The sequence below is a fragment of the Ruegeria sp. CK3 genome (assembly GCF_056536565.1).
On the sequence record NZ_JBQFPV010000005.1, the window covers coordinates 227,477 to 342,266 of the forward strand.

101 protein-coding genes and 10 pseudogenes (2 of these 111 cut by a window edge) are annotated in these 114,790 nt (G+C 54.3%); 77 read left to right on the forward strand and 34 right to left on the reverse strand.

The genetic code is table 11. The features are described 5' to 3' along the window. The 3 genes from ACR0C3_RS08775 to ACR0C3_RS08785 all read left to right on the forward strand — a co-directional run. Nucleotides 1-784, forward strand: the 3' portion of a protein-coding gene (locus ACR0C3_RS08775) for a UTP--glucose-1-phosphate uridylyltransferase (RefSeq protein ID WP_480758091.1). The gene continues 98 nt to the left of window position 1, outside the view; 784 of the gene's 882 nt are visible here — the last part of the coding sequence; its start codon lies beyond the left edge, outside the window; the stop codon is at nt 782-784. Nucleotides 785-885: 101 nt separating this feature from the next. Then, on the forward strand, nt 886-1,392 hold the full coding sequence (locus ACR0C3_RS08780; protein ID WP_480758092.1) for a putative pterin-binding protein: 507 nt from the start codon (nt 886-888) through the stop codon (nt 1,390-1,392). A 45-nt stretch (nt 1,393-1,437) separates the two neighbouring features. Then, a complete protein-coding gene (locus tag ACR0C3_RS08785; protein ID WP_480758093.1) occupies nt 1,438-3,975 on the forward strand; it encodes an ATP-binding protein in 2,538 nt (845 codons plus the stop codon). A 1-nt stretch (nt 3,976) separates the two neighbouring features. Here the strand turns inward: ACR0C3_RS08785 and ACR0C3_RS08790 are convergent, their stop codons facing one another. Then, the gene (locus ACR0C3_RS08790; protein ID WP_480758094.1) at nt 3,977-5,206 is read right to left on the reverse strand and encodes a polysaccharide biosynthesis/export family protein; all 1,230 of its coding nucleotides are present in this window, start codon (nt 5,204-5,206) and stop codon (nt 3,977-3,979) included. A 196-nt stretch (nt 5,207-5,402) separates the two neighbouring features. Between ACR0C3_RS08790 and ACR0C3_RS08795 the strand changes: the two genes are divergently transcribed. Genes ACR0C3_RS08795 through ACR0C3_RS08810 form a run of 4 tightly spaced genes read left to right on the forward strand, consistent with a single transcriptional unit; the run spans nt 5,403 to nt 9,484 of the window. After that, nucleotides 5,403-6,641, forward strand: coding sequence for an oligosaccharide flippase family protein (locus ACR0C3_RS08795; RefSeq protein WP_480758095.1), 1,239 nt, complete (start codon nt 5,403-5,405; stop codon nt 6,639-6,641). After that, nucleotides 6,638-7,552, forward strand: coding sequence for a glycosyltransferase family 2 protein (locus tag ACR0C3_RS08800; RefSeq protein WP_480758096.1), 915 nt, complete (start codon nt 6,638-6,640; stop codon nt 7,550-7,552). The genes ACR0C3_RS08795 and ACR0C3_RS08800 overlap by 4 nt, the downstream gene beginning before the upstream one ends. A gap of 20 nt (nt 7,553-7,572) precedes the next feature. Next, on the forward strand, nt 7,573-8,559 hold the full coding sequence (locus ACR0C3_RS08805) for a glycosyltransferase family 2 protein (RefSeq protein ID WP_480758097.1): 987 nt from the start codon (nt 7,573-7,575) through the stop codon (nt 8,557-8,559). Nucleotides 8,560-8,572: 13 nt separating this feature from the next. Further along, entirely contained in the window at nt 8,573-9,484 is a 912-nt protein-coding gene (locus ACR0C3_RS08810) for a glycosyltransferase family 4 protein (RefSeq protein WP_170723050.1), read from the forward strand. Nucleotides 9,485-9,788: 304 nt separating this feature from the next. On the opposite strand, the gene ACR0C3_RS08815 is transcribed toward ACR0C3_RS08810, so the two are convergent. From ACR0C3_RS08815 to ACR0C3_RS08825, 3 genes are all read right to left on the reverse strand, one after another. Continuing rightward, on the reverse strand, nt 9,789-10,628 hold the full coding sequence (locus tag ACR0C3_RS08815) for an alpha/beta fold hydrolase (protein ID WP_171620721.1): 840 nt from the start codon (nt 10,626-10,628) through the stop codon (nt 9,789-9,791). Between the two features lie 76 nt (nt 10,629-10,704). Further along, entirely contained in the window at nt 10,705-12,099 is a 1,395-nt protein-coding gene (locus tag ACR0C3_RS08820) for an alpha/beta fold hydrolase (RefSeq protein ID WP_170556624.1), read from the reverse strand. 266 nt (nt 12,100-12,365) lie between these two features. Beyond that, the gene (locus ACR0C3_RS08825) at nt 12,366-14,288 is read right to left on the reverse strand and encodes a DUF3604 domain-containing protein (protein WP_480758098.1); all 1,923 of its coding nucleotides are present in this window, start codon (nt 14,286-14,288) and stop codon (nt 12,366-12,368) included. Nucleotides 14,289-14,596: 308 nt separating this feature from the next. On the opposite strand from ACR0C3_RS08825, the gene ACR0C3_RS08830 reads away from it, so the two are divergent. The 3 genes and pseudogenes from ACR0C3_RS08830 (at nt 14,597) to ACR0C3_RS08840 (ending at nt 16,557) form a co-directional block, all read left to right on the forward strand. After that, complete coding sequence (locus ACR0C3_RS08830; RefSeq protein ID WP_480758099.1) at nt 14,597-15,304, forward strand: IS6 family transposase; 708 nt, start codon at nt 14,597-14,599, stop codon at nt 15,302-15,304. Nucleotides 15,305-15,513: 209 nt separating this feature from the next. Next, nucleotides 15,514-15,792, forward strand: coding sequence for a hypothetical protein (locus tag ACR0C3_RS08835; protein ID WP_170474689.1), 279 nt, complete (start codon nt 15,514-15,516; stop codon nt 15,790-15,792). A gap of 57 nt (nt 15,793-15,849) precedes the next feature. Further along, nucleotides 15,850-16,557, forward strand: a pseudogene (locus tag ACR0C3_RS08840) (IS6 family transposase). Nucleotides 16,558-16,682: 125 nt separating this feature from the next. Here the strand turns inward: ACR0C3_RS08840 and ACR0C3_RS08845 are convergent. Next, nucleotides 16,683-17,429: an IclR family transcriptional regulator gene (locus ACR0C3_RS08845; protein ID WP_480758100.1), complete on the reverse strand. Its 747-nt coding sequence runs from the start codon at nt 17,427-17,429 to the stop codon at nt 16,683-16,685. 216 nt (nt 17,430-17,645) lie between these two features. Between ACR0C3_RS08845 and ACR0C3_RS08850 the strand changes: the two genes are divergently transcribed. From ACR0C3_RS08850 to ACR0C3_RS08905, 12 genes and pseudogenes are all read left to right on the forward strand, one after another. Continuing rightward, nucleotides 17,646-18,482: a cyclase family protein gene (locus tag ACR0C3_RS08850; RefSeq protein ID WP_480758101.1), complete on the forward strand. Its 837-nt coding sequence runs from the start codon at nt 17,646-17,648 to the stop codon at nt 18,480-18,482. A 61-nt stretch (nt 18,483-18,543) separates the two neighbouring features. Further along, nucleotides 18,544-18,888: a cupin domain-containing protein gene (locus ACR0C3_RS08855; RefSeq protein WP_480758102.1), complete on the forward strand. Its 345-nt coding sequence runs from the start codon at nt 18,544-18,546 to the stop codon at nt 18,886-18,888. An 11-nt stretch (nt 18,889-18,899) separates the two neighbouring features. Beyond that, complete coding sequence (locus tag ACR0C3_RS08860) at nt 18,900-19,685, forward strand: SDR family oxidoreductase (RefSeq protein ID WP_170467790.1); 786 nt, start codon at nt 18,900-18,902, stop codon at nt 19,683-19,685. Nucleotides 19,686-19,688: 3 nt separating this feature from the next. Next, entirely contained in the window at nt 19,689-20,612 is a 924-nt protein-coding gene (locus ACR0C3_RS08865; RefSeq protein WP_170467788.1) for a 3-hydroxyacyl-CoA dehydrogenase NAD-binding domain-containing protein, read from the forward strand. A 43-nt stretch (nt 20,613-20,655) separates the two neighbouring features. Continuing rightward, on the forward strand, nt 20,656-21,936 hold the full coding sequence (locus ACR0C3_RS08870; RefSeq protein ID WP_480758103.1) for an ABC transporter substrate-binding protein: 1,281 nt from the start codon (nt 20,656-20,658) through the stop codon (nt 21,934-21,936). 50 nt (nt 21,937-21,986) lie between these two features. Continuing rightward, nucleotides 21,987-22,715 carry an ABC transporter ATP-binding protein gene (locus ACR0C3_RS08875; protein WP_480758104.1) on the forward strand — a complete coding sequence of 243 codons (729 nt, stop codon included), beginning with the start codon at nt 21,987-21,989 and terminating at the stop codon, nt 22,713-22,715. Then, a complete protein-coding gene (locus tag ACR0C3_RS08880) occupies nt 22,708-23,415 on the forward strand; it encodes an ABC transporter ATP-binding protein (RefSeq protein ID WP_480758105.1) in 708 nt (235 codons plus the stop codon). Before ACR0C3_RS08875 ends, ACR0C3_RS08880 begins: the two co-directional genes overlap by 8 nt. 1 nt (nt 23,416) lies before the next feature. Next, nucleotides 23,417-24,280 (forward strand): branched-chain amino acid ABC transporter permease, encoded by an 864-nt coding sequence (locus ACR0C3_RS08885; protein ID WP_170681648.1) that lies wholly within the window; start codon nt 23,417-23,419, stop codon nt 24,278-24,280. Further along, nucleotides 24,277-25,305 carry a branched-chain amino acid ABC transporter permease gene (locus tag ACR0C3_RS08890; RefSeq protein ID WP_480758106.1) on the forward strand — a complete coding sequence of 343 codons (1,029 nt, stop codon included), beginning with the start codon at nt 24,277-24,279 and terminating at the stop codon, nt 25,303-25,305. Before ACR0C3_RS08885 ends, ACR0C3_RS08890 begins: the two co-directional genes overlap by 4 nt. Before the next feature lie 4 nt (nt 25,306-25,309). Continuing rightward, entirely contained in the window at nt 25,310-26,248 is a 939-nt protein-coding gene (kce, locus tag ACR0C3_RS08895; RefSeq protein ID WP_480758107.1) for a 3,5-dioxohexanoate:acetyl-CoA acetone transferase, read from the forward strand. A gap of 73 nt (nt 26,249-26,321) precedes the next feature. Further along, entirely contained in the window at nt 26,322-27,266 is a 945-nt protein-coding gene (locus ACR0C3_RS08900; RefSeq protein ID WP_480758108.1) for a YHYH protein, read from the forward strand. Between the two features lie 100 nt (nt 27,267-27,366). Further along, a pseudogene (locus tag ACR0C3_RS08905) lies at nt 27,367-28,073 on the forward strand (IS6 family transposase). Between the two features lie 204 nt (nt 28,074-28,277). Here the strand turns inward: ACR0C3_RS08905 and ACR0C3_RS08910 are convergent. Further along, nucleotides 28,278-29,108 (reverse strand): GntR family transcriptional regulator, encoded by an 831-nt coding sequence (locus ACR0C3_RS08910; protein ID WP_480758178.1) that lies wholly within the window; start codon nt 29,106-29,108, stop codon nt 28,278-28,280. 127 nt (nt 29,109-29,235) lie between these two features. Here ACR0C3_RS08910 and ACR0C3_RS08915 point away from each other — a divergent pair, with 127 nt between their 5' ends. The 8 genes from ACR0C3_RS08915 to ACR0C3_RS08950 all read left to right on the forward strand — a co-directional run bounded on the left by ACR0C3_RS08915 (nt 29,236) and on the right by ACR0C3_RS08950 (nt 35,529). Further along, nucleotides 29,236-30,237 carry a TRAP transporter substrate-binding protein gene (locus tag ACR0C3_RS08915; protein WP_480542938.1) on the forward strand — a complete coding sequence of 334 codons (1,002 nt, stop codon included), beginning with the start codon at nt 29,236-29,238 and terminating at the stop codon, nt 30,235-30,237. A gap of 79 nt (nt 30,238-30,316) precedes the next feature. Next, nucleotides 30,317-30,850 (forward strand): TRAP transporter small permease, encoded by a 534-nt coding sequence (locus tag ACR0C3_RS08920; RefSeq protein ID WP_480758109.1) that lies wholly within the window; start codon nt 30,317-30,319, stop codon nt 30,848-30,850. Nucleotides 30,851-30,852: 2 nt separating this feature from the next. Beyond that, the gene (locus ACR0C3_RS08925) at nt 30,853-32,139 is read left to right on the forward strand and encodes a TRAP transporter large permease (RefSeq protein WP_170375920.1); all 1,287 of its coding nucleotides are present in this window, start codon (nt 30,853-30,855) and stop codon (nt 32,137-32,139) included. Between the two features lie 18 nt (nt 32,140-32,157). Next, nucleotides 32,158-32,592, forward strand: a complete 435-nt coding sequence (locus ACR0C3_RS08930; RefSeq protein WP_170662655.1) for a heme-binding protein — start codon at nt 32,158-32,160, stop codon at nt 32,590-32,592. 9 nt (nt 32,593-32,601) lie between these two features. Beyond that, nucleotides 32,602-33,483 (forward strand): NAD(P)-dependent oxidoreductase, encoded by an 882-nt coding sequence (locus tag ACR0C3_RS08935; protein ID WP_170662653.1) that lies wholly within the window; start codon nt 32,602-32,604, stop codon nt 33,481-33,483. A 56-nt stretch (nt 33,484-33,539) separates the two neighbouring features. Further along, the gene (locus tag ACR0C3_RS08940; protein ID WP_480758110.1) at nt 33,540-34,283 is read left to right on the forward strand and encodes an SDR family NAD(P)-dependent oxidoreductase; all 744 of its coding nucleotides are present in this window, start codon (nt 33,540-33,542) and stop codon (nt 34,281-34,283) included. Nucleotides 34,284-34,300: 17 nt separating this feature from the next. Next, nucleotides 34,301-34,612, forward strand: a complete 312-nt coding sequence (locus tag ACR0C3_RS08945; RefSeq protein WP_480758111.1) for a cupin domain-containing protein — start codon at nt 34,301-34,303, stop codon at nt 34,610-34,612. 5 nt (nt 34,613-34,617) lie between these two features. After that, nucleotides 34,618-35,529 carry a sugar kinase gene (locus ACR0C3_RS08950; RefSeq protein ID WP_480758112.1) on the forward strand — a complete coding sequence of 304 codons (912 nt, stop codon included), beginning with the start codon at nt 34,618-34,620 and terminating at the stop codon, nt 35,527-35,529. 123 nt (nt 35,530-35,652) lie between these two features. Here the strand turns inward: ACR0C3_RS08950 and ACR0C3_RS08955 are convergent, their stop codons facing one another. From ACR0C3_RS08955 to ACR0C3_RS08965, 3 genes are all read right to left on the reverse strand, one after another. After that, nucleotides 35,653-36,018 (reverse strand): N-acetyltransferase family protein, encoded by a 366-nt coding sequence (locus ACR0C3_RS08955; protein WP_480758113.1) that lies wholly within the window; start codon nt 36,016-36,018, stop codon nt 35,653-35,655. A 401-nt stretch (nt 36,019-36,419) separates the two neighbouring features. Beyond that, nucleotides 36,420-36,647 carry a DUF1127 domain-containing protein gene (locus ACR0C3_RS08960; RefSeq protein ID WP_170642888.1) on the reverse strand — a complete coding sequence of 76 codons (228 nt, stop codon included), beginning with the start codon at nt 36,645-36,647 and terminating at the stop codon, nt 36,420-36,422. Beyond that, entirely contained in the window at nt 36,637-36,861 is a 225-nt protein-coding gene (locus ACR0C3_RS08965) for a DUF1127 domain-containing protein (RefSeq protein ID WP_480758114.1), read from the reverse strand. Before ACR0C3_RS08965 ends, ACR0C3_RS08960 begins: the two co-directional genes overlap by 11 nt. Before the next feature lie 131 nt (nt 36,862-36,992). On the opposite strand from ACR0C3_RS08965, the gene ACR0C3_RS08970 reads away from it, so the two are divergent. After that, on the forward strand, nt 36,993-37,886 hold the full coding sequence (locus ACR0C3_RS08970) for a LysR family transcriptional regulator (RefSeq protein ID WP_170662727.1): 894 nt from the start codon (nt 36,993-36,995) through the stop codon (nt 37,884-37,886). Between the two features lie 286 nt (nt 37,887-38,172). On the opposite strand, the gene yghX is transcribed toward ACR0C3_RS08970, so the two are convergent. Beyond that, nucleotides 38,173-39,060, reverse strand: coding sequence for a YghX family hydrolase (yghX, locus tag ACR0C3_RS08975; protein ID WP_170662645.1), 888 nt, complete (start codon nt 39,058-39,060; stop codon nt 38,173-38,175). A gap of 90 nt (nt 39,061-39,150) precedes the next feature. Continuing rightward, nucleotides 39,151-40,314, reverse strand: coding sequence for a pyridoxal-phosphate-dependent aminotransferase family protein (locus ACR0C3_RS08980; protein ID WP_480542920.1), 1,164 nt, complete (start codon nt 40,312-40,314; stop codon nt 39,151-39,153). 132 nt (nt 40,315-40,446) lie between these two features. Here ACR0C3_RS08980 and ACR0C3_RS08985 point away from each other — a divergent pair, with 132 nt between their 5' ends. Both ACR0C3_RS08985 and ACR0C3_RS08990 read left to right on the forward strand, forming a co-directional pair. After that, entirely contained in the window at nt 40,447-43,323 is a 2,877-nt protein-coding gene (locus ACR0C3_RS08985) for an FAD-binding and (Fe-S)-binding domain-containing protein (protein WP_480758115.1), read from the forward strand. 9 nt (nt 43,324-43,332) lie between these two features. Then, a complete protein-coding gene (locus tag ACR0C3_RS08990; RefSeq protein WP_480758116.1) occupies nt 43,333-44,010 on the forward strand; it encodes a GntR family transcriptional regulator in 678 nt (225 codons plus the stop codon). Nucleotides 44,011-44,052: 42 nt separating this feature from the next. On the opposite strand, the gene ACR0C3_RS08995 is transcribed toward ACR0C3_RS08990, so the two are convergent. The 5 genes from ACR0C3_RS08995 to ACR0C3_RS09015 form a co-directional block, all read right to left on the reverse strand. Then, nucleotides 44,053-45,129 carry an Ldh family oxidoreductase gene (locus ACR0C3_RS08995; RefSeq protein WP_170375897.1) on the reverse strand — a complete coding sequence of 359 codons (1,077 nt, stop codon included), beginning with the start codon at nt 45,127-45,129 and terminating at the stop codon, nt 44,053-44,055. Further along, a complete protein-coding gene (locus ACR0C3_RS09000) occupies nt 45,119-45,991 on the reverse strand; it encodes an ABC transporter permease (RefSeq protein WP_170375895.1) in 873 nt (290 codons plus the stop codon). Before ACR0C3_RS09000 ends, ACR0C3_RS08995 begins: the two co-directional genes overlap by 11 nt. Continuing rightward, nucleotides 45,988-46,797: an ABC transporter ATP-binding protein gene (locus tag ACR0C3_RS09005; protein ID WP_170467807.1), complete on the reverse strand. Its 810-nt coding sequence runs from the start codon at nt 46,795-46,797 to the stop codon at nt 45,988-45,990. Before ACR0C3_RS09005 ends, ACR0C3_RS09000 begins: the two co-directional genes overlap by 4 nt. Beyond that, nucleotides 46,794-47,762: an ABC transporter substrate-binding protein gene (locus tag ACR0C3_RS09010; protein WP_480514259.1), complete on the reverse strand. Its 969-nt coding sequence runs from the start codon at nt 47,760-47,762 to the stop codon at nt 46,794-46,796. Before ACR0C3_RS09010 ends, ACR0C3_RS09005 begins: the two co-directional genes overlap by 4 nt. A 118-nt stretch (nt 47,763-47,880) precedes the next feature. Beyond that, nucleotides 47,881-48,753, reverse strand: coding sequence for a fumarylacetoacetate hydrolase family protein (locus tag ACR0C3_RS09015; RefSeq protein WP_480758117.1), 873 nt, complete (start codon nt 48,751-48,753; stop codon nt 47,881-47,883). A gap of 183 nt (nt 48,754-48,936) precedes the next feature. Between ACR0C3_RS09015 and ACR0C3_RS09020 the strand changes: the two genes are divergently transcribed. The 4 genes from ACR0C3_RS09020 to ACR0C3_RS09035 all read left to right on the forward strand — a co-directional run bounded on the left by ACR0C3_RS09020 (nt 48,937) and on the right by ACR0C3_RS09035 (nt 53,073). Beyond that, complete coding sequence (locus ACR0C3_RS09020; RefSeq protein WP_170467803.1) at nt 48,937-49,617, forward strand: FadR/GntR family transcriptional regulator; 681 nt, start codon at nt 48,937-48,939, stop codon at nt 49,615-49,617. Nucleotides 49,618-49,811: 194 nt separating this feature from the next. Continuing rightward, on the forward strand, nt 49,812-50,495 hold the full coding sequence (locus ACR0C3_RS09025; RefSeq protein ID WP_480758118.1) for a fumarylacetoacetate hydrolase family protein: 684 nt from the start codon (nt 49,812-49,814) through the stop codon (nt 50,493-50,495). Nucleotides 50,496-50,555: 60 nt separating this feature from the next. Beyond that, nucleotides 50,556-52,091, forward strand: a complete 1,536-nt coding sequence (locus ACR0C3_RS09030) for an acyl--CoA ligase (protein WP_480758119.1) — start codon at nt 50,556-50,558, stop codon at nt 52,089-52,091. 4 nt (nt 52,092-52,095) lie between these two features. Then, nucleotides 52,096-53,073: a 2-dehydropantoate 2-reductase gene (locus tag ACR0C3_RS09035; RefSeq protein ID WP_480758120.1), complete on the forward strand. Its 978-nt coding sequence runs from the start codon at nt 52,096-52,098 to the stop codon at nt 53,071-53,073. Nucleotides 53,074-53,205: 132 nt separating this feature from the next. Here ACR0C3_RS09035 and ACR0C3_RS09040 read toward each other — a convergent pair. After that, nucleotides 53,206-53,856: pseudogene (locus tag ACR0C3_RS09040) on the reverse strand (transposase); the annotation flags it as partial. 13 nt (nt 53,857-53,869) lie between these two features. Here ACR0C3_RS09040 and ACR0C3_RS09045 point away from each other — a divergent pair. Next, entirely contained in the window at nt 53,870-54,577 is a 708-nt protein-coding gene (locus tag ACR0C3_RS09045) for an IS6 family transposase (RefSeq protein WP_480758121.1), read from the forward strand. Between the two features lie 95 nt (nt 54,578-54,672). On the opposite strand, the gene ACR0C3_RS09050 is transcribed toward ACR0C3_RS09045, so the two are convergent. Beyond that, nucleotides 54,673-56,406, reverse strand: a complete 1,734-nt coding sequence (locus ACR0C3_RS09050; protein WP_480758122.1) for an adenylate/guanylate cyclase domain-containing protein — start codon at nt 56,404-56,406, stop codon at nt 54,673-54,675. Nucleotides 56,407-56,823: 417 nt separating this feature from the next. Here ACR0C3_RS09050 and ACR0C3_RS09055 point away from each other — a divergent pair, with 417 nt between their 5' ends. Next, the gene (locus tag ACR0C3_RS09055; RefSeq protein ID WP_170723037.1) at nt 56,824-57,342 is read left to right on the forward strand and encodes a redoxin domain-containing protein; all 519 of its coding nucleotides are present in this window, start codon (nt 56,824-56,826) and stop codon (nt 57,340-57,342) included. Between the two features lie 268 nt (nt 57,343-57,610). Here ACR0C3_RS09055 and ACR0C3_RS09060 read toward each other — a convergent pair whose 3' ends face one another. Further along, complete coding sequence (locus ACR0C3_RS09060) at nt 57,611-58,564, reverse strand: SDR family oxidoreductase (protein WP_480758123.1); 954 nt, start codon at nt 58,562-58,564, stop codon at nt 57,611-57,613. A 161-nt stretch (nt 58,565-58,725) separates the two neighbouring features. On the opposite strand from ACR0C3_RS09060, the gene ACR0C3_RS09065 reads away from it, so the two are divergent. Beyond that, nucleotides 58,726-59,616 (forward strand): AraC family transcriptional regulator, encoded by an 891-nt coding sequence (locus ACR0C3_RS09065; protein WP_480758124.1) that lies wholly within the window; start codon nt 58,726-58,728, stop codon nt 59,614-59,616. Between the two features lie 323 nt (nt 59,617-59,939). Then, complete coding sequence (locus ACR0C3_RS09070; RefSeq protein WP_480758125.1) at nt 59,940-61,643, forward strand: SulP family inorganic anion transporter; 1,704 nt, start codon at nt 59,940-59,942, stop codon at nt 61,641-61,643. 213 nt (nt 61,644-61,856) lie between these two features. On the opposite strand, the gene ACR0C3_RS09075 is transcribed toward ACR0C3_RS09070, so the two are convergent. Then, on the reverse strand, nt 61,857-63,179 hold the full coding sequence (locus tag ACR0C3_RS09075; protein ID WP_480758126.1) for an adenylate/guanylate cyclase domain-containing protein: 1,323 nt from the start codon (nt 63,177-63,179) through the stop codon (nt 61,857-61,859). 174 nt (nt 63,180-63,353) lie between these two features. Here ACR0C3_RS09075 and ACR0C3_RS09080 point away from each other — a divergent pair, with 174 nt between their 5' ends. Beyond that, nucleotides 63,354-63,719, forward strand: a complete 366-nt coding sequence (locus ACR0C3_RS09080) for a cupin domain-containing protein (RefSeq protein WP_480758127.1) — start codon at nt 63,354-63,356, stop codon at nt 63,717-63,719. 272 nt (nt 63,720-63,991) lie between these two features. Next, entirely contained in the window at nt 63,992-64,222 is a 231-nt protein-coding gene (locus ACR0C3_RS09085; RefSeq protein ID WP_480758128.1) for a hypothetical protein, read from the forward strand. Nucleotides 64,223-64,486: 264 nt separating this feature from the next. Here ACR0C3_RS09085 and ACR0C3_RS09090 read toward each other — a convergent pair. Beyond that, a pseudogene (locus ACR0C3_RS09090) lies at nt 64,487-65,186 on the reverse strand (IS5 family transposase). A gap of 161 nt (nt 65,187-65,347) precedes the next feature. Between ACR0C3_RS09090 and ACR0C3_RS09095 the strand changes: the two are divergent. The 4 genes and pseudogenes from ACR0C3_RS09095 to ACR0C3_RS09110 all read left to right on the forward strand — a co-directional run. Then, nucleotides 65,348-65,557 carry a hypothetical protein gene (locus tag ACR0C3_RS09095; RefSeq protein WP_480758129.1) on the forward strand — a complete coding sequence of 70 codons (210 nt, stop codon included), beginning with the start codon at nt 65,348-65,350 and terminating at the stop codon, nt 65,555-65,557. A gap of 172 nt (nt 65,558-65,729) precedes the next feature. Then, the gene (locus tag ACR0C3_RS09100) at nt 65,730-66,203 is read left to right on the forward strand and encodes a hypothetical protein (protein ID WP_480758130.1); all 474 of its coding nucleotides are present in this window, start codon (nt 65,730-65,732) and stop codon (nt 66,201-66,203) included. Between the two features lie 235 nt (nt 66,204-66,438). Continuing rightward, nucleotides 66,439-67,674: a metallophosphoesterase family protein gene (locus tag ACR0C3_RS09105; RefSeq protein WP_480758131.1), complete on the forward strand. Its 1,236-nt coding sequence runs from the start codon at nt 66,439-66,441 to the stop codon at nt 67,672-67,674. A gap of 112 nt (nt 67,675-67,786) precedes the next feature. Beyond that, nucleotides 67,787-68,137: pseudogene (locus tag ACR0C3_RS09110) on the forward strand (DDE-type integrase/transposase/recombinase); the annotation flags it as partial. A 154-nt stretch (nt 68,138-68,291) separates the two neighbouring features. On the opposite strand, the gene ACR0C3_RS09115 reads toward ACR0C3_RS09110, so the two are convergent. After that, nucleotides 68,292-68,504: a hypothetical protein gene (locus ACR0C3_RS09115; RefSeq protein ID WP_480758132.1), complete on the reverse strand. Its 213-nt coding sequence runs from the start codon at nt 68,502-68,504 to the stop codon at nt 68,292-68,294. Between the two features lie 19 nt (nt 68,505-68,523). Further along, nucleotides 68,524-68,826, reverse strand: a complete 303-nt coding sequence (locus ACR0C3_RS09120) for a hypothetical protein (RefSeq protein WP_480758133.1) — start codon at nt 68,824-68,826, stop codon at nt 68,524-68,526. A gap of 184 nt (nt 68,827-69,010) precedes the next feature. On the opposite strand from ACR0C3_RS09120, the pseudogene ACR0C3_RS09125 reads away from it, so the two are divergent. From ACR0C3_RS09125 to ACR0C3_RS09135, 3 genes and pseudogenes are all read left to right on the forward strand, one after another. Further along, a pseudogene (locus tag ACR0C3_RS09125) lies at nt 69,011-70,915 on the forward strand (DUF3604 domain-containing protein). A gap of 272 nt (nt 70,916-71,187) precedes the next feature. Then, nucleotides 71,188-72,258 carry a DUF1214 domain-containing protein gene (locus ACR0C3_RS09130; protein ID WP_480758134.1) on the forward strand — a complete coding sequence of 357 codons (1,071 nt, stop codon included), beginning with the start codon at nt 71,188-71,190 and terminating at the stop codon, nt 72,256-72,258. A gap of 14 nt (nt 72,259-72,272) precedes the next feature. Beyond that, nucleotides 72,273-73,271 carry a DUF1214 domain-containing protein gene (locus ACR0C3_RS09135; RefSeq protein ID WP_480758135.1) on the forward strand — a complete coding sequence of 333 codons (999 nt, stop codon included), beginning with the start codon at nt 72,273-72,275 and terminating at the stop codon, nt 73,269-73,271. Nucleotides 73,272-74,059: 788 nt separating this feature from the next. Here the strand turns inward: ACR0C3_RS09135 and ACR0C3_RS09140 are convergent. Together ACR0C3_RS09140 and ACR0C3_RS09145 are read right to left on the reverse strand one after the other, a co-directional pair. Further along, nucleotides 74,060-74,803, reverse strand: a complete 744-nt coding sequence (locus ACR0C3_RS09140; RefSeq protein ID WP_480758136.1) for a porin family protein — start codon at nt 74,801-74,803, stop codon at nt 74,060-74,062. Nucleotides 74,804-75,213: 410 nt separating this feature from the next. Next, the gene (locus tag ACR0C3_RS09145; RefSeq protein WP_480758137.1) at nt 75,214-75,687 is read right to left on the reverse strand and encodes a cupin domain-containing protein; all 474 of its coding nucleotides are present in this window, start codon (nt 75,685-75,687) and stop codon (nt 75,214-75,216) included. Between the two features lie 129 nt (nt 75,688-75,816). Here ACR0C3_RS09145 and ACR0C3_RS09150 point away from each other — a divergent pair, with 129 nt between their 5' ends. Both ACR0C3_RS09150 and ACR0C3_RS09155 read left to right on the forward strand, forming a co-directional pair. Next, on the forward strand, nt 75,817-76,356 hold the full coding sequence (locus ACR0C3_RS09150; protein WP_480758138.1) for a TetR/AcrR family transcriptional regulator: 540 nt from the start codon (nt 75,817-75,819) through the stop codon (nt 76,354-76,356). Nucleotides 76,357-76,488: 132 nt separating this feature from the next. Continuing rightward, a pseudogene (locus ACR0C3_RS09155) lies at nt 76,489-77,175 on the forward strand (IS6 family transposase). A 75-nt stretch (nt 77,176-77,250) separates the two neighbouring features. Here the strand turns inward: ACR0C3_RS09155 and ACR0C3_RS09160 are convergent. Together ACR0C3_RS09160 and ACR0C3_RS09165 are read right to left on the reverse strand one after the other, a co-directional pair. Further along, complete coding sequence (locus ACR0C3_RS09160) at nt 77,251-78,132, reverse strand: DUF5666 domain-containing protein (RefSeq protein WP_480758139.1); 882 nt, start codon at nt 78,130-78,132, stop codon at nt 77,251-77,253. A 43-nt stretch (nt 78,133-78,175) separates the two neighbouring features. Beyond that, nucleotides 78,176-78,973, reverse strand: coding sequence for a DUF6502 family protein (locus ACR0C3_RS09165; protein ID WP_480758140.1), 798 nt, complete (start codon nt 78,971-78,973; stop codon nt 78,176-78,178). A gap of 193 nt (nt 78,974-79,166) precedes the next feature. Here ACR0C3_RS09165 and ACR0C3_RS09170 point away from each other — a divergent pair, with 193 nt between their 5' ends. Beyond that, nucleotides 79,167-81,605 carry a fasciclin domain-containing protein gene (locus tag ACR0C3_RS09170; RefSeq protein WP_480758141.1) on the forward strand — a complete coding sequence of 813 codons (2,439 nt, stop codon included), beginning with the start codon at nt 79,167-79,169 and terminating at the stop codon, nt 81,603-81,605. 171 nt (nt 81,606-81,776) lie between these two features. Then, a pseudogene (locus tag ACR0C3_RS09175) lies at nt 81,777-82,440 on the forward strand (IS6 family transposase). A gap of 63 nt (nt 82,441-82,503) precedes the next feature. Here ACR0C3_RS09175 and ACR0C3_RS09180 read toward each other — a convergent pair. Beyond that, entirely contained in the window at nt 82,504-83,352 is an 849-nt protein-coding gene (locus ACR0C3_RS09180) for a TauD/TfdA dioxygenase family protein (protein WP_480758142.1), read from the reverse strand. 144 nt (nt 83,353-83,496) lie between these two features. On the opposite strand from ACR0C3_RS09180, the pseudogene ACR0C3_RS09185 reads away from it, so the two are divergent. The 5 genes and pseudogenes from ACR0C3_RS09185 to ACR0C3_RS09205 form a co-directional block, all read left to right on the forward strand. Then, nucleotides 83,497-83,667 (forward strand): annotated as a pseudogene (locus tag ACR0C3_RS09185) (LysR family transcriptional regulator); the annotation flags it as partial. 39 nt (nt 83,668-83,706) lie between these two features. Further along, entirely contained in the window at nt 83,707-84,384 is a 678-nt protein-coding gene (locus ACR0C3_RS09190; protein WP_480758179.1) for a LysR substrate-binding domain-containing protein, read from the forward strand. Between the two features lie 648 nt (nt 84,385-85,032). Then, nucleotides 85,033-85,458 carry a GFA family protein gene (locus ACR0C3_RS09195; protein WP_480758143.1) on the forward strand — a complete coding sequence of 142 codons (426 nt, stop codon included), beginning with the start codon at nt 85,033-85,035 and terminating at the stop codon, nt 85,456-85,458. A 151-nt stretch (nt 85,459-85,609) separates the two neighbouring features. After that, nucleotides 85,610-86,323, forward strand: a pseudogene (locus tag ACR0C3_RS09200) (IS6 family transposase). 392 nt (nt 86,324-86,715) lie between these two features. Continuing rightward, nucleotides 86,716-87,417: a DUF6629 family protein gene (locus ACR0C3_RS09205; RefSeq protein WP_480758144.1), complete on the forward strand. Its 702-nt coding sequence runs from the start codon at nt 86,716-86,718 to the stop codon at nt 87,415-87,417. Nucleotides 87,418-87,585: 168 nt separating this feature from the next. Here the strand turns inward: ACR0C3_RS09205 and ACR0C3_RS09210 are convergent, their stop codons facing one another. Further along, nucleotides 87,586-88,041 (reverse strand): universal stress protein, encoded by a 456-nt coding sequence (locus tag ACR0C3_RS09210; RefSeq protein ID WP_480758145.1) that lies wholly within the window; start codon nt 88,039-88,041, stop codon nt 87,586-87,588. A 1,202-nt stretch (nt 88,042-89,243) separates the two neighbouring features. On the opposite strand from ACR0C3_RS09210, the gene ACR0C3_RS09215 reads away from it, so the two are divergent. From ACR0C3_RS09215 to ACR0C3_RS09230, 4 genes are all read left to right on the forward strand, one after another. Beyond that, on the forward strand, nt 89,244-90,614 hold the full coding sequence (locus ACR0C3_RS09215) for an FAD-binding oxidoreductase (RefSeq protein WP_480758146.1): 1,371 nt from the start codon (nt 89,244-89,246) through the stop codon (nt 90,612-90,614). 99 nt (nt 90,615-90,713) lie between these two features. Next, a complete protein-coding gene (locus tag ACR0C3_RS09220) occupies nt 90,714-91,442 on the forward strand; it encodes an IS6 family transposase (protein WP_480758147.1) in 729 nt (242 codons plus the stop codon). Nucleotides 91,443-91,463: 21 nt separating this feature from the next. Next, nucleotides 91,464-91,871 carry a hypothetical protein gene (locus ACR0C3_RS09225; protein ID WP_480758180.1) on the forward strand — a complete coding sequence of 136 codons (408 nt, stop codon included), beginning with the start codon at nt 91,464-91,466 and terminating at the stop codon, nt 91,869-91,871. After that, entirely contained in the window at nt 91,811-92,344 is a 534-nt protein-coding gene (locus tag ACR0C3_RS09230) for a hypothetical protein (RefSeq protein WP_480758148.1), read from the forward strand. The genes ACR0C3_RS09225 and ACR0C3_RS09230 overlap by 61 nt, the downstream gene beginning before the upstream one ends. A 20-nt stretch (nt 92,345-92,364) precedes the next feature. Here the strand turns inward: ACR0C3_RS09230 and ACR0C3_RS09235 are convergent, their stop codons facing one another. The 5 genes from ACR0C3_RS09235 to paaG form a co-directional block, all read right to left on the reverse strand. Next, complete coding sequence (locus tag ACR0C3_RS09235) at nt 92,365-95,745, reverse strand: S8 family serine peptidase (RefSeq protein WP_480758149.1); 3,381 nt, start codon at nt 95,743-95,745, stop codon at nt 92,365-92,367. A 1,300-nt stretch (nt 95,746-97,045) separates the two neighbouring features. Further along, the gene (locus tag ACR0C3_RS09240) at nt 97,046-97,642 is read right to left on the reverse strand and encodes a TetR/AcrR family transcriptional regulator (RefSeq protein ID WP_480758150.1); all 597 of its coding nucleotides are present in this window, start codon (nt 97,640-97,642) and stop codon (nt 97,046-97,048) included. Nucleotides 97,643-97,645: 3 nt separating this feature from the next. Then, nucleotides 97,646-98,956 (reverse strand): phenylacetate--CoA ligase PaaK, encoded by a 1,311-nt coding sequence (paaK, locus tag ACR0C3_RS09245; protein ID WP_480758151.1) that lies wholly within the window; start codon nt 98,954-98,956, stop codon nt 97,646-97,648. A gap of 23 nt (nt 98,957-98,979) precedes the next feature. Continuing rightward, nucleotides 98,980-99,405, reverse strand: coding sequence for a hydroxyphenylacetyl-CoA thioesterase PaaI (paaI, locus tag ACR0C3_RS09250; RefSeq protein ID WP_480758152.1), 426 nt, complete (start codon nt 99,403-99,405; stop codon nt 98,980-98,982). 2 nt (nt 99,406-99,407) lie between these two features. Then, nucleotides 99,408-100,193, reverse strand: coding sequence for a 2-(1,2-epoxy-1,2-dihydrophenyl)acetyl-CoA isomerase PaaG (gene paaG / locus ACR0C3_RS09255; RefSeq protein ID WP_480758153.1), 786 nt, complete (start codon nt 100,191-100,193; stop codon nt 99,408-99,410). Nucleotides 100,194-100,296: 103 nt separating this feature from the next. Between paaG and ACR0C3_RS09260 the strand changes: the two genes are divergently transcribed. The 14 genes from ACR0C3_RS09260 to ACR0C3_RS09325 all read left to right on the forward strand — a co-directional run. Then, nucleotides 100,297-102,330 carry an FAD-dependent oxidoreductase gene (locus tag ACR0C3_RS09260; protein WP_480758154.1) on the forward strand — a complete coding sequence of 678 codons (2,034 nt, stop codon included), beginning with the start codon at nt 100,297-100,299 and terminating at the stop codon, nt 102,328-102,330. A 70-nt stretch (nt 102,331-102,400) separates the two neighbouring features. Continuing rightward, a complete protein-coding gene (locus ACR0C3_RS09265; protein WP_480758155.1) occupies nt 102,401-103,420 on the forward strand; it encodes a TRAP transporter substrate-binding protein in 1,020 nt (339 codons plus the stop codon). A gap of 57 nt (nt 103,421-103,477) precedes the next feature. Then, a complete protein-coding gene (locus ACR0C3_RS09270; protein ID WP_480758156.1) occupies nt 103,478-103,984 on the forward strand; it encodes a TRAP transporter small permease in 507 nt (168 codons plus the stop codon). Further along, the gene (locus ACR0C3_RS09275) at nt 103,981-105,333 is read left to right on the forward strand and encodes a TRAP transporter large permease (protein ID WP_170662413.1); all 1,353 of its coding nucleotides are present in this window, start codon (nt 103,981-103,983) and stop codon (nt 105,331-105,333) included. The genes ACR0C3_RS09270 and ACR0C3_RS09275 overlap by 4 nt, the downstream gene beginning before the upstream one ends. Next, nucleotides 105,333-106,520: a cytochrome P450 gene (locus ACR0C3_RS09280; RefSeq protein WP_480758157.1), complete on the forward strand. Its 1,188-nt coding sequence runs from the start codon at nt 105,333-105,335 to the stop codon at nt 106,518-106,520. Before ACR0C3_RS09275 ends, ACR0C3_RS09280 begins: the two co-directional genes overlap by 1 nt. A gap of 119 nt (nt 106,521-106,639) precedes the next feature. After that, the gene (paaZ, locus tag ACR0C3_RS09285) at nt 106,640-108,670 is read left to right on the forward strand and encodes a phenylacetic acid degradation bifunctional protein PaaZ (RefSeq protein WP_480758158.1); all 2,031 of its coding nucleotides are present in this window, start codon (nt 106,640-106,642) and stop codon (nt 108,668-108,670) included. 49 nt (nt 108,671-108,719) lie between these two features. Further along, nucleotides 108,720-109,535 carry a PaaX family transcriptional regulator C-terminal domain-containing protein gene (locus ACR0C3_RS09290; RefSeq protein ID WP_480758159.1) on the forward strand — a complete coding sequence of 272 codons (816 nt, stop codon included), beginning with the start codon at nt 108,720-108,722 and terminating at the stop codon, nt 109,533-109,535. A 197-nt stretch (nt 109,536-109,732) separates the two neighbouring features. Continuing rightward, entirely contained in the window at nt 109,733-110,935 is a 1,203-nt protein-coding gene (pcaF, locus tag ACR0C3_RS09295) for a 3-oxoadipyl-CoA thiolase (protein ID WP_480758160.1), read from the forward strand. Nucleotides 110,936-110,951: 16 nt separating this feature from the next. Continuing rightward, nucleotides 110,952-111,515, forward strand: coding sequence for a hypothetical protein (locus tag ACR0C3_RS09300; protein WP_480758161.1), 564 nt, complete (start codon nt 110,952-110,954; stop codon nt 111,513-111,515). A 24-nt stretch (nt 111,516-111,539) separates the two neighbouring features. After that, entirely contained in the window at nt 111,540-112,517 is a 978-nt protein-coding gene (gene paaA / locus ACR0C3_RS09305; RefSeq protein WP_480758162.1) for a 1,2-phenylacetyl-CoA epoxidase subunit PaaA, read from the forward strand. Between the two features lie 23 nt (nt 112,518-112,540). Next, nucleotides 112,541-112,825 carry a 1,2-phenylacetyl-CoA epoxidase subunit PaaB gene (gene paaB, locus ACR0C3_RS09310; protein ID WP_142639870.1) on the forward strand — a complete coding sequence of 95 codons (285 nt, stop codon included), beginning with the start codon at nt 112,541-112,543 and terminating at the stop codon, nt 112,823-112,825. Continuing rightward, on the forward strand, nt 112,825-113,583 hold the full coding sequence (paaC, locus tag ACR0C3_RS09315) for a 1,2-phenylacetyl-CoA epoxidase subunit PaaC (RefSeq protein ID WP_480758163.1): 759 nt from the start codon (nt 112,825-112,827) through the stop codon (nt 113,581-113,583). Before paaB ends, paaC begins: the two co-directional genes overlap by 1 nt. A 6-nt stretch (nt 113,584-113,589) precedes the next feature. After that, nucleotides 113,590-114,051, forward strand: a complete 462-nt coding sequence (gene paaD, locus ACR0C3_RS09320; RefSeq protein WP_480758164.1) for a 1,2-phenylacetyl-CoA epoxidase subunit PaaD — start codon at nt 113,590-113,592, stop codon at nt 114,049-114,051. Nucleotides 114,052-114,064: 13 nt separating this feature from the next. Then, nucleotides 114,065-114,790 carry the 5' portion of a 2Fe-2S iron-sulfur cluster-binding protein gene (locus tag ACR0C3_RS09325; protein ID WP_480758165.1) on the forward strand. Its footprint extends 348 nt past the window's final position, so the window shows 726 of its 1,074 coding nt (coding positions 1-726); its start codon is at nt 114,065-114,067; the stop codon falls past the right edge of the window.

Consider the following 114,790-nt stretch of genomic DNA (forward strand, 5'->3'; position numbering starts at 1 on the left):
CGACCGTCCCTTGATCCAATATGCGGTGGACGAGGCCCGCGCCGCCGGGATTGATGAATTCATCTTTATCACCTCAACCGGCCAATCCGCGCTGGAGACGTATTTTGGGCGGAACCCGGGGCTGGAGCGCAAACTGAAGGATGGCGGCAAAACCACCCTGCTGAACCGATTACGCTGCACGCACCTTGAGGACGAGACATACAGTTTTATCCAACAAGACAGCCCGCGCGGTCTGGGCCACGCAGTCTCTCTGGCGCGTGACATTGTCGGTAATGAACCCTTTGCCGTGATCTTGCCGGATGATGTGATCCACGCGCAGCGTCCGGTCCTGGCGCAAATGGTCCAGAACTTTGAAGGCAGCCACATGATCGCGACCGAAGCCGTCCTATCCGACCGGATCAGCGCTTATGGCGTGGTCGATATCGAGCAAAGGAGAGGGCAGGTGCAACATCTGAAAGGGTTGGTTGAAAAGCCATCCGCCGACCAGGCCCCATCCGAGTTTGGCATTGTCGGGCGATATCTGCTGCACCCTTCGATCTTCGATCAGCTGAACGGATTGGCACCCGGCGCGGGCAATGAAATCCAACTGACCGATGCGATCGCGGCGGATATCGAAAGGACCGGTTGCCACGGCTTCGCCTTTCAAGGAGAGCGCTTCGATTGTGGATCGGTCGCCGGATATCTTGAGGCAACCACCGTCTTTGCGTTGCAACGTGCCGAACTGCGGGACGGGTTCAAATCCATGCTACGTCAGCGCATGAACCTCCTGTCTGCCGCCGCATAAGACAGAGGCACCTATCCGAACGGATAGGTGCGTATCCCCATGCCCATCTGTCGCTGCGGACCTATTTCTGGTTTCTTATGGTCAAAGAAATGGAGACCAAGATGCGTCTGTTTTTTGCGATCATAACAGCGGCGTTCACTTTTTGCCTGACGTCTGCGCAAGCCGAAGACTTGGCGGCCCCGTCAGGTGAGGTCGTCCTGACCATTTCGGGCAATATCGCACAGACCGGGCCCGAAGGGGCGGCGCAGTTCGATATGGAAATGTTGAAGGCGCTACCGCAGCGCAGTTTTGAAACCTCGACGATCTGGACTGAAGGCGAAACCAACTTTGTCGGCGTCCCCCTGTCTGTCTTGCTGGAACGGATCGGAGCAGAGGGCGAGGCGATCCGGGCGACGGCGATCAACGACTACGCGGTTGAGATCCCTGTGGCGTCGATCTCGGCACAGGACCCGATTGTCGCCTATGAGATGGACGGCGCGGCGATGTCACGGCGGCAGAAAGGTCCGCTATGGATCGTATATCCATACGACAGTGACACCAAGTACCAGACAGAGGTGATTTACTCTCGCAGTATTTGGCAACTCGACAGGTTAGAAATCGTTAAATAGCGTGGGGTTACAATACGGTATGAAGTGGGCGATACGGGCCAGACATTGACAAGAAATTTCCAAAACCACTCGCGGCGCCGGTGGGCTTTCGGGCTCATCGGCATCGCCGTTCTGGGTGCCCTTGCTTTGGTTTTGTTGCTGTCCGCCAAGGTGATATCCGACCTGCGCGACCGGCAGTCAGCCCGGACGGATAACGTGCAATGGACGCTAACGCAGGTCGAAGTCGAGTTCCTGTTCTACCTCAACGCGCTTGAGGCGGGTGTATCGGATGCAGGGCCAAGTCTTGAAAACCTGGACCTTGTCCGCCGCCGTTTCGATCTTTTGTATAGTCGTATCGACATTCTTGACACCTCGCGTTTGTTTGAAACGCTGCGAAGTGACCCGAAATTCGTTGAACCTCTGAACGACGTCTCCGCCTATTTGAAGGCCTCGGTGCCTACAATCGACGCTGAGGACCCAGGCCTGATTGCTGGGCTGTCAAATCTCTATGACGGTGCTCAGGGGATCGCTCCGCGGGTGCGCGAACTTTCGGTCTCGGCGATCTCGTACTTTGCAAGCCAGTCGGATCAGCGCCGTGAGGAAACCGCGCTCAGCCTGTTTCAACTGGCCGTTTTGTCCGGTGGGTTATTTCTGACGCTGACTGCGGTCAGCGCATACCTCTTGGTGGTCAACCGCAAAGCTGATCGGCGGGGGCAGGCGATTCAGCAGGCAAACCAACGCATGAATACGATCCTCTCGACCTCATTGGATGCCGTGATCGTGGTGAACGCCGCCGGCACAGTGCTGGAGTTCAACGCGGCTGCACAAGCAATTTTCGGGTATTCCGAGGCAGAGGCCAAAGGGCATTCGATCGGTGAATTGATTGTGCCTTCGCATCTACGCGAGGCCCACAACCAAGGCATGGAGCGGATGCAGAGCGGAGGAGACCGCCACGTCGTCGGCAAAGGTCGCGTCCAGCTTGAGGCGATGCGCAAGAATGGTGATGTCTTTCCCGTCGAACTTGCGTTGCAATCCGCCCAGACCGGGGACGAGGAAATCGTCATCGGTTTCGTCCGCGATATCTCGCAAAGCGTGGCCGATCAGAAAGAGCTTGTCTCGGCCCGCGACCGCGCTCTTGCCGGGGAAAAGGCCAAATCGGATTTTCTGACTGTTATGAGCCATGAGATCAGAACGCCATTGAACGGGCTGCTGGGCAACCTCACCCTTCTCAAGAATACACGCGCGACCAAACAGCAGTCTCAGTTTGTCCGCAATATGGAGATCTCAGGCCAGATTCTGCAAAATCATGTGGATGCGGTGCTGGATATTGCTCGGTTCGAGGCCGGAAAGCTGTCAGTCGCGCACGAGCCAACCGACCTGAACGCGATGCTGCAGGACCTGGTGGATGGTCAAAGCGGCAATGCGGCCTCGCGCGGCAACTCAATCTCTTGGCAATGGGTGGGTGGGGCCTATCCGCATGTCGCGACTGATGCGCAAAGGTTGCGGCAAATTCTGCTGAACCTTGTGGGTAATGCGATCAAGTTTACCGAAAATGGCCGTGTGTCGATCGAGGTCGAAAGATGTGAACCTTCGGATCAGAGTAAGGCACATGTCTACGAAGTGCGTGTGATCGACACTGGGGTTGGCATCGCCGCGGATGAGATCGACGCCATTTTTGATGACTTCTACACCAGCGACCCCTCTATCGGCCGCACGGTCGGAGGAACCGGGCTTGGTTTGGGGATTGCCCGTCGGTTCGCGCAGGCCATGGGAGGTGAGGTTGGGGCGGAAAGCACATTTGGCGAAGGCAGCGTTTTCTGGCTGAGGGTGCCGTTGCAGCCGTCAGCACGCGACCAACTGTTGGAAGCTGCAAAGATCAACACTGAGACCGTTCGCCCTCTGAACTTGTTGGTGGTCGAAGACAACGAGATAAACCTCGAGGTCATCTGCAACATGCTGGCGCTTGACGGTCACCGTGTAACGACGGCGGAAAACGGGCAGATTGGCGTCGACAGGGCCGGCAGTCAGAGGTTCGACGTGATCCTGATGGATATCAGCATGCCAGTGATGGATGGGCCAACCGCTGCGCGCCATATTCGCAATGGTCAGGGGCAGTCGGCAGATGTGCCGATTATCGCGGTGTCGGCCAATGTCTTGCCAGACGCGGTAGAAACCTTTCGCGCCGTCGGTATGACAGCGTTCCTCGGCAAACCGATCTCGCTTGATGCCCTGCGCAAGGCGCTTTCGGTGGTCACGCGCACCGAGGGGCGGATTTTGGAGCACGCGCAGCTGGCTCAGTTGGCAGGGTTACAAGACAGCCTCGGGCCCGACGTCTTTGCCCGCCTGCATGCCAAGTTTATTGCCGAAGGGGATGAGTTCGCTGAACAGCTCGAAACCGGGGCTTTTGACCAGTCAGATTTGACCCAAGTCGCTCAGGTTTGTCACAAACTGGCTGGCAGTGCAGCGACCTTCGGCGCGGAAGAGTTTCGAGAGGCTTTAATTGCGGTAGAGACTGCGGTCAAAGAACACAAAGACATCACTGACAAACTCGCCGCAGTTTCTACCGCTTGGGAGCGGGCGAAAGCATCGCCCGCTCGGGATTGATTTAGGGGGCTAGCAGTGCCGCTGCGCCGACGATACCAACCGCGCGGGCGACCTCGGTCAAGCCGGTCACTTTGCTGTCGTAGCAGGCAATCGCATCACCCGGCAGAACATAGGGGTCATAGTCATCCCGATCCCCACGTCGCAGCAGCTTTTCGATATTGCGTTCAATGACGATCGAGTTCCCCGTCATCGGGTTGCGGGTGAACAGGACCGCACTGCGATTGGCGTTGGTCGTCTTGGCCCCGCCGACGCAATTGGTATCGACTACGGCCTGCAGGTAGCGCGTGCCATAAGGAACTTCACGTACGTCGCGTCCGATGGCCGACTCTGCGTTACCTGTGGCAGGTTGCGTAAGGTTGGACATATAAAGCGTCACGCCGGGCGGGCTGATCGGGCTGGGACGCATCAGATCATCCTGGAAACACCCTCGGCTGTTGACCACGATCTGATCCCCGGCCAGCAGCATGATGTCGGTCGGGTCTGAGCCTTCGAACACGCCGCGTAGGTCCATCCGGTAGATCGTGCCTTGCCGGTGCAGCTCGACCGCTGACAGATCCGCATCCGGGCGCACCCCTCCGGCGGCGCGAATGGCGACGGACAAGTTGCGCGCCTCGGTCGAGGCCCCCAGCACACCCTGACGCCCTCGATCCAGCGCGTCGCCGGGAGTGCCTCCGATCTCGACCGAGTGGGGTTCGAACACTGCGCCTTTCACGCCGACAGTGACCGAGGCGAAATCGCTGATGCGCGCCGTGACACGCGGGGTGTTGTCGTAGAACTGCGCCGCCACCAGAACGCGGGCGACATCCCTCTCCACCTGCTCGGTCGTTCTGCCCTGCGCGCGCACCGGCGGCAGGTAGGGCAGCTTCAGATCGCCATCGCGGGACACAACATAGGTGTCGCTGAGAAGCTCATCACCGTCGATGGTGATCTGCACCATGTCATTGCGCGAAAGCTTTTCGCCCTGCAGAGCGCTAAGCACGGGCTGAGACCATTTGGCAAAGGCGCTTGCGCCCTGATCCCTGGTCTGAGGCATACAGGCGCGCCCATTCATATGTTCCGCTTGCAGCAAGGGCCCATTTGCCCGGCGCCGCGAGGGGGCACGGTACTGCGCTTGATAACTGTCGCCTTTTGCGACGGGTTCGATGTTGCGCGGGGTTTTCATGCTGCTGCAACCCGACAGAGCAATCGCACTGACGGCTCCCAATACCAATACTTTGAAATGTCGTGTCATTTTGAACTCTCCTGAACTGCGTCCACAGCTACAGCAGTGTCTTGATGTGCGTCAGACCGGCATCGGGATTGCCATTTATCCCATTCGGATAGGTCGCTCGCCGGATGGTTCTTCCTGCTGTTCGCCCGCGTCTGGGACAGGGATGTCGCGGCCAATTAGAACTGATCCCAACACTGTTTTTTGGACATTTGGCGACATGACTCAGCGATTGGCACATTCCGGTTTCTTGCGGCACTTGCTGGCCTACGCGGTGTCCGAAGTGGCGGCAAAAGCCTCGCGTCTTGTGGTCGTTGTCGTCGTGGCCCGCAGCCTCAGCCCCGAGGCGATCGGTCTGGCTGCTGCTGCCCTTGCGGCGGGGGATATCCTGAAGGCGTTGACTGAAAACGGCGTGGGGCAGAGGATCATCCAAGCCCCGCAGGCCGAGCTGGAACAACGCTGCAAAACCGCGCATCGTATTTTCTGGGTCTGGTGCGGGGCGCTGTTCTTGCTGCAACTGGCTATCGCTGCGTTCCTCTACGCGATAGGGCACGAGGCGCTGGCGCTGCTGCTCGCCATACTGGCGGGAGAGTACCTGTTCATGCCCGCCGGTCTAGTACAGGCCGCGCTTGCGATGCGTGAGGGCAAGCTGCAGCAGACCGCCGCCATTGCCGGAGGGCAGGTGGTTGGTGCGAATGTCATGGCGGCGCTACTGGCGCTGCTCTGGGCCTCGCCGCTGGCTTTGGTGCTGCCCCGCTTGCTGGCTGCTCCGATCTGGCTGGTCCTAATGCGCCGCCTCCGCCCTTGGGCGTCGGACACCAAACAAGGAATTGCTGCCCTTCGCCCCTTTGTTGAGTTCGGCTGGGCCGTTCTGGGGGTCGAGATCGTCAAAGTTCTGCGTCTGCAGGCCGACAAGCTTGTCGTCGGCGCTATGCTGGGGGCCGAGAGCCTTGGCATCTACTTCATGGCTTTCAACGCTGGGCTCGGCTTGGCGACATCGTTCACGCAGGCCTTTTCAGTCGTTCTTTTCCCATATCTTTGCGCAGCCCCGGATAAAACCAAGGCGCTGCGTCATGGGCTCGGCACATCCCTCCTAGTGCTGAGCCCGCTGGTTTTTCTGCAAGCCGCGGTTGCGCCGGTCTATGTGCCGCTGCTGCTGGGGGCCGAGTGGCAACAGGTTTCATCGGTGGTTTCGGTCTTGTGCCTTGCCGCATTACCCAGCGTCATCTGGTCCGCCGTGGCCGGCTGGCTACGGTCCGAGAACCGCGCGATTGCCGAGCTGCGGGTCAGCGCGGCCTTGGCATTCGCATTGATCATCAACACCGCGATCATGGCGCCGTTCGGGCTGATGCTGGTGGCGATCGGATACCTGCTGACCAGTGCTGCCCTGATGCTGACCGCCTCATGGATGCTGCTGCCTCGGGATCACAACACAACAGAGAGCCTCGGTTTCCAATGACCCGTTTTGCCATCATCGTGCCGTTTCACACCGATGCGGATACAATTGCCGACACATTGACCAGTATCCGCGCGCAAAGCTTCACGGATTGGCAGGCGATCTGCGTCGGTGACCGTCCCTCAAACGCGTGTCTGTCCATCGTGCTGGATCACATCGCGCAAGACCCACGCATCCGGGTCGCAAGCAGCCCCTTCGATGGCCCAAGCGCCGCCCGCAACTATGGGGCCGAGCTGGCCAAGGGTGACATACTGGCGTTCTGTGATGCGGATGATCTGTGGCACGAGGACAAGCTGGCGCAGCTAAACGAAGCCTTCCAGCCGTCTTTAACAGATGCAGTTTTTGGGCAAATCCGGTTCTTCACCGATCAGCCCGGAGATTCTCAGACATGCTCGGCCGTTCCAAGTGCAACGCTGACCATTCAGGAGCTGTTGGCTGAGAATCCGGTCTGCACGATGTCCAATCTTTCGATACGTCGTGAAGTCTTCAACGCCGTTGGCGGGTTAGACTCGAGAACCGTGCATAACGAAGACTTGGAGCTGTTGATCCGCCTCGCAGGCGAAGGGTTCACCATCGAAGGGGTCAATCAGTTCCAAGTCTGGTATCGCACCAGCGCCCGGGGCTTGTCGTCGGATTTGGCCGCAATGCGCGCTGGGCGGGCCTACGCGGTCAAAACAGCCGCATCATATGGCGTGTTCCCGTCGCGGTCATCCGAGGCCATCTATCAGCGCTATCTTGCACGCCGGGCGCTGCGACTAGGGCATCAGGGTCAAGCCCTGTCTTACACACGTAACGGCTTGGGGCTGCACGCGCGTAGTTTCCTGCTGCCCTTGCGCCGAGGACTACCCACCGCCGCAGGGGCCGCGCTGGCCCCGATCCTGCCGCAAGCGATCAAGCGTGCGTTGTTTTCATGAGCATTCCGAAGGAGATCACCATGCCCACAGCATCCATCGTCTTACCGGCCTACAACGCCGAAGCAACCTTGGCCGAAACGCTCGCGTCACTGCAGGCGCAAACCTATGACGATTTCGAAATCATCTTCGTCGATGACGGATCGCAGGACGCGACCGCCGAGATCGCCCGCGCGCACCAAAGCGATCCACGCGTACGAGTTGTCCAGCAAGCCAACCGCGGGCTGGCGGGGGCCAGAAACACCGGCATCGCTGCCGCGCGGGGTACGTTCATCGGTTTTTGCGACGCCGACGATCTGTGGATGCCCGAGAAGCTGGCGGCTCATATTCACCATCTCAAGGCCGAACCGGATGTGGGGGTTAGTTACTCCGGCAGTGCCTTAATCGACGAGGCGGGGTGCGCGATGGGGATCAAACAAGCACCCCGCCTGAAGGATGTGACCGCAGCACATGTTCTGAACCGCAACCCAATCGGCAATGGATCGGCGGCCGTTATTCGAAAGACGGTGCTGGAGGCTCTGGCCTACCGCCCGAGCTTTGAAACCCAGCGGGATTGGGTCTTCGATGAGACATTCCGGCAGTCCGAAGATATCGAATGCTGGATGCGGTTGATGTTGAAGACCGATTGGCAGATCGAAGGTGTTCCGGGGCTTCTGACCCACTACCGGATCAATGCAGGCGGGCTTTCGGCGGCTTTGGATCGCCAGTTAGAGGCGTGGGAGAGGATGGTAGCGAAATTGCGCCCGCTGAACCCTGAATTCTTTGCCCGGCACGAACCCTCGGCCCGCGCTTATCAGCTGCGCTATCTGGCGCGGCGGGCCATCACCAACCTCGATCGGGACAAAGCTTGGGAGTTGTTTGCGCGAAGCGTCCAGGAAAGCCTCCGCCCGGTGCTTGAGGAACCTATGAAATCGTTCAGCACTTTCGCCGCAGCCCTTGCGTTGAAAACGTTTGGACCCGGCCCGATCACCCGGGTGGCACAAATGAAATCCAAACTGCAATCGATCTGAGAGAGGCGTCATCATGGAACAGAAAAAGATCCTCCACTTGGTAGACGACACCACAGCGGGTGGCGTGATGCGGATGCTCGACCATCTTTTGGCGCAATCAGATCTGTCCGGCGCGGTCGAGCAAAAAGTGTTGAAGGTCAAACGGACCGCGTTTTCTTGGGGCAAACTGAATGCGGATGTCATCGTGTCCCACGTCGTACCAAGTTGGAGAAGCCTGCCCGCGTTCTCATCGCTTCGCGCAATGCATCTGGACACTCGACTGGTCCATGTCGAACACAGTTACACCCGGGCATTCACCACCCTGAATGTCCCACACAAACGTCGGTTCTTTGCGATGCTGCGGGTGATCTATTCCTTCTTCGATCAGGTGGTCGCGGTCAGCCATGCGCAGTCGGACTGGATGAAGGAACGACGCCTGGCTACTTCGGAAAAGCTGATCGTCATTCCTCCAACCGTTGATCTTGAGCGCTTGTCACGAAAGGCGATACCTCCCAAGTCAAGGACCACAATTGGTGCCATCGGGCGTTTGGAACAGCAGAAAGGGTTCGACATCCTGATCCAGGGTTTTCGGTCAACCCGAACGCCGGAGGCGCGCTTGTTGATCTTTGGCGAAGGCGGTCAGCGTTCATACCTTGAGGCGTTGGCAGAGGGTGACCTGCGCATCGAATTTAGGGGTCATGCCAAAGATCCAGCAGAGGCTTATCAAGCCGTCGATATCATTGCGATTCCCTCGCGTTGGGAGGCTTATGGACTTGTGCTGGACGAAGCGCTTGCCGCGAAGCGCAATGTGATCGCCAGTAAAGTTGATGGGTTACGTGACCGTGAAGGAGATACGAGAGTTTCGTTCTGCAACCTTGACCCTTATGATTGGCGACTTGCAATCAATAATTTTCTGCTTTCCAACACTATTGAGAAAAGCAGCTGAATCAAAATTTGACACTGGATCTTTTGCGTTTTTGCCGAGCCATTCGCTGCAAAATCAATTGTGATTTCAAAGAAATTGCCTGAGTCCAGCTTTGCGTTTTGTGCGCGAGCCTACTTAGCGCAGTACATTTTGGTGCCCTCTTTGGACTGCGAGCGGTCATTGCCTTGTGCTAAGTGGACGGCAGCTATGTCCGCATTGCAGCCGTTCGCGATATTCAGGCCAATGTCCGCATCGGGCCCAGAACAGACTTTTTAGATGGTTTAAACTGTCATGTGATATCCAGCGCGACGAGCGTTAAACAGGCCTACCTCGTCTCGGCAGGTACATCGTGCTTCAAGTAGTCCAACACTGCTATGCAAAACTCTTCCGGCTTCTGAACGGGGAACAAGTGCCGGGCATTCTCGATCACTCTCAATTGGCTTGATGGGATCAACGAGTGTGCGGCACGAGTGGTAATTTGGTAGAAAGTGCGGCTTTGAGCACCTAAAGCGATCGCAACAGGAAGTGCCAACTCCTGCAGATCTTGGCTTAAAACTGGTGGTGCCGGAGGTCCGGCGAAGAGCAGCGGCAGCATCCTCGCATTCTCAACCATCATCCCCCGAATATCCTCGGGAAGCCCATTAAATGCGCCATACTGCGCGTTAACGTCATCCACGAATTGCTGAACCGTACCTTCAAGGTTTTCTGCTTCGGCTAGAATGCGAGCTTTCTCGCTCATTGTGACTCGATCGTTTAGAGCCTCTTGGGCTTTTTCCTCGTCAGAAACAAACGTTGCCAACGCGGGTTCGTAAAGGAACATGCGCTTAACGAGCCTTGGATGCTGTACTGCCATCGTTAGACAAACCCCTGCGCCCAAAGACCACCCAACAAGTGTCACCGGTTCAAGCTTCAGACTTCGAATGAACTCGGCGAGATCATCTGCAAGGACTTGTATGCTGAAATTCTCTCCGTCGTCTGGCCACGCACCTGTTCCGAAGTAACGCATCGTCAATCTGATCATCCGGTAGTGTGGGGCGATTAGATCACGGTGCGCATCCCAAACCCGATGATCTGCATTCGATCCATGAACAAAGACCACGGGCTCTCCTTCGCCGTCTTGGGCGTAGGACAGCCTGTCCGCATTTATTGCAACTCTCTGTTCCATTGCTCTGGCGAAGTACTCTTGTTGCATTTGTTTTGAGAGATATAGCGCCAGACCCGAAGATACTTGGAGCAATAATTCAGCTGTGTTCAGCCAAGAAAGCCAGGGCGTCCCTCTCAAAACGTGGCCATTCCGGGTCGTTGTCCGGGATGGTATGGTTGGAGCTTTCGTAGGCGATGAACTTCGCGTTGGGTAATCCCTTCGCAAACAATTGTCCTTGTTCGACCGGTTGCATCCTGTCACTGGTCCCATGACAAACAAGGCACGGCACCTCGACCTTGGACAATATCGGTGAGATATCGATGTTATCAATCACACCGCGATACCGCCCCATGTTTTCGGGTGAAATCATCTTGCGCATATCTTCGGCATATTGCCGCCGTTCTTCTTGGCTCGCGCCCGGCACGATTATTTGCGCCATCAAATCACGCAGAGACGGATAATCATCGTCCCACCCGGCAGTCATCATTTGCTTAATTGCGTTGGCGCGTTCCACATCTTTTTGCGATGTTCTTTTTGCCCGACCAACGGGGAACCCACCTATCATTACGATCGCAGACACGCGGTCAGGTCGGCGCGCTGCGAAGGCGGCTGCCACTGCTGACCCCTGCGATATCGCAAGGATCGGGGCGCGCTTGATACCCGCTGCGTCGAAAACGGTTTCCAAGTCATCAACGAACCGTTCGAACGTGCATGTTTCGGCGTCCCAGTCGGATAGACCGTTGAGCCTGGCATCAAAACGGACCAAACGATGCCGTTGAGCGATGGACGTATAAATTGGAGCTTTCCCCGGATTGCGCCAGTCAAGCTCCAAGTGTCCAATCCAACTTGGCGCCTTTACGACCGGAGGACCGTCTCCAACTGAGCTCCAGGCCAGACTAATGTTGTCGTCAGTTTTGCAAAAACGAATTTCCTGTGTTTTGGCGAAGCTAGCACGCGATTTGGACACATGTTCATCGGTGAAGTTGAACGACAGCACTTCGATCGGCTGTTCAATGCCTTTGAACGTATGTAGCCCTTCCCGGCGTAATCGTTTGGCATAATCCGCTCCGGCAAGATCACAAAGTACCTTTGAGGCCAGAATGCCCCCGGGTACGGCTGCCGATTGGAGCCGCGCAGCGATGTTGACGCCGTCTCCGAAGATATCGTCGCCATCGACGGTGACGTCGCCGACATGCAAACCCGCTCTAAGCTGGATACGTTCCGGAACCAAATAGGGATGGTCTGGCTCTCTTAGCTCGGTTTGGATCGCAATTGCCGCTTCTAGGGCGTTTCCGGCCGACGGAAATTCAATCAATGCTCCGTCGCCCAACAGTTTGACCACCCGGCCAGACTTTTGCTCAACGATCGGCGTTACCAAATCGCGGTACAAGGTGTTCAGTGTTTTGAGAAGTAGCTTGGAGCCACCCTGCATCATCCGACTGAAGCCGACGACATCGAGAGATACGATTGCAGCAAGGCGACGTTGACTCATGGTTACTTCCCGCAAGTTGGCTCGAAAACACTACCACGTTAATAGACTGTTAGAACCGGCAACTTGCCTAATACCTACCAACGGGCGGTGGCATGATCGGTGACTAAGATCTCTAGTTGTCGGAAGACGTGTGGAGGCGATCATTAAAAAGGTATGCCTATCCGTTTTCTCGGGGAACGGCGGATTTGTCTGCTAAGAGGTCAGTCAGACGGAACGCAGCGAATGGCTGCTCTGAGCCCATGCCCGACCGACATCGTAAATTCAAACTATTGTTGTGGCGAGTACCAAATCGGCGAAGTATAGGCGCGTTCCTGTGCTGTCATAGGGACACCATCCGGCATGTTTATTCCGAACTTCACTGCATCATACGCCGTCCAGCGAGGGGTCGGAATTTCTACTACCCGGGCATAATAAAATGCGCTTTCCGAAGGATCGAATTCCGGGTCTTTCCACACGGCTCCCAGCTCAGAGGCTCCAATCGTGTTAGTCCACGAGGGGATAGAAAGGTCCACTGTGGTGCCTACTGACGGCAACTTACCAGCTGCATCTGGTTCGCGGGAACCAGACCAGGCCACGTCGTAGACTTTTTCCCGTTGCTCTCCATCTGCATCTATCCAGCCCTTTATGATCTGGATTCGATCCAGGTTTGCTCCCATCGGATCACGAAGCGCATATACCAAAAAAGAAGGTGCGCCTTCCCCTGGGCCAAGATTCCCACCCATCGGCACACCCTTGGTGTATCCCACAAGCGCCAAGTCCCGCCGCAAGGCATCCTCTTCGGTAAAAGAATATCCTCCGAACATTCGGACGCGCATTCGAGGTCCTGTCGTTGCGTAGGTTTCACGCCGATGCATCGCATCCCAAATGGCTTCTCGGGAATTTTCCTGCGCCCACACAGCTGTCAAACCGCCAGTAATATATTGCGACGAACGCAGCGCAACAGTCCCGTCAGTATAGGTCTTACTGACATGTTGGCTGCGCTCTTCGCTGGGCTCATAACCGGTGAACTTCCCGAAGAAATTGTCGTTATCTGGAGCCGTTAAGCCTGTGTGTGTGTCACTAGCCCCGCCCAGGCCAAACTTAAAAGGGTTTACTCCCAAACCCTTTTCAAGAGATAGGCCGCGAAGTAATCCGGATCGAGCATATTCACCAGGTAACATTTCTGGCTCTTTCGGAACAGAAGCATCCAGATTGCCGTAGTCCCATGTTTCGAAGTCAGCAAATTCATCGTCTGGTGATAGGAACGGGTGGGCCTCACCATCTCCCTTAATCTGAGTTGGTTCGTATAGTCTTTCCCATTTGTTTCGCGCTTCTGCGTATGCGGGATCTAACGGCACCCCATCCGCGAAGTCATCGACTAACGGGAACATCCAGCCGTTAGACAAGTTCCCACTATGTGGAATAGCAAGAACACGCCCGCCTGTCGTATGCTCATAGTTCTCCAACCATTTCCAAAGATCACGAGGGTTAGGTGAGCCCACAGGTGGCGTTGTTGTATAAGGCAGTATCTGTCTTGTGAGCTCCGGGCCGTCGCGAAAGATCACATTTCGGTGCAAATTGTTCCCTGCAACAAGTGATGTCCATTCATAGGCGATAAAGGTGCTGAACACGCCTGGATCATTGTACTCTTCCGCGGCATCGATAATGTCGTCCCAAACACGGGCATACGCGGGGCTGCCCGGTTGATAGTTCAGCGCAGGCGAAACCTGTCCTTGAGCAAACGCCGCTGTAAGCTCGAGCGCTGCCGCTAGTGCGGCTTCGCCACCCTTATTGAATTCTTCATGAAAATATCTGCCTTGCTCATCTGCTAAGATGTTGGGAGCACCTCCGATGATGTCGGTGATAGCACCCATCGCATCCGAATGATCTGTAATCATGAAGAAATCGAGAGGCATCGACAGTTTTACAGGTTGCCCCGTGTTCGACACAACTTCTTCTCCGCGCGCAAACCGATAGGCATCGCGCGGCATGAGGCGCGTACCGCCTCCACCAGCATCCCCGGAAAGACCAGTATGAACGTGAGTGTCACCAAAATAGACTTGAGTTGGATATGCGCGCTCAGCGTAAGGTGAATAGGGTCGACCGGAAGGACCAGAAAGGCCTGTCGGATTTATTGCATCCTGAGCTAAGACTGGGCTCCCCAGAATGAGAGCTGCTGACAAAAGAAAGCGAAACAATTTTTCCTCCATAATTGAAGGCACCTTACCACAACTCTGCTCGAGAAGTTATTTCGACTGAGTTCGAAGGTTTGCTAAGTCCTCGTGGCAGAATCTCACGAAAATACTGCGAATGATCTCTATTTATTCTCAACGTAAACAATCTATCCGAAGCCGAGAACTTTCTGAAGAGATTGATACATTTTGAACAGTTCCGCAAACAAAGCTGTGCTCAGTTTTAATCAGCCTTGGGAGGAGTTGCAGTCAATTGGCCGTGTCAGTGGGGTCTTGTCAGAAGAACTTTGCTTGAGCGGGGCAGGGTGCTCTCGTAGCCTTCGCGCATGATTAAACAATCACCATTCAAGTACTTCAAAACCAGCCCCGAGATCATCCGCCTTGCGGTGATGCTATACATCCGTTTCCCACTCTCGCTTCGAAATGTTGAAGACTTATTGCACGAACGGGGAATTGAGGTCAGCCACGAAACTGTCCGATATTGGTGGAACCGTTTCGGCCCGATGTTTGCATCAGAGATCCGAAGAAAACGGGTTCAGCAACTCCGAGCCTTTTCAAAATGGAAGTGGCATGTGGACGAAGTATTCGTGAAAGTGAACGGCAAACGCCACTACCTCTGGCGTGCCGTCGATCACGAAGGTGAAGTGCTTGAGGCCGTCGTCACGAAGCGTCGAAACAAAGCTGCAGCACTGAAATTCCTCAAGAAATTGATGAAGCGGCACGGTTGCGCCAAGGAGGTCTTTACAGATCGCTTCGCTTCCTACAAGGCTGCGCTCAGAGAAATGGGCGCGCTTGAAAAACAACGGACGGGCAGGTGGCTCAACAACCGCGTCGAGAATTCGCACCTCCCGTTTCGACGACGCGAACGCGCGATGCAACGTTTCAAACGCATGCGAAGTTTACAGAAGTTCGCCGCCGTCCATTCCTCCGTCTACAACCACTTCAACCAGGAAAGATCGCTAGCCAGTCGAGACACCTTCAAGCTGACCCGCACCGCCGCTCTTAGCGAGTGGCGTCAGCTTTGTTCCGGATAGGTTCGCGGTTTCAGCGGCAAACTGAGACTGGTTCGAATTCGTCTGACAGCACCGTTTCGAGAACCGCAGACGAAACGATCCAATAGTTGTTCCATCGCAAAGTGCCTACTGATTAAGAATAAATAATGTTCGCGTAATCCTTACCAAAGCTTCGAGCACCAAGTCCATTGTACTTCATATCACTGGATTAAAAGGGTGTTTTAGTAACAATGGTTTATGAAATCGGTGTAGACATGGCGCTCTCGGCCATGAAGGTATCTTCGGTTGTAAGTGAAAGGGATGACCAACTCTACGCAATGGGAGTCTGTGAGGCGATGGGACTTACACCTCGTGAGGCCGCCTTAGTAATTTTGGCTAAAGAGAGTGAATTTGTTAAGCCCAGAGAAACGGAAATATGCATCAAAAAATGGGCACGCGAAGGAAGTCTGAATCCGACAGAACCCGCGGTCGCCAGTGCCCTTTCGAGGCTCGGCTATAACGAGATTTAGGGTCTTGTCAGAAGGGCTTTGCTTGAGCGGGGTGGGGGTGTTGCCTAGCGTCTGGGAATGACCAAACCTGCCTCTTTCAAGTACTTCAAAACCAGTCCCGAGATCATCCGCCTTGCGGTGATGCTGTACATCCGTTTCCCGCTCTCGCTTCGGAATGTCGAAGACTTGTTGCACGAGCGAGGCATCGACGTGAGTCACGAAACTGTTCGGTATTGGTGAAATAGGTTTGGCCCAGTGTTTGCTGCTGAATTCCGAAGAAAGCGTGTTCAGCAGCTGAGCGCATTCTCCAAATGGAAGTGGTACGTGGACTAGCTTTTCGTGAAGTTGAGTGGCAAGAGACACTACCTCTCGCGGGCTGTTTATCACGAAGGCGATGTACTGGAAGCCGTTGTTACCAAACGCCGAAACAATGCTGCAGTACTGAAATTCCTCAAGAAGCTGATGAAATGACACGGTAAAGCGAAAACCGTCGTCACGGATCGCCTCGCATCGTACAAGGCCGCTCTCAGAGAGCTTGGCGCTACCGAAAAACAAAGGACGGGTAGGTGGCTCAACAACGGAGTCGAGAATTCACACCTTCCTTTCCGACGACTCGGACGCGCGATGCAACGTTTCAAACAGATGCGAAGTTTGCAGAAGTTTGCCGCCGTCCATTCCTCAGTATACAACCACTTCAAACAGGAAAAATCTCTGGCCCGCAGAGATACATTCAAGCTAACACGCACCGCCGCTCTTGCCGAGTGGCGTCAACTTTGTTCCGAATAGGTACGCAATTTCCGCGGCAAACAAAGACTGGTTCGAATTCATCTGACAGCACCTTCGCGTCTATTGCAGACACAAAAGCTTGACCCGTCCCGAGCCTAAATCGAGCCACAGTCGTTTTCATGTATTCAATGGAAGGTTTGATGAATACTTGAGGATGTTTCCAGCAGAGCTCTTTCGATGCTTTCTTTTTGTCGCGCAAATCGCGTCGTTGGCACTGGAATTGAGATCGCGTGCAGGTCTCCGACCCAGTCGACGAAAGAAAACCCGATCGCCGACACGCCGGCGGAATGCTCGTCCAAATCATAGGCAAGGCCCTGTTCGCGGACCGTATTCAGTTCGGAAAGGAACTCATCCAAATTCCTTTGTATACCATTCCGTTCCCATTCGTTTTGAATGAGCTTTGTCGCATCTTCTTCATCGAGTTGAGCGAGACAAGCTTTCCCATTTGCAGTGGTGGTCAGTGGAAAAACCTCGCCCACTTGCGAAACGGTCGTCAATCGATAGACACCTGGGACCTGATCTAAGAAAACCATGCCGATACCGCGCATGACGGCGAGGTCTGTGGTTTCCCCGGTCTTTTGGGTCAGTTCTGTCAAAAGCAGCCGGCAGTGTTCGACGATGCTGTACTGCGCGGCACCCGCGAGAGCGCTTAGTTCGGGGCCGAGCCTCAAGCCACCCCCATTTGCATCTGCTATGACAAGTTTTTCTTCAGCAAGTGCACTTGTGATTCTCTGTACCGTAGAGCGGGGCAGGTCAACACGCTCGGCGATTTTCCCCAGGCTCATTCCGGATTGGTTTTCTTTTAGAACACGCAAAATAGAGGCTGCTCTGGAAATGACCTGAATGCCACCTTTATCCTGTTTTTCAAACATTTAACCTACCCCATTCTGTCTTGGCATCGTAGCTTTGGATGCCTGGCGATTTTTTAGTGTTGTATCACAATGCGGTGCAAGTCAACCGTATAGTGAGTTTTAAGTTGACCGTAATGCGGTGCGTGTGCATCATCATACGGGACAGGTGGGGAGGCCACCCAGACAACTGAAAAGCGAACACCGCCGCGTCGCCGGCGAACAAAGGAGATATGCCCAATGGTCGAAATCCGCGGCATTGAGTTTCAATCAAACACCGACAATGATATGGGGCTCGAGTTTTACAACCTTAGCCACAGATACGGGTTCCAGTGCCCGAACTGGCCCTATTTCAAAGACGTCCAAATCGACCGAAAGCACTATATGGCCAAGTCCGGCGTGTTGTCTCAGACGATTACCACAACGATGCATGTGACAACGCACATCGATGCTCCAGCGCATGTCGTTCAGGGAACGCCGTTCATCGACGAAGTTCCGCTGCCGCATTTCTTCGGTTCGGGATTGGTCGTCTCGGTTCCCAAGAAGAAGTGGGAGCAAATCACAGGAGATGATCTGGAGAAGGCTTGCGGGCACGCAATCCGCAAGGGCGACGTTCTGATCATCAACACTGGTTGGCATAAGCAGTACGAAGACGGTGACTACTTTGCTTATTGCCCGGGGCTTGTTCCTTCCGCTGCCGAGTGGATGATCGAAAAAGGTGTGAAAGTCGTTGGCCACGACACCCAGGCAAACGATCACCCTCTGGCAACGGCCATTGGCCCGCAGCGTAACGGTCCAATTTTGCCACACCTTGAAAAAGAATATCTTGAATGGTCAGGGGGGACACCGTGGGAGGTTGATTTCCCCGAGTGGGAACCAGTGCACAACATGCTGTTCTCCAAAGGTATTCTCGGTATTGAAAATGTCGGTGGGGATCTGGATGCGGTGACAGGCAAGCGCTGCACATTCGCCTTCTTCCCATGGAATTGGGACCGAGGCGACGGCTGCATCATCCGACTGGTTGCGATGATCGACAAGAACCAGTCCTACCGCATCGAAGCTGGCGAAGAATTCTGAACACTCACGGACCGGTCGCCGGTTCGCCGGCGGCCGCCAATAACCTTGAGCGGAGACGGACATGCATCTGAAGCGCTTTCAAGACGCCCAACCCTACGAAGCACCGAACCATTTTGGGTGTCATGGGCTTCGCTTGCAAGGGTTTGAGGAAGGCGGGCCGACAAATCAGTGGATTGGCTTCAGCCAGTTCCTACCGGGTGGTGGTGCCGGGCCGGACTCCACACCTTTTGAGAAAGTCTACGTCGTCTTGGAGGGTGAGATGACCGTCATCGTCGACGGCACAGAAATCATTCTTGGGCCGATGGATAGTTGCACGATCGCACCGGGCGAAGTGCGCAAAATTGAAAACCGCGCCAACCACACCTGCAAAATGCTGGTGGTCATTCCGTATCCGCCAGAAAGCTGAGGACGAAAAGAATGTCTGATCCACTCAAGATGTTTGACGTAAAAGACAACGTCGCACTGATCACCGGAGCATCCGGCGCGTTTGGCATGGTCGCAGCGCGCGTCTTGGCCGGAGCTGGGTGCAATCTGGTTCTGGCTGCGGGCAATCAGGACGCGCTCAACGAGATCGCCAAAGAGTGCAAGTCGCTTGGTGCGATCGTCGTTGCGGTGAATACGCGCCCGTCCGACGAGGCATCCTGCAGTGCGCTGGTAGAAGAAGCAGTCAATAATTTTGGTAGGCTCGATATTCTCGTTGTCGCGTCCGGTATGAACAAAGTTGCGCCGATCAACGAAATGGCGCCAGAGACCTTCGACGCAGTGATGGACGCCAATGTGAACCAAAGCTGGCTGTTGGCACGCGCGGCGGCGGCGCACATGAAGCAAAGCGAATACGGCAAGATCATTTTCGTCAGTTCCGCGCGCAGCATCCTGGGTCACCCAGCTGGCTACACGGCGTATTGCGCGTCAAAGGCTGCTGTGAATGGGATAACCAAAGCCTTAGGATGTGAGCTAGGTCCAACAGGGATCACCGTCAACGCGATCGCGCCAACGGTATTCCGTTCGCCTTTGACGGCTTGGATGTTTGAAGACACCGACGATGCGAAGGCAGTACGCGATGGCTTCCTGACCCGTGTTCCTAAAGGACGACTTGGTGAGCCTGAAGACCTTGCGGGCCCGTTGTTGTTTCTCGCGTCGCGGGCATCTGATTTTTACACCGGGCATATCCTTCATGCCGACGGCGGATACACGGCGGGTTAAAGAATGGTGCGTAAAAAGCAGCAGATAGCGGTAATCGGCGCGGGTCTTATGGGGCACGGTATCGCCCTGACCTTAGCAAAAGCAGGTCAATATGTGGCCATCACAGATCCCGTTGAAGAGGCGCGCGCTACCGTGGCTGACCGCATTCGTGCCAGCATGGCTGCGATGGGGGATGACGAGGTCAGAATCACGAAAACCCTCAAGATGATTGAGATTTTTTCTACGACGGAAGGTTCGGTTCGAAACGCCGACGCTGTGTTCGAAGCGGCACCGGAAAAGCTGGAGCTCAAGCAAGCGATTTTTGCTGAGATCGAGGCGCACGCACCAGAGACCTGCATCCTCGCTTCAAATACGTCGGTCATGCCCATCACTCAGATCATGTCTGGATTGCGGCTGAAAAGACGCGCGTTGGGAACGCATTGGTGGAACCCACCGCATATGATTCCATTGGTCGAAATCATCAAGACGGAATGGACTGACCCCAATATCGCGCAAACCATGTTCGATCTGCTGAAGGATGCGGGAAAAACTCCGGTGATGGTCGAAAAGGACGTGCCGGGTTTTATTGGCAACCGCCTTCAACATGCGCTGTGGCGCGAAGCTGTCAGTCTGGTGGAAAACGGTATTTGCGACGCGGAAGCCGTTGATACTGTGATAAAATCCAGCTTTGGGCGGCGATTGGCTGTCCTTGGTCCGTTGGAAAACGCGGATTTGGTGGGTACTGACCTGACACTCGATATCCACGAAAACGTACTACACGATCTTGAGGCGCATAAAGGCCCTTCATCCTACCTCAAGTCGCTTGTCGATGCGGGCAAGCTAGGCATGAAATCCGGCGAAGGTTTCAGGAAATGGGCTGAGGGCGAGGCGGATCAGGTTCGCCAACGTGTCGCGAAACATCTGAAAAATCTCGAGAAGACTTTGTAAGATCAATTAAACACTGGCGGGAGGCCGGTGAAGGGAGGACGCAATGACAAGGACTTTTAGAACGGCCACTAGGCGTAGTTTTATTGTCGGTGCTACGGCGGCAATCGCCGCACCGGCCATTCTTCGGGCGACGCGCGCCTACGCCGCAAACCCAACGCTGCGGGTCGGCAACGTTAGCCCTCGCACCGGACCGCTTGCTGGTTTCGCTGAGGCCGACGAGTATGTTCTTCAAGCCATACAGAAGGTCTTTTCGGCCGGATTGGACAACAATGGAAAGACTTGGAATGTCGAGATTATCTCAAAAGACAGCCAGTCCAACCCCAACCGCGCAGCCGAGGTCGCCGCTGACCTGATCTTGGGCGATGAGGTCGATATCATCGTTGCGGCTTCAACACCAGATACGGTGAACCCTGTTGCTGATCAGGCAGAGATCAACGAAGTTCCCTGCATCACGACCGACTGCCCTTGGCAGCCCTATTTCTTTGGCCGTAATGGCGTTCCGGGTGAGGGTTTTGAAACGACCTATCACTTCTTTTGGGGTTTGGAGGACGTGATCGCAGCGTTCCTCGACATGTGGGACAAGACTGGCGTGACCAAGACAGTGGGCGGTCTTTTCCCCAACGATGCCGACGGTAATGCTTGGGGTGATGCGGAGCTGGGCCTGCCTAAACCGCTGGCTGCCGCTGGATATACGCTGACAGATCCCGGTCGCTATCAGCCTCTGTCTGACGACTTCTCAAACCAGATCGCAGCGTTCAAAGCAGCTGGTTGCGAAATCGTCACTGGCAACATGATTCCACCCGATTTCGCTACGTTCTGGAGCCAAGCCGCCCAGCAAGGGTTCAACCCGAAGGTCGTGACAATTGGCAAGGCACTGCTGTTCCCCTCTGTTATTGAATCGTTGGGCGACCGTGGTGACGGGTTGTCAACCGAGGTCTGGTGGTCCCCGCATCATCCGTTCTCGTCCTCACTCACTGGCATTTCCTCGAATGATCTTGCCGAAGGCTATACAGCAGAGTCAGGTCGACCTTGGACTCAACCCCTTGGCTTTAAACACGCTCTGTTCGAAGTCGTCGCGGATGTCATCAAACGGGCTGATGATCTGGAAGACCCGTCTTCGATTGTTTCGGCAATCACGTCCACCAACCTGAACACAATTGTCGGGTCGGTGAACTGGGGTGATGGGCCGATGAACAACGTCACCAAAACACCGCTGGTCGGTGGCCAGTGGCAGAAGTCCGGAGACGCCTATGAGCTGCAGATTGTTGCGAACAGCACCGCGCCCGAAGTTCCGGTAACGGCAGACATGAAACTGCTGGGCTGACCAGACATTCGGCGCCAATCTTGGCGCCGAACCCTCCATCCGAGAGAAACATGACGACAATCTTGAGACTCCAAGACCTGAGCAAGGCATTTGGCGCGGTCACTGTCGCCGATGCAATGAGCTATGAGGTCCAGCAAGGCGAGGCACTCGGGGTAATAGGCCCCAACGGCGCTGGCAAAACCTCGATGTTCAACTTGATCACTGGGACTCTCAAATCCAATTCCGGGGTGATAGAATTCAGTGGGCAGAACGTCACCAAATGGAGCGCGGCAAAGCGCAGCCATGCAGGCATCGCGCGTTCTTTTCAGGTCCCGCAGCCGTTTTCGGGCATGACTGTTTTCGAAAACGCGATGATCGCCGCCACGCAATCAGCTGGCATGCACGGACACCAGGCCGAAAACTTTTGTCTGGAGGTTCTGGACCAAACAGAACTGCTGCCCAAGGCAAACGTTCTTGCTGGTAGCCTGACTTTGCTGGAGCGCAAACGCCTGGAACTAACACGTGCGCTTTGCGCCAAGCCCAAATTGCTGTTGCTGGATGAGATTGCAGGTGGTTTGACCGAAGCCGAGTGCAATTCACTGGTCCAGACCATCAAAGACATACACGCCTCTGGCGTCACCATCATCTGGATCGAACATGTTGTGCACGCCCTGCTGGCCGTCGTGGATCGTCTGATCGTCATAGACTTCGGAAAGAAGATCGCCGAGGGCGAGCCGCAGGCAATCATGGAAAGCGCGGAAGTCAAAGAAATCTATCTGGGGATCGAAGCCGATGCCTGACTCAATTCTTCAGACACGCGGTTTGAGCTCCTATTATGGCGATTTCCAAGCGCTTTATGATGTCGAACTGGACGTCGGCGAGGGAGAAGTTCTGGCCATAATTGGTGCAAACGGCGCAGGCAAGACGACCCTGATGCGGTCAATCACCGGGTTACTGACGAACGGAGTGGATCAGATTCACTACCGAGGTCAGGATATCAGCCGGCTACGCGCAGACGAGGTTGCAGAACTTGGCCTCGCCATGGTTCCGGAAGGTCGCCAGTTATTCCCATCGTTGTCAGTCAAGGAAAACCTAATGATCGGGGCTCAAGTTGGTCGCTCAGGCCCTTGGGATCTGAAAGCTGTCTATGATCTGTTCCCGATCCTTGATGAGCGCAAAGATCAGGCTTCTACATCGCTTTCGGGCGGTCAGCAACAGATGGTCGCCATTGGGCGTGCCCTGATGTCCAATCCAGATCTCATCCTGTTCGACGAAATCAGCCTTGGGCTGGCGCCGATCATCATTAAAGATATCTACGACGCTCTGCCCGGCATCATCGGTGAGGGCATGAGTGCGATCATCGTCGAACAAGACATCACCAAGGCACTGTCGGTCTCTAGCCGGCTCTACTGCCTGCAGGAGGGGCGCGTTTCGCTGGAAAGCGCGTCTGACACCGTTTCGCGCGAAGACATTTCGCGCGCGTATTTCGGGATCGAATAATATGGAATGGCTTAACGCTATCGTGCAGGGAGCTTTGCTGGGCGGGCTATACGCGCTGTTTGCCGCAGGTCTTTCGTTGATCTTTGGGGTTATGCGGCTAGTCAATATTGCCCATGGCGATCTAATTGTGTTGGCAGCATATCTTGGGCTGACCGTGACGACCGCGACCGGGATGCACCCGATGGCCGCATTAGTGATTGTCGTTCCCGCTATGGCTCTGATTGGGTATGCCCTTCAACGCGGCCTACTGAACCAAACCCTGGGCGACGATATCCTTCCACCGCTGCTTGTGACCTTCGGGCTGAGTGTAATCATCCAGAACGGGTTGCTGGAGGTCTACACAGCCGACCCGCAAACATTGAATGCTGGTGCTCTGGAAACAGCCAGCGTTGCGGTAGGCGGTGTGACCCTCGGGATCTTGCCGCTGCTGACTTTCGGGATTGCAATCGCCGTGATCTGGGGGCTCCAATGGACCTTTTATCACACTGCTATCGGTCGCGCATTTCGAGCGGTGTCCGACAATCAAGACATTGCCCAGCTCATGGGCCTCAATCGCCGACACATCTTTGGCTTGGCCATGGCGCTGGCCCTCGGCGTGACGGCAATCGCCGGTATTCTGCTTGGCATTCGGACAAGCTTTGATCCCTCGATTGGCGGGGGCCGCCTGATCTTTGGCTTTGAGGCTGTCATTATCGGCGGGCTTGGCAACCTTTGGGGCACTCTCATTGGCGGCGTTATTCTTGGCGTCGCGCAAACCATCGGAGCTAAGATTGATCCGGGCTGGCAAGTACTAGCCGGCCATATTGCCTTCCTTGTTATTCTTGCCGTTCGTCCGAACGGCCTCTTCCCGAGGGTTTCCGGATGAACTTGCAGGACTACAGTGTATCTCGGTCATCAAAAGCAGCGCGCGTTGCAGCGATCGTGGCCGCAATCGGTTTGCTTGTTCTGATTGCAGCGCCCTGGTGGGCAGGCCGCGCCGACATGCGCTTGATGGGGGAGCTGTTTCTCTACCTATCCCTTGCCACCCTTTGGAACCTCATGGCGGGCTACGCTGGCCTCGTCTCGGTTGGGCAGCAAGCCTATGTGGGCTTCGGCGGCTATATGCTCTTCGCACTTACGATGCAGGGTGGGCTGAACCCCTTGGTTGCTATTGCGGCAGCGGGAGCGCTAGGGGCTTTGATCTCGATCCCGGTTGCTGTTCTGATCTTCAGGCTTCGGGGCGCATATTTTGCCATTGGCACCTGGGTCATCGCAGAGGTCTTTCGACTGAGCTTCGCGCAAATCTCAGCGCTTGGCGGAGGGTCAGGATCTTCGCTGCCCGTTGCCATCGTGAAATCACTGGCATCCGGGCGCGCGATGCGTGAGGCGCTGAGCTATTGGCTGGCACTCGGGGCCGCCGTGCTGGTTGTAACCGCCGTGTATCTCTTCCTGCGTTCGCGCCAAGGTTTGGCATTGACGGCAATTCGGGACAACGAACTGGCCGCCGGTAGCCTTGGCATCGATATCTGGCGAACGAAGTTCATAGTGTACGTCGTCACGTCGGCATTCACGGCGATGATCGGCGCGCTGATCTTCTTGCAAAAGCTGCGCATATCGCCGGATGCGGCGTTCAGCGTCAATGATTGGACTGCCTTCGTCATCTTCATCGTAGTGATCGGCGGCATCGGTACCATCGAAGGACCGATCATCGGCACACTCGTCTTCTTTGCGCTGCGCGAAACGCTGGCCGACCTTGGAACAACTTACCTGATTGTTCTCGGCGTGGTCGCAATTGTCGTCATGCTCAAGGCGCCAAAAGGCATTTGGGGCGTGATCCGTCGCCGCTATGATCTGCAACTTTTCCCGCTGGGCTATCGCGTAAAGCACACCGGACAATCCAAGGAAAACTGAACCTATGGCCCGTCAGAAAAAGACTATCATTACATGTGCTGTAACAGGAGCGATCCACACACCAACCATGTCGGATGCGCTCCCGTACACTTACGACGACATCTCACGGCAGGCGATCGAGGCCGCCGAGGCCGGAGCGTCGATCCTACACCTCCACGCCCGCAACCCTGAGAACGGGTCGCCATCGGTCGATCCGGACGACTTCGCGCCATTCCTGCCCCGTATAAAACAGGCAACGGACGCTGTTGTGAACCTATCGACCGGTGGGTCGCTGACATTGTCCATTCAGGACCGGATCAATCCGGCCAAGACTTTCAGCCCTGAAATGTGCTCGATGAATATGGGTTCGATGAACTTCTCGTTTCACCCATTGGCCAACCGGTATGGCGATGATGATTGGAAATTTGATTGGGAGAAAGACTATGTCGCGAACTCCGATCAGAACATCTTTCGCAATACGTTCCGGGACATTCGCGAAGCGGCAGAAACGCTCGCGGCGCATGACATCAAATTCGAACATGAATGCTACGATGTCGGCCACTTGTATAACTTAAAATTCTGCATGGATATCGGGTTGTTCAAAGCACCTATTTTCATTCAGTTCATCTTTGGAATCCTCGGTGGTATCGGGCCAGAGGTTGACAACCTGATCTTCATGAAACGCACAGCAGATCGCCTGTTTGGTGATGACTACCGCTGGTCCGTTCTCGGAGCCGGCGGTGCGCAGATGTCGCTTGCTACCACTGCAAGTCAGATGGGCGGCAATCTTCGCGTTGGCCTAGAAGACAGCTTGTTCATCTCACGTGGAAAGTTGGCCGAAAGCAACGCTCAGCAAGTCGCTAAAATTCGCCGTATTGTAGAAGATCTGGGCACTCAGGTCGCGACCCCAGATGAAGCAAGGGAAATCCTAGACTTAAAGGGAGGAGACCGCGTCGCCTTCTGAAGGTAGGATGACCAAAAACAACTCTCATCATTAACATTTTTTGAAATTTCCGAAAGCCCAAGGAGATTGAGCAATGCGATTGAAAGTATTGATAATCAGTGCGCTTCTGACGGGATTTACGGCCCTGCAGGCTCATGCGCAAAACGTAACCCAAGACATCACCAATCTTTTGTTCAGCAACCGGTCCGGAGACTGCGCGGATTATGCAGGAGTGTATTCCGCTTCGGTGGAAGACGTCACGCGCCAACAACGGTTTAACTCCGAAATCGAAATCTCGGCAGAAAGCCAGCACTGTACCCTCAAGACCAATGGCATTCCTAACCATGATTTCAATGGGCCTACAGCCAACTTCGCTAACAATGTACGCGAATTGCCTGGCACTTTTCGGATTCCCAGAAATCCGGAGAAGGCCAGCGACCAAACCGCGCTGTCGCAACGGAGTTATGATGCCATTTTGTTGAATGGCGTGCCGGTCGATTTGCTTTCGGCTGGGTGTTATCGCCCGAGCGGCCCGCGAGCAGACAAGAACGGCAATGTATTGGCGGGGTGTCGAGACACTGATCCTTGGCTGCTTGATCCGCCGTCTTACGATCAGTATTTTGGTGTAGATCTGCACAATGCCCATGCCCAGCCCGATGGCAGGTATCACTACCATTCCAATCCAAATGCACTGTTTTTGGATCACGACCTTGATAAGCCGTCTCCAGCTATTGGTTTTGCAGCTGACGGCTTTCCGATCTACGGGACGATATTCAAAGACAGCAATGGTGCGATAAGACCTGCGATTTCCGGCTACCAACTCAAAACTACGCCTCGGCCTGCGCCGCCTAACGGGCCGGGCGGTACTCCGGACGGCATATATATAAACGACTACGAGTTCACTGGGGCTGGCGATCTAGATAAGTGCAATGGCATGACTGTGGATGGCCAGTACGGATACTACGTCACGACAAGCTACCCGTGGGTAATGAACTGTCTGGTAGGAGAACCTGATCGCTCATTCGAAAAAAGGCGGTAGATTAGTTCGGGTCTTAGGTTTGTCCAACTGCGGTTTGTCCAACGGTCTTGTCAGAAATACTTTGCTCGAGCGGGGCAAGGTGGTTGAGTAGCTTTTTCCGATGACCAGATCTGCCTTTTTCAAATACTTTAAAATAGTCCCGAAATCATTCGCCTTGCTGTGATGCTGTACATCCGTTTCCAGCTCTCGCTTCGGAATGTCGAAGATCTGCTGCATGAGCGAGGCATCGATGTGAGCCCGAAACTGTCCGAAATTGGTGGAACAGGTTTGACCCGAAGTTTGCTGCTGAGATCAGACGAAAGCGGGTGCAACAACTGCGCGCATTCTCGAAATGGAAGTGGCACCTTGATGAGGTTTTCTTGAAGGTGAATGGCAAGCGGCATTATCTTTCGCGGGCTGTTGGCCATGAAGGCAAGGTGCTGCAAGCCGTTGTCACCAAACGCCGAAACAAGCAGGCTGTATTGAAATTCTTCAAGAAATTGATGAAACAGCCATGGCTGTTCAGAAGAGATCGTAACGGATCGCTTCGCGTCGTGTCGGGCTGCTCTCAGAGATCTAGGCGCTACCGAAAAACAGCAGACGGGCAGGTGGTTCAACAACCGCGTCGAGAACTCGCACCTTCTTTTCCGACGACGCGGACGCGCGATGCAGCGTTTCAGACGCATGCGAAGTCTACAGAAATTCGCCTCCGTCCATTCCTCCTTGTGCAACCAATTCAACCAGGAAAGATCGCTAGCCAGCCGAGACACCTTCAAGCTGACCCGCTCCGCCACTCTTAGCTTGTGGCGTCAACTTTGTTCCAGATAGGTTCGCTGTTTCCTAGGCACACTGAAACTGGTTCGAATTCGTCTGACGGCACCCAGATCTGTATATTTTCGGAGATTTATGCTGCAAATTCCCTGATCCCCAACAACGAAAAAAAACGCTAATTATAACGAGCATCCGGCCGGCACGATAGGCACTTTGTCGGTACCGGATATTGAATGAAGTTAGCGGTACGAGTTTCCGAACTTATTCAAAGTACTCGGGATGGCGTTCGTGAATAAACGCGATAGTGTCGTCGAGGCGGGATAAGTGTTTTCTGACTGCGTTTTGCGCTTTTGACAGATCCCGCGAGGCAAGCCCATTTGCGATCTCATAGTGGTCTTCCAAAATGGAATTCGCCTCGCGATCTTTCTCAAGACCAAGCATACAGAGACGATCTACTTTTTGTTTGCATTCCAGCATAACTTCGAACGCTAACGGGTTGCCGCCAAGGACGTAGATTAGTTTGTGAAAATCGTAGTCGAGCGCGTGAAAGGCAGATAGATCCCCTTGCGTCAGAGCATTCTCCTGAAGGGCTAAGTTTTCGCTTAGCTTCGCATCCCGATCTGAATCCCAAGTCTCAACCGCCATGTAAACAATTTCAAGTTCGACGGCCCTTCTTACCAAACGAGCAAGCTCTAGGCGATCCATTGAAAAGCCGCGCACCTCGGTTGCTTTTTGCGGTCGGATAAGTAGCAAATCCTCATTTCCAAGCCTGGTGAAGGCGTTGCGAACAGGTTGGCGAGAAACGCCAAATCGGCGTGCGACTTCCGTCTCGGACAATTTTGTACCGGGAAGAATTTCGAGCGAAACGATCTGATCGTGCAGTGTTTCGTAGACGGCATCAGTGGTTGTTCGGGTTCTAATTCCGTCCACGATTTTTTCTTTCATCCTCTGATTCATAATCCTGTCACCACGATCTGATGGGTGGTTAAGGCACTGTTTTATATAGAAAAAAGCCATATTTCGTACGTATTTCAGCAAGGCTTTTTCGGTTAATATCAAAGAGCCTGTAACCATTGAAGTCAAGGCCGTCACATGTTTCAAACGAGTTGTTGACACAACTTGGATACTAGTGTCCTTATGGATGCAGCAGTGATTCCGGCTCTGGGAGGAAGCAGGAAGTTTTGCGACTTTCATCCTCCAGACGACACCTTTTGGCCTGTTGCTGCTCAGAAAAAACGGGAGGAGACCCATGACTTCTACGAAATCGCTTTTTGCAGCAGTAACCGTTGCACTGATCGCCTCTTCAGCATCGGCTGAAAGCTGGCGCGCTTGGAACATTCACAATGACGGCCACCCCAATACGGCGGCGATGGACAAATTTGCTGAGCTTGTTGACACAGCCACAGATGGTGAAGTCACGGTAGATGTTTTCCACGGCGGCGTTCTTGGCTCGCAGCCCGATGCGCTGGAGCAAGTGCGAATTGGAGCCATCGAGGTTGGCAACTTCAACCTTGGCCCGATTGGTCCGATGGTCAAAGAGGCAAACCTTGTATCGCTTCCATTCATCTTCAAAAGTGTGCCGCACATGTTCCGCGTGATGGAAGGTGAAGCTGGTGCGGTCGTTGCCGAAGCGATGGGTGAGGCTGGAGTTCTTCCCCTTGCATATTTTGATGCTGGAGCCCGGTCATTCTACAGCCAGAAACCAATCAACTCTCCAGCCGATGTGGAAGGCCTGAAGATCCGAGTTATGAACAACGATCTCTACACTTCGATGATTTCGGCGATGGGTGGAAATCCGTCTCCCATGGCTTTTTCGGAAGTACAACAGGCACTGAAAACAGGCGTTGTTGATGGGGCGGAGAACAACTTCCCGTCGTTCAAAAATGTCGGCCATTACGAAGTGACGTCGCACTATTCCCTGTCTGAGCATTTGATCATCCCCGAGTGCATCTGTGTGAATACAGCCAAGTTCAACGCGCTTAGCCCCGAACTACAGGAAGCTGTACGTAGTGCGGCACAAGAAGCGGCTCTGTATCAGCGCGAACTGTGGGCTGTTGGATCTGAGCAAGCGCGCTCTGACGTTGAAGCGGCTGGCATCACAGTCAACGAAATCGCAGACAAGGGCCCGTTCCAGTCCGCGATGGACGTAGTCTATGCCGACTACCTCGCTGCCAACCCAGATATGAAAGCGTTGGTCGAGATGGCTCAGGCCACTGAGTGATTTGCCAAAGCGAATACAGTTAAGCGCGTCCGGTTTCTTTCAAAGAAGCCGGACTCGTAAAACCAAAAAAGGGGGCGGCATGCAAGTTTCAGGCAAGACATCAGAGTTTCTACGGAGGATGGATTTCTTCCTCGACCTGCTCGCCCGCCTTTGTACCGTGTTGGCCGGCGTCGCCATCGTGACTATGACCGCCATCTTCGCGTGGCTGGTCTTTGGCCGGTACGTCCTCAATGACACGCCCACCTGGGTTGAACAGGTATCGCTTTTACTTGTCATGGTTATTGCCTTCCTCGGCGCAGCAGCCGGAGTGCACAACCATACCCACCTCTCTGTTGTTCTTTTTCGGGAGATGGTGCCGCCGAAAGTACGAACAGTCTTTGTCTGCATCACAGATATGCTGCTAGCCGGATTTGGCGCGATGATGTTCTGGTATGGGCTTGAATTGACCGAATTCAAATGGGGCACGTTGATCCCGCTTATTCAATGGCCCGAGGGCCTGAGATCCCTGCCTATGACAATTAGCGGAGCATTGGTCCTTCTGTTTTCCACCGGTCATCTGATCCGCCTGTTTCTGGGCGAGGATGCGCGTCAAGACAGTATAGAACAGGGTTAATCATGGGACTTGCAGTTCTTCTCGGGGTCTTTGCCCTTTCTGTCATAATCGGCACTCCGGTCGCTTACGCACTTGGGATTTCTGCCTTGGCTGCGTTTTGGTATGAAGGTTTGCCGTTGTTCGTCGGCTTTCAACGAATAGTGGCGGGAATCAACGTTTTTTCGCTTATGGCGATCCCGTTTTTCATTTTCGCTGGCGAGCTGATGTTCCACGGCGGGATAGCCGTTAGACTGGTCAGGTTCGCGCAAGCTGCTGTCGGTGCCGTGCGCGGTGGGCTTGGCATTGTAAACGTGTTTTCCTCCATGCTTTTTGGCGGGATTTCAGGTTCGGCGATCGCGGACATCTCCGCGCTGGGCTCAATTCTCATCCCCGTTATGAAAGACAAGGGATACGATGCTGACTATGCGGTAAATGTGACGGTGACGTCTTCTATCGCCGGGATCATCATTCCACCCAGTCACAATATGATCATCTTTGCTCTTGCAACGGGTGGTGTGGTGTCAATTTCCAAGCTGTTCTTGGCGGGCGTGGTCCCCGGCATCCTGATGTGCTGTTGCTTGGCAATTGCTGCATATGTGGTCGCAGTAAAGCGCGGCTATCAGGCTGAACGGTTTCCAGGATGGACGGCGCTGGCGTACGCGTTTATCGGCTCCATCCCCGGCTTGCTGACTGCCGTCATTATCGTCGGAGGTGTCCTATCAGGCATCTTTACTGTGACAGAGTCCGGTGCGTTCGGGGCTATGTATGCCTTTGTTGTCACGCTGATTGTCTACCGCAGCCTGTCATGGGATGCCTTTAAGACTGCTGTAATTTCGTCCGTGCGCACAACGTCGATGGTCATGATCCTGATCGCCTGCGCCGGGGCTTTCGCCTACATGCTAACCTACAACCGCGTACCAACCAAAACGGTCGAGTTCCTTTTGGGGATAACCGAGAACCCGATCCTGATTTTGCTGATGATCAATGCCGTTCTTTTGCTGCTTGGCATGATTATGGATATGGCAGCCTTAATCCTCATCTGCACGCCGATCTTTTTACCGGTGATGAATATGCTGGGGATCGATCCGCTGCAATTTGGCATGATCCTTCTAGTGAACCTTGGTCTGGGGCTTTGCACGCCTCCGGTCGGGACCTGCTTGTTTGTAGGCTGTGCGGTTGGCCAGTTGCCGATGGAAAAAGCCATCAGAACGATCTGGCCTTTCTACCTTGCGATCTTCGCAGCGCTGATGCTGATCACCTTCGTTCCTGCCATCTCGCTCACACTTCCCACTCTCCTAATCGGCCCATAAAGCCCAAAGGACGCCGTTATGCTGAATATCAAACGATTGGACATTGAAGAGGCGCGACGGCTGATCGCGGTCGCTAGGCTAAAAGCCGAAGATATCGGGGTGCCTATGTGCATCGCTGTTACCGATGAGAGCGGTATCCTCATCGCATTTGAGCGAATGGATGGCGCCAAGATTACCAGCGTCAATCTGGCGATCGACAAGGCTTATACCGCATGCGGCATCAAGAAGAGCACGCAAGCCTTGGGTGAAGTCAGTCAACCGGGAATGCCAGCGCATGGCATCGCCTCGGCCTTAGGCGGACGTATGGTGACCGTTGCCGGCGGTCTTCCTGTGCTTTCTGGTTCTGATGTCGTCGGCGGCATTGGCGTTAGTTCAGGCTCGCCTGCGCAAGATCATGACGTCGCCCAAGCCGGGGCCGATGTCTTTTCCAAAATGAAAAACCTAAACGCTTAGGAGGCGCATATGTCGAATCCAAAAATCGGTTTTATTGGCCTAGGCCAAATGGGCAGCAAGATGGTTGAATGCCTCCAAAAAAATGGTTTTGATCTTATGGTTATGGGCCGCAACAAAGCGGCGGTTGCCCAAACCGTTGCGCGCGGCGCGGTCGAGGTGAGCACCCCTAAGGAACTCGCCGAGGCCAGTGATATCGTCATGCTCTGCGTGACAACATCTGACGTGGTCGAAAGCCTGATCTACGGCGAGAATGGTATTCTCGCCGGGATCAAAGAAGGCGCGGTGGTCATAGATTTCGGAACGTCCATTCCAGCGTCAACAAAGAAAATTGGCGCGGAACTTGCGAAAAAAGGGGCGGGGATGCTCGACGCACCGTTGGGGCGTTCACCTATGCACGCCAAGGACGGTTTGCTGAACATCATGGCAGCGGGCGATATCGAAACGTTTGAAAAGGTCAAACCTGTGCTCGACGTGCAGGGCGAGAACGTGTTCCATCTTGGCACACTCGGCGCGGGCCATACGACAAAGCTGATCAACAACTTCATGGGTATGACAACAGCGTGTACCATGAGCCAGGCATTTGCAGTTGCAAAACAAGCGGGCATCGATGGCCAGCAGCTTTTTGAGATCATGTCTGCGGGCCCGTCCAATTCTCCATTTATGCAATTTTGCAAGAATTACGCCGTCGATGGCGTAAGTGATCTTGGGTTTTCGATCAGCAATGCCAACAAGGACATCGCCTACTTCGTTCAGATGATTACTGACATTGGAACGCGCTCCGAAATCGCTGAAGGCACTTCCGCAAATCTTCAAACGGCGCTTGATGCAGGGATGGGCGAAGGCAATGTACCCGAAATCTACGACATGTTCGTCAAACGCGGTGCAGCTTAGGCGACCCACAATGGCACACGACAACTTTCAAAGCTGAGCAAAGATGAGGGATGCCCATGAAACTCGCTGGAAAATCGGCAATTGTAACTGGAGCCGGCCGCGATATCGGTGCAGCAGTCGCTCTCAAGCTTGCCTCCGAGGGCGCAAACGTCGCAATAAACTATTTTGCCAGCAGCGCAGGCGCTGAGGAAGTTGTGGCCAAAATCAAAGCAAATGGCGGGACCGCAATCGCGCTTCAAGGAGACCTAACGCAGAAAAGCGACGTTGACGCATTGGTGGCGCGATCTCTCGCGGAATTCGGCAGTATTGACGTTTTGGTCAATAACGCGGGCGGTTTGGTTGCCCGCAAAACAGTTGCAGAGTCCTCACTTGAACATTGGAAGTATGTGATGGACTTGAATCTGACCAGCAACTTCATGATGACGAACGCCTGTTTGGCTCATATGAAAAGCGGTGCGATTGTCAACTTGGCAAGCCAAGCTGCTCGCGATGGCGGCGGCCCCGGCTCAGTTCCCTATGCGACCTCAAAGGGCGCGATCATGACGCTGACGCGGGGTTTGGCCAAAGAGCTGGGCCCGGATATCAGGGTCAATGGGCTGTGCCCGGGGATGATTGATACCGATTTTCATAACATCCACACACCGGACGCAGGACGTCGCGGCTTTGAAGCCGCTGCGCCAATGAAACGTCAAGGCACCATTGAGGATGTCGCAAACCTTGTCCTATTCCTAGCCTGCGACGACAGTGCTTTCATTACAGGAGCCAATGTCGATCTGAATGGTGGAATGCTTTTCTCATAGTGTAGCGGAGGTACACCTTGCCTGAATTTCCAGTTGTCTCGACAGGAGAAAATGTCACACGGCAAGTTCTCTCTGATCATCCCAATCTCATGGTTGTTGCCTTTCGGTTCAGCAAAGCAGGTGCGATAGGCGCGTTGCACAGCCATCCGCATGTCCAGTCAACATATGTCGAAAGTGGCCGGTTCCGGTTCACTTTGGGCGAAAGTGATCAAGAGTTCGGGCCAGGAGACAGTTTTGTCATTCCTTCAGATCAACCCCACGGATGTGTTTGCCTGGAACCAGGAAAGCTCGTGGATAGCTTCACTCCGCGGCGTGACGATTTTTTGTAGAACCCATGCGTATCTTAGCAATCGGCGAGTGCATGGCGGAACTTGCTCCCCTAGGCGGTCTAGGGGAGTTCAAGATCGGGTACGCTGGTGATACGTTCAACACGGCTTGGTATTTAGCGAAAATGTCACCGAATACAGAGGTCGCTTATTTCACGACAGTTGGTGACGACAAACTGTCTCGCGAAATGCGAGCCTTTATCGACAGAACAGGCATCGATACCTCTCACATTTGCGAAATATCGGATGGAACTGTGGGTCTCTATATGATCCACCTTTCCAACGGCGAGCGTAGTTTTTCCTACTGGCGCAACAGCTCTGCAGCCAAACGGCTTGCGGACGACCCAGATGCGCTTGACCGTGCTATCGAAAAAGCGGATTTGATCTATTACTCAGGAATTACGCTGGGAATTCTTGGTCCTCAATCGCGTGAAAATCTACTTGGTGCTCTCCAAAGGGGGCGCGATGTAGGGAAAACCGTGGCTTTCGATACGAACATCAGACCCAAGCTTTGGTCGAGTACCGAAGAAATGAAGCGTTCAATCATGCGCGCTGCTGAGCTCTCGGATATCGTGTTGCCGTCTTTTGACGATGAAAGCGCGTGGTTTAATGACGACTGTCCGACCGCGACTCTTGAACGATATGCAAGACTTGGTGTGAAGCGGATCGTCGTAAAGAACGGCGAGCATTCTGTTGTTTATCAAGATGGGAATATTAGAGGGGAGGTGCCTACTAAGCCGGAAACTTCCGCTATTGATACAACAGCCGCTGGTGACAGCTTCAACGCTGGCGTTTTGCTCAGCGTATTGGAGAAAAGTGATTTCCGCGCAGGAATATCGTTGGGCTGCCAATTGGCCAGCTACGTGATCCAAGCCAAAGGAGCGCTAGTTCCTGTCGATGCACTGCGTGTTACAGCTTGAGGCGGTAAATCCCGACTTGTGTTTAACGTGGAATATGCGCGTCGCACGGCCACTATCTGAAGAAAGGCAACTTTAACACTGAAACAATAAAGGCACTAGAAAAGGTCATTCGCTTAAGTCCAATCAATCGACCGCAATACGCAGTGTGCCATTGGTCGTCATAGTAAAAAGCAGATGTGAGTGTGCCCTAGCTTCAGCGATAATCTCAATGGCAATTGACGCGGGCGTCGGCCAGTTGAGGTGCAAGATTGCTTCAACAATATCCGCGTAGGCGACAAACTGCGCGTTATGTTTCGCCGCAAGATAGCGCATGTGGCGGTTTTCCTTCAGGCACATCATTTGGATAGTCCGGACGCCTCTGTTCTGCGCCATCGCGTACATCTGTTGAACCAAAGCGTCGCCAATCCCAAGGCCTCGGCACTCGGCTTCGACAGAGAATGCAGCCTCTGGCTTTGATGGCCATGAATGAAAGAGGCCGCGCAGTTCCACAAGGCCCCTCAATTGTCCTCAGACAAGCGCCCCACAAGCGATACTGTCATGCCGAAGGATGTTCTGTGCGTAGCTCAAGACGTAATTGGCGTTGACGACTCCACAAACCGTGCTCGCCGCGTTTCGATATCTAACTACAGAAAATGATTGCAGATGTTACTTTGATCGCCAGAACGGAGACGACGAACGATCGGGTCTTGTAGTGCTCTCATGACTTTCAGTTTTCGCGTTTCCTGTTTGGCAGGTTGGTATGGGCCAGCATTTTCGGGAGGAGGTGAAAATGCTGGCCCTTTGCGATGGCGCTCCCCGTTGGCTTTTTCGCCGCCGCTTATGCTGGCTTACTCTGGGAGGAGCGAGGACCAGCAAACTTGTGTAATCTTCTGACCTGAAGGCCCACTTCTCTATTCGTCAGCCATTAGTTTTTCGGCATATTCCGGGATCTCAGATCGCGAAATTCCGATCTGAGCGAGTTGGTAGTCACTCATATTCGAAAGCGCAGAGAGCATCCGGGCCATTTTCAGTGCTTTCAAAGCAGCTTTAGTCGTGGATCTGATCCACACCAAGAATGCGATTGATTGGGCGATCGCGTGATCGCGATACGTAGCAGGGGCTTGGGTGTTAACAGCCATAGGCGGCCTCCAACGCAAGATTTTTGATGCTGCTTCTCGAGATACCCAAATCTATTAAGTCACGGTCAGATAACACCGAGAGTTCATAGTAAGTTTCGCGATAAACCCTGCGTTTGGCCTGTGCCTTGCGTATCTTGTCCAGCTTTTGATGAAAGAACGTGCGGCCAGCTTCGAAAACGACATCCAGCGCGCTGTTTGATCGTGTAATTGCCATGATATTGCCTCGCCCATTGCTGCAATGCAGTATTTATGCTGCAATGCAGAGATAAGGGTATTTGGTAGCGCTCACAACTCGCCATTTTGGCAAAGGCCCCATGCCATATTGGAATAGCAAAAGGTCATGACATGGATATTTCTGCGCAAATGCTAATCTTTGCGACGGTTGTCGAGCAGGGCAGTATTTCTGCGGCTGCAAGATCAATGGGCCAGACCCCATCAGCAGTAAGTAAGCAGATCGGGCTACTTGAAGATCAGGTGCACTATCGCCTTCTGAATCGTACCAGAACAGGTGTCTCTCCAACGCGGGAAGGCCAAGATTTCTATGAAAAATGCAAAGCGATGGCTGACAAATTCAATGAAGCCAAAGCGATGATCCACAGCTTTGACGGTGTCCCACGCGGAGAACTCAGGATCGCATCCACTGTTGCATTCGGTAAGTCCCAACTGATTCCTGCTCTGCCAGAGTTCATGAAAGAGAACCCTCAGGTTCAAATGTCTTTGGATTTGACCGACCGAGAAATTGATCTTCGGAGTGAAGGCTTCGATGCGGCGATCTGCTTTGCGGAACAGCGCAAGAATCCAGATATGGTCATCAGGCGCGTTATGCAGAGTCGAAGGGTACTATGTGCCTCACCTGAATACCTTGCGCGTTGTGGAACACCGTCGAATTTTGCCGAATTGGCTGAGCACAATTGCTTGAGAGTTGCTGGTAGAAGCCAGCGGAACGCTTGGAACAGCATCGAACCGAACGCAGGCGAAAAATTTGAAGCAACGGGCAGCTTTGAGGGGAACAGCACCGATGTCGTCTTTAGAGCCGCTCTGGCTGGTATCGGGATCGCACGGCTGCCCTGCTATATGGCAAACAGGAAGTTTCTCTCCGGCGAACTTGTCCATGTCATGCCGGAGTATGCACCTCCCAGCACGGATATCGTCGTAATGTTTGCCGAAAGGCGGAATCTGGCACCAAAAACGCGCGCGTTTGTGGATTATCTCGCGCGGCGGTTTCGGGATACCGAATAGAACCAAAGGAACGGCCAACCACGCATAAAAGTGATAATACTTTTGACCCGCAGATGAGCTGAACACTTAACGATGGATCGCTTCACCTAAAACCGTTGCGACAGTATCCTTCCATCGTTTCGACACGTTAAAAAAGTTAATAGTAGGCATAGCGGGCCGACACCTTGTCGCAGAATTTCTAACTCCAAAGTTCAAGTTTCCGGGGCTTCCAAGGGCTTGGCCAAGATGGGCCGAGGATTTCAACGAAAGGATATCAACGCATGACTGGCTTGGTAGCTTGTACCAATTACTTCAGATAGGTTTTGAACCAATCAATTGTGCGGTCCCAGGCTAGGTTTGCCATTTCCTCATCATAGCGTGGCGTACTGTCGTTATGAAAACCGTGGTTGGCGTTTTCGTATATATATGCCTCGTATACTTTGTCGTTGGCCTGAAGAGCAGCTTCAAAATCCGGCCACCCTGCGTTGATGCGCTCATCAAGCTCTCCCATTTGAATCAGTAGTGGCGCCTGAATTTTAGCCACATCCTCAGCTGCCGGCTGGCGACCATAGAACGGCACGCCCGCTGCCAATTCCGGATAGGCCACAGCAATTGCGCTGACTACGCCGCCACCGTAGCAGAAACCCACTGCGCCGACCTTTCCAGTACTGTCATCTCGGTTCAGTAGGTATTCAAATCCATTGAAGAAATCGTTCATCAACTCGACCCGGTCCACTGTCTTTTGCAGTTCGCGCCCATCTGCGTCGTTGCCGGGGTATCCTCCCACCGATGTCAGGCCGTCTGGAGCCAGAGCCATAAACCCGGCTTTCGCCAATCTGCGCGCGACATCTTCGATGTACGGGTTAAGGCCGCGGTTTTCGTGGACTACCAGCACCGCGGGCAGGGGTTCTTCAACGCCTGCGGGCCGGACCAGGTAGCCCCGCACGTCACCGGTTCCATTTGGTGAGGGATAGGTGATGTAGTCTGCATGGATATCGGGATCGTTAAATGACACCTGCTGTGCTAGGGCATAGTTCGGACTAAGCATTTTCAGCAACGCGACCGCTGATAAACCGCCAACCGCAAATTTGCTGGCGCGGTCCAGAAATTGGCGTTTAGTGATTTTGCCGTGCGCATAAAAGTCATACAGATCAAGAAGTTCCTGGTCGAAGTCTTTTGCCGTCATACGGGTCATGGTGAAGCTCCTAAAGAGTTTGGTGATCCGGAGGTTTGGTAATTTCCAGTCAATGGGACTCGGTTGCGCTATTGGAGGCTCAGATTGGATTTACGCGGCCTTGAGATGCTCCAAGGCAGCCTGCGTGCCACCTGCTGTATGAGGCACGCCGCTCTTGGCGAGACCCATTTCTACGCCTGACAGTGTGGCCATCAACATCAGGTCGTTGAAATCGCCCAAGTGACCTATGCGGAAAACCTTGTCGGCTACTTTGGACAGGCCATTTCCAAGTGAAATATCATAGTGCTCTAGCGTAGTTGCGCGAAATACATCAGCAGAATGTCCTTCAGGTACTTTAACAGCGGTCAGTACGCCCGACTCCTGACCTTGGCGAGCACACAATACCTCAAGCCCCCATGCTTGCACCGCAGCCCGCGTCGCGGCGCCATGGCGGGAATGCCGTGCGAACACGTTCTCCAGCCCCTCTTCGTGCAACATATCGATGGCCTCATTTAGTCCATAGAGGAGATTGGTACCGGGCGTATAAGGGAAGAACCCTTTCTGGTTGGGTTCGATCATATCATGCCAATCCCAATAACTTCGTGGCATACTCACGGATTTTGAATGTTCCAGTGCACGGTCGCTTACAGCGTTAAAGCTCAGTCCAGGCGGTAGCATCAGTCCTTTTTGCGAACCAGAGACACAGACATCAACGCCCCAGTCGTCGAACCTAAAATCGATCGACCCTAGGCCAGAAATGGAATCAACAATGAGGAGCGCAGGGTGCTTTGCCGCATCTATAGCTCTGCGCACTTCCTCAATCGACGAGACTGACCCAGTAGAAGTTTCATTGTGGACGACGCATACCGCCTTGATCGCGTGCTGACTATCTTCGCGCAGGCGGTCTTCGATCTGATTAGGATCCGCACCGCCACGCCAATCTCCTTCAATCAGTTCTGGCTGCAATCCCAGTTTTCCTGCCAAGTTGCACCACATGAAGGCGAAATGTCCTGTTTCGAACATGAGAACTTTTTCGCCTGGCGACACACTGTTCACAAGTGCTGCTTCCCATGCACCGGTGCCGGATGAGGGGTAAATAAAGACGTTCTGCTTTGTCTTGAAAATGGTTTTTATCCCACTGAGGGCCTTGTTCCCTACTTCGGCAAAATCGGGCCCACGGTGATCAATGGTCTGTGTGCTGATGGCCTTCAGGATGCGCTCTGGCACAGCACTTGGCCCTGGAATCTGTAAAAAGTGCCTGCCCGCCTGACGCATTTGAAATGATCCTTATGCTGGTGCCAAAAGAGTCGTGCTATTAACCATTGCAAAAGTTAATTATGAATTCATTATTCAGTCAATGGGCAAGTAGAGCCTAGATGGGCTTACTGGGAAGGGAAGGCGAACCTAATGGTAAAGAATGGATCGTTGTACCGCCGACTGTTGTCTGATGTGCGGGGAGAGGTGATGTCAGATCCGGCGTCGCTTGCGCGGTACTCGACCGATGCCTCAATCTATCAGATGATACCTGACGCTGTTGTGATCCCCCGATCCACAGAAGATGTGAAAGCCGTGATGTCTGTCGCGCGGGGCGAGGGATTTTCGGTCCTTCCTCGCGGTGGCGGCACGTCGCAATGCGGGCAAACGGTCAATCAGGGTGTTGTGCTGGACAACACAAAATACTTGAATCGTATTCTAGACATAGAAGTTGAGAAACGTATTGCGCGCGTTCAGCCAGGTGTTGTGTTGGATCAATTGAACGACGCGTTGAAGAAGCATGGCCTTTGGTTTCCCGTGGACCCCTCAACAGCGTCTCGTTGCACTCTTGGGGGGATGGCAGCAAACAATTCTTCAGGCGGGAAGTCTCTGCGGTACGGGATCATGCGAGATAACGTCCGTGCAATCAATGCAATTCTGGTTGACGGAAGCGAAGCGCGGTTCAGCGCTGAAACGCCCGCATCTAGCGATTATGCGGATCTTGTTGGCGACATGCGCGCACTTGGGCGTCGTGAGGCGTCTGAAATTGACGCCCGTTTTCCCAAGGTCCAGCGCCGTGTGGGCGGGTACAATATCGACGCGCTCGTCGGTAACGACATCAACATGTCCCATTTGTTGGTGGGGTCAGAAGGCACGCTGGCTTATTTCACTGAATTGGAATTGAACTTGGCACAGTTACCGGGTGAGAAAGTTACCGGCGTGTGCCATTTCTCGACATTTCGTGCTGCAATGGAGGCCACCCAACACATCGTGACGCTCAACCCTCAGGCGGTAGAATTGATCGACGAGACAATGATCGCGTTGGGGCGCGATATTCCATTGTTTCGCGACACTATAGAGGCCTTTGTCAAAGGCAAACCCGAAGCCTTGCTACTAGTAGAATTCGCCGAGGGCAACGCTGAGGACAATGCCGCAAAACTGGTTAAGCTTTCCCAACTAATCGGAGATCTCGGCTTGTCTTTTACCGGAACGAAAAACCGGTGGGGTGGAGTTGTTTCAATTGCAGACACCAAGCTGCAGAATTCTATCGCCGAGTACCGGAAATCCGGCTTGAATGTCATGATGTCGATGAAGGAGGCAGGCAAGCCGATATCCTTCGTTGAAGATTGCGCTGTTCCGTTGTCCGACCTCGCCGATTACACCGCGGGCCTAAACGAAATATTCGACCGGCATGGCACCAAGGGAACATGGTACGCGCACGCCTCCGTAGGGTGCCTACATGTTCGTCCTGTCCTGAATATGCGGCAGGACAAAGACGTCAGCACAATGCGGGCGATTGCAGAAGAAACATTTGATCTGGTTAAGCGATACAAGGGTTCTCATTCAGGTGAACACGGTGACGGGATCGTGCGTTCTGAATTTCATGAAAAAATGTTTGGTCAGCGAATTATTTCCGCCTTTGAAGAAGTTAAAAACCGGTTTGACCCAATCGGGATGCTCAATCCTGGAAAGATTGTGCATGCGCCCTCAATGGATGATCGCCGTCTATTCCGCTATAGCCAAGACTATTCAGTCCCGGATTTCGAAACAGCGCTGGATTGGTCAGCTTGGCCGGGTACCGGAGGAGGATTTCAGGGTGCCGTTGAGATGTGCAATAACAACGGTGCGTGCCGCAAGCTAAAGGGCGGAGTTATGTGCCCTTCCTTCCGTGCCACCCGAAACGAGCGTGATTCCACACGTGGGCGTGCAAACACTTTGCGTTTCGTGATCAGCGGGCAGTTGCGGGGCGGTTTAGAATCCGATGCAATGTTGGACGCGATGAAGTACTGCGTATCCTGTAAGGCGTGCGCTCGGGAGTGCCCGACTGGCGTCGACATGGCGCAAATGAAGATCGAAGTACTGTCAGCGAAACGTAAGAAAGATGGGCTGACATTGGCAGACAAATTGATAGCTTACCTGCCCAGATATGCACCAAAAGCTGCAAAAGTCGCGTGGCTTATGAATATTCGAAACAAAATTGGACCCTTGCGTAAGCTTTTGGAATGCCCGACCGGTATTGCCGCGCGACGTGATCTTCCAGAATGGTCTTCCGTTCCGTTCCGAGATGACGAGGCCCAAGATATTGATCCGCAGGTTCTTCTGTTTGCAGATGTATTCAACCGTTATTTCGAGCCTGACAATCTGCGCGCCGCGGTCCGGGTCCTGCGTGCGCTAGGGCTGCGTGTCGCCGTAGCACGGGATGACCACACTGAAAGAGCGTTGGATTGCGGGCGTACCTTGTTGGCTGTGGGTTGTGTGGAAGAAGCGCGACACGAGGCTCAGCGCGTGATTGACGCGACACGAGATATGGTTGCCAAAGGCATACCGGTCGTCGGACTCGAACCTTCCTCTATCCTCACTTTCCAGGACGAGTATTTGGCTCTTTGCCCGGGACCGCAAACGGAGATGTTGGCGAAAGCCACACATACATTTGAGGAATTTCTGGCCGAACAGCCGAGTTTGCCTTTGAAACCGATAGATCGACCGATCTACGTCCATGGACATTGTCATCAGAAGGCACATGACGTCGTCACGCCTATGCTCAATCTCCTGAAGCGTATTCCTGAGGCGCAGGTTAACATGATCGAAAGCAGTTGTTGTGGTATGGCTGGGGCGTTTGGATATGCCCCGGAAACTGTCGATGTCTCGATCGAGATGGCAAAGCTAGACCTATTTCCAGCTTTGGACGCGGCACCAGTGAATGCAATTGTTGTGGCAGATGGGACATCATGTCGGCACCAAATCACTGAGGGTACCCGACGGCAGCCCATGCATGTCGCTCGCTTGTTGGAAATGGTACTTGATGATTAGGACGTGGTTATGAATCTAACGGATGGCATCAAGCGCACAACACTACATGAAGAACTGGTCGAACGTCTGCGCAACCTGATTGTCGAAGATGTTCTGAAGCCGGGAGAGAAAGTGCCCGAGAAACAGCTCTGCGACTCGTTGGAGGTCTCAAGGACACCATTGCGGGAAGCCCTAAAGGTGCTTGCATCAGAAGGCTTTGTGGTACTCCAAGCCAACCGAGGTGCGCGCGTTGCCAGTGTCACGCGAGAAGAATTGGAGAATACGTTTCCAGTTCTTGCGACGCTTGAGCAACTGGCAGGAGAGTTGTCGTGTCAGAGCATGAACTCCACGGAAATTAAACAGATTGAACGTCGCCACGCCGATATGGTGAAAGCCTATAGGTCACGTGATCGACAGGCCTATTTTAAAGCCAATCAGGATATCCATCAGGCACTGATACGTGGCGCGCGAAACGACATTCTTGAAACCCACCACAAGCTGTTGGCGGCGCGGGTCCGCCGAGCGCGTTTTGTGGCCAATCTGTCAGACGAACGCTGGGCGCAGGCAATTCGCGAACATGAAGCCATGATGGAGTTGCTTAAGGCTCGCGATGCAGATGGGCTTGGCAAAACCATGAAGCTACACATGATGAACAAGCTTTCTGCTCTTGTGAAAGCGCTTGAGGCCGAGGATGAGGCGTTTCGCTGAATTCTGTTCCAAAGCGCTTGCAAACTTTTCACGGATCGGCCGCTAGTCAGTGCTGAGACTTGGAAATGGGGGTGTCAGCCGACAGTCCAGGGCTAGTTTGTTGAGATCACGACAAAGAGCGGGGTTAAGCCTTACACCGTTTTTACGACGGGCTTCAGCTGCGGCCATTTTGCCGTCTCCGGGCAAGCGCACTGGGTCATGACCGGGCAGTGGGGCTGATGCGCGCATTTCGGAAAAGACGCGGGCCGCGTTGGCAGCAAAGTCTTTTTCCATCCCAAACGCTGCCGGATTAAGCGCCATTACGAATTGCCCTGTGTTTGTGGATGAGGTTGTGTCTGAGGTGAAGTTGACCACGTCTGAGCCGAATGCCGCACCGTTCAAGACCCCGGCCATCAATCCGATGGCTACAGAAAGACCGAAACCTTTGGGACCGCCGATCGGCAAAAGAAATCCTTCTGACTTGCGTGCAGGGTCCGTCAATGGGTTTCCATCGCGCCCGACCATCCAACCCTCAGGCATAGGCTTACCTTGCTGCAACAGGGTCTTGATCTTGCCCATCGCGGCGACAGTCGTCGCCATATCAAAAACGAATGGATCGGGGCCATCGGCAGGCGCAGAGAAAGCGATAGGATTGGTGCCAAGAAGCAGGTCGCTTCCGCCATAGGGCGGAACGTGGTTCGCACTGCCAACCGCTGCGGCCATGCCAAGCATCCCAGCCTCGGCTTGTGGACGCACGTATAGTGCGAGTGGTCCCGCATGGTTGCCGCGTCGAACGCCGACCCATCCAATGCCGACCTCTCTCGCCTTTTGTATTGCAAGATCTCGCGCCGCCGACATAGCTAAATGACCAAGTCCGTCATCTCCGTCGATCAAAGCGGTTGCAACAGTCTCATGTTCTATCGAGACTTTTGGCGTAGGATTCGAACCGCCGCCCGCCAACCGGGCAAGGTACTGGCGCAGACGAAATACACCGTGTGTGCCGTAACCATAGATGTCGGCCTCCACCATCGTCGAGGCCACCTGAACAGCGTCCGCTTTTGGCACACCTCGCGTTTCGAGCGCGCTCGCCACAAACTCACGCAGGGCCTGGCAGTGTATTTTCACAGGTTCAGAAGTCATCTCTGCCGACCTGCTCTTTATGCCAGAACACTAGTTTACGCTGTGTCCAAACCACCGTTGCAAAAACGGCCAGGCCGACGAGGCTGAGATACAGGATCAACGAGAACACCCGAGGTGTATTGAGCTGCGAGGCTGCAACACGGATCAGCTCACCAAATCCCTTTCCGCCACCCAGGAACTCTCCTGTAATTGCACCTGCCATCACGCCAACTGCACCGATCTTGAGACCGGTGAATATCTGCGGCAGGCCAGTTGGCAGCTTCATCTTGATCAATGTCTGCATCCGGCTCGCGCCCATCGTCTTGAACAACATGCGCGCGTTTTCGTCGGCGGCGTGAAGCCCAGCGGCTGTTCCAACCACAATTGGGAATGTCGCAATAAATGCAGCAAGTGCCACCTTGGATTCAATGCCGAACCCCAGCCACGCCACAAACAGCGGGGCGAACGCGACTTTTGGCATAGTGTCGATGGCCACGAGGTAAGGCATCACTGCTTTTTCGCCAAATGCGGTTTCCCCGACTAGCACGCCCAGCGAAAAACCGATCGCGATCGCCAAGGCAAAGCCATAGATGACCTCCTTGAAAGTGATCCAAAGCGCACCCAGCATGTAACCTCCGGTCAAAAGGTTTTGTCCGACGAAAATCATGTCCCTAAGGGTCTCCATCGGGGTGGGCAGGATGATCGGCGATACAAGCCCCAAGCTTGTCACAATCTGCCAAGTGCCTACGAAAACGACGAAAACAAACGTCATCGCAATCCAACGGGGAACCGAGTCGATAAAGTGAACTTTCTGCTCCCAAACAGTGTCTTCTGCGGGGTCAGCGTCCTTTACGGAAGGCGAGTAGTCCTGAACTTGGCTCACATTTCTTCTCCCTTATCCAGGAGGCTGCGAATGTAGTCTACAATAGCGCCGAACTTAGGAGTCGTCATCATATCGAGCGTACGCGGGCGAGGCAGGTCGACTTCAACAATTTCAGCAATCCTGCCTGGACGTGGCTTCAACACGACGATTTCATCGGACAAAATCACAGCCTCTTGAATGGAGTGCGTCACAAGAAACGCGGTCGCTTCCTGTTCCCGGCAAATCCGCTGCAACTCCATATTCATCATGTCGCGCGACAACTCGTCGAGAGCGCTGAACGGTTCGTCCAACAAAAGCACGGCTGGTTCGGTTATCAGCATTCGACAGATCGACGCGCGTTGTGCCATCCCGCCCGACAATTCGTTCGGATATACGTTTTCAAAACCTTTCAAGCCTACGACATCTAAAAGTTCGTGAGCCTTTGCCATGGCTTGTTTGGCTGCTGCCTTTCCATCGCGGATCTCGATCGGCAGAACAATGTTTTCCACAGCTGTTTTCCATGGGAAAAGTGTCGCTTGCTGGAACATCATACCGATATCACGGCGGGTCCCAGTGACCGGCAACCCCTGAAGGATCACACGTCCTTTAGTTGGCGGGATCAGACCCGCCATGATCTTGAGCAGAGTTGACTTGCCGCACCCGCTGGACCCGATGACAGATGTGAAGCTTCCTTTCCGAAGCGTCAGATTAATGTCTTCGAGAGCGACCACTAGATTGCGCGCATAAGTCTTGCTTACGTGTGTCAACTCGTAGACCGGCGTGCCCAAGGGCGCGCCGGAAAACTCATGGGTGACTTCAGCGTTCATTTACTGACAGCCTCGTTGCCAATGGCAGCAAACTCATTGGTCCACGCAGCGCTCAGGTCATCAAGTGGTCCCGGAATTTCGCCGCCTGCGACCAGCGCGTCTTGCCATTCTTGCCAGACTTCGGCGGGATACCATCCCAGACCATTGCTTGGATCCGCCGCTATGGTTTTTGAACGCACGGCATCGAAAAGTGCCGACTGGAACTCCTTGTCTTCGCCTTCCTGCGGATTGCCGTCGGCCAGGTGCTTCAACACGGCTTCGCGGTTGGCATCATCGAGCGCAAAGGCATGGCCACGAGCGAATGCGCGGCTCCAGGCCTCGACCAGTTCTCGATCATTGGCGATTGTGTCAGCCATAGTGGCGATGCCGTTCCCGAAGAAACGCCCAAATTCTGCCGGCGTAATGTCGCGCACTGCCATTCCGCGCTGGTTCAGAATTGCCGTGTCAGCTGTCGATGCGGAATATGCGTCGATTTCACCGTTCAGGAAAGCCGCAGTCGCCGGGCCACCGTCGCCGACAGTCAGGAAAGTGAAGTCTTCACCCTCTTTCATGCCTGCTCCGGTCATCACATTGCGTGCAAAGCCGACTTCTGCGCCATCAGCCGTACCTGTTCCGATAACTTTACCTCGAAGCTCTTCAACACTTTGGATGTCAGAGTCTTCTGGCACGGCGATGCCGAAGTTGCTGCGTGCCGCAACGTTGTAGATATGTACTGCGTCCACATCCCGCGATCGCGCTGCAATTAGGGGACCAGGTCCGGGGCGACCGAAATGCGCTTGCCCTGCAGACAAGGCTTGAAGCACGGCTCCCGAACCGTTGATCGCCTCGACGGTCACGTCCAAACCTTCGTCTGCGAAGTAACCTTCTCCAATGGCGACAAAAACAGGAAATGAGTTGATCGCCGATGGGCTCGGTTGCACAAAAGTGATCTTACGCAAGTCCTGCGCAAAACCTTTCGTTCCCATTGCTCCCGCTACCGGAACTGCCGAAAGCAAGGACGCTGTGAAAGTCCTTCTGTTCATCATTTTAGTCTTCCTCCCTTGCATGGTTGGCTTCCAGCAGCTTCAGAGATGCAGGAGCCACTTACACGGCGCGCACGGTATTCCTGAGCGTGCCAATTTCTGAAATTTCACAAACCACCGTGTCCCCGTCTTTCAGGAACTGAGGCGGGTCCATTGCGTATCCGACGCCTGACGGCGTGCCGGTCGCGAGTACGTCCCCCGGTTCCAGGGTCAGGCCTTCTGATAGGGATGCGATCAGCGTCGGAATGTCGAAAATCATGTCCGACGTAGTTCCGTTTTGGCGCTGTTCGCCATTGACGGTTATTCCAATTGACAAAGACTGCGGATCGCTGACCGCATCAGCAGTCACTATCCAGGGACCCAATGGGCAAGACCCATCTAAACCTTTGCCTTTGAAATACTGCCCACCATGTCGGCGTTGGATGTCACGTGCGGTGATGTCGTTGAGGATCGTATAGCCGTATACGTGGTCATATGCGTCAGACTTGGCTATGTTTCGCCCCGGTTTTCCAATCACAACTGCCAGCTCCACTTCGTAGTCGATGGCTTGTGAGACCGATGGGAAAATCAGAATGTTTGCCTCTGGTGCCACAATCGAGGTTGGCGGTTTTGTAAAGAAAACTGGATGCTCTGTTACACCAATTTTTTGATTTTGTGCCCGTTCGCCCTCGGCGATGTGTTCAGCGTAATTTCGCCCTACACAAAACACGTTCTTACTCGGACTGGGAATTGGCGCCAGAAACGGCGCGCCATCCCTAACCAGTGCGTCCTTTAGACTACCTGATTCAGCCGATGAAACGAGGGATCTCAAAACTCCAAGCGTATCTTCTCCACCCGCGATCAATTGCTGCATTGAACCGGCGTTCAGCGTTTTGCCAATCATCTGCGCTGCGCGCAAAATGTCCAATTTCCTGCCATCTTCAAGTATTGCCACGCAAACGGCTTGGCCCTCTACGGAAACAGTTGCTAACCGCACTCGGCACTCCTCCCTCGTGCTTATTTCAAGCCGTAGTCACGGACCCTGTCCTGCGACTCGTTTCTTGCTTTCCTCTTGCCCTTGAGTTTTTTCCGACTTGGCGTTTCAATCAATCAACCAATCACTAAATTGGGTGGAGATATGAGCGCACCAACCGAACTCGCGCACCGTGTACGCGACCTAATTAACAATGCGGGATACAGGCATAACGACAGGCTCCCACCTGAACGTGAGTTGTGTTCAAAACTTGGGACAACTCGCAATCAGTTGCGAAGAGCGTTGGCAGAGCTTGAGGCCCAGGGGCTGATCTGGCGTCATGTCGGGCGGGGAACATTTGTTGGTTCCAGGCCGGTTCTCAACCTCACCGACGTAACTTACTTGGGCAATCAAATTAAACCTGAACAGGTTGTGTCGGTGCGATTTACGATCGAACCGCAGCTTAGCCGGCTGGCGGCACTCCATTCCACTCGTTCCGACCGTGAGCAAATGAGGCTTTGCGCTGACAAATGTCGCACGGCGGAAGACTGGCGCACCTACGAAGCGTGGGACAACAATTTGCACTACGCCATAGCCCGCTCTACTCGAAACCAACTTTTTCTATACTTTTTCGAAACTTTGAATTCGGTCCGTAGGTCGATTGTTTGGGGGCAACCACGCGAAACCCTGAAGCCCGCTGAAAATTACTCCAGTTTTCGGGAGCATGATGCGATCGTATCTGCCATCGCAAAGGGTGACGCTGAACTTGCCGCCAGTGCCATGGTGGATCACCTGAAATCCGTTTATTCGCGCGTACTACCCAAAAGCATGCAATCTGACGGCTGATGTAGAATAAGTGCCCAACCAATTCTAGAAATGGTCGGGCTGCAACGAGGTTGGAGCTCTTGCATACTCACCCCGATTTTGGCGATGACTTCATAAGCAGCCGCGTCTGATCGTATCTGGCGTGGCATCGATCGGAAGGTCTCTGGCCGTTTGAAAATCCGATCATTGGCAATTATACGCTGAGGAGGAAAGCGATGTCCGGTCATGTCATTCCTGCGCCGCAGGTGCATACTATACCCGTAGCGGGGGGCGGCACATTCCCAGTGCGTCGCGTTTATTGCATCGGCCGAAACTACGCCGCACATGCGATTGAAATGGGTCACGATCCAAACCGGGAACCTCCGTTTTTCTTTCAGAAGAATCCTAACAATCTGGATTCCTCAGGTGAATTCCCGTACCCACCGCACAGTTCCGACGTGCACCACGAAGCAGAAATGCTCATTGCGCTCAAGTCCGGCGGTACGAATATCTCGGTGGACGATGCATTGGATCATGTCTTTGGATACGGTCTCTCGCTTGATATGACCCGTCGCGACCTGCAGGGGCAGATGAAAAAAATGGGCCGTCCGTGGGAAATTGGTAAAGCGTTTGAACGCTCTGCGCCATGCGGGCCTATTCACAAGGCATCAGAAGTTGGGCATCTCGACCATGGTCCAATTACTTTGACGGTGAATGGTGAAATTCGGCAAGAGGGTGATTTGAACCAGATGATCTGGAAGGTCCCAGAGATGATCTCCTACCTGAGCGACTACTTTGAGCTCGCTGCCGGAGACGTCATCCTTTCTGGAACACCTTCTGGCGTTGGCCCTGTGAGCCGTGGCGATGTAATGGTTCTGGCCGTCGACAAACTGGGTAGCATAACGGTCAACGTAACTTAGCAAGTACTACAACAAACCCTCTCCGCGAATTAGCCCAATGCTTTTGTGAACGGATCCCGGATGCCCCATCTAGTCGCTGAATTGATTGCTCCCCATTCCGGCACTGCAAATGCTATTGGTGCTCCTGGCCGATCTTGGTTGAACTACCATGGGCTCCGCGAGCTTTGCGCAAAGGTCAAAGCGGATCTCTACCAGATCGGAGTAGGTCGTGGAGATCGAGTTGCGATCGTTTTGCCCAACGGTCCAGAGATGGCGACGGCTTTCATATCCCTTGCCCAAGTGGCTACGACGGCACCTCTGAACCCTGCCTACACTTATGAAGAGTACGTATTTTACCTCAAGGACCTGCGGGCTAAGGCACTTCTTGTAAGTGAAAACGAAGACGGACCTGCGGTAAAAGCGGCAACGGACCTCGGCGTCGCTATATTGCGGGCGTCTTCCGATAGCTTCCAAAAGGCCGGGCAGTTTTCGATTTTGTCCCGCGACCCAATTGGAGTCGCTGATACCTCTGCGCCGCGTGAAGATGATGTTGCCCTGATACTCCACACTTCGGGAACGACGTCGCGCCCAAAGATCGTCCCTCTGACGCAGGCAAATGTCTACGCATCTGCGAGAAATGTGGCTTCGTCTTTGAAACTGACAATCGATGATCGTTGTCTAAGCATCATGCCGCTGTTCCATATCCATGGGCTGATCGCAGCAGTCGCGGCTTCTTTAGGCGCCGGATCGCAAATTAGCTGCGCCCCTGGATTCAACGCTCTAAGCTTTTTTTCACAGGTCGCTGAAGTTGATCCGACTTGGTATACGGCGGTTCCAACGATGCACCAGGCTATTCTGACCCGAGCTGCACGAAACCAATCTATCATTGATCAATCGAGGTTGCGCTTTCTTCGATCTTCTTCTGCTTCGTTGCCCGCACCAGTCATGGAAGAGTTGGTTGCAACATTTGGTGCGCCCGTGATCGAAGCCTACGGCATGACAGAGGCCGCGCACCAAATGTGTTGCAACCCGCTTCCTCCGCAAAGGCAAAAGCCCGGATCTGTTGGAATAGCTGCAGGCCCCGAAGTCAGAATTGCAGACGAAACGGAAAATGTGTTGATCGCTTCGCGTGATGTCGGAGAAATCGTTATCAGCGGTCCGAACGTGACACCGGGATACGAGAGCAACCCGCAGGCGAATGCAGACAATTTCTTTGAAGCGGATGGAAAGCTTTGGTTTCGTACCGGTGATCAAGGGTCGTTCGACGAAGAGAATTTTCTGCGGCTGACCGGACGCCTTAAAGAGCTGATCAATCGTGGTGGAGAAAAAATCAGCCCGCTCGAAGTCGATGCCGTCCTTCTGAGCCACCCGGACGTTGCTCAGGCAGTTTGTTTTGCCGTCCCACACGAAAAACTGGGAGAGGATATCGCGGCGGCGGTGGTACTGTCCGACGGCGCGGCGATCGCGGGTACAGAGGTTCGGGATTTTGTCGGCGAACGGCTCGCAAAATTCAAGGTGCCGACATCAGTGGTCATTCTCGAAGAGATTCCAAAAGGCGCGACTGGTAAGATACAACGGATTGGGCTGGCCGCTAAACTTGGGCTGACAAAGGCTTAGACACATGAAAATTTGCATCTTTGGTGCCGGAGCTATCGGAGGTTACGTTGCCGCGAAGCTCGCGCAAACTGACGTCGACGTCAGTGTTATTGCGCGTGGCGCCCATCTGGCTGCAATGCAGCAAAATGGGCTGACTCTCCTTGAGGGTGGGCGGGACCCGATCAAGTTGCGGGTACGCGCCTCCAGCAATGCCGCCGATCTTGGCCCACAAGATTATGTCTTCATCACGCTAAAAGCGCACTCTGCTCCAGCGGTTGTAGATACAATGCAGCCGCTGATTGGATCCGAGACAACACTAGTAAGTGGTGTGAACGGGGTGCCTTGGTGGTACTTCCACAAACTGGAAGGTCCCTATGAAGGGAAGAGGTTGCGGTCTGTGGACCCGGGTAACGTGCAATGGAATGGTTTCGGGCCAGATCGGGTTCTAGGATGTGTCGTCTACCCAGCCGCAGAAGTCGCTACTCCGGGAACTATCAATCATGTCGAAGGCAATCGTTTTTCTTTGGGCGAGCCTGATGGTTCCAAATCAGACCGCGCTGCCAAGTTTTCGGCGGCACTATCCGCTGCTGGGTTACGTGCGCCCGTGAGACCAAGAATTAGGGACGAAATTTGGCTAAAGCTATGGGGCAATCTGTCGTTCAACCCGATTTCCGCTCTTACCCACTCAACACTTGATGTATTGTGTACTGATCCAGGTACACGGTCTGTGGCGCGCGGAATGATGCTTGAGGCTCAGGAAATCGCCGAGAAACTTGGGATCAGGTTTCCGGTAGATGTTGAAAAACGTATTGACGGCGGGGCGGCAGTTGGCGCCCACAAGACCTCTATGTGGCAGGACTTGGAGTTGAGCCGACCAATGGAAATTGATGCACTGGTCACTTCGGTGCAGGAATTGGGACAACTGATCGGGATCGCAACACCTACAATCGACACTGTTGCATCACTGATAAAACTGCGGGCAAAAGTCGAGGGTCTTTATTAAGCTTCTGCCAGCGATCATCTGGCCTTGTCAGAAGAACTTTGGTTGAGCAGGGCAGGGGGTGTCCGTCATCGAATGATTTGGAACACGAGCGTTTGATTGGTTTTGGTGGATCAGGCTCGCTGTAGTTTCTATCTACGCCGCGTTCTGATGATGCAGCAAGCGGCGTTTCTGGATTGTCTGGTGTTTGATTTCCTTTCTTCGTCTGAGGATTGTTTCGGCTCGACCGAAATAGACATCGGCGGGTGTCAGATTGCTGATGCTCTCGTGGTATTGGTTGTGGTTGTAGTGATCGATGAAGTTGCCGATGGCCTGTTCGAGCGCTCCTGGCAGATAGTAGTTTTCCAGCAGGACACGGTTCTTCATCGTCTGATGCCATCGCTCAATCTTGCCCTGGGTCTGCGGATGGTTGGGCGCTCCCCGAACATGATCCATACCCTGCTCATCCAGCCATTTCGCCAACTCGCCAGAGATGTAGCTGCTGCCGTTGTCGCTGAGCAGCCGGGGCTTGTGGGCAACGGTGACACTGTCACAACCTGATGCAGCCAAAGCGTCTTCCAGCGTTCCTGTGACATCGTCAGCTTTCATCGTGGTGCAAAGGCGCCAAGAGACAACGTAACGGCTGTAATCATCCAGGATCGTAGACAGATAGAACCAGCCCCAACCAATGACTTTGAGATAGGTGAAGTCGGTCCGCCAAAGCTGGTTCGGCCGCACAGTCTTCTCATGGAATTCATCCGCCGGTCTTGTCAGAAGAACTTTGCTTGAGGCGGGCAGGGTGGTTGCGTAGCTTTTGCCCATGACCAAACCCATGTCTTTCAAATACTTTAAAACCAGTCCCGAGATCATCCGCTTGGCGGTTATGCTGTACATCCGTTTCCCGCTCTCGCTTCGGAATGTCGAAGATCTGTTGCACGAGCGAGGCATCGACGTGAGCCACGAAACTGTCCGATATTGGTGGAACAGGTTCGGGCCGGTGTTTGCTGCGGAGATCCGAAGAAAGCGTGTGCAGCAACTGCGCGCCTTCTCCAAATGGAAGTGGCACGTTGACGAGGTTTTCGTGAAGGTGAATGGCAAGCGGCATTATCTTTGGCGGGCTGTTGATCACGAAGGTGAGGTGCTGGAAGCCGTTGTCACCAAACGCCGAAACAAAGCTGCAGCACTGAAATTCCTTAAGAAATTGATGAAGCGACACGGTTGCGCCAAAGAGATCGTCACAGATCGCTTCGCTTCCTACAAGGCTGCGCTCAGAGAAATGGGCGCGCTTGAAAAACAAAGGACGGGCAGGTGGCTCAACAACCGCGTCGAGAATTCGCACCTGCCGTTTCGACGACGCGAACGCGCGATGCAACGATTCAGGCGCATGCGAAGTTTGCAGAAATTCGCCTCCGTCCATTCCTCGGTCCACAACCACTTCAACCAGGAAAGATCGCTCACCAGCCGGGACACCTTCAAGCTGACACGCGCCGCCGCTCTTAGCGAGTGGCGTCAGCTTTGTTCCGGATAGGTTCGCGGTTTCCGCAGCAAACTGAGACTGGTTGGAATTCGTCTGACAGCACTCAAGGTGGACATTTGTCACTTAGCAAATTCTTCCAGAAGAATTCAGTCTGGAACACCTGCGGCAATCAAGACTTGAACAAAGCGCTCTACTTGTTCGCGGTCTCGACCGGGAATTCGTCTTGCATCACTTGCTCTGACGTCCGGCGCAACTGCCAGGTAGGCGTCTAAGGCCTTGTCTCTCTCCTCAATGCGACCAGAAAGATGTAGCGTCGCCACCAACTGCCTTCTGTAGGTTGGGTTTTCGGGTGCCAAGGCCAGTGCACGACGCACTGTCCTTTCTGCGCTTTCGTAGTCCTCTAAGCAAAAATGGGCAAAGTAGACGCCCATCAACCAAAGCGGTGTAAAAACGTCCTGAGGACTTAATGTCTCTGCTCGTTTAACCAGATCCAGGCCCTTTTGGTATGCGCCGCTTATGCAGTATCCGCTTCCACAGAAGCCCAATACAGTCGAAAACGATGGCGCTAGCGTAATGGCGCGATCAAAGAGGTCAACTGCCTCGTCCCAGCGGCCTACAAACATCAAAGACCATCCTTTGATCGCCAAAACAATGGGATCGTGATTGTCGGCTCGCACCGCTGCATCTGCCGCTGCGACCATAGCCGCGGCGGAATTCTCGCCGGGTTCTGCCCAACTGTAGAATGCTTGTAGAAAATGCGCGAGAGCCAGGTCGGCGTTGCCAAATGCGCCACCGGACAGTTCGACTGCCCGTTCAAAATAGCGTCGAGCTTTTGCTGTTTCCGTCTGCCCCAAACGCATGACGAGAGGTCGCCCTCTCATTACACATTCCCAGGCGTCTAACTGCGTCGGATCTTTTGCACGGGCGCGCCTAGCTTCGGCACTCAAAAATCCTGGCCCGACCGCCGACACTATCGCGTTCGATATTTCGTCCTGAATATCAAAGATGTCAGTGAATACTCGGTCGTAGCGGTTTGCCCAAACCTGCGTTTCGGTCGCCAAGTCAATTAATTGAGTAGTGACCCGAATTCGGTCTCCAGACTTACGGATAGAGCCTTTCAGTACATAGACAACACCCAGTTCTCTAATCGCCGCCGTCAAATCCAGTCCGTTGTCCTTGTGGGCCTGTGTGGAGTTTCGCGAAATCACATTGAACCAAGGCATACGGCTTAAGTCCGTAATTATATCTTCCGCCATACCATCGGCAATGAATTCGTTTTCTGGATCAGAGGATCGATTTTCAAAAGGGAGCACTGCTACAGTCGGCTTGGAAACAGTCATCGCAGGAATAACGGCGTGAGGGGGCCACTGGAGGATGTGAACAGGTTCAGATATGTTTTTTAAAGTGCGGGATCCTGCTGGTGCAAAATCCGCTTCAAACTTACCATCAAACTGGCGATGTGCGTCTGCTGAAGTAACAATCGTTGAAGGTTCCGCCAAAGCTTCGAGCCGAGCAGCGATATTGACTCCGTCACCATACAAATCGTCGCCGTCGACTATTACGTCACCAACATGCAAACCTATCCGATAAGCAATGCGTTTAGAGGGATCTATAGACTTCTCGGCTTCCGATACTGATTGTTGAATCGCTACACAAGCTCGCGCGGCGCTAACTGCCGAGGGAAATTCGATAAATAGACCGTCCCCGCTACTCTTAAAAACGCGTCCACTATTTCCAGCAATAATTGGCTCGAATATTTCGGAATTTAGACGTTGTTGCCGCGCAATTGTTCCTTCTTCATCTAAACCCACAAGACGGGAAAAACCGACCATGTCCATGGCCACAATCGCAGCGAGGCGTCTTTCCAAGTTGTGCTCCATGAAACGTTAACTCCAAGCCTAGGTTGTTCGTCCGGTAGACACGAAATGAATTTCGTCGAGCTGAAAGTCCCTAGGCGATCTTATATGATAGGCGCTTCATGCCCATGGCTTAAATCTGGAAAGCCCTCCAAGATCCGCGATAGGTTTTGTCTACTAGGACACAGCATTTGCGGCAGACGTTTGGTTGACCATCTTGAATACGCGTGAAGCAGGGGTCCTGAAAAACTTGATGGCTGCACTGTCAGCAACTGGGTCGTTGCCCCAACAATGTCGAACGTCCGTTGTTGTGACAACAGGCGCACATACAGCACTGACTGCAGTGCAAATCGGGCAGACCACCGCAGACTGCGGTCATTTTGGCAAATTTTAAATTCAAATCGACGTACAATACCCCCAACCTAAAAAAGGACTAATCGAATGCAAAACTACAAACCCGCTGTGGGCACCCCCATTGCAAATATCTCTCTACCAACAGTCGGCGGCGGAACAATGACCGTGGGCGGAAAGCGTGAGCGACATCAGTTTTTCGTTGTCTACCGCGGAAAGCACTGCCCTCGCTGCAAGCGACACCTCAACAAATTGCAAAAGATGCTGCCAGAATTCGAAGAAGCAGGCATTGATGTTCTGGTCGCTTCCGCTGATCCGATCGACAAATCTCTCGCGGACCAGGATGAATTCGGCTGGGAGTTTGATTTAGCTTATGATCTCAGAGAAGATCAAATGAGGGAATTGGGTGTCTATGTAACCGATCCTATTTCGCCAAACGAAACGGATCGGCGTTTTGCGGAGCCGGCATCGTTCTTCATTCTTCCGGATGGCACGACGCAGATTGTCATTTTGTCTAACGGGCCTGCGGCACGTCCGGATCTGGAAGAGTTGCTAGATGGAATGAAGTTCAATATCTCCAACAATCGGCCGACGAGGGGGATGGCTTGAAGAAATGCGGCCGTTGTGGGTTTTGTAGCCAATAAAGCTGGCGGGCTTATTTCCCAGTGAAATCATGGAACGATAGGTGGGGTGAGACAAATAGAAAATATTTGTGAGACGCTTACGGCTGCGGCGGAATAGCACTCTCGTGCCGGAGCGGCCATTGGTGCACTGAGTAGAGAAAGTCTGGATCGAGCCCAAACCTCCCCGATGCTGTACAGCGCACCAATGTCCGCTCTCCGAACTGGTGCTTTAGCAGCCAACTTCAATCAGTTGGTTAGAGTTTCCACTCAAACCCGACGGCTTTTTCGGACACCTCCCAGAGCCGCGTCATGACTGCTTTGTCATGAGCGTGAGCGTTCAATGTACCCTTGCCGACTGGGCCAACCGCTTCCATGCGGCCCGTTGGACCGTAGAGTGCGCGTTGCATGGTCAGTGCCTCTTCGGTCGCGCACATAACCTCAGGGTATGCGCCTTGTTCCGCAGTCTGAACCATGGGCGTTTTGGTCATCAGCCACCAGATGAAACGCATCGTGCGGCTGCCGCTTGTTGTGATCAGAGACGTCGCCGACGAGCCCGGATGACAGACGTAGACCTTGACATCTTTGCGCCCCGCATCGGCCAGCCGGTCCTGCAATTCGTAGGCGAACATCATCTGCGCCAGCTTGCTCTGCGAATAGGCGGTGTTTGCGCCATAACCCTCGTCCCAGTTCATGTCGTCGAACTTGATGGTCTTGAGACCCATATTGTAGCCGAGGCTGGCAACGACCACGATCCGGCCTTTGCTTGTCGTGATGCGGTCAAAAAGCAGGCCATCCAACAGAAAATGCCCGTAATGGTTGGTCCCAAGCTGACTTTCAAACCCATCAACGGTCAGCTTGCGTGTCGGCACTTGCGCGATAGCCGCGTTGTTGATCAATGCGTCGATGCGGGGCACGGTTTTAAGGACCACTTCGGCGGCGGCGCGCACGCTGTCCAGGATGTACAGGTCCATACGAATGAAGCTCACATCGGTTTTCGCACCGAACTCCCGTTTCAACTCTGCGATTGCCGCCTCGGATTTCTCGGTCGAGCGATTCAGCATCACAACTTTGGCGTTCTTTTTCAGAAGAATGCGCGAGGCTTGAAAGCCTGCGCCTGCGTTGGCGCCGGTGATGATGTAGGTCTTGCCTGACTGGTCGGCGAGGTGCTCTGGCATCCAACCTTTGGGTCCAAATGTCGTATCAGCCATTTTCTGTCTCCTGCCAGCCCAAACTGGCGTTATGAGGTGTTTTTGCTTTAGGAAACAAATAGAACCCGGTATGGCGCTAAAACAGGCCATATCCTCTCGATTACTTGCCCAATCGTCTCAACTACATTGCAAAGATGAAAACCCTCTGTCAGCTAGAGTGTATGAGCAAAGAACAGATCAAAGACCTGATTGAGCACCATCTGTCCGAGGCAGGCCTTGTCGATACCGCATTGAAGGGCGTCCAGCTCTTTCGGGTAACTGAGGCCATGCCGTGCGTCCCTGCAGTTTACGAGCCCACAGTGGTTGCGATTCTCAGTGGCACCAAGGAAGCAGTGTTGGACGGTAACCATCATGTCTATGGCAGCGACAAATACCTTCTGTGCCCAATGACCTTACCGGTGGAGGCTGGTACGCCACAGGCTTCCAAAGCGACGCCTCTGCTCGGCGTCGTGATCGCTTTGGATCCACGAATAATGCGCGCGCTCACCATGGAGATTGAGACCACCGCAGGCGGCAACAGACAATCGTTGGCTGGTACACCGTCAGCTTTAGCGTTGGCGTCCTGGGACTTTGGTTTCACGCAGGCACTGCTGCGGCTTATCGAGTTGCTCGAAAATCCAGTTGATCTGGAGGTGCTTGGACAGGGGCGTATGCGCGAGTTGTGTTACGCGGTGCTCATGGGCGAGGCCGGTGCCGCTGCAAGAAGGGCCTTTGGCGTCGGCAACGAAATTGCGCGCACAATCGACTACCTGTCGAACCACCTTAAAGAACAAGTAACCATCGACGAAATGGCCGACCACGTTGGCATGAGCCGCGCGGTATTCCACAGGCGGTTCAAAGAAGCCACAACAATGTCTCCGATACAGTTCGTGAAATCCATGCGGCTAAACAACGCCGCCATGAAGATTGCCGAAGGGAAGACCGTGTCGGAGGCAGCCTGGGACGTGGGCTATCAAAGTTCCTCTCAATTCAGTCGCGAGTTTAAACGGATGTACGGCCAGTCGCCACGGCAATGGAGCAGCGCGGCGCGGGTGCCACAACGATTGGCATGAGGTGCTCCCGCTAGCCTATGTTTTTAGGGCGAATGTCCGATTTGATTGATGCAACCGTCATTGGGCGGGTTGCACCGAATAACGGCTTTCTCCGCAAAACTGACGTTCAAACAAGTTGCAGCGAACGTCTGTTGCTCGGGAAAAAGTCCCAATTCGCTGCCGAGCATCATCACGTTTGTAGAACGTGAGAAAAACGCAGAAACCGGACGTTGCAAATTCGAGGAAATCTGCAAAAAGTTCCATGCATCCGAAAAACGCCAGTGCGATCACGAGAAATAGCTTCTGCTGCGACGTGCGGGCTAACCCGAAAGTGCAACATTTGAATGTCTGACAAAACGTCTCATTCTCACGGATCATCCCTTCCGGTTCTGCAGGGGGTTCTGCCTATTGTTCCAGCCAAGCTTCCCGCCGAAATCCTTGCCGGAGTGACCTTCGCGTGTCTCGCGATTCCCGAGGTCATGGGCTATACGAAAATTGCGGGGACACCGGTCATTACCGGGCTCTATACAATTATGATTCCAATGACGCTTTTCGCGATATTCGGATCTTCACGTCACCTTGTCGTCGGCGCAGACTCGGCGACCGCTGCCATCACTGCATCAGCCTTGGCTGGTATGGCTGCAAGTGGTTCGTCTGAATACATGGCGCTTGCTTCGCTTTTGGCGCTGATGGCAGGTATTCTCTTGATCGCGGCCAGAGTCGTCGGTTTGGGGTTTCTGGCCGATTTCCTGTCAAGAACGGTTCTGGTCGGCTTTTTGACCGGTGTTGGTATTCAGGTCGCCTTAGGCGAGTTACCTGGGATTTTAGGCGTTGAAACGAGCGGTCATGGCACGATCCAGAAACTCTCAAGCGCTTATCAGAACATCAGTCAGATCAGTTGGGCGACATTTTTGATTGCAACCGCAGTTTTGGTCATTGTGATCGGAGCGAAACGCCTGTCCCCAAAGGTGCCAGGGCCATTGATTGCTGTCATCGGGATCATCGGACTAAGTTGGTATTTTGATTTTGAACGAAGCGGGATTGCCTTGCTAGGCCCCGTGCCGAGCGGTTTGCCTTCACTCTCTATCCCGCAGGTTGACTGGAACTGGACGACATTCAAACAGCTGCTCCCCACAGCGCTGGCGATACTTGTCGTCATCCTGGCGCAGAGTGCTGCGACATCTCGCGCCTATGCTGCGCGCTACGGGGAAAAGTTCAACGAAGATACCGATCTTGTCGGGCTTGGTATTGCCAATATTGGCGCGGCATTCAGCGCGACTTTTGTCGTCAATGGAAGCCCGACCAAGACCGAGATGGTTGCCGGTGCCGGAGGCCAAAGCCAGATAGCCCAATTGACTACGGCGCTGGTCGTGTTGTTTGTTCTCTTGTTCCTTACACAGCCTCTTGCGTTCTTGCCTGAGGCTGTGCTGTCCGCCGTCGTATTCCTGATTGGTCTGAAGCTGATAGACCTGCGCGGATTGCGAGAAATCTTCGTTCAAGCGCCTACTGAGTTCGGGATAGCAATGGGCACGGCCGCGGTGGTCGTAGCCACCGGAGTCGAACAAGGCATCATTTTTGCGATGGTTCTTTCGCTGATCGATCATACGCGTAAAGGATATCGGCCCAAGAATTCCATCATCACCAAAATGCCAGACGGGGAATGGCTGGCACGACCACTCGACAAACCCGAGCAATTCGAACCTGGGCTCATTGTTTACCGCTTTTCACACGGGATGTACTATGCAAACGCGCAGCGATTTGCGAATGAGGTTGTCGATGTCATCGCCGCGATCGAAGAAAAGACCCACTGGTTCTGTATCGACGCTTCTGCAATTGACGACATAGATTACACCGCGGGGAGTGTTCTGAAAGCAACCATTCAAACACTCCATGATCGTGGCACTAAGGTCGTGTTTCTCTTCGCCGAACCATCGATAGAGGGAGAACTCGAACGTTATGGAATAGCCAATCTTGTCTCGAAGAAGTTCTTTTTTCGAACAGGATACGAGATGATCGAGGCTTACGAAGTCGAAACATCGCATAGCTGAATTCATTCCAACTGACGCGCGCGCCATCTAGCGCCAAAAAAGCGTAAGATTGCGTATCCGTGACGAATGTCTGGAAAGCGGGTTGCAATCGTGGCATTCGAACACAGTGCTTAAGGTCAGTTTTGAGCCCAACGCAAACCGTTGACAATCTAGTGCCCGCGCCTCAAAACGCGCCGCAACGAGTGTTTGCCAAAAGCCTATTGCAATTGAGCGCTACGTGGTGATTGCAAAAGAAAAGACCTCTAAGTCTTCATCAAAACCCCGCAAAGAATGCCGCCCCAATTTTTGTGGCTCGTCAGATACCAAGTTCACAAAATCGCCCGTTGCCAAAAGCCGCGCCTCCAGTTTTCGCGTCAGGCCTTCTAACCTGCTGACAATCGCGACTGATGTGCCAGTTACCGTAAAATCCAAGCGCCTTTCGGTGCCAACATTCCCGTAGACAGCGGCGCCCGTGTGCAAACCAACGCCAAATTCAGCACGGTCTGATGGATCAAGTTCTTCATTCCTTTGAAACGCTTCACGCGCTGCGGACAGGGCTGCTTCGCACATGTCCTCAGGTAGTCTTCGTTGACCATCAAAAGGAAAGATCGCAAGCAACCCATCACCAACGAATTTGAGAATCTCTCCGCCGTGATCGTGTACCGCCCCACCAACACAATCGAAGAATTGGTTAACCGTCGCGACATATTTTTCCGATGACAAGCGCTGGCTCAAAGCCGTTGAGCCGCGCATATCACTGAACAAGAGAGCACAGTCAATTCTGCTGATATCTCCACGGGCTATTTGACCGTTAAGTACAGATCGACCGGACACTTTGCCTAGATAGACCTCCATCAATTCTGCTGCCAAGAACTGCTCCGACAATACACGCGCTGCACCAAGCAAAGGTAAAGATAGCCGCGACAGACCATCTATCTCACGGTCCGTGAAGCCAGCACGACGCTTTGTAGCAAAAGAAACAGACGCGCCCAAAGCCCACTCCATCTCTCCGTCAAAGACAACAGTACGATTGCCGAATGGCGCACTGAATACGACATAATCGGTGACACCTGCTTGAGCGAGTTTTCGGAATAGCGGAAATTTGTCGCGGGTCGCTTGGTCAGTCAGATTTGCACGCATGAAAGGAAACTTGATTGTTCCGTTCGAAAGTCCGTCGGCTAAGTCCCATACTTCCTTACTAAAGTGCTGTTTGGCAATCTCATTGGCCAATTTCGAATTCTCTCCGAAGGGTGCTTTATCAAAGAGATCAGCCGTTACTGAGCTGCGTGGAAGAACAGTCCATTCAATACGATGGTTCGAAGCATCCCACGTTGCATCGAGCAATCCGATTACAGGGTGCATCATAAGGCGGCCCAAGGAAACACGCGTGACCGGCACGCCACCATCGATCAGCCTGTTACTTAACTGCTCGACTAGTCCACCAAGATCAGCATCAAAAAAGGCCAGCTTTTGCAGCCAATCTGCAATGCGGTCGAAAACATCCGCCATACCATAAACCTCCGCCACCATCTTGTTACAGCCGGAGGCTCGTGTCATTCGGTTTGTCTTCGAACTCTCAATTCTCTAACAATGAGATCGCAAATTCTTTTGCGCATTCGCTCTCAGTATTCAGGCGATCGTCAGCATCAGAGCCCAATTTGAGTTTTGCTGCTTTTCGTCACAAAGTCCGGGGTTTGTTTTTTAGGCAATTCAAATAGGAAGGGCAAAAAAGTGAAATTCATAAAATTGTACTCAGACGCCCAAGGCGAAAGCCATTGGAAAGATATCGAAGTTGAATTTGAGGAGCAAACATTCGCGCCGCCTGCGAAAGCAATTGAGATTTCAAAGCCCGAGGCGGCTACGCAAACCATGTTTTTGAGGCTCAAGAAAGGTTGGGATGAACCAATTCATCCTACACCTGTCGCTCAAAAGCTCATTTGTCTTTCTGGCGCGGTACGAGTGACCGCGAGCGATGGCGACTTCAGGGATATTGGACCAGGCGACGTTTGGCATATGGAAGACAAGCACGGCAAGGGTCACCATACAGTTGTAACAAGCGACGAAGACTTTCTGTCTATGATTGTACAATACGAGTAGCCGACCCACCACCGGCCTTCATTGCAAAGCTGTCTTTCAATATCGGCCTGCTAAGGTTTACTTAGTCCGCATAGCCGACATCGAACCTCTTTGCGGCAAAGGTCTGCATAGAGCCTAAATTGGCCGTAGCTCCGACAACTAGCCGCGACAGCTATGCGGATACTTCAACCTGGTATCCGTTCGGCTAAGTGTGCCAGATTGCCGCTTTTTTCAGTCAACTGTGGAAATCGATTGTTAACCTCTAACTCCCCTTTAACCACGAGGAGTAGAAAATGAAAGACAACTACGATTTTCAGATCGCTGACGAAGCAACGAAGTTTCAACAAAACAAAAACCGACAAGAGAAGTCAAAAAGGCGCAACGGAATTGTAGCAATGGCTGCCTTTGCACCGCTTTGGTCCGCTGCGGACCCACGAAGCAAGCTCTATCAATTCAAGCGTTTCGCTCCACTAATGTTTTTTTCCATACTGATTGTCTTTGTCTGTTTTGAAGCGCCTTCATAGACGTGATGGTCCGTCGTCAGTGGTTTTTGTGACAGATGGAGCGCAAGAGATTTGTCTCGTAAGACTTTCATCACAAATTGAGGGAAATCGGGTTTCAGAGAACCAAAGCCATGCGCCACCCTGCCGCATGAAGGTCTGCCGCACATCTCTTAACGACAAAACGGCCACACCTAACTGAGGTTCGAACAAGACTTCTAGGGACAGGACTCATAGCCAATAGATGACGAGAGCTGCAAGGGCGATTGCTGAGAGGAAACCCTTCGGTCAACTGTAGTAGCGGGTTGTCACGCGGCGCCAATCCTTGAGCCTGCCAAACATGATCTCGATCCGGTTGCGGCATTTGTATCGGCGCTTGTCGTACTTCACAATCATCTTGACCTGCTTCAGACAACGATACAAGTGCGTATCTCTTTGTCTTGCAACGCTTCTCGGAACCAAACGGGGTTGTATCCGCGATCTCCGAGTAGCCAATCGACATTCGGTATGCGGCTGAACAGAGCCCGAGCACCGATGTAGTCGCTGACCTGTTCTGCGGCTATAACCAGGTTCAGCGGGCGTTCCTGACTGTCGCAGATGGCCTGCAGTTTGGTGTTCATGCCGCCCTTGGTTCGGTCAACCAGGCGTCCACGCCCCCCTTTTGACGCCGATGCTGGTCGCTGTCCGGTGAGTCTTCAGATAGGTCGCGTCGATCATCACAGTCTTCCGTTCGCCGTGCTCAGCGGCCAGGCCAGCCATCATTCGCGCGAAGATGCCCTTGTCGCTCCACCTTTTCCATCAGATTGTAAAGCGTCTTGTGCGGTTAATAGGCAGCAGGGGCATCCCGCCACCGCAACCCATTGCTATTGATGAAGATAAGCCCGCTCAACACACGCCTGTCATCGACGCGCGGCTTACTGTGGGGCTTAGGGAAGAAGGGCTCCAGACGCACCATTTGCGCATCAGTAAGCCAGAGGAGATCAGACATGTTCACCGCTCGTTGCTGAACCGTAAAACACGCCGCAAAACGGAAATCTATGGGCCCTGACCCTAGCATTAAGCTACGTTAATCATTGTTAAATGCGATGTTTAGCGAGAGGCCCAATCTAATCCTTAGACGAAATGATTAGTTCAAAGGAGGGTTTAACAATGGCATATGCCGAATATACTTCTAATAACGTTATCTTTTCTAACCTCTTTTCTTCTGCCGAGGAAAGAAAAGCAAAGCGTGAAAAGAAAGCTGAGTATAAAAGGAAAAAGCGCGAAATCGACATGATGTCTGAGCGCGAACTCTTGGATCTTGGCTACTGTCGACGTGACATGCATGAGATCCTCTATCGCCACTATTTTACGGGCTAACCCGGAAAAAGCAGCGGAATACACCGAGCAAATAGATCCTTACCTTCTCGATCTTTGAAAATGTTCGAACTGCGTTTGATTGTGAGAGAACAATGCCCGCGCAGTAAGGTCTATTCGGTCTTCGTTGATCGCTTCCGAAACAAATAGCAATGCATTTTCATAGGAGATCAAAATGATCACATCCAAGTTTATGCGCAATGCTGCTGGTGCAGGTTCACTTGCTTTTTGCGGTTCAATAGCCATGGCGGCAAATGCCGTTGCAGATGAAACACCCGACTTACGCGGAGTATGGAGTAGTACTCACACTGTTGTTGGGTTGCCAAATGAAAACAGCGATGGTGCCCCTCGTTTTAATCAGTCCGAGTGGATACTTGAGATTCGGGAACATGAAGACAACGTATTCTGGGGCACGAGCAGTTGGAGCCGCATTGGTTCGGAACGTTGGAATGAAGCTCAAGTAACTGGCTCATTAAAAATGGATGGCTCCGGAGACATCTCTATGCTTGAGAGCCGCGGCAATACTACACATCGCGTCAACGGACTCGTCGATGCCACTTTCGAAAACGGCAAAATCTATGCTGATTTCCGTAGCTTGCATAGTGGTGTAACCTATAGCGCGGTACTTGAACGAGACAGCACAGGTTAATTGAAAAGCTAGCCCAGCGCAGTTGTAATAGCGCCCCCCAGCTTGTCTGTTTCCGGGCCGCGAATACAGTTTGCGCACCCAGCTTGTACGCCGTACGCGCCTTAGCCATGTTGCGACTACAGGAATCTCAGGAGCGGGAATTTTAGGGTTTTTGAATTTGTGATGATTGTTCATTGAAAACTGAGCGGCCTCTACGTTCAAGTAAGCTTGTATCATTTTCCGAAAAGGGGCCGGCATGTTGACCAGAATCGCTTCACTTGTTTTCGTGGCATGGGTATGGCTGTGTTTTACGGTTTTTTCTTCCAAAGCTGACGTGTTGCATCAATGGGTCCAACTCGGACCGGACGATAAAATCATTGTGAGAGCAATCACTGCCTCGCCTGACTGCCCCTTGTTGCAAATCGATGGTCAGGCTGTTGCGATGAGGAAGCGAGCGATGCCACAGGACCAGTTTCCTCATCTGGTTTGCGAATACCGCGCGCCAAAACTGGCTCAGAAAATAATGCTTGATGGAAACCCGCTGCCAACGCTCAAGCCAAACGTACAACGAATTGCTGTGATCGGGGATACTGGGTGCCGAATTCGCGGTGTTAGAGTACAAAACTGCAAGGATCCAATTGCTTGGCCGTTGAATGCCATCCTAGAGGAAATTGCATCCAGATCACCGGATTTGGTCATCCATGTTGGTGACTACGTGTATCGAGCATCGGAATGCCCGGATGCAGAAAAGTGCGGCGGATCTCCATTTGGTGATACCTTCACATCTTGGTCAGTAGATTGGCTGGACCCGGCGGACAGTCTGGTCAGGCGCGCCCCGTTTGTCTTCCTGAGGGGCAATCACGAAAACTGTGGACGCGGCGACAAAGGGTGGTTCCGGTATTTCGAAACCGGGTCCGTTCCATCAAGTTGTCCCGTTGTAACCTTGCCGTGGATTGCTTCGATTGATGGTCTTGATCTGATTTCGTTTGATTCCTCGGCTGGCCCGGCACCACACAGCAGCACTGACCTGGTAGAAGTCTATGGACGCATGGCCAGAACCATGTTTGGCAAAACCAGCGGTGAGGCTTGGTTTCTCACGCATCGACCACTATGGGTAAACATGCACGCCTTCGGGGAACTGATTGATGGTGATGACACACAGCGGGCGGCGCTCAGCGGGGTCATTCCAGAAACAGTCAACCTTATTTTGTCAGGCCACATCCATGCGTTTCAGGCGATTGATTTACTAGACGGTCCAGTGCAGGGAATAAGCGGTAACGGAGGAACGCAGCTCGATCCTATGCCTACAGATATTGCTACCGACGTTGAAGTTGCTGGCAGCTTGGCAAGTGTCGTCGTGAGCAATAGCGACTTCGGTTTCTTACTGTTATCCTTGGAAGCAGATGGTAACTGGTCGATGGACGCAATCGATGCAGAAGGAAGAACCCGGAATCGGTGCCATCTTATCGGGCGAATGCTTTCTTGCGAATAATGGAAAGCCGAGTCTGCCAAGAATGGTTCCGTGTATTGATCCGTTTGCTCCAGTGTTTTGGTGTGACTCATTTTAGTCTGCGCGGTCCGCAGCGCATCGAACCGTGACACGCGCGGTTATGAAATTCCTCAAGAAGTTGGTGAAGCGACACGGTAAGGCAGAAACCGTCGTCACGGATCGCTTCGCATCGTATCGGGCGGCTCTCTGAGAGCCTGGAGCTACCGAAAAACAGCAGACGGGCAGGTGGCCCAACAACCGCGTCGAGAATTCGCACCTGCCTTTCCGACGAAGAGAACGCGCGATGCAGCGTTTCAGGCGCATGCGAAGTTTACAGAAATTCGCTTCCGTCCATTCTGCCGTCTACAATCAATTCAACCAGGAAAGATCGCTCACCAGCCGGGACACCTTCAAGCTGACACGCACCGCCGCTCTTGCCGAGTGGCGTCAACTGTGTTCCGGATAGGTTCAAGGTTTCGGCAGCAAATTAAGACTGGCTAGAATTCGTCTGACAGAACCCAGCCTTGAGGAGGCTGAGGTCCATTCCCCGACTTTAGAACGGGCCTGCATAGTCAATTGAGCGGTGTGTCGATCAAGTCTATTGCGTCCGGGTTAAGCAACTAACCGGCGAAATCCCATCTCTGCAGAACGTCCCTGATGCGCGCCATCCTTTGTGCGTTCGCCACGACCTCTTGCATTCCATCGCTGACACTCTCTTCGGGCAGAAAAAACTCTTCAAAGCCACAGGTATTGCACGCAGCTTTCTCTCCAGTAATCACGGTGTCGGGAGATCCACATTCTGGGCATCTTGCGAGAACATCATCGTTGAACATTCCTCGGCCTCTCTTCCGCTTATCGATTGCCAGAACCAGGTCCGCCTGCCAGCAATGCTGATTGGCGCATCTGCTGGAATTCTTCCAGCGTGACGGTTCCGTCGCTGACACCGATTCCCTTGTGTATTCGTGCTATTTTGAATCCGACCACACGTACGCTGCCCCGTGTAATTTCCGGGCAGCTAGACTTATAGCAAGTCAGCCCACTCGTGTTGATTAGGATGGCATTTTGAGCGTTCTCGTCGGTCGTCAAAGGAGGCTGAGGAGGTGGGCTGCGAGCCGAATTCAAAACGGCAAACCCGAAATATATCCCTTTATTCATTTGCTATCTCCTTTTTTGACCAAAATAGGTTTGCAACCGTTCAGTCAAATTTTGGAATCGTCAGCATCGAACCCAAAGCTGTCATTCAACCTCATTAGGGCAATCTTTTCGTGATCCAAGTCAAACCAGCCACCTGAAAGTGTGTTACGCTTGCGCAGATTTCGCGGCGTTACGGGAGGGTTCGATGAAGCAGTTGGTTGCTGGAGTGAGTTTGAGTGCCCTTGTGACTGGCGCGGGGTTGGCGCAGTCCTATGTAGGCGACATTGCGATTGATCCGGAGGGCGTACGGCTTGGAGCGCAGCATTACTCGCCATTTGTCGACCAGTCCTTTCCCAACCGGGTATTCTGGGGTGACACTCATCTGCACACGTCCTATTCAACGGATGCAGGAATGGTCGGCAATGCCCTCGGGCCAGATGAAGCGTTCCGCTTCGCTCGTGGCGAGAAGGTTCGAGCTTCGCTTGGCGATTACGCTCAACTCGTGCGACCACTCGACTTTCTTGTTGTAGCTGACCACGCCGAAAATCTTGGTCTAGCTCCCATGATTTCGGAGTCGAATCCACAGCTTTTAGCCAACTCCTGGGGTCGTCAGGTCCATGATCTGGTGAAGGCGGGCGATCCATTGGCAGCCTAAGTGCTTTGGGGCGAGTCTATGATGGTCAACACCGATCCTCTGGATGACGACGACCTGACGCGGACCTTTTACAACCGTATTGTCGACACCGCTGAGCACTACAACGAGCCCGGTGTGTTTACGGCCTTGAATGGCTTTGAGTGGACGTCAGTTACCAATGCAAACAACCTCCACCGGGTCGTTATGTTCCGTGACGGTGCCGACAAGGTCGCGGACATCGTCCCATTCTCCAACTATGACAGCTCGGATCCCGAGGACCTGTGGGACTGGATGGAGGCGTACGAGGCGCGGACGGGTGGTAAGGTCATGGCCTTTCCACACAACGGGAACCTCTCTAACGGCCTGATGTTCGACGACGCGCGTGCAAATGGCGAACCTTTGGATGCTGCTTATGCCGAAAGGCGAATGCGGTGGGAACCACTGTATGAGGTCACTCAGATCAAAGGCGATGGTGAGGCGCATCCAATGCTCTCACCCAATGACGAATTCGCCGATTACGGTACTTGGGATCGCGGGAACTTTGGAACCGAACTCAAGACACCGGAGATGCTGCCGCGCGAATATGCCCGGGACGCTTTGGCGAGGGGATTGAAATACGAGGAAGAGATCGGCGTTAACCCGTTCAAGTTCGGCATGATTGGTTCGACAGACAGTCACACGTCGCTCGCGACGGCACGGGAAGACAACTACTTCGGCAAGGCGTCGATGGCAGAGCCAAGCGCAATTGAAGACCGCATTTCTGAGAACCTTATCCAGCCAGATTTCCTTGGCGACGAAATCACGGTCAAACACTACGAGACCATCGCCTCAGGTCTCGCTGCTGCTTGGGCGAGAGAGAATACTCGAGAAGCTATCTTGGATGCGTTTAAGCGTAAGGAAGTCTATGCCACAACCGGTCCACGAATGACCGTGCGTGTTTTTGCTGGATGGGACTTTGAACCAGAGGAGGTTCATCGGCCCGACTTCGCAGCCGAAGGATATGCCCGTGGCGTCCCTATGGGCGCTGATCTTTTTGACGGACCTGAAGGTTCTGCACCCAGATTTATGGTTCGTGCTCTCCGCGACCCCGACGGGGCGAACCTGGACCGGATTCAAATCGTTAAGGGTTGGGTGGATGCGAATGGCGAACCCCAGACGAAGGTTTTCGACGCCGCTTGGGCTGGAGACCGGGTGCCCAACGCCGACGGCATTCTTCCACCCGTAGGGGACACTGTTAGCGGCGCGGACTATACAAACACCATTGGTTCCGCTGCTCTTGGTGCTCATTGGGTGGATCCTGAGTTCGACCCAGCTCATCGTGCCTACTACTACGTCCGCGTTCTTGAAATCCCGACGCCGACATGGCTAGCTTATGACGAAGCTTTCTATGGCAACCTCGAGTTGCCTGAAGACGCTGTGATGGTCCACCAAGAGCGAGCTTATACCTCTCCGATTTGGTATGCGCCGGGACTCTGATATTTGATATTTGATGTTCGTCCAGTCTGTCCTCGAGAGGTGACCGTTTGGACAAAATCCAACCAATGATCGGAATGAGACCAGAGCGAATTTTCCCCAGAAACCCTCTGCCGACATACGTCAAACAGCAGGAAATGACATTTCTCACTCCGGCTTCGCTAAGTAATCCAAAGAATTTGCATATCGAATCCAACGGCGTGTTCTTGGGGCGTAAAGCTTGACGCAGGTCAAAGAATTCTGAGGTCAAACGCGCATATTGGCTTGTTATTGGGATGTGGGGGAAAATCGCGATGCGAGTAAGTCAAATTGCCTTGGCTTTGGCAACAATTGTCGGAACAAACGGGCAAGCGCAAACGACGACCAATACCCTTGAGGGTCTGATCGAGAGCGCGGAAGTGTCGATCACCGCGGACAATTTCATCCGGGCGGCCACAGACCTTGAGTTTCAAAAATATGTCTCGCTCGCGGGTGGCATCAATCGGTTCTACCATTTCCGGGAACCGACCCCCGTCGAAAATCAACCGACGATCCGGATGAACCGCGACACACTTTATAGCACAGCAGTTGTTGACATTAGTGAGGGTGCGACGCTGATCCTTCCCGAAGTCGCGGATCGGTACATGACGGCAATGGTCGTCAATCAGGACCACTTCATAAACGAGGTGTTCTTCGGTGGCGGCACCTATACCCTCGACATGGAAACGTTCGACACCCCGTACGTGATTGTGTATCTCCGCGTGCTGGTCGATGCCGCAGATCCAGAAGACGTGGCGGCCGTCAATGTGATCCAGGACGCAATGACAATCGAGGCCAATGCATCGGACCCATTCGTGACCCCGAACTACGATGACGAAGCTTTTGAGGCGGTAGTGGAACAGCTGCTGCCGCTCGGTGCCCTCGGGTTCGTGCCAGACAGCTCCCGCATGTTCGGTAGACGAGAAGACGTCCATCCCATACGTCACATGCTCGGCACGATTGCCGGTTGGGGCGGGCTGCCAGAAGGGGAAGCATTCTATCCTGCGTTTTTCCCAGGTCTGCCAGTTGGCGCGTACAAGATAGAGGTGCCGCAGAACGTACCGGTGGACGCTTTCTGGTCGGTGAGCATGTATAATGCCGAAGGCTTCTATGAACCGAACACTCTGAACGCCTACAGCATCAACTCTGTCACCGGCGCGCAGAATGCTGACGGAAGCATGACTATCTATATTGGAGCCTGCGACGACGGGCGGGTGAATTGCTTGCCCATCACCGAAGGCTGGAACTACGTGGTGCGCCTGTATCGCCCCCGTCAGGAGGTCCTAGATGGAAGCTGGACCTTTCCCGGCGCGCAACATGTGAATTGAGAAGGAGGTCAATGATGTTGAAGAAATTGGTTCCGATTGCACTGCTGGCCCCATCTCTGGCTGTTGCCGAACCAGTGACGCTGGGCACCTTTGTCCGGGCGGAGACGGATCATATGTTCCGTGCCAACATGGCCGCTTTTGACGCGGGTGTTGGGGAATTGATCCACGTTCGCAAACCGACAACCCCTGGCAGTCAACCGGTTATCCGGATGAACCAGGACACACTCTACTCAGGGATCGTCTTGGACCTGTCCGATCCGGTTGACTTCACTCTGCCTGATCTGGGCGAGCGATACATCTCGATGCATGTGATCAATCAGGATCACTACATGTTCGTCGAAACCGCGCCTGGGACCTACAACCTGACCGAGGAAAACGTTGGTTCTCGTTTTGCCTATGTGACTGTACGGATCTTCATGGACGCCAACGATCCTGACGATGTGATAGCGGCACATGCCGCTCAGGACAGTCTTATCGTGACTGGAGGTGGGGCAGGTCCGTTCGAAGCGCCGGATTGGGATCTGGATGATCTCGCACAGGCACGCATTGCATTAAGCAACCTTGCCGAGCTGGGATTCAGCAGCTTCTACTCGTTTGGCACTGAGGAAGAGACCAGGCCCATCGATCATTTGGTTGGAACCGCTGCCGGCTGGGGCGGACTGCCGCGAACGGCTGCGCTCTATGAAATCGACAGCGTCGATGCAAATGATGGCGAAACACCACATTCGGTGACGGTGAATGAAGTCCCGGTTGACGCGTTCTGGTCGATTACGGTCTACAACGCCGACGGATATCTGGAAGCAAACGATCTCGGTCGAAACAGTCTCAACAACGTTTCAGCAGAAGCCAATGCCGACGGTAGCATCACCATCAATTTTGGCGCCTGCGAAGATGGGCGCGCGAATTGCATACCGATCACGCCAGGCTGGAACTACACTGTTCGGCTATATGAACCTCGTGAAGAGATCTTGAACGGAAATTGGTCCTTTCCTGCAATCGAGCCGTCTGATTAAGAGGGCATTTAAGCTGGTTTCTAGGTTGCTGCTGTGCGCGACTTAGAAAACACTGAATTCTGCTTTACAGCCACTTGGTGTCCAAATGTTCGCGCGCTAAAGGCAGGGCAAAATGTGGTGGTGATCTAAATACCCGCGCCGTCATGATCTGGGATGACAGACAGCGCGGGCTATAGTCTGGTCATGGGACTGCCCAGACTATCTGGAACGCGTATTTGGGCAAGCGAAGTTAACCAGATTGGTGTGGCCACTGCTTCACGACAGTGTTGTCCCAATTGTTAACCAACTACCTGCATAGTTCGCCCCTACCTTCAAAAGCAGGACTGCAAGATCTAATACTCACGCAAGCATAGTCCGCGCGATAAAAATATTCTTCCCGCGCGTAAAAATACTTGAATTGTTGCATCTTGGATTCAAGTATTCGAATGCGTGGCAAATCTGTATTACCTCTGTTGCTCACGCATTCGCCAGATATGTCTGGTTCGCCTCTTGGTGACGTGGAGTGAGTGGCGTCGCCAAGAGGCCATCATTTGTTTGAATGGCACTCGTGAGAAGAGCTCGAGTTTAGGATTGCATAGTAAAACCATGGCCTCTGCCACACTAATGTCAGTATCGTCTACAAATTAGACATCCAGTGTAGTCGAGCGAATAGCTGCTTCTCGCCCAAACAGGAGTTGTCTGTCTCAAGCTTTCACGGAAACAGCAATCTTTGCAAATCCGTTGCTTCGTACAGCGCTATCGAATCCGTGTTACGCACGCATAAATGCACACAGTTTTTCGGGTGCTAATCAAAAGCGGTATGTCGCACCGATAACCGGCCCCGACTGACTGAAAGTAAAGTCGTTGCCGTTGATCTCGTGATCGAACGAGATGTAGCGATATCCGCCTCTAATCATCCATCTTTCGTTTATTGAGTAATCCGCGGTCAACAACACTTGCCAGGTCTCGCTGTCGCTGCTGAATCCGCCATAATCTAAAAACGCCGTGCCGGTCCACCTGTCTGAGAACTTAAACCGAGCACGGGCTCCGATAACGGGGTCAGTCCAGTCTGCGTCCACAGTGGTTGTCCGCCCTGGCAACGCTCCAGGTGACAGCGTGAACTGGGTTTCTGTACTAAACCACCTGAAACCTCCTGCAACGTCTACCTGAACAGTTGAATCTTCATAGACCCGGTAACCAACATAGCCGCTCAGAAACTGCGTCTTGAGCGACGTGTCCAGCCCGGAAAATGCGGTGCCAGGTGTGTCATCTCCGAAAGAAAGGTCGGTGTAGTTGTAGTCAGCTAGCAAGCTCCACCGTCCATTGCTGGCAGCAATTGTACCCATAAACGCAAGGTCCAAATTGCTTAGCGCGTCCGAAAAACTGAGCGTGGCATCGATGTTGCCTCGTGGAGTGTCCAGCGACGTTTCGGTCTCTGGCATGAACAGGTAAATAGTGGCTTCGAAATTCCAGTCGCTGGAATGAGCTGCCATAGGTGCCGCCAAAAACGCTAAGCTTAAGAACGCGGTTCTCCATGTGGGAAGCCGTTTCATTATACCCTCCAAACAAACACCGACTGCAAGAACATTCGACAGCGAAGGCTTGAACTTGCATTCCAGCATTCTGATATGAATTAGAGTTATAGCATTGATCTGAATCAATATGATCCGCGTTCTACGCAGTGCAGAAAGAGCATATCATTCAGAGTTAGCATCAGCTAAGGTGTACTGAACTTGGATAGAATAGCTGCTCAAACGATCCATCAGCTCTTGTTTTGAGGGAAAACCCGTTCGGTACGCGGAGCCGCCATTGGTCAAGTTAGCAAGCCCCGCATAAAACTTCGGAAGACCGGTTCCAGCCCACTAAAGTCGTTTCAAGTGTGGTCCCGTGTTTTCAGCTTGGCACATTTTTCTAACTCGTTACCGAAACGTTAATTCGCGGGCTCCCATTTCGACGATGAAGTTCAGACAGGCTCACTTTGTGGCGCCAAAATTGTCATACCAGCCTTTTCGGCTACCGCCATGATGGCCGGAATGTCGGGTGGCCCATCGGGAGCAGGAATGTCTGTGGTGCCGTCAGGCATTACTTCACCCGCTTCGGTGAAGAATGTATCGTGCATTTCTCCTGGGGCGTTGATGCACAATAGGCGACCTGGGCTTTGCCCAACACAGGTAAACGCATGCACGGCGCCGTCCGGGACTTTCACGAAATCACCGATGCTTACAATTTTTGTTTCGCCGTTCAGGAAAAATTCAAACTCACCTTCTAACACATAGAAGCTTTCATCTTCACCGGCATGATGGTTGGGTGGCGCGCCTGCACCTGGGGCGGTCTTGATCTCGACGATGGTGCAGCGATTTCCGGTTTCAGCAGGAAACGCGTGGAATGTCAGAAGATTACCGAGAAGGTGATATTTGCGTGGGCGAGACTCTGTCATTTCAACGGCTCCCTTTACTTCGATGAATGTAGCTATATGATACATAAATCTCGTCATGAGACAAGTGTATCATTAAGGACGCGCGATTTGGCTCCTCGAACCAATCAAAAGAACAGAACAAGAGAGGCATTGCTGACGGCGGCACGTGAGCTCATGTCCGAAGGAGAAAACGTGACCCTTGCTAGAGTCGCAGAGCGCGCGAGAATTGGCCGCGCGACGGTATATCGGTACTTCTCCGACCCCGGCGTTTTGGCCCTGGATGCGACCCTTGACTTAGAGGTGACTCCAACTGCTAGACTGCTGGAAGGACTTGACGATGTACGAAGCCGTGTGCACGCGGTGGCGCGCTACTATCTGGATTTCTCGCGCGAACATGAGGCGTACTTCCGTCAGTTTTTGGCTGAGTCTCTAAGGGCATCACTTCAGGACAGTACTGTCAAAATGCGCGGTGCCAGAAGGGTGACAGCATTTGGCGAGGCCCTTTCACCCGTTCGTGGCTCTATGAAACAGAGCGATTACGATGACCTGACTTTTCGTTTGGCCATGACAACAGGCATGGAACAGTTTGTAGTATTGGAAGACATACTGCGAGTAGACCAGCAGAAAGGGTACCGGTTGCAAGAAGGTCTGGTGGACGCTGTGCTTGATCAATACCTGCCGAAAGTGTGAAAAATACCAGCAAAGCAGTCTTGGCTATACGGACGCTTTGTCCGCACTTCCGGCATCAATGCAAGATTCAGCAATAGTCTTGTCAGGAGAACTCGACTTGTGGCGCGCAGGACGGTTGCATAGCTTTTGCCCATGACCAGACCTGCCTCTTTCAAATACTTTAAGACCAGTCCCGAGATCATCCGTCTTGCGGTGATGCTGTACGTCCGTTTTCCGCTCTCGCTTCGGATTGTTGAAGACCTTCTGCACGAACGTAGGATTGGCCTGAGCCACGAGACTGTCCGATATTGGTCGAACCGTTTTTGGTCCAATATTTGCGTCAGAGATCCGAAGAAAGTGTGTTCAGCAATTGCGAGCATAATCGAAATGGAAGTGGCATTTGGATGAGGTGTTTGTGAAGATCAATGCAAGGCGGCGTTCTCTTTGGCAAGCTGTGGACTACGAAGGCGAGGTGCTGAAAGCCGTTGTCACCAAACGCCGAAACAAGCAGAACGCGTTGAAATCCTCAAGAAATTGATGAAGCGCAACGGTTTTGCAGAGGAAACAATCACAGACCGCTTCGCTTCCGACAAGGCGACGCTAAGAGATTTGGGGGCTATCGAAAAACAAAGGACGGGCAGGTGGCTCAATAACCGCGTTGAGAATTCGCAATTGTGGTTTCGCCGACGCTAACGCGCCATGCAGCGTTTAAGGCGCATGCGAAGTTTGCAGAAATTCGCTTCCGGCTATTCCTCCTTACTCAACCACTTCAACTAGAAAAGATCGCTAGCCCGCCTAGAGACCTTCAAGATGACCCGCGCCCTCGCTCTTAGCGAATAGCGTCAACTTTGCTCCGGATGGGTTCGCGGTTTCCGCAGCAAACTGAGACTGGTTCGAATTCGTCTGACAGTACCTTCACAGGCTTGTTTCCAAAAGCAGCCGCCACCGCGCGCCGGGGTTATCGGGAAGAACCAACGCCGAATTTGCTGCGAAACGGCCCGTATAGGGACCACTGAACAAAACCCGCTGGTCTTGAAACGGCGCAAGGTTCAGGTTTCTTGCAAAACTGTGCCCCAATCCGGCGATCCGAAAACCGGGAGCCGCACTGGTTGGTTCCAGCCAGCCTTCGACGGACAGTGATTTGAGCGGCCCCGCAGCGCCGGTAAAGCGGTCAAATTCAATTTTCTGCACGTCCATCGCGCCCTTCGTCGTATCAAAGCGTCCAAGAACCGTCGCAAACCGCCCACTTTGCCCCAGTGTGGTTGCCCCGCTGGAAAGCTGCACACCCGAGACATAGCCACGACCTACCGTTCCCGCCACCAAATCCAAAGGGCCCGGAGCCTTAGAAATGCGACTGGCAACAACAGTATCCCCGCGCCACAAACCAGAAACAGCCACTCGGTCTCCAATGCTAAACCCCGTGATCCGCGTTTCTACGAAAACAGCGACACCGTTGACCGTTAGCGTGCCCTCGCTGGAGTCAAGCGCGGTCACCACCCCGACAAGCGGGTAAGTCAGCTCGACTCGCCGCGCGATCACCTTGCCCGAGGCGAAACGCTCGGCCTCGACTGTCAGGCTGTCCCCCGCACGCAACTGATCAACGGGCAAAGGTCCAAATCGCGTCTCGACGCGGGTCTGTTCGTCTGTTTGAACGGTCTGACCGGCTAGGATCAAACTGCCAAAATCTACCAGAACACCAACAATCCCAGTGCCCCCAAGACCACCTTCGACATCGCGTTTTGTCGACTGCGCCCACCCCGCGCCCGGCAACAAAGTTGCACACAACCCGGAAGACATGAATGTTCTGCGATTGGGGCGACAACTGGTCATCGTAGTAAACTCACTCTTCTTCGTCTTCTCGATAAAAATAGATACCAAATCGAAAACGGTGTGTGGCCGACCTTTTTTCGTGGTCGACCTGTTGATATGAGGCGGCCTCTTGCGCCACTTTGCGCAGCGCCTCTGCACCGGTCTTGCGGGCCTCAGCCTCAAGCGCGTCCAATGATGTTTCTGCAAGGCAGTTGAAGAATGCGGCCCTTTCGAAATGAGGCGGGGTCTCAGCCAAAAGGTTGTCGACCGCGGCCTCCATATGGTCGCCAAGGTTGCGGGCAAAAAAATCGAGCTTCTGATCCAGATCTTCGGGGCCGAAAACGGCCTTGGGATTAAGCGCAAGGAAAGCGTCGTCAACGGTTACAAGACCCTGACGCTGAAGTTCGTCTAGAATAGTTCTGGGGCGAATGTCGCGGTTGGTTTGGGCCGCCAACTGATCAAACTCTGCCCGCGTCATCGGCCTTGGAAGGCCCGATTCATCCGTGAGTTTCGGATCGGTCATCCAGCGTCCAACAACAGTCGCGAGTGTAGAAACGCGCCGCTGAACCGGTTTGATGTCGGACGTAACATGGGCCCGCATCGCCTTGACGTCGCGACGATGAACACCTGTTATGACGCTGACCCGACTGTCCGTTGCCTCGAGGCCCAGCTCTTCTAATGCAGTGTCCACATAGCTTTGTTTTACAAAGCGATAGAGCTGTGGCGCGGTCATCCCCTGCGCAATCAGCGCACGCGTCAAAGGGCGCAATAGCGCCTTGATCGCATGTTCGAACAGAACTGACTTGGTAAGAGAATGCTTGCCGCTCATGATGAAACACTATGGCTTCGTGTGAAAAAATTCCACGCCTCCCCTTGTCATTTTTCAGCATCGCGACATTTCGTCCGTTAATTGTGTGAAAATTACACACGCAATTTGGGCACACCCGGAGGAACACGTGATGGCGACTTACAAATTTACCGCTTTTGAGAATGCAGACCTTTTTGGGTCAGGACGCATAGAAATGAACGCGGAATTCACGTTGCCACTTAGCCCGACGGTGGAAGTCTCGGTCACGGACAATGACGAGAACCTTTCAGGCGATGCGAGGTTCAATGAATTCGGGGATGACTTGTCCGGGCAAACCGCAACGCTGACCAGGGCCGACAGCGAAGAGACCGTCGGCTACAACGGCCGGATCTACGCTGAGAACGTGTGGGAGCTTTCCGGCGACGATGGTCAGATCTACAAGCTGGTGGAAGTCGAACAACCTGGGTTTTTGCCTGACAACTTCACCTTTCTTGGCAACGTTCCTCCTGCAGGCACGTCTTTGACAGTTGTCAGCGCGTCGAATGTCAAAGGGGTCGGTTTGGCGTATGAGGATCTTGGTGCAGGCGATATTCCCCCCAACATCGTGGACATTGCGGCCGGGTCGGATGACTTCAACATCCTGGTGATGGCGCTGCAGACGGCCGGTCTGGACGGTCTCGTGCGGGACGCCGACGATATAACCGTCTTTGCTCCGACCGATGCGGCCTTCACGCAGCTGGCGGTCGATCTGGGTTTTGAGGGAGACACGACCGACGAAGGCGCTGTCTTCGGCTTCATCGCCGGCGCGCTGACCGATCTTGCCCCGGACGGAGACCCGATCCCGCTGTTGCAGAACATCCTGTCCTACCACGTCTCTCCCGGTGCTAAAACGGCGGCCGAGGTCGATGCTGCGGATCAGGTCACGACCCTGCTGGACGGTGCGACTTTCGGTTCGGAGGGCACTGAGCTGGTCGACAATGAACCCGATATCGACAACCCCAACATCGTTGCACCGGACATCGCGGCCTCCAACGGCACCATTCAGGTCATCGACCGCGTCCTGTTGCCCATCGACATCCCCGGCAATGGACCCAACATCGTTGACATCGCGGCCGGGTCGGATGACTTCAACATCCTGGTGATGGCGCTGCAGACGGCCGGTCTGGACGGCCTCGTGCGGGACGCCGACGACATCACTGTCTTTGCTCCGACCGATGCGGCCTTCACGCAGCTGGCGGTCGATCTGGGTTTTGAGGGAGACACGACCGACGAAGGCGCTGTCTTCGGCTTCATCGCCGGCGCGCTGACCGATCTTGCCCCGGACGGAGACCCGATCCCGCTGTTGCAGAACATCCTGTCCTACCACGTCTCTCCCGGTGCTAAAACGGCGGCCGAGGTCGATGCGGCGGATCAGGTCACGACCCTGCTGGACGGTGCGACTTTCGGCTCGGAGGGCACTGAGCTGGTCGATAATGAACCCGATATCGACAACCCCAACATCGTTGGACCGGACATCGCGGCCTCCAACGGCACGATTCAGGTCATCGACCGCGTCCTGCTGCCCATCGACATCCCGGGCAATGAGCCTGTCGAGCCAGCCGATCCGACCCTTGCGGGAATCGTTGCGGCAAGTGGCGGTGTCTTCGACGACGATGCAACAGATTTCGACATCCTGTTCAATGCGGTTCAGGCTGCAGGCCTGGTCGAAGCCCTTGACGATCCTGATGCCAGCCTCACCGTTTTCGCTCCGAACGATGCCGCCTTCGTCGCGCTAAGTCAGGCGTTGGGCTTTGAGGGCGGGGATGAAGCAGGCGCATTCGACTATTTGGTAGAAGCACTTGCACTTCTGAACGGAGGCGATCCAATCGGACTCTTGCAGAGTGTTCTGCAATTCCACGTAGCCCCCGGCGAATTGGGCTCAGACGAGGTGCTGAACGCAACCTCGATCCAGACCTTGCTGGATGGCGCCACGCTTGGCGTCGATGGCACGACGCTGGTGGATTCGGATCCCGACATCGCGGATCCTAATCTGATCGCAACGGACGTGCCGGCCAGCAATGGCGTTGCGCATGTGCTGGACGGCGTTCTTCTACCGGCAGATTTGCTGCAATCCGACGGTTCAAATGACGTCGATTTCCTGATCAAAGACGATCAGTCAGACTATGTCCGGACCGGGCGTGACAATGATTTCGTCGACGGAAATGGCGGAAATGACAAGATCCTTCTGGGCCGTGGTGACGATGTCGGTTTTGGGGGTCTTGGGAAAGACAAGGTATTTGGAGGGCGCGGCAATGACAGCCTCTACGGCGACGATGGGGCCGACTACCTAAGCGGCGGCAGGGGCGATGACATGATCACCGGCGGGGCCGACAATGACCTGTTGGCTGGCGGTCTTGGAGCAGATACGTTCATCTTCAACTTGGGCGATGGGCATGACAAAATTCTAAGGTTCCAGCAAGGACAGGACACAATTGATCTGTCCGGTGCCGGGATCTCGGGCTTCGATGAGCTATCCAATATGATTGAAACATCCCTGTTCGGTGCTACAATTCACCTTGGAGAAGAACAGAGCATCTACGTGCAGGCCTTCAACCTGGATCTGGATGAAACCGACTTCATTTTCGCCCCAAGCGCGTACGACACAATCGCATAAGGGCCCAAACGAACTGAAAATGTGCCCGTTTGGATCCAAGCGGGCACATTTTTGTCTGATCAGCAAACTGGTCCTGTCAGAAGAACTTGGTTTGAGGCGGGCAGGCTGCTCTCGTAGCCTTCGCGCATGATTTAACAATCGCCATTCAAGTACTTCAAAACCAGTCCCGAAATCATCCGCCTTGCTGTGATGCTTTACATCAGGTTTCACGCTCTCGCTTCGGAATGTCTAAGATCTGCTTCATAAGCGAGGCATCGATGTGAGTCACGAAACTGTCCGATATTGGTGGAACAGGATTGGCCCGAAGTTTGCTGCTGAGATCAGACGGAAGCGTGTTCAGCAGCTGCGCGCATTTTTCAAATGGAAGTGGCACGTGGACGAGGTTTTCGTGAAGGTAAATGGCAAGCGGCACTATCTTTGGCGGGCCGTTGTTCACGAAGGCTAGGTGCTGGAAACAGTTGTTATCAAACGCCCAAACAAAGCTGCAGCACTGAAATTCGTCAAGAAATTGATAGAGCGACACGGTTGAGCGGAAACCATCGTCACATACCGCTTCGCATCGTATCGAGCCGCGCTCAGAGAGCTAGGAGCCGCTGAAAAACAACAGACGTGAGGGTGGCTGAACGACCGCGTCGAGAACTCGCTCCTCCCGTTACGGCGGCGCCAACGCGCGATGCAGCGTTTCAGGCGCATGCGAAGTTTGCAGAAGTGCGCCGCCGTCCATTCCTTCGTCTACAACCATTTCAACCAGGAAAGATCGCTAGCCAATCGAGACACCTTCAAGCTGACCCGCGCCACCGCTCTTAGCGAGTGGCGTCAACTTTGTTCCGGATAGGTTCGCGGTTTCCGCGGCAAACTGAGACTGGTTCGAGTTTGTCTGACAGCACCTTGGTCGACGCTAAACAGGTCTATCGCCTTTCACGGTCACACGTCGCCCTTTTCGCTCTGCGGGCCAATAGTCCCAGATAGCACGATGCATACAGCACCGGTTGTCCCAAAAGGCCATGTCGTTGAGCGTCCACCTGAACCGGATTTGATAGTTGATTTGCTCTGCATGCTCGAAAAGCATGTTGAGGATTGCATCGCTTTCCTTATCCGACATGCCCAAAATCTTTGTTGTAAATGTCCGGTTCACAAACAGCGATTTCCGGCCCGTTTCCGGATGAGTCCTAACGATCGGGTGCACTGCTTCGGGGCAATCAATTTCGCTGTCTTTTTGTCCCCGGTCGCTGTAGCGGCCTTTGTAGATATGCTCTGAACTATGAAGCGCAGATAATCCGTTGATCATATTTTTTATCGGCTCAGAAAGATCGTCGTAGGCCGCATACATATCACTGAACATGGTGTCCCCGCCGCAGGGAGGGGCGATATGGATTTGTAGCATAGTTCCAAGGGGCGGCGTCTCGTCGCAAGAGACGTCAGAGTGCCAGAACTCACCGTTGGCTACCTTGGAATTCTTCGTTGCATGGATTTCGAATATCTCTGGATATCCTTCCATTGTCGGGGCCGCAGGGTGCGCATGAAGCGGTCCAAAACGTTTCCCAAATTCGATGTGCTGCGTAGGCGGTATTTCCTTCTGCTCTTTGAAGAACAGCACCTGGTAGGTGTGAAAGGCGTCGCAGATCTCAGCAAACTGATCGTCAGGCACAGGCTGGCTCAAATCGACTCCGTAGATCTCGGCGCCAAGGTTTGGAGCGAAGGGTTTGGCAACGATGGAAGCATAGGCGTTGGATTTGGGAGCAACCATAAGCACCTCTGGGTTTGATTTCTTTGGGCATGCTATGCGCAAGTTACACTCCAACAAAAATGAACAAAAACGAAATTTCTTTGACTAATTGGTGAAAAACTTTCACATATCGATCACGGATTAGGCGGTAGCGAGGTTACCGGAATGAGCATTCGGTCACTGCGAACTCTAATAGCAGTTCATCGACATGGTAGCTTCCGTGCCGCGTCAGAGGCGGAGCATCTAACCCCGTCTGCGGTCAGTCACCAGATGCGGAACCTGGAGGTCGCGTTGGGGCTCCAATTGTTTGACCGATCAGCCAAATCGCCCAAACTTACTCATACCGGGCTAACGTTCGTCCGAGAGGCTGCTGCGGTGGTAGCCGCATATGACGGTTTGGCGGAAAGGGTGAAGTCGAACAACGAACTCTTTGGTGAAATAACATTGGGCGCCGTTCCAACAACCCTGACTGGACTAGTGCCGATTGCGCTAGCGAGGCTAAAGTTCGTGCATCCGGATATCCATGTACGGATTGTTCCAGGCTTGACCAATCAGCTTTTGCTACAGTTAGACCGCGGGCAGGTTCAAGCTGCGATCATTTCCCGACCAGATGTTCTGCCAAACACGTTGGAATTCTCTGAAATTGTATCCGAAGAATTGGTGCTGCTAGTCTCGGAAAACACCCCAGATTTACCTCCGAAAGAACTGCTTGGTGAGTCACCGTTTATTCGTTTTACGCGTGATGCGGTTGTAGGAAGGCAAATCGAGACTTGGCTGCAAAGAAAGGGCATTGAAGTCAAAGACGCCATGGAACTAGAGAGCCTTGAAGCAATCTCAAGTATGGTGGCAGCTGAACTTGGAGTATCAATCATCCCTGACAGCCGCTTAGCTGCATATGACCACTTGCGTCTTAAAAGGATCCCCCTTGAACAGAACGGACCTAAGCGCATTGTTGGTTTGGCAAGTATGACCGCATCGCCTCACACTAAAATGATCGACGCAGTTACTGCGGCGCTATTGGAGGCAGCAGATGGCCAACGGGTTTATTCTTGAGTTGGCACTCTATTTGGTATCCACAAGATGTTTTCGACCACTTGAACTAAGAAAACTGGAAGTCAAAATTGGGCTTGGGTCAGTCACTAGCATGCAATTTGGAGAAAAACAGCTTCGAGCCTATAGAGAGCACACATCCGATGTCGTTGTGCCGTTTTGCAAAGTATCTCTGACACTGGCCACAAGTTAAATTCAGAGATGTAGAGGCAACGTACGGCCGGAAGAACAGTATTGACGCTCTTAATTTGCATTCTAATTCGCTGGTTACCCTTGCAAAAAAAGCAGACTGCCTTTGTAATCTAACATTTTAACTTTACGGTCACTTGCGGTCCAAGAGTAAGGTGCCCACGTTGCTGGTTCGTCGGTAGTGAGTGACGTTGAACCAGTTTCGTCTGTACGGCTTTAAACGCTGTCTAAGTGGGGCCTCGCGTGCGCTAGACTTTCCCCAACTCGGCCTCGCGAGGTTTCAGACACCGCTTGAGGGGTTCCCGGTTAACTTAGCGCCAGCTATCCAACCATCGCTGTCGGACGTCTTTTTCGAGCCCGAATTGACCATGAACTACGACGTTTTCTGCTTACGAAACGTCCAAAAGTATCCACCAAAAGAACACCAGATTTTTATGCTTCGGGAGGTTAGGAGAAAAACGAATGGTGACGCGCGGGTACTGTCTGTGTAAGAAAACTAGCTGGGCCTATCAGGGTGAACAAACATGGGCATGCTATTGCCACTGCGACGACTGCCGTCGGAATTGCGCCGCGCCGGTGGTTGCTTGGTTCGGTGTGCCGATAGAAAACTTTGAATGGACAGGTGATAAACCACGCACTTATGAAAGCTCTAAAGGCGTTTGTAGGCACTTCTGTGGAACTTGCGGGTCACCAATTGGGTTCGAAGCCGATCACTATCCGGGTGGTATGCACCTCTACGCCGCGTCACTCGAAAACCCGGAATATTTCGAGCCGACTTTTCATGTTAACAAGCAAAGCAAGTTGCCTTGGCTTCAAATGGCTGATGATCTCGACGCCTTTGAAGGCACATTATTACACACCCCAAACGACCCAGACGGATATCAGTAGATTGCGAAGCCACCGGAATTTCAAATGGCAGCTTCGTCCGCGGAGCATACACCTGTCGGGATTGCGTCAATGATGGCTTCGAGCCCAAAGCAGTCGGGAGGGTCTTGTCGGAAGAACTTTGCTTGAGCGGGGCAGGGCGGTTGCGTAGCATTTGCCCTCGATCAGACCTGCCTCTTTCAAATACTTCAAAACCAGCCCCGAGATCATCCGCCTTGCGGTGATGCTGTACATCCGATTCCCGCTCTCGCTTCGGAATGTCGAAGATTTGTTACACGAGCGAGGCATCGACGTGAGTCACGAAACTGTTCGGTATTGGTGGAACAGGATTGGCCCAATGTTTGCTGCTGAAATCCGAAGAAAGCGTGTTCAGCAATTGAGAGTATACTCCAAATGGACGTGACATCTGGATGAGGTTTTCGTGAAGGTGAATGGCATGCGGTATTATCTTTGGCGGGCCGTCGATCACTAAGGCGAGGTACTGGAAGCCGTTGTCACCAAACGCCGAAACAAAGCTGCAGTACTGAAATTCCTCAAGAAATTGATGAAGCTATACGGTAACGCGGAAGCCGTCGTCACGGATCGCTTCGCATCGTACCGGGCCGCTCTAAGAGATCTTGGCGCTACCGAAAAACAAAGGACGGCCAGGTGGCTCAATAACCGCGTCGAGAATTCACACCTGTCGTATCGACGACGCGAACGCGCGATGCAGCGTTTCAGGCGCATGCGAAGTTTGCAGAAATTCGCCGCCGTCCACTCCTCCATCTACAACCACTTCAATCAGGAAAGATCGCTCACCAGCAGAGACATCTTCAAGCTGACACGCACCGCCGCTCTCGCGGAATGGCGCGAACTCGGTGCGGCATAACGGGCAGCGTCAATGGCCTAGCCGAGACTGGTTCGAACTTGTCTGACAGCACCCAACCGCATACGTAGTCGAATGTACCAACGCCACTAAAGCAGCAGGAAATAAGAATATCGGCATTCCTTGGTACGTCGGAAGAAAACACAAAGCCACTAGGCTTTGTAACCAACGTCGTCGCAGACCCGGCCGCTGAGATTGCCGACGCTGAACAACCAACATTCTACTGGTTGGTCTGACTTGACTGGTCCGAATTTACCTTACAGCACCGTTTCCTAAATGGTTGGCCGGGCAACTGACAATGCCCCCTTTAGGCGGCACAACGCAGTACTTAGAAATGAAAAAAGTTCTTTGCTTGAACGACTTCAGCTATGTAAAATGGTAGAGGTGGTCTAACCATGTGTTTCTCATCACAAGCCAGTTTTGTAGCCGGTGCGGCGATCATTGCCTGCAGTGGTCTTACGATACGTTTGGCGTTGCAAATGGGCGAACGATTTCTTCCGCTAGCCAGCTTTCCTCTTTTCTTTGGGATTCAGCAATTGTCCGAAGGCTTCTTGTGGGTGTCCATTGATAACCCTTCGGCAAGCCCGTCATTGGCAGCTGCGTTGACGTTTCTCTTCTTTGCCTATTTTTTTTGGCCGTTTTGGGTGCCGCTGTCCGCGGCGTCGATTGAAGGTGACCGGCTTCGCAGGCTCATATTCCAAGGGATCTGCGGAATTGGATTTTGCTTTGGCCTATTGCTTTACTTACCAGTCTTGTTGTCACCAGAAAACCTAGATATTAGCCTCACTCAACACTCCATTCATTATGACAATAAAGAAACGTTCCCGTCCGAAACTACGAGGAACTTTGCACGTGTTTTCTACGCTTTGTTGATCTGCGTTCCGCTTGTCGGATCGAGCGATAAGGGTTTGCGAGGTTTCGGGTATCTAATTGTCGTTTCCGTTGCTTTTGGGTTCTTCTTTGCTTCTCATGCATTCACGTCAATCTGGTGCTTCGTTGCGGCTGGTTTGTCTGCGTATATCTACTTCGTTTTGAAGTTTCACTACTGGGAGGTAGGCCGTTTAGCTAGGCCCGCCAAAGGACGTGGGACCTTTTGAGAAAGGCGCTTTAGTGCGTGCAGCGGGTTTTCGTAGCCTCAGCTTGTAAACAGAAGATCGCCAGTTACGCACTACAAAACCGGTCCCGAGATCGTTCGTCCGGCGGTCAACCAGCAGGTTTCTCTGCAGAGTGCTCGTTCAAAAAACGCTGATTCCGGTGGAGGCTTTTCAGTGGGCGAGGAAGACCGGCAACTTGGTCTGTTCGACCATCGACCGGGTCGTTCCGCCCAAAACAGTCTGGATCATCCGGGCCTGACCGTATGCTCCCATCACGATCAGATCTGAGCCCGCCTCCGCCGCGCGATCCAGAATGACATCGGCGACGGCACGTCCACCGCTGGGATACTGTGTCAAGGTGACCTTGCATCCATGATGGCTGAGCCATGCGGCCTCATCAGTTCCGGGGTCCTGCCGGTCACGGTTAGGCGTAGTCACAGGATCTATGCATCCTACAATCACCTCGCGCGCGTCCAGCAGATGCGGTAGGGCGGCATGAACTGCAGCAGAAGCGGCCGCGCTGCTGTCCCAAGCGATAAAGATGCATTCGGGCCTTCGTGCCAAATTGGCATTGATCCGAAATCCGATTGGTGAGTGATACAAAACGCCGGATGCCGCTTCGGTCATCAGATCACGGGTCTCTCGTAGATTTTGAGAAAGGATTGCCTCATCGCAGACGCGGGCAAAACGCGCAACGATATGTTTGGCATCCAAGCTTGCAGTAAGGATGGCCTGAACCTCCCCCGAGGCGTTTCTCTTCGCGAGCAGCTGTTTAATAGCATCACATCTAGATTTGAGGTTAGTTTGCGCGGCGGCTACGGTTTCCTTCCAATCGTCCGGAATACTCAACCCGCCATACGGCGGAACCGAGTAGGAATAAGCAGGCAAAGCAGGGACCACATCAAGAATAAGGCACAGCAGATGATGCTCCTCTCTTTTGCGGCCATTTCCGAAACCTTACCGATCTCGCGGTCCTCGGTTGTAACATTCATAGCGAAAAGTATGGTTCGGTGTTTCATATGGGTCTCCGTTGAAGTCTGGCGCCAGTCGGAGGCCTGCCATTGTACGATGAATTGTACATCGGCCATGCGCCTTTCATCGGTGTATAGAATTCTAACCTGTCAATTCTCCCATGTACTTCGGAAGGGAGGAGCCGACACGGAAAGCGGTCACTCGCCTTCTGTCTCGCAAACGAAGTCTGTTGTTGCGCTGACGCGGCTAGTATCAAGCAGAGCCCAATAACCGCTTTCGACTAAGAATCCGCTTGGAAGCACAACGAAAGTTATCACGCTAGCGCCGCGCTCGCCGAAGCTCTCTGACCTGTGGCACGCAGACAAACCGTTTCGTTGGTCATTGCACTTGAGCAACCATGTGCGCTTGATGTCGTGGTCATCCCAGGTAAATACACCCTGATCACCGGTAATGCTGTAAGTGTGATTTGGGCTGTCAGGGTGAGTGCAAGACATCTCCAAAGACACTGCCGCCGTACTAACAAGCGTCAAAGCGGTCGCGGATAGAATGATCCTTTGTAAGGTTGACATGCGTCCATTGTGCATCGCTGCTGTTGCGCCTTGCAAGCTCTCCAAAACCTATGAGCCGTTGGTGGCATCGGCCTCTGCTGTGAATGTCTGCTCCGTCCGCAGAGTGCTTGTTCGGATCTACTGCAACGAAGGTCCGCTTCGAGCATAGAAAGGACACTTGGTTTTGTCCGCGACTTTTCCCACCGCGAAGGCTGTGCCTCGGGCAGCAATCTAATGTCCCTCATCATCGGAAATTACCTGGTTTGGCCCATTTGTGGTATTCTTCTGGTATCATAAAGGGGGGAAGACATGACTGCTAAATCACCAAGTGAGCTTCGCGACCTTGTTCATGGCGCCGTCTTTACGCCGGAAGACGATGGCTATGAAGACGCCCGCAGCGTTCATAACGGCATGATCGACAAGCGTCCTGCAGTGATTGTTCGCGTGGCGAATGCTGGCGACGTTATGATGGCGGTAAGATATGCCAGCGACAACAATCTAAAGCTAGCCATCAGAGGTGGCGGGCACAGCGGGCCGGGTTTCGGTACCGTCGATGATGGTGTGGTCATCGATTTCTCTGGAATGCGTGGAGTAAGGGTGGACCCTGTGAAACGCACGGCACGGGCTGAGGCGGGCGTGACCTGGGGCGATATCAATGCCGCTACACACGCGTTCGGACTTGCCACTCCCGGTGGGATTATCTCGACAACGGGTATAGCCGGTCTGACCCTTGGTGGCGGTGTGGGCTATCTAACCCGCGGCTTCGGCCTTTCGGCCGACAATCTGATTTCGGTGGATGTCGTGACGGCCGACGGCAAATTGGTGATCGCGAGCGACGACGAAAATGCCGATCTGTTCTGGGCGATCCGAGGCGGCGGCGGCAATTTCGGCGTATGCACCTCGTTTGAATATCGGCTGCACCCGGTCGAAACGGTCTATTGGGGGCCAATGTTTTATGAAGTGTCCGAGACCGAAAACATCCTGAAGTTCTTCCGCGAGTACATCAAAGACGCGCCGGAACAGATGGGTGGATTTCCGGCGTTCCAAGTTGCTCCCCCGCTCCCGTTTATTCCTGAGGACCGACACGGAGATATGTTTGTCGCACTTGTAGCCTGTTGGGCGGGTGACCCAGCAGAGGGTGAGAAGATGTTCAAGCCCTTCCTCGACGTTGCAGAAGTCAAGGCAGAACATGTTGGCCCGGTACCGTTCCCGGCAATTAACGCGGCATTTGACGGTCTCTTCCCAAAGGGAATTCGCCAATATTGGAAGGGCAACTACGTCAAAGAATTGACCGACGCGGCTATCGCTGAGCATGTAAGACACGGACCGAATGCCCCGGGTGTCAGCGCCTCGATGCACCTTTATCCGATTGATGGCGCGTGCAAGCGAGTTGCACCCGATGCGACCGCTTTCGGGCACCGCGATGCAAACTTCTCGATGGTGATGTTGGCTGCTTCGAATGATCCCGCGGATGACGAAAAGAACATCAAATGGGTACGTGATTATTCTGATGCCTTGGCGCCGCATTCCGAACAGGGAGGCTACATCAACTTCATGGACGATGATGACGGAGATCGGGTGAAGGCTAACTATGGTACGAACTACGACCGGCTCCTCTCGATCAAGCGGCAATATGATCCTGGCAACCTGTTTAGCGTGAACCAGAACATCGTGCCGTAGCTGGCATTTAGCAGGATTCGACGCACCTAAAACGCCAAGTGGAGTCTCGTCAGATTAACTGTGCTTAAGCAGGGCAGAGCGGTTGCGCAGCGTTTAGAAATGAAAAAACCTGCCTCTTTCAAGTACTTTAAAACCAGCTCTGAGATAATCCGCCTTGCGGTGATGCTGTACATCCGATTTCCGCTCGCGCTTGGGAATGTCGAGGATCAGGTGCATGCGCGAGGCATCGACGTGAGCCACGAAACTGTTCGATATTGGTGGAACAGGTTTGGCCCTATGTTTGCTGCTGAGATCAGACCAAAGCTTGTTCAGCAACTGCGCGCGTTCTCCAAATGGGAGTGGCATGTGGACGAGGTTTTCGTGAAGGTGAATGGCGATCGGCATTATCTTTGGTGGGCTGTCGATCAAGAAGGCAATGTGCTTGAAACCGTTGTCGCCAAAGGCCGAAACGAGGCTGCAGCAATGAAATTCCTTGGGAAATTGATGAAGCGGCACGCTAACGTGGAAACCTTCGTTACGGATCGCTTCGCCTCACACAGAGCCGTGCTCAGAGAAATGGGTGCACTGGAAAAACAACAGACGGGCAAGTGGCTCAACAACGGTGCTGAGAACTCTCACCTGCCGTTCCGAGGAAGAGAACGAGCCATGCAACGTTTCAGGAGTATGCGAAGTCTACAGAAATTCGCCTCCGTCCATTCCTTCGTCTACAATCACTTCAACCAGGGAAGATCGCTAGCCAGTCGAGACACCTTCAAGCTGACCCGCGCCGCCGCTCTCGCCGAGTGGCATGAACTTGCTGCGTTAAAAAAGGCAGCTATACTGGCCTAGCTGAGACTGCTTCGAGTTTGTTTGATAGCAACTCTCGACACGACCGAGATCAACAGCCTTCTGGTGATGGAGTTTGCGCTGGTCTACGCCAACGACTGGTTCATGTTACCTCTGACCATGCTTGCGGGATCTGTTGCAAGGACGCGTGGACTAAACGTGACAAACGTCTTTGGCGAACGGCTCTGGATCGAGGCAGCAAGCAAGGGCGATGATCAGGACTGGCAACGCTGGTCGATGTATAACCTCGCCACACACGGGTCCGACGACATTCCCGCCGATACCATCCTCCTGTTGATCCCCTCGGCCCCGAAAATCCACGAAGGGCGCGCGCCGGAGGCGGCAGAGCTGATCCGCGATGAGATGACAACATGGTTTGGGGGTTCGAGACCTGTGTGCCGTTGCCCCACGGCGAAAGCCGATTTGGCCTAGGGGCGGGGCACGAAACCCGGCGCTACTTCAAACGTCTGATCGACGAGGGTGGGCCGTTGCCTGAGCCGCCCGATCCTTTGGAAAACGACGCCGCTTGGCGCTACCACGTCATAACTCGCGTGCCCGAGAACTGGATCCAGTTTATCCCGGTGCATGTGCCGGGCAGCATCCGCGAAATTCAGCTGCGCCGCGCTGCGATGCCCCGCCTGATCGACGGTGACCCGATCCCGCCGGAGCCCATCAGGTCGCGCAGCGACCTGCTGCGTCACAATCTTGGCAGTGGCGATCCCTACGATTTCCACGAAGAGGAAGTCCCGCGCGCTGGGATCGAGGTCAGTCAAAGCTTCCAGCGGACCCGCTTGTATGGTGGTGCGGTTTTCACAAGGTTTGGTGTGCGCAAGCAAACAGGGCGCGGCGAAAAATCAAGTGGCCTTCGCTTTGATCAACTTCGCCGCAAGCGCCGATCGACCTGACCGCCGCTTGCCCGCTCGTGTCAGCCCTTTGGCTTGTCGATCCTTAGGAGCGTTGCTGCTGATCCACTAACCGAACCATCCTCCTGACGCTGGATCATGACAATCTCATATTCGCCAGGCTCTGCTTCTCCGGTCTGAATGCCCCCGATGATCATCGGCACCAGTCGCCCCGGGCCCGCGCAGATCGGTACCCTGATGCGATGCAGCGGCGACAACAGGATGACCTCGCGCCCCTCATGCACACCGCGTCGCCACGGCGGACGCACAGACGGGCGAACGGCGGTCAAAGTGTCGTTGATCACTGACGGAAGACGACCGGTGATGCGCTCGCGCAGCACTTTGTTTTCAAACAGATCAGACATCCTCAGGAGTCGGCCCAGCCGGTCATTTTCAATCCGGAATGGTGTGTCGGGGCCCTGATCCTCGCCCCGCAACACCTGGCGGGTCAGCGCCGGATCCATGAGATCAAGGAACAGCTGGACCTGTCGGGGCAGACGGCCCCGGTTGATCTCGACATGGACGCACTTGGCCCGGTTCTCGATATTGCCGACAACGGCAATCGCGCGGAAATCAGCGCCCGGCGCGGTATCTGCATCGACGATTGAGATGTTTTTCTGCGCCAGGTTGTTGTCGTCCCAGACGTGATTGCCAGTTGGTGTCGGCCCATCATGGGGCGTAATTTCCGCCAGAAGGCACGGGTGCCAGTTGACATCGCCGCCCGCCGTTGGGACCGTGGCCGGCGGAACAAGCCCAGCGGGCCAGGGCACAACGACGGATTGGTCCGCCCCGGGGGCGACCCCCGTCACCTTGGCCTCTCCAATGAAATAGGTGCCGGGCACCATGGGCGAGGGCAGGGGATCACCTGGCCCGTTGGTTGGTTGCCAACTGGTCGGATAGGTGAACTCCAATCCCGGGAAATGCGCGATTGAAATGCGGACCCATGCATCAAGCGAGGCTGTGGTGCCATTGTTGACGACGCGCAGACAGATCCAGTTCTGTTGCCCGCGGATCGGCGCCTGATGCGGCCCGGCGACGGCATAGCTGGCCGGGAAGGCCGCCGGATCAGTGTCTGGGTCAGAGGTCCGGCACCAGATATCAGGACTGTTCCAGAACTGGCCGATCGTTGCGACCGATCCGCTGTCGGACAGGTTGTCGCGGATGACAAGGTCTCGGTTGGCCATGTTGTCGATAGCGCCCTGCACGGCCGCCGCAGCATCAAGCCGTCCATAGCCGTACCAGCCGCTTCTGACCGGCGCCAGACCAGAGGTTACCGACGGGTCGCCATTGATATCAAGCCATTGCCCGGTGGGATCGGTATTTGTGGGATCAAGCTTGATCGCGGTGTCACGCATGATCTCTCGCGCTTCGATATGGGTCAATCTCGGATCTGCAGACAAAACAAGGGCGCCGATCCCGGCTGCCAGCGGCGTCGCCGAAGAGGTGCCGCCAAAGTTGTTCTTGTGATTGGCGGGGCCGGTCACAACAACATCACCTGAGGCGTGATCATTCATCAGGCCGCCTCCCCACCCAGAGAAGCCACCGACCCAGCCCTGAATAGTCAGGGTGTTGGTACCTGCGTTGACCGCCGTGACCTGGGCCGGTTCGCTTCCCAACGCGCCAAACGGTCCAAGATGAATAACCGCATTGACGGCAAAACCTGCGGTACTGGCAACGGTAATTGTCGTGGCGCCAGCACTAGCCGCTGCCGTCAGCGTGGTGGTTGCCGTAATCCGGCTTGGTAGGTTCCCCGCGCCCAGATGCGCCGAGGACCAAGGCATGAACCCGGTATTGGGGTTGTGAATCGTTCCCAGCGCATCCTGCGAGGGGGTACAAAAATCAATTGGACCCCAGCCGGAATAGGGCCCCCGGATCTCGGTAGTGCCGTCATCGTCCAGCGACGATGCCGCAATCGCGATGCACTTTTCATACGCCCCATAGGGCCGCCAGGTGGTGATGTTCATGTTTTGGTTGCCGGTTGAGAAGAAACAAAGCGTCCCCTTTCCGCCGCGCCCAAAGGTTGTCACAAAATCCAGCGCGGCCTGCGCGGTGCCCGAAAGCACTGACCCGGCCCCTGGTGTCAGGCTGCAAGTGATGACATCCGCGCCCTTCGCCGGAGGTGCGGCCGGAAATCCCGCCAGCGGACTTTGCGGATCGAAACCGGCCATCCAGATATACTGGTCAGCCACCTCGATATCGACATAAGGCAATCGACCCGCAACCAGCATGGTCTGCACATTCGGAGCTGACCCCACCACGCCCCTGGCCCCGAAGGGGGTCGGATTGTTGGCCATCGCAACAGATACGCCCGCAACACCGGATCCGTGATCGTCCCAAGGCGCATCATTGTTGGCCACCATCAGTTCAAAATCGAAACTGGTAAGGACTTTAGGCTGGCCGTTCGACAAGGTGCCGTCATAGTCCGAGTTGGTGGGCACTCCACCTGCTGTCTGGGTGCCGGAATCCCATACAGCCAACAGAATATCCGGGTCACCAAAGGTATCCAGCCCTGCGTCCTGAAGGTTCTGCCATGCATCCTCCAACCCGATCAGCTGGCGGTCCCAAAGCCCTGGCCAAAGGGTGTCCCCGGGGGTGATCGCATCAAGCTCGGGCGAGACCACGACGCTGGGCTCGGCCCATTCCACATCCTCGCGCGCGGCAAGCTTTTCGATCACATCCGGCAGCTCATCGGGGCTGCCGTCCCACTCAAGTACAAAGGCACCATCGGCATAAACAAGCCCGCGCTGGACGCGAAAGCCAAACTCGCGGGCGATCTTGCGAACCTCTTCGATCCGTGGGCCTATGAACTTCACCACAACTTCACGGGTCAGAAAGCTGAACCCGCCTTCTCGGGTTTGCACCACTATACCGACATGCTCGATGGTCTCGGCGCGGGTCAGTTGGGCAAGGGCTTCACGGTGGTTTGCTGACCCGACCCGAAACAGCCGCATCCCTGCACGACGAGCCAGGTCAGGGATTTTCTCAACGGCCATTCCAAGGTCAGCAGCGATATCGTCGACTTCGCCACCCTGATCGCGAAACTTGCGATAAAGTACTACACCGATCAGGTCCGGATCTGCGGTGATCGGTACTCGGACTTTGCCACGAAAATAGGTCCGCGCGCCTTCCTCCCCCAGAATAAAGATCTCGTTGTTTTCGCCGTCGCCCACAAGGGCGCCACGTACCTGTCTTTCCATACCTGATTGCGTAACGGTCAGCGTCACCGGCCCCGGTTTCAGCTTGCGGGCGATATAGTGACCTGTGGGCTTGTCAAAAGGGACACTAACCTCTTCACCATCCTGACCACCGGTTCGCACCACAACCTTGGAATTCGGCTGAACCTCGTCTTTGGCGTTTACCACTAGAATACGCAAATAGGCCGGAACACGCTTGTCTTCTGACATCGGGAAAACTCCTTGCAAGAATTGGCCGTTTTGGCCATAAGTATTTAAAAAATATACATAAAGATATGTTCATTAGATCGACTAAAATACGCCGATCTGTTCAAATAGATTATCACAAGTCACGACGATTCTCAATCTTGTCGCCTGCCACCCGTCACGGTCAGGGGCCGGTTCGGCGCCGCTTCAGCGCCCAGGCAAAAAACGCCTTTGTCGCGGGCGCGCGATACGGCGTATTAGGCGCATGCGAACTTTGTAGAAATTCGCCTCCGTCCATTCCTCCTTATTCAACCACTTCAACTAGAAAAGATCGCTAGCCCGCCTAGAGACCTTCAAGATGACCCGCGCCCTCGCTCTTAGCGAATAGCGTCAACTTTGCTCCGGATAGGTTTGCGGTTCCCGAGGCAAACTGAGACTGGTTCGCATCCCTGTCTCCCGGCCACTCATACTTGTCTCACTTCAGTTGTATTTACTGATCCGGAATTGTGCCGCAATTCTCGCGAGTTGGCGCATGCGTTTTCAATCTCAGACGGAGCAAACCGTACACTCGGAGCACGATTCAAGCCCCAGTCTCAGTGCCGCATATTGGCGGGGTCGATTTTGGGCCAGATTTCACTATTACCCGACAATTTAAAGGGAATTTTTTGTGGGAACAGGAAATTGTGCGGCGGAACAAGAAGGGAGAATCCCGTATCAGGGAGCGGAATCTGGGGGTTTCAGAAGCCGAATATGCGTTCCTGCGCGATCCAATCTAGTGGATGGGTCACGCTGACCAGACGTTTGAGTGTGAGTTCGGGCGGCTAGGAGACGTAGAGAATCGCGGCGTGAGTCTCCTTGATAGAAAGGCGAGCTGAGCCCGGGCGCGGATGAGGGCGCCGGGGAGATTTTCCGGCCGCGCAGTATCCTTCATTTGAATCCTGACTTTTAGATCACGGGCCAAGCCAGGGGCGCGGAGTAGCTTGGACCGGAGATGGGGATCGGGTTGGGGCGCCTTGTCTACAGCGATAACCTTGGCCTCGACGCCGCGCCGGCGCAGATCGAAGGACGCGGTGATGTGTGTGAGATCCAGATGCAGGTGGTCCTTAGCGAAGCCAATCGCGCTTGCCAGAGAAATGGGGGCTTAATTAGGTCGATCGGTTCTCGTGCAATTCTGCCGTTGGCCAGAAGATCGGCAACGACCTGAACGCCTTGGTGTTGAAGCCGGCATCCAATTGTCGCATCAATCGATTTGGCAGTCGTCTTGAATGAGGCCTCACCGTGGAAACCAATGATAAACTGCTCAACGAAAAAGTGTGCTTCCCGCCTAAAGCTTTCGAATACCGTGAACCGTCAGTGTGCTGACCAGATCAGCGTAGTCTTCACGTGCCTTGGTTCCGGCTCCCGTGTTCCACATGTAATACCAGTTCAGCATGCCGAAGACTGACATTGTAGCGCCGCGCAGTTTGGCCTTGTCATCACCCAATGTCTCTGGAGACAACTCCTGTAGGATATTGTTAATGAAGCGGACCATATCACGCTGGTATTCGCGCAGTTTCTTTTGCTGGTCGTCGGCGAGGGCGTTCATTCCGCTGATCTGAACCCGGTGCTCGTCATCAGCACCTTGATAGGCGAACAAGATTTCGCGGACAGCCTTTCGAAGTTTCTCTTCAGGCTTAAGCCCTTCGAAATCAACGTTGCAAATGCGGTCACGTAAATCCCGAAGATAGGTCTCAAGGATGTCATACAAGATGGCATCCTTACTGTCGTAATAATGGTATATGTTCGCCTTGGAGATCCCGCACTCTTTTGCCAACAAGGTCATCGAGGCGCGGTCGAACCCCTGGTCCGCAAAAATTTTCGCAGCTCTTTTGAGAATCTGTTCCCGCTTCTGGTCGTGGTCTTTGGCGATTGTCCTGGCCACGGCTTATTCCTTATCGCGGTTGTCGATGACGCGCTTCGCCTTGCCCTGAGAGCGTTCGACGTCGCCCGGATCACCTACAACAATTTCCGTTGAAACGCCAACAACGTCCTTAATGCGCTTCGTAAGCATTCGGGCTGCGGCAGTCTTTGACATCTCGTCGGTCGAGTCTGCTGATGCTTCGACAAACACCCGCATCGCGTCCATTCGGCCGGATTTGTAAAGTTCGATCTGATAGTAGGGGGCCAGACCGCCTGTCGCCATGACCTGTTCTTCGATCTGGCTGGGGAAAATATTCACGCCCCTTAGGATCATCATGTCGTCACTGCGGCCAGTAATCTTTGCCATCCGGCGCATCGAACGCGCGGTTCCGGGCAACAGGCAGGTCAGATCGCGCGTGCGGTAGCGGATCATTGGCAAACCTTCTTTGGTCAAAGTGGTGAACACCAATTCGCCGGTTTCGCCGTCGGGCAGTACTTCGCCTGTGGCCGGGTCAATGATCTCTGGTAGGAAGTGATCCTCCCAGATCACGGGACCATCTTTTGTTTCGACGCACTCGCTCGCGACGCCGGGGCCCATGATTTCAGACAGGCCGTAGATATCGACCGCGTGCATGTCGAATGCAGATTCAACCTCCGTTCGCATTGCATCTGTCCAAGGCTCTGCTCCGAAAATGCCAACCTTGAGAGAGCTTTTTCTGGGGTCGAGCCCGGACTTGTGGAACTGTTCAAGGATGTTGAGCATGTATGACGGCGTCACCATGATCCCGTCGGGCTGAAAATCATTTATCAAGCCGACCTGTTTCTCGGTCTGCCCGCCGCTCATGGGGACGACGGTCGCACCCAAACGTTCGATCCCGTAGTGGGCACCCAGGCCGCCGGTGAAGAGGCCATAGCCATAGGCGTTGTGGACTAAATCACCCTTGCGCAAACCTGCTGCCCGCAACGACCGCGCACCCAGATCTGCCCAGTTATCGATATCAGCTTTAGTATAGCCCACCACAGTTGGTTTACCGGTCGTCCCGGAAGACGCGTGCAGTCGGATAATCTCACTGCGTGGGACCGCGAAAAGGCCGAAAGGGTAGTTTTCGCGCAGATCGTTTTTAAACGTGAACGGGAACTTCGAAATATCCGAAAGCTGTTGCAAATCATCCGGATGGACACCCGCCTCATCAAAGCGCTGCTTGTACATCGCCACGTTTTCGTAGGCATGTCGGACCGACCATTTGAGGCGTTCAAGCTGTGTCGCACGGATTTCGTCGATCGATGCGATTTCGATCGGGTCCAATTCAGCTTTGTTGGGGGACAGGGCGTCCATTGCGTTGCTCCTCCAGCGTTTTTCTATTCGACAAAATTCTGACCACCAACCGCGCGGGACATACCCCGGAATTCGGCGATAGTGATGCCATCTTGATTTGTGATGCGCACGTCATAGACACCGCCACGACCTGCAACAGCAGTTTCTGTTGCGGTTGCGGTCAGGCGGTCTCCCAGGCGGCCCGGTGCGAGATAGCTCATCATTGTATGTTGGCCGACGGTCGCCACGTTGCGACTGTTGCAGGCAAAGGCAAACGCGCTGTCTGCCAGGGCATGGGTGACGCCGCCGTGGCATATGCCATGGCCGTTGCAGTGATGAGTTGCGACGGTCAGTGCCAGAACGGCGCGGCCTTCGTCGACGTTAACGAGTTCCATGCCGAACCATTTGCTGGCCTCATCATTGGCCCACATAGCAGCGGCAGATTTAGCGGCGCGTTCTTGCGGGGTCATCGTCATTTGCCCTGAAAATTTGGTGCGCGTTTTTCGAGGAAGCTGGACACGCCTTCGGCATAGTCCGTGCTTTCCCCGCAGATTTTCATGGCGTCCGCTTCGATTTCAAGATGATCAGAAAGTGTGGTGGTCGCTGCGGTCTGAATGCACTGCTTAGTCTTGCCCAGCCCAACGGTCGGACCGTTGGCAAATTGGTTTGCCAATGCGCGGGCTTCGGTCATCAACTGATCATCGGGCAGGGCTTTCCAGATCAGGCCCCAGTCTTCTGCTTGTTTTGCTGGCAAGGGTTGTGCCGTGAACGCCAATCCTTTTGCTCTGGCCTCTCCCAAAAGGCGGGGCAGGTGCCAACTGCCACCAGTATCAGGGATCAGGCCGACCTTTGCGAAACTCTGAATGAACTTGGCGCTTTCACCCGCCAAAACCATGTCGCAGGCTAGTGCCAGATTTGCCCCGGCTCCGGCAGCAACGCCGTTCACAGCACAAATAACCGGGAAGTTCAGCGACCGGATCAATCGCACCAAAGGCGCATAGAAGGTCCGCACAGTTTTGCTCAGATCAGGCGGGCCGTCCATTTTCGATGGATCGCGGTCACCAAGATCCTGTCCAGCGCAAAATCCTCGCCCGGCACCGGTCAAAAGGACGGCGCGCGCGCCGTTGTCTCGGGCGGATTTCAGCGCGTCTTGCAGCGCGTAATGCATCTCATCATTGAAAGAGTTCAGTTTGTCGGGACGATTCAGTGTAATCTCAACCCAGGTCCCGTGATCTTCTACAAGAATCGTATCGCTCATGACTGCTCTGCCAGATGTCGTTTCATTTTTATCATTGCATTAACCGAACGGTTGGTCAATATATAAACAAGACTCGAATCCAGAGCGCTTGAAGGGCACACCCATGTCTCAGACGTCACTTGTGAATGTTGAACTCAAAGGCGAAGTCGCCTGGGTCACCATTGACAACCCGCCGGTCAATGCGACCTCGCAGGCGGTCCGGCAGGGGCTTGCAGATGCTGTGGATGCGGTCAAAGGCGCGCGGGTGGCTGTGCTGCGTTGCGCTGGCCGGACCTTTGTCGCGGGAGGCGACATGTCCGAATTTGACAAGTCGCCGGTCGAGCCGCACTTGCCCGATGTCGTCCAAATGATCGAAGACAGCGAGGTTCCCTTCATTGCCTGTATGCACGGGAACGTTCTGGGTGGCGGACTCGAAATTGCGATGGCTTGCGCTTGGCGGATTGCTGCCCCCGGGACGGGATTTGGTCTGCCAGAGGTCAATGTTGGATTGATCCCCGGCGCGGGCGGCACGCAACGTCTGTCACGCCTTGTGGGGATGGAAGCGGCAATTGATCTGGCCTGCACAGGCAAAGTGCTGAAGGCGGAAGAGATGCTGCAGCTTGGGGCGGTCGACCTGGTGGTCGACGAACTTGAAGCGGCGGTCGAGAGTTTTGTGGCCGATCTGCCCGACCGTCCTGTGCCTGTCAGCCAACGTAGTGTCGCTGATTTTGCGCCGGATCTGATCGAGACCTCTCGGGCATTGCTGAAAAAGCGTGCCAAGGGACAGCAGTCGCCGTTGGAGAACCTGACCGCGTTAACCTGGTCCCAGAAGCCGTTTTCCGAAGGGCAGCCGATGGAACGGGCGCGCCATCTGGCGCTTCGCCAAACTGCGGAAAGCCGCGCGCTGCGTCATGCATTCTTTGCGGAGCGTAGTGTCTCCAAGCCTGCGATGATCAAAGACGTCCAGCCGCGCAGCTTCAGCCGTATTGCTGTTGTGGGTGGCGGCTTGATGGGCGCCGGGATCGCAACGGCCGCTCTGACGGCTGGCCTGTCTGTAACGTTGATCGAGCGCGACTCCGAGGCAGCAACCGCTGCCCATGATCGGGTTGAAGGCCTGTTGAAGGGTGCAGTCAAACGCGGAAAGATGACTGATACGCAATGCCAGACATGCCTGTCCCGATTTCGCGCCGTTGACAGCTATGCCGAAGCAGCCGACGCGGAATTGGCCATAGAAGCCGTGTTCGAGGACCTATCGGTCAAACAGCAGGTCTTTGCTGAATTGGCCAAGAACATGGGCGCCAACGCAATTCTTGCCACCAATACATCTTATCTGGACCCTGCTGAAATCTTCTCGGGCATCGAAAACCAGACACGGTGCATCGGGCTGCATTTCTTCAGCCCGGCCCATGTCATGAAACTGCTTGAGATCGTGCACACTCCCCAAACCGCCCCAGAGGTGGTGGCCACAGGGTTTGCTCTGGGCAAGAAACTGCGCAAAGTCTCGGTGCTGTCAGGCGTTTGCGACGGGTTCATTGGCAACCGCATGCTGGCCGCTTATCGGCGCGCAGCAGATTATCTGCTGGCAGACGGGGCACTACCCCATGAAATTGATCTGGCGATGCGGGATTTCGGGATGCCCATGGGGCCGTACGAGCTGCAGGATCTGACCGGGTTGCAAATCGCCTGGGCAAACCGAAAACGCAACGCTGCCACGCGCGACCCGAACGAACGCTATGTCACCATCGCGGATCAGCTATGTGAGATGGAGCGGTTTGGGCAGAGATCCGGCAAAGGCTGGTACCTGTACGAAGAAGGAAATCGCAAACCGATCCGCGACCCCGAGGTTGAAGCTTTGATCGAAGGGTATTCCACAGCGCAGGGCATTGCCCGCCGGACCTTTACGGCTCAGGATATATGGTCTCGCCTTCTGGCGGTCATGGCGAATGAGGGCGCTTTGATCATCCAAGAAGGGATCGCCGAAAACGCAGAAGCCGTCGATATGGTTCAGATCCACGGCTATGGTTTCCCGCGTTGGCGAGGGGGCCCAATGAACTATCGCAAGGAAATCGGCAGTAACGTGTCCCAGTCGGTTATGCTGACTGTGGCTAAGGAAAGTCCGGCGTCTTGGGTCATCGCGGCCCAAACAAAAGCGCTTTAAAAGTGTTGATGGTTACAAAAGCAACCATTAACGCATTCAAAATGCATGTTTCACAGGGAGGAGACAGAACATGAAACTCAGCAACTTGAGCACCTTGCTGGCTTCGGCGGCACTGGCCATTTCAAGCACCGTTGCGATGGCGGCAGACTATACGCTGACCATTTCTAGCTGGGCACCGCCGACCCATGGCATCAACGCCAAGATGTGGCCGAAATTCGTCGAGATGGTTGAAGAAGCCACCGATGGCCAAGTCACCGCTGAACTGAAACTTGGCATCGCACCTCCACCGGCTCAGATGGACCTGATCATGGATGGGGCGGCGGATGCCTCGATCATTTTCCACGGCTACCAGCCCGGCCGCTTTGTCACCACCAAGATGATCGAACTGCCCGGATATGAAGGCTCGGCCGAGGCCGCATCGGTGGCTTATTGGCGGGCCTATGACAAGCACCTGAAGGCGGCCGACGAACATCGCGGCGTCAAGGTGATCGCGCTGCATACGCATGGACCGGCCCAACTGCATTCCAGCAGCCCTGTTACCACGCTGGACGAGGTATCAGGCCTCAAGGTTCGCATCCCTGGCGGTGTTGGTGGCGATGTCGGAACAGCACTGGGCGCAACCGGTATCCAGGTGCCTGCTCCGAAAGTGTACGAAACGCTGGCTTCGAAAGCAGCCGATGGTGTCGTGATGCCATTTGAATCCCGCAAGGGCTTCAAGCTGACCGAAGTGGCTCAGAACGTGTACGAAGTTCCGGGCGGCCTGTATCGCGGCTCTTTCGCGTTCATCATGAACGAAGACACATTTGCCGACCTGCCTGCCGAGCTGCAGCAAGCGCTGGAAGAGCAAGTCTTTGGCGAGCCGCTGAGCCGCGAAATCGGTAAAATCTGGGACGAGATTGATGCCATTGGGCGCGAAGCCACCGAAGGCACAGACGGCAACGCGATCAACACCGCATCTGCCGAAGACCTGGAGAAGTTCAACGCAATTGCTGTCGATGTCCGCGCCAAGGTCATTGACGAAGTCAACGGTGCCGGGGTCGATGCTCAGGCCGCCTATGACATGATCGTCAGTGAAATGGCCGCGCAATAACGTGAGCTGGTTGGCGGTCTCGCACCGCCAACCGTTTCGAACGGGCGGGAATTCCTCATGCAATCTCTGGTATCCTTCGCGCGCCGCATCAGTGTTTTTCCGACAGTGATGGCCAGTGTGGCGCTGTTTATCCTTATGGTTATGACGTTTTGCGACGTCATTCTTCGGTCCATGTTCAACGCGCCGATCGAAGCGGCGACCGAGTTGACACGTATTCTGATGGCGATCCTTGTATTCTCGGTTCTTCCGATGATCTCGGCTGGAAAAGGTCAGATTGCAGTGGACCTGACGGACGGTTTGTTTGCGCGACTGCGCCTAAGCCGCGCCAGGGACGCGATTGTCTATCTGGTCTCGGGCATCATGCTCTTCTGGCCGATACAGCGGGTCTGGATCTTGGCTGAACGGGCGCGGGACTATGGTGATGTGACCGAGTACCTGTCGATCCCCGTGTTCTATATCGGCTGGTTCATTGCCGCGTCCGCAGCGATCACCGCCGTCGCGATGATCACGACCGGCCTTCTGCACATCTTCGCCCCCCATACTTTGTCGGAGCACCCTCAATGACTGCCGCACTGATCGGCTTTGGCCTTGTTCTTGTTCTCGTGCTTCTGCGCCTGCCGATTGTCTTTGCAATGGGCCTCGTCGGAACGCTGGGTTTTGCATACGAACGCGGAGGCAGTATTCTGTCCGAACGCGGCTTGAAAGCAGCGATGTCGATGGTGGGTCGTCAGATCACCGACACGGCACAGGACTACGGCCTTTCGGTTATACCACTGTTTATCCTGATGGGTTTGTTCGTGAACAAAGGCGGGCTGGCGCGCGAGCTTTACGCCGTATCAAACGCGTTTCTGGGCCATTTCAAAGGCGGAATCGCAATGGCTACGGTGGCGGCCTGTGGCGGGTTTTCGGCCATCTGTGGCTCGTCCCTGGCAACGGCGGCAACGATGTCCAAGGTTGCCATGCCGGAAATGCGCCGCTATCGCTATTCAGATGAGCTGTCGACCGCCTCCATTGCGGCAGGCGGCACGCTCGGCATTCTAATCCCGCCCTCCGTGATCCTTGTAATCTATGGTCTGCTGACCGAGACATCCATCGGCAAGCTGTTTGTTGCCGGTATCATTCCCGGCGTGCTTGGCATCCTTCTGTACCTGTTTGCCGTTCGCTGGACCGTCTGGCGCAAACCCGACTCCGGACCCGCAGGAGAAAAACACGGCTGGGGCGAAAAACTGACAGCGTTACGGTCGGTTTGGGCGGTGTTGCTGTTGTTCTTTCTTGTCATTGGCGGGCTTTACGGCGCGTTTGATTTCCACCCACTGAACCTGACCTTCAGCCCGACCGAAGCCGCCGGCATGGGCGCCATGGGGGCGTTTCTGATCGCCTTGTCCCGCGGTGGGTTGACTCTGAGTTCGACCTTCGAGGTGTTGAAAGAAACAACTTACACCGCTGCCGCCCTGTTCTCGGTCCTGATCGGGGCCCAGATCTTTTCGAACTTCATCAACCTCGCTGGCCTGCCAGAGGCGTTGATCGGCCTTGTCACGGCCTATGACGTGGAACCGTTCGTGGTGATCCTGATGATCCTGGGCATCTACATCATCTTGGGCTGCGTCTTTGAATCCCTGTCGATGCTCTTGCTGACCGTGCCGATCTTTTTCCCGCTGGTGACGTCGCTGGGCTACGACCCAATCTGGTTCGGGATTGTGGTCGTTGTCGTGACCGAGATCAGTCTGATCACCCCGCCGGTCGGTTTGAACGTGTTCATCCTGAAAGGGGTGGTCGGGGACGTTTCGACCGCAACGATCTTCAAAGGCGTCACGCCCTTCTGGATCGCCGATATCTTCCGTCTGGCCCTGATCGTTCTGGTGCCCTGGCTGGTACTGGTGCTGCCCGAACATATGGGGGCGATGGGTCACTGATGTTTTCCCTGACGGCGCTTCCCGAAGGGTTTCACGAGGACCCTTATCCAGCCTATGCCGCGCTGCGCGAAGATATGCCGGTTTGCCCCCAACCCGACGGCTCGGTGATCCTGTCGCGATACGAGGATCTGGATCTGGTCTATCGGGATACGACGCGGTTCATCTCGGACAAAAAGGCGGTGTTTGGGCCCAAATACGGGGTCGACAGCCCGTTATACGAACACCACACCACAAGTCTGGTGTTCAATGATCCGCCTCTGCACACCCGCGTGCGTAAGGTGATGGTCGGCGCGATGAACCCGCGTGCCTTGGCGCAGATGGAGCCGGGTTTGATCCAGCTCGTCGATGGTTTGCTGGATCAGATGCAGGCCAAAGGTCAGGTCGAATTGATCGAGGATTTCGCCGGAGCGATCCCCATCGAAGTGATCGGCAACCTGTTGGGCATTCCCAGATCCGACCGCGAACCATTGCGGGACTGGTCTTTGGCTATTCTTGGGGCTTTGGAACCACAATTGACGCCTGAGCAGGAAGAGTGGGGTAATCGCGCCGTCTCTGAATTCAAAGAATTTCTTCGTCATATTATCGAGGATCGAAAAGCCAACCCGGGCAATCCGGAAACGGATGTTCTGACACGGCTGATGCAAGACGATGCGGATGGCGGCTTGACCGACGTTGAGCTGTATCAGAACTGTATCTTTATCCTGAATGCCGGGCACGAGACCACGACAAACCTGATCGGCAACGCGCTGGATCTGCTGGATCGGCACCGAGATAAACGTTCGGAATTGCTGAACAATCCCGACCTGATTGCCACGGCAGTGGACGAATTCTTGCGCCTCGAAAGCCCAAACCAGTTTGGCAATCGCCTGACCACCGAAGACGTGACACTCCACGGCCATACCATTCCGGCAGGCACGGATGTTCACCTGTGTATCGGCGCCGCCAACCGCGACCCAAGGCAGTTTGACCGGCCCGACGAAATGCTGCTGGACCGCCGCCCGAACAAGCACCACGCCTTTGCCGGTGGCCCGCACACCTGCGTCGGTCTGACTCTTGCTCGGATGGAGGGCAAGATTGCGGTCATTCGGTTTTTGAACCGCTTTTCCAACTATCAGGTCACAGAGGGCGCAAAGCGTGGTGGGCGAATTCGCTTTCGCGGGTTCGCCCAGCTTCCTGCACAGGTTTGACGTGACCGAACAAGAAAATGAGTCAGTCTTTTTATTGACCGACCGTACGGTAAATATTATAGCTACCATAACCGCGTACATAGGTCCGCGTAGATCATCTCAGGACTGAGGAGAGGCACATGACGATCCAACAGATTTCAAGTTTCGCGGCAGGTGAGTGGATCGCGCCGGGCGAAGGGGCCCGCAACATTGCCAGTGCTGTGACCGGAGAGGTGATCGCGACCGCTGGCAACACTGGCTTAGATGTACAGGGCATGTTGGACTATGCGCGCAATGTTGGCGGGCCAGCACTACGGCAGATGACCTTTCATGAGCGCGCCAAGATGCTCAAGGCATTGTCGTTGCATTTGGGGCAGCACAAGCAGGCCTTGTATGACCTGTCATTCAACACGGGCGCGACCCAGTCAGACCATCTGATCGACATCGACGGCGGGATAGGCACGATGTTTGTGTTTGCCTCGAAAGGCCGCCGCGAAATGCCCGATGGGCGCGTCTATCTGGACGAGGACGTCGAACAGCTATCGCGGAATGGGACCTTTGTCGGTCAGCACATCTGCACGCCGCTGCAGGGCGTGGCGGTTCATATCAACGCGTTCAACTTTCCGGTTTGGGGCATGTTGGAGAAGCTGGCTCCGACGTTACTGGCCGGTGTACCGGCCATCGTCAAACCTGCGACGAATTCCTGCTACGTAACCGAATTGTGCGTGCGGTTGATGCTGGGGTCTGGCATTCTGCCTGCCGGAGCGCTCCAGCTTGTGTCGGGTGGTCTGGGTGACATGTTGGATCGCTTAACCATGCAGGACGTGGTCAGCTTTACCGGATCGGCTGATACTGCGCTGAAACTACGGTCTAACCCCGTCATTCTGCAAAACTCCGTCCGTTTCGTGGCGGAACAGGACAGTCTGAACTGTTCGGTACTGGGCGCTGACGCCCAACCGGGGACACCGGAATTTGACCTGTTCATCAAGGAAGTTCAGCGCGAGATGACCACAAAAGCGGGTCAGAAATGTACCGCGATCCGCCGGATCATCGCACCCGAGCCGCATGTGCAGGCGGTGATCGAGGCACTTTCCGCGCGGCTGGCAAAAACGGTTATCGGCGACCCTAGGCTTGAGACAACGCGCATGGGCGCGCTGGTATCGAATGATCAAAAACTGGATGTACTGGAAAAGGCTGCGATCATTTGCCAAGAGGCCGAACGTGTGTTCGGCAACCCGGATGACTTTGCCGTTGACGGCGCAGATGCCCAAAAAGGGGCTTTCCTGCCGCCAATGCTGTTCCATTGCGCCAACCCGGATGCGGCACAGCGTGTCCATGACACCGAAGCCTTCGGTCCGGTCAGCACGATCATGGGGTATCGCGATACTGACCACGCGATTGAGCTGGCGAACCGGGGGCAGGGGTCTCTGGTCGCGTCAGTCATTACCCACGACCCGGACGTGGCGCGCAAATTCGCCATGGGTGCCGGGGCGTATCACGGGCGTCTCTATTTCAACAACCGAGACTCGATGAAAGAGGCCACGGGCCACGGCTCTCCCTTGCCGCATATGGTCCATGGCGGCCCCGGTCGCGCGGGTGGCGGTGAGGAAATGGGCGGCGTGCGGGGCGTGAAACACTACATGCAGCGCACCGCCATTCAGGGCTCGCCTGACCTGTTGACGGCGATTGGCTCGAAATGGGTCTCGGGCGCGACCGAGATCGAAGGCCCCGCGCATCCCTTCACGCGCCGCTACCACGATCTGGCTATTGGTGAGACAATTCACACGGCGCCGCGCACCGTCACGCTCGAAGATATCGAGCACTTTGCGGAATTCACCGGCGACACCTTCTATGCGCACATGGATGAGGCCGCCGCGGAACGAAATCCGTTCTTCCCGGGTCGTGTCGCGCACGGATACCTGCTGTTGTCGTTCGCCGCCGGTTTGTTTGTCGAGCCTAACGAAGGTCCTGTTCTGGCCAATACAGGCTTGGATGGGTTGCGTTTCATGAAACCAGTTGTGGCCGGGGACAGCATCAAAGTGCGCCTGACCGTTAAGTCAAAGACCAAACGCAATGATCACTATGGCGAGGTTCGCTGGCACGTCACGATGACTCAACAGGATGATGACCTTGTTGCCGAATACGAACTGTTGACAATGGTAGCCTACTGACGAGACCGGGCCGGATGGTAATTCGATCCGGCCCGCCTATACTGCGGCCATGAAAGACGCTTCCACAGACTGGTTCGACCATTGCGTTCGTCATTTGACCTCCGAAGGGTCTCTGCGGGTTTGGTCTGTGCTTGTCACGATCTTTGGCGATCTGGCGCAAAACAAATCCGATCAGATAAGCGGATCATTGATCACTGCGTTGACGAGCCTTGTGGGTATCAAGGCCGAAGCGACCCGAGTGGCGTTGCATCGATTGCGCAAAGAAGGCTGGATCGAAAGTACCCGCGTTGGGCGCGCAAGCGTCCATCAGCTTACGGACTATGGTCGTACTCAAAGTGCAGCCGCTGCGCCACGTATTTACGCCCCCGAGACGGCCAAACCAGACATCTGGCATGTGCTGATCTCGAGCAACTCTGAAACATCCAGAAAGGAATTGTCCGATCTGTTGCTGACTGGGGAATATATCTCATTAAACCCATCCACAGCGATGGCAGCGGGATCCATGCCGCACGATCTGGAAGACCTGCTGGGTTTTGAGACCACCGCGATTTCAGTACCAGATTGGCTAACAGACCTATGCGGACCAGAGCCGTTGAGAATCGCGTATGACGAGTTTTGGACATCAATCCAGGTGATCGAAGATCTGCTACCGGAGACCGGCGTGGATGATCCGATGAAAACAGCAGCGCTGCGTGTCCTCCTTGTGCACAATTGGCGCCGCATCATCTTGCGACACCCGGCTTTGCCCTCGGATTTTCTGCCAAGTGACTGGAAGGAGCCCGCCTGCCGCGAGGCGGTTTCTAGGATCTTGGACAGGTTGCCCGGACCGCAACTAACAACTTTAGAAGCAGGATTGAGCACTTAGGTTTTTGGGACAAAGTCCCTCCTGATATCTCAAAGGATGATGGCTTGTTTTAACAGCAAACTGATTTCTTTTTATGTTACGAGAATGTGCATCGACATAAAAATTCGGTAACATAATGCTTGCTTCGAATCGATGATGGAAATATAAACCGACCATACGGTCTATAATTGAGCGTGAACGCCCAGGAGAATTGACAGATGGATGCATTTATTTGCGACGCGACGCGCACTCCGATTGGGCGATACGGCGGGGCATTGTCGTCGATCCGCACGGATGATCTGGCGGCCATCCCGTTGGCTGCCCTGAAAGAGCGGAATCCGCAAGTCGACTGGTCGGGCGTGGATGACGTCATCTACGGTGATGCTAACCAGGCCGGTGAAAGCAACCGGAACGTCGCTCGTATGGCGGCCTTGTTGGCTGGATTACCGATTGATGTTCCGGGGACCACCATAAATCGCCTGTGCGCCAGCGGCATGGATGCTGTTGGAATGGCCGCCCGAGGCATCAAGGCGGGTGACTATGATCTGGCGATAGCGGGTGGGGTCGAAAGCATGTCCCGTGCACCCTTTGTGATGCCCAAGGCGACATCTGCATTCACGCGCAGTAACGCGGTTTACGACACGACCATCGGCTGGCGCTTTGTGAACCCGAAGATGAAGCAGGCCTACGGTATCGATTCAATGCCCCAAACCGCTGACAACGTTGCCGATGACTATGGCGTCAGCCGAGCGGATCAGGACAGTTTCGCCGCGCGCAGTCAGGCCCGATGGGCCGCCGCGCACGAGGCGGGTATGTTCGCGGATGAGATCACTCCGGTCTCGGTTCCGCAACGTAAGGGTGACCCGATAGTGGTCGATACCGATGAGCATCCGCGCCCGGGAACAGCGGCCGACAAGTTGTCTGGCCTCAAGGGTGTGAACGGGCCGGACAATACTGTTACGGCGGGCAATGCGTCTGGTGTTAACGACGGAGCTGCTGCTATTTTGATGGCGAACGAGGCGGCGGCTGCAACGAACGGCCTTACTCCGATTGCGCGGGTTGTGGGAATGTCTGTGGCCGGCGTTGCGCCACGCATCATGGGGATTGGGCCCGTGCCGGCCAGCCGTAAGGTTTTGGCGCGGGCCGGGCTAACCATAGAGCAGATGGATGTGATAGAGTTAAACGAAGCTTTTGCTTCGCAAGGGCTGGCAACACTTCGCGAACTGGGCGTTGCTGACGACGCACCGCATGTGAACCCGAATGGCGGTGCCATTGCCATGGGGCACCCTCTGGGCATGTCCGGAGCGCGGCTGGTGTTGACCGCCGCTTATCAACTACGGCGGACAGGTGGGCGGTATGCTCTCTGCACGATGTGCGTGGGTGTCGGGCAGGGCGCAGCCCTGATCCTGGAACGGGTTTGATAGGGGGAGCACTGTTTTGACTGAGGCGATCCAGATAATCGACCACAGCGAACGGGTTGAGCGGCTGTTTGAGCCGTATCAAGATGTTCTCGGCGACGACTACAAGGCTTATCGGGGCCATGTTTATCGTGTGATTACCTATGCCATGCACTTCCTTGGCGGCGATGACACGCATTGTGCATTGGTCGAGACGGCCTTCGTCTACCACGATATCGGACTGTGGACGAAACACGATCTGGCATATCTGGAGCCATCCGAAGAACTGGCTCTGACGGACAACGCTGAAAAGGGTTGGGGACTGGATCCAGAGCTGCTGCGCAATGCCATTCACTGGCACCACAAGGTTACACCCTACCGCGGGCCACACGCCGATGTGGTCAACGCCTGCCGAAAAGGTGACTGGATCGATGCGACGGGGGGCAAGGTGCGAAAAGGACTGTCACGCGATCAAGTCGCCCAGGTCGAAGCCGCCATACCCAGCTACGGATTTGCGGATGTTTTGCAGCGCTTGGCAAAAGACCTTGGTGGCTCAGCACTAAAAGGAAACATGCGGGTTCTAAGCCACGTATTCAAAATCTGATCCCATCCGAGAGGAGGAAATACGATGTACGCACAAATGGTTAAGTCTGAGGCCACAAACGATGACCCTGAAAAGCTTGCCGAGTTTCAGGCAAAGATTGACGCGGACATCAAGATCGAGCCCAAGGATTGGATGCCGCAAGGCTATCGCAAAACGCTGATCCGCCAAATCGGGCAGCACGCACACTCCGAAATCGTTGGGCAACTACCCGAAGGCAACTGGATCACCCGCGCACCCACGCTGGAACGCAAGGCGATCCTGCTGGCCAAGGTGCAGGATGAGGCCGGACACGGGCTTTACCTTTATTGCGCGGCAGAAACACTGGGCGTCAGCCGGGACGAGCTGACCGAGATGCTACTGGACGGTCGGATGAAGTATTCGTCGATCTTCAATTACCCCACGCTGAACTGGGCCGATATTGGCGCGGTCGGCTGGTTGGTCGATGGGGCCGCTATCATGAACCAGGTGCCGTTGCAGCGGACGTCCTACGGGCCGTATTCGCGTGCCATGATCCGGATCTGCAAGGAAGAAAGCTTTCACCAGCGTCAGGGTTACGATGCCATTCGCAAGATGGCCGAAGGGACGCCCGCACAGAAAAAGATGGCGCAAGATGCCCTGAACCGCTTTTGGTACCCGTCGCTGATGATGTTCGGACCTTCGGACAAGGACTCGATCCATTCGACCCAATCTATGGCTTGGAAGATCAAGATGAACACCAACGACGAGCTGCGTCAGAAATTCGTCGATCAGACCGTGCCGCAGGCCGAGTTCCTTGGGCTGACCGTCCCAGACCCGGACCTGAAATGGAACGAAGAACGCGGCCACTACGATTTCTCGGAACCCGATTGGTCCGAGTTCTTTGACGTCATCAAAGGCAACGGGCCTTGCAACACCGACCGCCTGGCCGCGCGCAACAAGGCCTGGGACGACGGACAATGGGTGCGGGACGGCCTGCTGGCCCACGCCAAAAAGAAACGCGCCGGTCAAGTGGCCGCTGAATAAGCCTGACCTGAGGAGGAAACCCGATGAAAAACGAATGGCCCCTTTGGGAAGTCTTTATCCGCGGTCAGCACGGTATGAGCCACCGTCATGTCGGCTCACTGCACGCACCGGACGCGGAAATGGCGATCAAGAACGCGCGCGATGTCTACACGCGCCGCAACGAAGGCGTGTCGATCTGGGTGGTCGAAGCGAACAATATCTCGGCCTCATCCCCTAGTGACAAAGGCCCGCTGTATGAGCCCAGCGAAAGCAAGGTTTACCGCCACCCGACATTCTTCGACATTCCCGATGAAGTGGGGGCGATGTGATGACCCGCGACGAAGCCTTCCTGCAGTTTCTGCTAAGAATGGGTGACAACACACTCATCCTTGGCCACCGCGTGAGCGAGTGGTGCGGCCATGCGCCCGTGCTTGAAGAAGATATCGCACTGGCCAATACCGCGCTGGACCTAATCGGCCAAACCCAGATGTGGCTGGGCCTTGCCGGCGAAATCGACGGCGGCCAAAGTGCCGATGATCTGGCATTCCTGCGCGATGCCTGGGATTTTCGCAATGTTCTGATGGTCGAGGTTCCGAACGAAGACTTTGGCCGGACCCTGATGCGCCAGTTCCTGTTTGATGCATGGCATTCGATCATGCTGGGGCGTCTGATCAAATCGTCAGACGACCGTGTTGCAGCAATTGCGGCCAAGGCCAGTAAAGAGGTCGCCTATCACCTGGAACGCTCGGGCGACACGGTGGTTGGCTTGGGCGACGGAACGGTGGAAAGCCACGACCGGATGCAAGCTGCACTGGACTATCTGTGGCCCTATGTGGGTGAGATGTTCGCCAGCGACGACGTGGATACCCAGATGGCAGCCGCTGGTATCGCGCCCAATCCCGCCGATCTGCGCGATGAATATGACGCTTTGGTTCAGCGGGTCTTGGCGGATGCGACGCTAACGATCCCAGACAGCGATTTCGCGCATAAGGGCGGGCGTACCGGGCAGATGCATACCGAATATTTGGGGCACTTGCTGACTCAGATGCAATGGCTGCAACGCGCCTATCCCGGCGCCAGCTGGTAAACCGATATGGAACGGGTGACCACAGATCAGATATGGGACTGGCTGGATGCCGTTCCTGACCCTGAAATACCCGTCATCTCCGTGGTTGATCTGGGGATTGTGCGCGATGTGCGCTGGGATGCCGAAACCTTGAAGGTGACGGTGACTCCGACCTATTCCGGCTGTCCGGCAACGGCGGTCATCAGCATGGATATTGAAACCGCGCTACGGGATCGCGGGATCGAAGACATCCGGATCGAAACCACCATCACTCCCGCATGGACCACCGATTGGCTCAGCGATAAGGGCCGTGCGCGGCTGGAAGAATACGGAATCGCGCCGCCGCAACCGGCAGGCGGCCCGGAACGGTGCCCGCATTGTGGCGGTAAGGCGGTTGAGAAGGTTAGCCAGTTCGGCTCGACCCCGTGCAAGGCACATTGGCGCTGCACTGACTGCCTGGAACCTTTTGATTATTTCAAGTGCATCTGAGGAGGAGCACCGGATGGCACGTTTCCACGACCTGAAGGTCACCGACATCCACAAAACGATCCGCGACGCGGTGGTTTTGACGCTGGAGCCCATGAATGGTGCAGCGCAAGAGTTTGACTTTACTGCCGGTCAATACCTGACGTTCCGCCGCGAGTTCGACGGCGAAGAACTGCGCCGGTCCTATTCGATCTGCGCAGGCAAGGACGACGGTGTCCTGCAGGTTGGCATCAAGCGCGTCGACGGCGGGGCGTTCTCGGGCTGGGCGAACTCGGAACTGAATGTCGGGGACATCGTGCAGGCCATGCCGCCGATGGGCAGCTTCCACGCTCCGATCGATGCAGATTCAGAAAAGCAATATCTCGGTTTTGCCGGTGGGTCCGGGGTGACGCCTGTTCTGTCGATCCTCAAAACCACGCTCGCCCGTGAACCCCAGTCGCGGTTTACGCTCATCTATGCCAACAAAGGCATCAACACGATCATGTTCCGCGAAGAACTAGAGGACCTCAAGAACCTGTATATGGGTCGCCTCAACGTGATCCATATTCTTGAGACGGATTCCCAGGAAATCGACCTGTTCACCGGGCTGGTCACGCGGGAAAAATGCGCCGAGTTGTTCAAGCACTGGGTCGATATCGAAAACGTCGATACGGCGTTCATTTGTGGTCCTGAACCCATGATGCTGGGTATTGCCGCCGCCCTTCGCGAACACGGGCTAGACGACAGCCAGATTAAATTCGAA

What these genes read in the sequence shown, in the direction of transcription:
- ACR0C3_RS09065 (WP_480758124.1), top strand. Translation starts at nt 58,726, where the DNA reads ATGAGCAAAGAACAGATCAAAGACCTGATTGAGCACCATCTGTCCGAG.
- ACR0C3_RS09120 (WP_480758133.1), bottom strand. Translation starts at nt 68,826, where the DNA reads ATGAATAAAGGGATATATTTCGGGTTTGCCGTTTTGAATTCGGCTCGC.
- ACR0C3_RS09045 (WP_480758121.1), top strand. Translation starts at nt 53,870, where the DNA reads ATGACCAAACCCATGTCTTTCAAATACTTTAAAACCAGTCCCGAGATC.
- ACR0C3_RS08935 (WP_170662653.1), top strand. Translation starts at nt 32,602, where the DNA reads ATGTCGAATCCAAAAATCGGTTTTATTGGCCTAGGCCAAATGGGCAGC.
- ACR0C3_RS09165 (WP_480758140.1), bottom strand. Translation starts at nt 78,973, where the DNA reads ATGAGCGGCAAGCATTCTCTTACCAAGTCAGTTCTGTTCGAACATGCG.
- ACR0C3_RS08790 (WP_480758094.1), bottom strand. Translation starts at nt 5,206, where the DNA reads ATGACACGACATTTCAAAGTATTGGTATTGGGAGCCGTCAGTGCGATT.
- ACR0C3_RS08870 (WP_480758103.1), top strand. Translation starts at nt 20,656, where the DNA reads ATGACAAGGACTTTTAGAACGGCCACTAGGCGTAGTTTTATTGTCGGT.
- ACR0C3_RS09100 (WP_480758130.1), top strand. Translation starts at nt 65,730, where the DNA reads ATGATCACATCCAAGTTTATGCGCAATGCTGCTGGTGCAGGTTCACTT.
- ACR0C3_RS08985 (WP_480758115.1), top strand. Translation starts at nt 40,447, where the DNA reads ATGGTAAAGAATGGATCGTTGTACCGCCGACTGTTGTCTGATGTGCGG.
- ACR0C3_RS08835 (WP_170474689.1), top strand. Translation starts at nt 15,514, where the DNA reads ATGGTTTATGAAATCGGTGTAGACATGGCGCTCTCGGCCATGAAGGTA.
- ACR0C3_RS09075 (WP_480758126.1), bottom strand. Translation starts at nt 63,179, where the DNA reads ATGACACGAGCCTCCGGCTGTAACAAGATGGTGGCGGAGGTTTATGGT.
- ACR0C3_RS08795 (WP_480758095.1), top strand. Translation starts at nt 5,403, where the DNA reads ATGACTCAGCGATTGGCACATTCCGGTTTCTTGCGGCACTTGCTGGCC.
- ACR0C3_RS09210 (WP_480758145.1), bottom strand. Translation starts at nt 88,041, where the DNA reads ATGACCGAAGCGGCATCCGGCGTTTTGTATCACTCACCAATCGGATTT.
- pcaF (WP_480758160.1), top strand. Translation starts at nt 109,733, where the DNA reads ATGGATGCATTTATTTGCGACGCGACGCGCACTCCGATTGGGCGATAC.
- ACR0C3_RS09275 (WP_170662413.1), top strand. Translation starts at nt 103,981, where the DNA reads ATGACTGCCGCACTGATCGGCTTTGGCCTTGTTCTTGTTCTCGTGCTT.
- yghX (WP_170662645.1), bottom strand. Translation starts at nt 39,060, where the DNA reads ATGACCCGTATGACGGCAAAAGACTTCGACCAGGAACTTCTTGATCTG.
- ACR0C3_RS08995 (WP_170375897.1), bottom strand. Translation starts at nt 45,129, where the DNA reads ATGACTTCTGAACCTGTGAAAATACACTGCCAGGCCCTGCGTGAGTTT.
- ACR0C3_RS09265 (WP_480758155.1), top strand. Translation starts at nt 102,401, where the DNA reads ATGAAACTCAGCAACTTGAGCACCTTGCTGGCTTCGGCGGCACTGGCC.
- ACR0C3_RS09130 (WP_480758134.1), top strand. Translation starts at nt 71,188, where the DNA reads ATGTGGGGGAAAATCGCGATGCGAGTAAGTCAAATTGCCTTGGCTTTG.
- paaC (WP_480758163.1), top strand. Translation starts at nt 112,825, where the DNA reads ATGACCCGCGACGAAGCCTTCCTGCAGTTTCTGCTAAGAATGGGTGAC.
- ACR0C3_RS09145 (WP_480758137.1), bottom strand. Translation starts at nt 75,687, where the DNA reads ATGACAGAGTCTCGCCCACGCAAATATCACCTTCTCGGTAATCTTCTG.
- ACR0C3_RS08805 (WP_480758097.1), top strand. Translation starts at nt 7,573, where the DNA reads ATGCCCACAGCATCCATCGTCTTACCGGCCTACAACGCCGAAGCAACC.
- ACR0C3_RS08965 (WP_480758114.1), bottom strand. Translation starts at nt 36,861, where the DNA reads ATGGCAATTACACGATCAAACAGCGCGCTGGATGTCGTTTTCGAAGCT.
- ACR0C3_RS08830 (WP_480758099.1), top strand. Translation starts at nt 14,597, where the DNA reads ATGATTAAACAATCACCATTCAAGTACTTCAAAACCAGCCCCGAGATC.
- ACR0C3_RS08865 (WP_170467788.1), top strand. Translation starts at nt 19,689, where the DNA reads ATGGTGCGTAAAAAGCAGCAGATAGCGGTAATCGGCGCGGGTCTTATG.
- ACR0C3_RS09235 (WP_480758149.1), bottom strand. Translation starts at nt 95,745, where the DNA reads ATGTCAGAAGACAAGCGTGTTCCGGCCTATTTGCGTATTCTAGTGGTA.
- ACR0C3_RS08850 (WP_480758101.1), top strand. Translation starts at nt 17,646, where the DNA reads ATGGTCGAAATCCGCGGCATTGAGTTTCAATCAAACACCGACAATGAT.
- ACR0C3_RS09270 (WP_480758156.1), top strand. Translation starts at nt 103,478, where the DNA reads ATGCAATCTCTGGTATCCTTCGCGCGCCGCATCAGTGTTTTTCCGACA.
- ACR0C3_RS09060 (WP_480758123.1), bottom strand. Translation starts at nt 58,564, where the DNA reads ATGGCTGATACGACATTTGGACCCAAAGGTTGGATGCCAGAGCACCTC.
- paaK (WP_480758151.1), bottom strand. Translation starts at nt 98,956, where the DNA reads ATGGACGCCCTGTCCCCCAACAAAGCTGAATTGGACCCGATCGAAATC.
- ACR0C3_RS09105 (WP_480758131.1), top strand. Translation starts at nt 66,439, where the DNA reads ATGTTGACCAGAATCGCTTCACTTGTTTTCGTGGCATGGGTATGGCTG.
- ACR0C3_RS09070 (WP_480758125.1), top strand. Translation starts at nt 59,940, where the DNA reads ATGTCTGACAAAACGTCTCATTCTCACGGATCATCCCTTCCGGTTCTG.
- ACR0C3_RS08820 (WP_170556624.1), bottom strand. Translation starts at nt 12,099, where the DNA reads ATGAGTCAACGTCGCCTTGCTGCAATCGTATCTCTCGATGTCGTCGGC.
- ACR0C3_RS09005 (WP_170467807.1), bottom strand. Translation starts at nt 46,797, where the DNA reads ATGAACGCTGAAGTCACCCATGAGTTTTCCGGCGCGCCCTTGGGCACG.
- paaB (WP_142639870.1), top strand. Translation starts at nt 112,541, where the DNA reads ATGAAAAACGAATGGCCCCTTTGGGAAGTCTTTATCCGCGGTCAGCAC.
- ACR0C3_RS09030 (WP_480758119.1), top strand. Translation starts at nt 50,556, where the DNA reads ATGCCCCATCTAGTCGCTGAATTGATTGCTCCCCATTCCGGCACTGCA.
- ACR0C3_RS09220 (WP_480758147.1), top strand. Translation starts at nt 90,714, where the DNA reads ATGAAAAAACCTGCCTCTTTCAAGTACTTTAAAACCAGCTCTGAGATA.
- ACR0C3_RS09195 (WP_480758143.1), top strand. Translation starts at nt 85,033, where the DNA reads ATGGTGACGCGCGGGTACTGTCTGTGTAAGAAAACTAGCTGGGCCTAT.
- ACR0C3_RS09035 (WP_480758120.1), top strand. Translation starts at nt 52,096, where the DNA reads ATGAAAATTTGCATCTTTGGTGCCGGAGCTATCGGAGGTTACGTTGCC.
- ACR0C3_RS08925 (WP_170375920.1), top strand. Translation starts at nt 30,853, where the DNA reads ATGGGACTTGCAGTTCTTCTCGGGGTCTTTGCCCTTTCTGTCATAATC.
- ACR0C3_RS09205 (WP_480758144.1), top strand. Translation starts at nt 86,716, where the DNA reads ATGTGTTTCTCATCACAAGCCAGTTTTGTAGCCGGTGCGGCGATCATT.
- ACR0C3_RS09085 (WP_480758128.1), top strand. Translation starts at nt 63,992, where the DNA reads ATGAAAGACAACTACGATTTTCAGATCGCTGACGAAGCAACGAAGTTT.
- ACR0C3_RS08970 (WP_170662727.1), top strand. Translation starts at nt 36,993, where the DNA reads ATGGATATTTCTGCGCAAATGCTAATCTTTGCGACGGTTGTCGAGCAG.
- ACR0C3_RS09170 (WP_480758141.1), top strand. Translation starts at nt 79,167, where the DNA reads ATGAACGCGGAATTCACGTTGCCACTTAGCCCGACGGTGGAAGTCTCG.
- ACR0C3_RS09160 (WP_480758139.1), bottom strand. Translation starts at nt 78,132, where the DNA reads ATGTCTTCCGGGTTGTGTGCAACTTTGTTGCCGGGCGCGGGGTGGGCG.
- ACR0C3_RS08810 (WP_170723050.1), top strand. Translation starts at nt 8,573, where the DNA reads ATGGAACAGAAAAAGATCCTCCACTTGGTAGACGACACCACAGCGGGT.
- ACR0C3_RS09260 (WP_480758154.1), top strand. Translation starts at nt 100,297, where the DNA reads ATGTCTCAGACGTCACTTGTGAATGTTGAACTCAAAGGCGAAGTCGCC.
- ACR0C3_RS08930 (WP_170662655.1), top strand. Translation starts at nt 32,158, where the DNA reads ATGCTGAATATCAAACGATTGGACATTGAAGAGGCGCGACGGCTGATC.
- ACR0C3_RS08920 (WP_480758109.1), top strand. Translation starts at nt 30,317, where the DNA reads ATGCAAGTTTCAGGCAAGACATCAGAGTTTCTACGGAGGATGGATTTC.
- paaD (WP_480758164.1), top strand. Translation starts at nt 113,590, where the DNA reads ATGGAACGGGTGACCACAGATCAGATATGGGACTGGCTGGATGCCGTT.
- paaZ (WP_480758158.1), top strand. Translation starts at nt 106,640, where the DNA reads ATGACGATCCAACAGATTTCAAGTTTCGCGGCAGGTGAGTGGATCGCG.
- ACR0C3_RS09140 (WP_480758136.1), bottom strand. Translation starts at nt 74,803, where the DNA reads ATGAAACGGCTTCCCACATGGAGAACCGCGTTCTTAAGCTTAGCGTTT.
- ACR0C3_RS08780 (WP_480758092.1), top strand. Translation starts at nt 886, where the DNA reads ATGCGTCTGTTTTTTGCGATCATAACAGCGGCGTTCACTTTTTGCCTG.
- ACR0C3_RS08940 (WP_480758110.1), top strand. Translation starts at nt 33,540, where the DNA reads ATGAAACTCGCTGGAAAATCGGCAATTGTAACTGGAGCCGGCCGCGAT.
- ACR0C3_RS08960 (WP_170642888.1), bottom strand. Translation starts at nt 36,647, where the DNA reads ATGGCTGTTAACACCCAAGCCCCTGCTACGTATCGCGATCACGCGATC.
- ACR0C3_RS08890 (WP_480758106.1), top strand. Translation starts at nt 24,277, where the DNA reads ATGAACTTGCAGGACTACAGTGTATCTCGGTCATCAAAAGCAGCGCGC.
- ACR0C3_RS08900 (WP_480758108.1), top strand. Translation starts at nt 26,322, where the DNA reads ATGCGATTGAAAGTATTGATAATCAGTGCGCTTCTGACGGGATTTACG.
- ACR0C3_RS09020 (WP_170467803.1), top strand. Translation starts at nt 48,937, where the DNA reads ATGAGCGCACCAACCGAACTCGCGCACCGTGTACGCGACCTAATTAAC.
- ACR0C3_RS08825 (WP_480758098.1), bottom strand. Translation starts at nt 14,288, where the DNA reads ATGGAGGAAAAATTGTTTCGCTTTCTTTTGTCAGCAGCTCTCATTCTG.
- ACR0C3_RS08885 (WP_170681648.1), top strand. Translation starts at nt 23,417, where the DNA reads ATGGAATGGCTTAACGCTATCGTGCAGGGAGCTTTGCTGGGCGGGCTA.
- ACR0C3_RS09095 (WP_480758129.1), top strand. Translation starts at nt 65,348, where the DNA reads ATGGCATATGCCGAATATACTTCTAATAACGTTATCTTTTCTAACCTC.
- ACR0C3_RS09050 (WP_480758122.1), bottom strand. Translation starts at nt 56,406, where the DNA reads ATGGAGCACAACTTGGAAAGACGCCTCGCTGCGATTGTGGCCATGGAC.
- ACR0C3_RS09180 (WP_480758142.1), bottom strand. Translation starts at nt 83,352, where the DNA reads ATGGTTGCTCCCAAATCCAACGCCTATGCTTCCATCGTTGCCAAACCC.
- ACR0C3_RS09055 (WP_170723037.1), top strand. Translation starts at nt 56,824, where the DNA reads ATGCAAAACTACAAACCCGCTGTGGGCACCCCCATTGCAAATATCTCT.
- paaG (WP_480758153.1), bottom strand. Translation starts at nt 100,193, where the DNA reads ATGAGCGATACGATTCTTGTAGAAGATCACGGGACCTGGGTTGAGATT.
- ACR0C3_RS08875 (WP_480758104.1), top strand. Translation starts at nt 21,987, where the DNA reads ATGACGACAATCTTGAGACTCCAAGACCTGAGCAAGGCATTTGGCGCG.
- ACR0C3_RS09115 (WP_480758132.1), bottom strand. Translation starts at nt 68,504, where the DNA reads ATGTTCAACGATGATGTTCTCGCAAGATGCCCAGAATGTGGATCTCCC.
- ACR0C3_RS09010 (WP_480514259.1), bottom strand. Translation starts at nt 47,762, where the DNA reads ATGGGAACGAAAGGTTTTGCGCAGGACTTGCGTAAGATCACTTTTGTG.
- ACR0C3_RS08845 (WP_480758100.1), bottom strand. Translation starts at nt 17,429, where the DNA reads ATGTTTGAAAAACAGGATAAAGGTGGCATTCAGGTCATTTCCAGAGCA.
- paaI (WP_480758152.1), bottom strand. Translation starts at nt 99,405, where the DNA reads ATGACCCCGCAAGAACGCGCCGCTAAATCTGCCGCTGCTATGTGGGCC.
- ACR0C3_RS09230 (WP_480758148.1), top strand. Translation starts at nt 91,811, where the DNA reads ATGGTTTGGGGGTTCGAGACCTGTGTGCCGTTGCCCCACGGCGAAAGC.
- ACR0C3_RS09135 (WP_480758135.1), top strand. Translation starts at nt 72,273, where the DNA reads ATGTTGAAGAAATTGGTTCCGATTGCACTGCTGGCCCCATCTCTGGCT.
- ACR0C3_RS08880 (WP_480758105.1), top strand. Translation starts at nt 22,708, where the DNA reads ATGCCTGACTCAATTCTTCAGACACGCGGTTTGAGCTCCTATTATGGC.
- ACR0C3_RS09215 (WP_480758146.1), top strand. Translation starts at nt 89,244, where the DNA reads ATGACTGCTAAATCACCAAGTGAGCTTCGCGACCTTGTTCATGGCGCC.
- kce (WP_480758107.1), top strand. Translation starts at nt 25,310, where the DNA reads ATGGCCCGTCAGAAAAAGACTATCATTACATGTGCTGTAACAGGAGCG.
- ACR0C3_RS09290 (WP_480758159.1), top strand. Translation starts at nt 108,720, where the DNA reads ATGAAAGACGCTTCCACAGACTGGTTCGACCATTGCGTTCGTCATTTG.
- ACR0C3_RS08860 (WP_170467790.1), top strand. Translation starts at nt 18,900, where the DNA reads ATGTCTGATCCACTCAAGATGTTTGACGTAAAAGACAACGTCGCACTG.
- ACR0C3_RS08980 (WP_480542920.1), bottom strand. Translation starts at nt 40,314, where the DNA reads ATGCGTCAGGCGGGCAGGCACTTTTTACAGATTCCAGGGCCAAGTGCT.
- ACR0C3_RS08990 (WP_480758116.1), top strand. Translation starts at nt 43,333, where the DNA reads ATGAATCTAACGGATGGCATCAAGCGCACAACACTACATGAAGAACTG.
- ACR0C3_RS08950 (WP_480758112.1), top strand. Translation starts at nt 34,618, where the DNA reads ATGCGTATCTTAGCAATCGGCGAGTGCATGGCGGAACTTGCTCCCCTA.
- paaA (WP_480758162.1), top strand. Translation starts at nt 111,540, where the DNA reads ATGTACGCACAAATGGTTAAGTCTGAGGCCACAAACGATGACCCTGAA.
- ACR0C3_RS09280 (WP_480758157.1), top strand. Translation starts at nt 105,333, where the DNA reads ATGTTTTCCCTGACGGCGCTTCCCGAAGGGTTTCACGAGGACCCTTAT.
- ACR0C3_RS08800 (WP_480758096.1), top strand. Translation starts at nt 6,638, where the DNA reads ATGACCCGTTTTGCCATCATCGTGCCGTTTCACACCGATGCGGATACA.
- ACR0C3_RS08815 (WP_171620721.1), bottom strand. Translation starts at nt 10,628, where the DNA reads ATGGAACAGAGAGTTGCAATAAATGCGGACAGGCTGTCCTACGCCCAA.
- ACR0C3_RS09025 (WP_480758118.1), top strand. Translation starts at nt 49,812, where the DNA reads ATGTCCGGTCATGTCATTCCTGCGCCGCAGGTGCATACTATACCCGTA.
- ACR0C3_RS08855 (WP_480758102.1), top strand. Translation starts at nt 18,544, where the DNA reads ATGCATCTGAAGCGCTTTCAAGACGCCCAACCCTACGAAGCACCGAAC.